Origin of the sequence: Amycolatopsis sp. NPDC006131 (assembly GCF_040614175.1) — a bacterium.
GTDB lineage: Bacteria > Actinomycetota > Actinomycetes > Mycobacteriales > Pseudonocardiaceae > Amycolatopsis_E > Amycolatopsis_E tucumanensis.
In genome coordinates this window covers 1-111,443 of the sequence record NZ_JBEXTX010000010.1, presented here as the reverse complement: position 1 = coordinate 111,443, position 111,443 = coordinate 1, and the positions used below count along the sequence as shown (strand labels likewise).

The following is a 111,443-nucleotide window of genomic DNA, read 5'->3' as shown; positions in this document are numbered from 1 at the left end:
CTCGTTCTCGGTCTCCTCCTCGGTGAAGCTCTCGACGTCGGACGGGAAGTGGCCGCAGAAGATGATCGCGAACGCCCACAGGTTGCGGGTCAGGTTCGCCGACGCGTTGCCCAGGAACGTCAGCGGCGCGAGCGGGCCGGTGAGCAGCGGGAACAACACGTAGTCCTTGCCGACCTGCTTCACCGCCTTGCGCGCCATCCGCTCGCGCATCTGCTTCAGCTCGGGGTCCGACCACTTCCGCTCACCACGCACGACCCGGTCGAACTCCAGGTCGTGCAACATCACGCCCCACTGGAAGATGAACGCCAGCACCGTCGCGTACACCGGGTTGCCCAGGTAGTACGGGTGCCACTTCTGCGCCGGGTCGATGCGCAGGATGCCGTACCCGATGTCGCGGTCCTTGTCGAGCACGTTGGTGAACGTGTGGTGGATGTAGTTGTGCGAGTGCCGCCAGTTCTCCGCGGGCGCCATCGTGTCCCACTCGAACTTCTGCGAGCTCAGCTCGGGGATGCGCGTCCAGTCGTACTGGCCGTGCATCACGTTGTGGCCGATCTCCATGTTGTCCAGGATCTTCGCCAGCGACAGCGCGCCGACCCCGGCGAGCCAGGCCGGCGGGAAGAACCCGGCGAACATCAGCGCCCGCCCGGCGACCTCCAGCCCGCGCTGGGTCTTGATCACGTTCCGGATGTAGTCGACGTCGTCCTGGCCGAGGTCGGCGACGATCCGCTGCCGGATCGCGTCCATCTCGCGGCCGAACTCCTCGATCTGCTCCGGCGTCAGCCGGTCCTGCAAGCCGGTCATGGGAAGGCTCCTCTACGCGTCGATCTCCACGTCCCCGGCCGGGACGGAGATGCAGAGCTGGATCTCTTCGTTCTCTTCGCCGGACACCTCGCCCGACTTCGCGTTCCGCACCCGGCCGCGGGCCTTGACCTTCGTGCAGGAGAAGCAGATGCCCATCCGGCACCCGTGCTCCGGGCGGAGCCCGGCCTCCTCGGCCTGTTCCAGCAGCGGGCGGCCCGAGTTGGGGAACTCGACACCGCTGTGCGCGAACCGCACGGTCCCCTCGGCCGCCGACTCGTCGATCACCAGCTCCGGCGGCGTGAACTCTTCGGTGATCAGTTGTTCACTCAATTGTTCGCTGTCGTACACGGCCCGCACGGAGTCCATCAGCGGCGCGGGCCCGCACAGGTAGGTCAGCGCGCCCGCGTACCAGGGCGCGGCCTCGACCAGGTGTTCCCGCGAGAAGAACCCCCTCAGCTCGCCGCCCGCCGCGTGCGTGCACGCGAGCACGACCCGCACGTTCGGAGCCTGCCGCGCCAGCTCGCGGGCGTAGAGCACGTCGTCCGGGGTGTTCGCGTAGTGCAGGAACACCACCTCGCCCTGGTGCCCCTCGTCGGCGAGGGTGCGCAGCATCGACATCAGCGGGGTGATGCCGCTGCCGCCGCTGATCAGCAGCAGCTTCTCCGGTCGCGGCTCGGGCAGGGTGAACGTGCCGTCCGCCTGGGACAGGCCCAGCACCCAGCCCGGCCGGGCCCGGTTGAGGTGCTGCGACACCAGTCCCTGCGCCTTGATCGTCAGCTCCAGCCGCCCGTCGCGGTGCTGCGAACCGGCCGGCGAGTAGCACCGGGTGCGGCGCACGCCGTCGATGTCCACCGACACCCGCACGTACTGGCCCGCCTGGAAGCCGCGCCACGCCGAACTCGGCTTCAGCGTCAGGGTGACCGTGTCGGGGGTCTGGTGCTCGACCGCGGTGACCTCGCCACGGATCTCGCGGCGGACCAGCATCGGGTCGACCAGTTCCAGGTAGCGGTCGATGCCGTGCGGGGTGAGCAGCGCCTCGGCGATCGCGGCGAGCCGCATGATTCCTCCCCGGGATCATTTTCGGAGAACACTTGTACACTCAATGGTGGCGTACCCGGCGGGGGCGCTGTCAACCGAAGGAGGTGCGGGCGTGACGCAGGTCGCACCCGGAACCGGACGTAGGATCGGCGACGTGTCGGCCGAGTCCGTGAAGCCCGTGAGCCGGCAGGAACGCAAGCAGCGCACCCGCCAGGCCCTGCTGGACGCCGCGCTCGCCCAGCTCGCCGACCGCCCGTTCGCGGTGCTCAGCCTGCGCGAGGTGACCAAGCAGGCGGACATCGTGCCCACCGCCTTCTACCGGCACTTCACGTCGATGGACGAGCTGGGCCTGGTGCTGCTCGGCGAGTCGATGGCGGTCCTGCGCCGGATGCTCGACGCCGCGCGCGACACCGGAACCGACTTCGACCAGGTCGCCCGCACCGTCGTGCGGACCCTGCACGAGTACACCCGCGCGCATGAGGCCCACTTCCGCTTCCTGACCAGGGAACGGCACGGCGGGTCCGGCGCGGTGCCGCAGGCCGCGCGCACGGAACTGCGCATGTTCGCCGGCGACCTGGCCGTCGACCTCGCCCGGTTCGACTGCCTGCGCCGCTGGCGGACGGACGACCTGCGAATGCTCGCCGACATGATCGTGACGATGCTGCTGTCCACCGCGGTGGAACTCATCGAAACCGTGCCGCGCAGCGCGGAATCCGACGAACGCATTCTCGCCACCGCGGAAAACCGGCTGAAACTGATCGCCCGCGGCGCCGAGCACTGGCAGTGACCCTCATTCGAGGGACACCGGCGGTTTGCGCACTCCGATGGCGCTTGCGAACGTCGAATTCATGCGAAAGATCGCCGTACTGACCGCCGCCGCGTTCCTGCTGGCCACGGCGCCCGCCGCCGCCGAGCCGGCGTTTCTCACGTCGTACTACGGGAACGGCTGGGGCCTGCAGGTCGAAGGCGCCGTCACCAAGGACGGCGACCAGGCCTATTCGATCGAGCTGAGCGTTTCCGGCACCTGTCCGGCGGCGCAGATGCTGAGCACGCCGAAAATGGGTGTGCGATACCGGTCGCCGCGCGAGGACTGGCACACGGTGATGTTCCCGTGCGGCACGAATCCGGAGCCGATCAAGGGATCCGGGTACCTCTTCCCCGGTGACAGCGTGTCGATCCAGGCCATCGGCGAAGCCGGTTTCCCGCCGTCTCCCGGCTACGGCTTCGAGGTCCAGGTGCAGCCGGCGGAACCTGAGACGGCACCCACCCCGAGCTTGTGATCATCGAACACCTGTTCTAGCGTCGTGCACGGAGGGTAGGGAGTGCACGATGAACCGGCAGGACGAGGAAGACCGCCTGGAGCGGAAGCGGATCGCCGAGCTGGCGGACCAGTGGCGCTCGCTCGCGGGCGCACTGCCGTTCTGGACCCAGGAGCGTGAGGGCGACGAAATCGTGCTGCGCAACCAGTTCGGCGACGAGCTGCTGGTGACCCTGCACGGGCGCTGGGCCCAGCACTTCGCCCAGTACCTGGGCTCGCTGCAGAAGACGGCGGGCTGCGCGCTGGCCGAGCTGCTCTGGACCATCGGCGGCCACGGCGACTCGGTGCAGATTCGCCGTCAGGCCCGGGAACTCCTGCGCGCGATGCTGCTCGAAGAACCCCGGCCACCCGGCCGGCAGCGGTGACGGTGCGTGACCGTCCACTCGCGACAGATCAGCTGGCCGCCAGGAAGCGCGACGCCCGCTCGGCGACCTCCCCCACCGGGGCCGCGTCCGGCCACAGTTCCACCTCACCGCGCTGGAGCAGGGCGCGGGCCCGGCTGTGGGCCCGCCGCGGGTCGTGCACGACGCTGCGGCCGGCGATGATCGCCAGCACCGGCACGGCGAGAGCACGCAATTGCTCGTCGGTGAACAGGACCGGCCGCGGCAGCGCGGTCCGGAAGTGCTGGAACCCGGCGCTGAGCAGCCGTCCTTCGACGGTGTCCGCCGGGTCCGCGCCGGTGGCCCAGCGGAGGAACCGCGGCCGGGCCCAGCTCGAGACGTAGCGCAGGCCGACCGGGAGGGCCCGCAGCACCACGCCGGGCGGCACCGGCGCGAACGTGGCGACCGGGTCTGCCAGCGTCAGCGAAGCGACCCGCTCCGGCCGCCGGACCGCGAGGTTCGCGGCCAGCCACCCGCCGGTCGAGACGCCGAGCAGGTGCGCCCGCCCGAGGCCGAGCCGGGCCAGGGTGTCGTCGAGCCAGCGTGCCTGGTCCCCGGCGTCGCGGATCGGCGCGGTCTGCTCGCTGCGGCCCGGTTCGCCGAGCGGATCGACGGTGTGGACGCGGTGGCGCCGGGCCAGTTCCGGGATGCCCGCCCGGAACGCGATGCTCGTGCCGCAGCGCCCGGGCAGCAGGACGAGCGGGTCACCGGCCGTGCCGAAGCGGTAGACGCGGACCGCGCCGAAGGCCGTGGGGATATCGCGCACGGCGGCCGGCTCGGGCATCGCACGCAGGCCTTCGTCGTAAACGGCGTCGTAGCGTGCCCGGTTACCCGCCGACCGAAACCTGCCGAGCCCGCTCATTCGCACCTCGCCATCGTGAAATTCGGCACCGTCGCGGCCGCCGTCGGTGACCCGGCGCTGACACCCCGTTGCCACTCCGAGGAAAACGGCCATGTCGATCGTCGCCTCCCCCGGCCACGAGGTCGAATCCGGGAGTTACCGTGGAAGGCATGTTCGGTATGGCCGCGGTCTGGGCGGAACGCACGTCCCGTCGGACGCTGAATCATCTGCACAGCCAGCTGGGCGCCGCGGGGCTCGTCGCCGCCGTGGCCACCGCGCCCGGCCTGGCCGCGGTGGTCGACCAGCACGCGGCCGCGGTGCGCGACATCCTCGCCGCGGGCGTGGAGGGTTCGGCGGCCGTCGCGGGCGTCGTGCTGCTCGCCGGGTACGCGCGCGGCCTGCTCGACCACGCGCGCGAAGCCGGCTGGCGGCTGACCGTGCCACACGGCCCGGAATCGGGGCCGATGGACTGGCTGACCTTCCGCCTGCTGGCGGTCTGCACGCTGGCGAACTCGATGGACGACCCCCACTACCGCCAGGGCTTCGAACTGGAACTGCGCTAGGCGCAAGAGAACGGCCGGTCCGTCGCCGGACCGGCCGCCTCTCCCTGTGCTCCCCGTCTTGAGGGCGTTCCCCGTCGTTACCGGAAGCTCTCCGGCGGCCGCATGGTCGCGCCGCGGTCCGACCCCATGGAACCGGTCGGCTGGCGCATCTCCTGCGTGGCCTCCTCCGCGGTCGGGGTGGTCGCGCGGGTCGCGTCCTCACGGCCCCGCTGGTAGGCCTCGGCGTGCGCCTTGGCGGCCGGGATCTGCTCCTCGGCGCGGCCCAGCCAGCGCTCCCAGCGCTGCTGCATCGGCTTCACCAGGCCACCGCCCATGCCGACGATGACGACACCGCCGATCGTCGCGAGCACGGTGACCAGCACCGGCGTGGTGACGGTGGTGGCGACGCCGATCTGGTTCAGGGCCGCGATGATGCCCAGCGCCCAGATGAACACCGCCGCGATCGTGCCCAGCGTCTTGCCGTAGGACAGGCCGCTCAGCGCTCCGCCGACCAGGTCCTTCACCGCGCGGGCGATCGCGCCGGCGACGACCACGATGATGATCGCGACCGCGGCCTTCGGCAGCCACGCGACGATCCCCGTCAGCAGCCCGCTCACCGGGTTCGGCCCCCACACGCCGAAGGCGAACTGCAGGGCGATCAGCAGGACCGCGTAGTACACCAGCTTGGCGATGATGTCCGAGGCGTCGTACTTGCTCTTGGCGAGCATCTGCTTGATGCCGCCGCGCTCGACCACCCGGTCGAACCCGACCTTCTCGAGCACCTTGTTCACGATCTTGCCCAGTGCTTTGGCGATGAACCAGCCGATCGCGAGGATCACCAGGAACGCGACGAACTTCGGCACGAAGGTCGCCACCGCGCTCCAGGCGTTGGACACACCCTGGCCGAAGTCGACGGCCGCCAGGTTGGACGTTGCCACTGGCCTCTCTCCCTTCCGTTGCAGGAGCAACCTGCGCCCCGTTTCTGAAGCGCTTTCGATGAAGTGGCTACCCAGCCCTGGCAGGGCCACACTTCAATGACCTGCGGGTATCCCCCACGCGTGTGATGCAGGACCCATCGCGACAGGGGTACCAAAACGGCTCCCACCGGCGGTTTCGTGACGATTTCGCGGCCGCGCCGACCGGGTGGAAAAAGTCAGTCGGCCGCCGCTCGCGCGGGGCGTCGCGCCGGCACCGCGATGCGGCTGACGTCGGAGGCCACCACGATCTCGCCGCCGAACGACGCGGCCGCCTCGGCGCGGAACGCCTCCGGGTCCGGGTAGCGCTGCGAGAAGTGCGACAGGACCAGCTTCCGCACCCCGCACTCCGCCGCCACCCGCCCGGCCTGCGCGGCCGTCAGGTGCCCGTACTCGGTGGCCAGCGCGGCGTCCGCGGACAGGAACGTCGACTCGATCACCAGCAGGTCCGCGTGCTCGGCCAGCTCGAAGACGCCGTCGCAGAGCCGGGTGTCCATCACGAACGCGAACCGCTGGCCCCGGCGCGGCTCGCTCACCGCCGGCAGCTCGACCCGCCGCCCGCCGACCTCGACGAACCCGTCCCGCTGCAGCTGCCCGACCGCGGGGCCACGCACACCGAGCGCCGTGAGCCGGTCCGGCAGCATCCGCCGGGTGTCCGGCTCGACCAGCTGGTACCCGAACGACTCGACGGGGTGCGACAGCCGCCGCGCGAGCAGACGGCCGAACGCGCCGCGCGCGATCTCACCCGGCTCGGCCACCGGCGACTCCACCAGCTCCGCCGTCTCGTGGAAGGCGCTCGCGTGCCGCAGCCGCGCGAAGTACTCCGCGCCGGAGGCCGGGTAGTGCGCGACCACCGGGTGCCGCACCCCGTCCAGCGACAACCGCTGCACCACGCCCGGCACGCCGAGGCAGTGGTCGCCGTGGAAGTGGCTCAGGCAGATCCGCGTGATCGAACTGGCCGCCACCCCGGCGAACAGCATCTGCCGCTGTGTGCCCTCGCCGGGGTCGAACAGCAGTCCCTCGCCGTCCCAGCGCAGCAGGTAGCCGTTGTGGTTGCGGGTGCGCGTCGGCACCTGGCTCCCGGTCCCCAGCACCACCAGTTCACGCACGGACACCCCCCGACCCTAGGCCGCGCAGCCGCAACGCTGTCCACAGCTCCGCCCGCACGTCCGGGTCGTCGAGATCGCGCCCGGTCAGCTCGGCCACTTTCGCGATGCGGTTGCGCAGGGTGTGCCGGTGGACGCCGAGCCGCGCCGCCGCCGGGTCCCACTGCCCGTGCCGCCGCAGCCACTCCGCGAGCGACGCCACCAGGTCGCCACGCCCGGTCTCGTCGTGGCGCACCAACGGTTCCAGCACCGCGGCGGCAAACGCTTGCGCCTCCTCCGCGGGCAGCAGCGAGACCAGGTCACCGCGGAACCGCACCAGCTCGGTCCGCGACGCGACGCGCGTCGCCCGCTGGTGCGCCTGCGCCAGTTCGGCGTAACCGGCCGCCGGCGCCACACCGCCGGCCAGCTCCGGGGACCAGCCGGACGGCCCGATCGCCACGACGAACCCGTCCAGCTCGGCGGCGAACGCCGGGCTGCCGTCGAGGGCGTCGAGCACGCGCTCGGCCTGACCGGTCAACGCGAACACCTCGACCGGTTCCGGTGGCAGGCCGACGATCCTGGCGACCAGCTCGTGCTGCCCGGCCAGCAACAAACGCATACATGCGGTATGTACCTTGCGGCGCTCCGACTCCAGCCCGCGCGCTCGCGTCAACGTGAGGGTGAGCAGTGACGCGGCGGCGCTCAGCACGTGCCCGCTGGTCCGGTCGAACGGCTCCGGCCGCCCGGCGACGAGGAACCCCTGGTTGCGCAGCACCTGGACGACCACGTGCTGCCCGTCCACCTCGAAACTGGCGCTCGCCGGCCCGCCACGCAGCCGCGCCAGCTCGCCCGCCACCGACGGCAGCCGTTCCGCGGCCGCCGCCGGGGCGGCCCGCACCAGCTCGCCGCCGCGGCCGACCAGCAGCACGAACCCGTCGAGCAGCCGAGCCAGCCGTCGCACCGCCGCGTCCGGCCCGCGCAACGCCGCCCGCGTCAGCTCCTGCTGCGCCGCGTTGGTGGCGGTGACCTCGGCGTAGGAGTCCGCAGCGAGGGCCGCCGACACCGCCTTGCTGATCGCGATGAACGGCGTCCGCCGCGGCACTTCCAGCAGCGGCAGCCCGGCGTCGGCGGCGGCGCGCACCAGCGCGGCGGGCGCCTCGGCGTGGCTGAGCCCGATGCCGAACCCGAGCCCGGCCAGTCCACGCGCCGTCAGCCTGGTGACGTACCCGGGCTCGCCGGAGAGCCGCAGTCCCGTGGTGAGCAGCAGCTCGCCGCCTTCGAGGAACGGCGTCGGGTCGTCCAGCTCGCTGACGTGCACCCACCCCACCGGGCGGTCCAAACCGGACTGCCCGGCCAGCACGCGCAGACCGAGCGTCGGGTCGGCGAGGAGTCGCCGCAGGGTCACCGGCACGACCACCACTCTGCCACTTCGTCCAGTTCTCCGAGCCCTTATTGGCCGGTTCGGCCATTTCCGTCCACGCCGGGCGAGCAGATGCTGGACCGATGAGCTTCCCCTACTGGGTCGCCGGCCGCCCGGCGACGAGCGACGACCTCGTCGAAGTCCGCAACCCCCGCGACGGCGCACTCGCCGGAACCACCAGCAACGCGACCGCGGCCGACGTCGAAGCCGCCGTCGCCGCCGCGCACGACGTCCGGCACGAGGTCGCGCAGCTGCCGGCGTACGTGCTCGCGGACGCCGTCGACCACGTCTCCCGGCGCCTGGCCGAGCGCGCCGACGAGATCGCGGACCTGATCCACGCCGAGTCGGGCAAGCCGCTGAAGTGGGCGCGGGCCGAGGTCGGGCGCGGGGTGTCGACCTTCCGCTGGGCCGCCGAGGAGGCCCGCCGGTTCTCCGGCGAGCTGCAGCGGCTCGACACCGACGCCGCCTCCGCCGGGCGGCTGGCGCTGGTCCGGCGCGCGCCGCGTGGGCCGGTCCTGGGGATCACCCCGTTCAACTTCCCGCTCAACCTCGTCGCCCACAAGATGGCCCCGGCGATCGCCGTCGGCTGCCCGATCGTGCTCAAACCCGCGCCCGCGACTCCGCTGACCGCGCTGGTGCTCGGCGAGCTGCTCGCCGAGACCGCCCTGCCCGCCGGCTCGTGGTCGGTCCTGCCGATGCCGAACGAGGCGGCGAGCGAGCTGGTCGCGGACCCGCGGCTGCCGGTCGTGTCGTTCACCGGGTCCGGACCGGTCGGCTGGTCGATCCAGGACCGGGTGCCGCGCAAGCACGTGACCCTGGAGCTGGGCGGCAACGCGGCGGCGATCGTCTGCCCGGACTGGACGGACCTGGAGTTCGCGGCGCAGCGCATCGCGACCTTCGGCACGTACCAGGGCGGCCAGTCGTGCATCTCGGTGCAGCGGGTCTACGCGCACCGCGACGTGTACGCCGAGCTGGCCGACCGGGTCGTCGCCCACGTGCGCAAGCTGGACGTGGACGGCGAGGTCGGCCCGCTGATCAACGAGGCGGCCGCGGTGCGGGTGCAGTCGTGGGTCGACGACGCGGTCGCGGCGGGCGCCGAACTGCTCGCCGGCGGGACGCGGCAGGGCGCGACCGTGGCGCCGACCGTGCTCGCCGACGCGCCGGAGGACTGCGCGGTCAACGCCGAGGAGATCTTCGGCCCGGTGCTGTCGCTCGCGCCGGTCGACTCGGTGGAGGAGGCCTTCGAGCGGGTCAACGCGTCGCGGTTCGGGCTGCAGGCCGGGGTCTTCACGCACGACCTGCGGGTCGCGTTCGAGGCGTCGGCGCGGCTGGAGGTCGGCGGCGTGGTGGTCGGCGACGTGCCGAGCTACCGGGCCGACCAGATGCCCTACGGCGGGGTGAAGGAGTCCGGCACCGGCCGGGAGGGGGTCCGCGCGGCCATGGAAGACCTCACTGAGCAGCGGGTTCTCGTGCTGACCGGGGTGCGCTGAAGATTTCCGAAAGAAAATTGTCCGCCGTTGTCGATTCGCCCGGTGCTCGATCGATGTCATCGTGACGGTCCCATTGGGGACCACCTCGACAGCAGGGAGAAGACGATGAAGTTCATGGTCCTGGTCAAGGGCGACGAGAACACCGAGGCCGGCGCCATGCCCACCGAGCAGGAGCTGGCGGACATGACCAAGTTCAACGAGGAGCTGGTCAAGGCCGGTGTGATGCTGGCGGGCGAGGGCCTGCACCCGAGCTCGAAGGGTGCGCGGGTGCGGTACTCCAGCGAGGGCACGACCGTGATCGACGGCCCGTTCGCGGAGTCGAAGGAGCTGATCGCGGGCTTCTGGATCCTCGACGTGAAGTCGAAGGAGGAGGCCGTCGAGTGGCTGAAGCGGGCGCCGTTCCGGGACACCGAGATCGAGATCCGGCAGGTGTTCGAGGCCGAGGACTTCGGCGAGGCGTACACGCCGGAGCTGCGTGAGGCCGAGGACCGGATGCGGCAGAAGATCGAGGAGCAGCACGGGCGGTAGGAACTTGCCCTCGCCGCGGTGAGGTGGTGTGCTCGGTGACCGTGACGGTCACCGAGGCACATCGCACCATCGACGCCGTGTGGCGGATCGAGTCCGCGAAGCTGATCGCCGCGCTGACGCGCATGGTGCGCGACGTCGGGCTGGCCGAGGAGCTGGCGCAGGACGCGCTGGTGGCGGCGCTGGAGCAGTGGCCGTCGTCGGGTGTGCCGTCGAACCCGGGCGCGTGGCTGATGACGATCGCCAAGCGCCGCGCGATCGACCACTTCCGGCACCTGAAGATGGCGGAGCGCAAGCACGAGGAGATCGGGCTCGACCTGGAGACCACGCAGCAGGCGATCGAGGTCGAGCCGGACGAGGTGCCGGACGACCTGCTGCGGTTGATCTTCACGGCGTGCCACCCGGTGCTGAAGACGGAGGCGCGGGTGGCGCTGACGTTGCGCTTGCTGGGCGGGTTGACGACGGACGAGATCGCGCGTGCGTTCCTGGTGCCGGAGTCGACGGTGGCGCAGCGGATCGTGCGGGCGAAGCGGACGCTGGCGCAGAAGAAGGTGCCGTTCGAGGTGCCCGCCGGGCCGGAGCTGGCGGAGCGGCTGGGGTCCGTGCTGGAGGTGGTGTACCTGATCTTCAACGAGGGCTATTCCGCGACGGCCGGCGACGACTGGATGCGCCCCCAGCTGTGCGCCGACGCGATGCGGCTGGGGCGGATCCTGGCCGGGCTGGCGCCGCAGGAGCCCGAGGTGTTCGGGCTGGTGGCGTTGATGGAGTTGCAGGCGTCGCGGTCCAGGGCGCGGGTGACGCCGGAGGGTGAGCCGATCCTGTTGCTGGACCAGAACCGGGCGAAGTGGGACCGGTTGCTGATCGGGCATGGGCTGGCGGCGCTGGAGCGGGCGGAGAGCCTGTCGCGGGCGCGTGGACCGTACGTGCTGCAGGCGGCGATCGCGGCGTGCCATGCCCGGGCGGGTGCGCCGGAGGACACCGATTGGGAGCGGATCGCGGCGCTGTACGGGGAGCTGGCGGAGGTGACGCCGTCGCCGGTGGTGGAGCTGAACCGTGCCGTGGCGGTGTCGATGGCTTCAGGCCCGGAGGCGGCGCTGCCGTTGGTGGACGAGTTGGCGGCCTCGCCGGCGCTCGCGAGGTACCACCTGCTACCCACAGTGCGAGGCGACTTGCTCGCAAAGGTGGGGCGGCTGGCGGAGGCGCGGGCGGAGTTCGAACGGGCGGCTTCGCTGACGCGGAATTCGCGGGAGCGGGATGTGCTGCTGGCGCGGGCTAAGGCTGCGGCTGGGGAGTGAGTGGGGTTTCTGGCGGCTGTCCGGAGTGGACGGTTCATGTTGGTGCGAGTGGTCCTTTCGCGGGGGGATGAACGGACCGTTCACCTTGATGCGGCTGGTCTCTTCGTGTGGCGCTGGCTCGACCGTTCATCGTGATGCAGCTGGTCTCTTCGTGTGGCGATGAATGGACCGTTCATCGACGCCGCCACCGCCCTGTCCACTGTCGACGGCACGCGAAAAATGAGCACGGCGTGGCATCCGAATTTTGACCCCTTGGCCGGTGGAGCCTGGCTCAACCGAGCCAGGGAGAACGAAGGGTGTTGTCCGTGGAAGATTGGGTTGAGATTCGTCGTTTATGCAGGTCGGAGGGGTTGCCAATCGAGGCGATCGCTCGGGTATTGGGCGTTTCCGGGAACACGGTGCGGGCGGCGTTGGCGTCGACGCGCCGCCGAAGTACGTGCGCAAGCCCGCCGGGTCGATCGTGGACGCGGTGGAGCCGCAGATCCGCGAGCTCCTACGGGCGTATCCGACGATGCTAGCGACGGTGATCGCGCAGCGGATCGGCTGGACCCGGTCGATCCGGGTGCTGTCGGGGAGGATCGCGCAACTGCGGCCGGTGTATCTGCCGCCGGACCCGGCATCGTGCACTAGCTATGCGGCCGGGGAGATCGCCCAGTGCGATCTGTGGTTCCCGCCGATCACGCTGCCAGTGGGGTTCGGTCAGGTTCGCAAGCCGGCCCAGTTGCCGGTGCTGACCATGATCACCGGCTACGCGCGGTGGTTGTCGGCGGTACTGATCCCCTCGCGGCGCGCCGAGGACCTGTTCGCCGGCTGGTGGCAGCTCATCTCCGGGTTAGGTGCGGTGCCGCGGGTGCTGGTCTGCGACGGCGAGGGCGCGGTCGGCCGTTGGCGCGGTGGCCGCAGCGAGCTGACCGCGGAATGTCAGGCGTTCCGCGGCACGCTTGCGACGAAGGTGGTTGTCTGCCGGCCGGCTGATCCGGAGGCCAAGGGTCTGATCGAGCGGGCGCATGACTGGCTGGAGCGGTCGTTCTTGCCCGGCCGCGAGTTCGACGGCCCGGCCGGGTTCAACGCCCAGTTGGCGGCGTGGCTGGCGGTGGCCAACACCCGGCCCAAGCGGGTGTTGGGCTGTGCCCCCGCCGAGCGGATCACCGCTGATCGGGCCGCGATGCTCGCGCTGCCGCCGATCGGGCCAGCGACCGGGAGGCGGGCGTCGACCCGGCTGGCGCGTGATCACTACGTTCGCTTGGACTCCAACGACTATTCGGTGCCCCCGGCGATGATCGACCGCCGTGTGGAGATCATCGCCGGGTGCGGGTGGTCTGCGATGGCAAGATCGTCGCCGATCACGACCGGATCTGGGCATGGCACCAGACGATCTCCGACCCCGAGCATGTCGCCGCGGCTAAGGCGTTACGGCGCGAGCGGATCGGAATGCTGCGTCCCGCGCCCGAACCCGAGATCGAACAGCGGCGTCTGGCCGACTACGACGCCGCGCTCGGGCTGACCGACCTCGACCACGGCGGGGTGGCCTGATGAGGACGCAGCGGCGGCTACCAGTCCATGTCCTTGGCGACCTCGTGTTGCGCTGCGGTGATCTCCTCGGCGGTCACGCCGGTGATGTCCGGTGCGGTGTCGTACTCGAACCGGGACAGCAGGTCGGCCAGGGCCTGCTTCTGGGCGGGGTGGGTGATGGGCACGGTGTCCAGGTCGGTGCTCATCAACCAGTCGAACAGCACGACGGCGTCAGCGCGCCACAACCGCACGGCCACGGTCGGCAGGTCCGAGTTCATGCCGAGCATTGTCGCAACGGGGTTGGCTTCTGTGCCACGGAATTGGTGGTGACCGGCTGATGCCCGCCATCAAGAAGACCATGACACGCGACCTGACCAGCGAGATCGCGTTCTTGACCCGGGCGCTCAAGGCCCCGACGCAGCGGGAGCCGGTCAACCGGCTCGCTGAGCGCGCTCGCACCGAGTCGTAGTCGCACGAGGAGTTCCTGGTGGCGTGTCTGCAACGCGAGGTGTCCGCCCGCGAGTCCCATGGCGGTGAGGGCCGTATCCGCGCCGCCCGGTTCCCCGCGCGCAAATCGTTGGAAGAATTCGACTTCGATCACACTCGCGGCCTGAAACGAGACGTAATCGCCCACCTGGGCACGCTGGACTTCGTTGCTGGCAAAGAAAATGTTGTGTTCCTCGGGCCGCCCGGGACGGGCAAGACCGACATGGCAATCGGGCTGGCGATCCGCGCCTGCCAAGCCGGGCACCGGGTCGCGTTCGCTACCGCCGCCGAGTGGGTCGCCCGGCTGGCCGACGCCCACCACGCCGGCCGTCTCCAGGCCGAACTGGTCAAACTTGGCCGCATCCCGCTTCTCGTGGTCGACGAGTCGGTTACATCCCGTTCGAGCCCGAGGCGGCCAACCTGTTCTTCCAACTGGTCTCCTCCCGCTACGAGCGGGCCAGTTTGATCGTGACCAGCAACAAGGTCTTCGGCCGGTGGGGCGAGGTCTTCGGCGACGACGTGGTCGCCGCAGCCATGATCGACCGCCTCGTCCACCACGCCGAAGTCGTCGCCCTCAAGGGTGACAGCTACCGCCTCAAAGACCGCGACCTCGGCCGCGTCCCCACAGCCCACACAACCGACGACTAAAGATCAACTCACCCGCAGGGGGTCATGATTCGCGTGCCGAAAGTGCTCAAAATTCGGCTGCCGTTGACATCCACCCGTGCGTGATTGAAAGGACCATTCATCAGGTCACCGCTGGCCCAACGGCTGCACCGGTGAAGCGATGCAGCCGTGAAGCGATGAATGGGCCATTCATCGAGGCACCGCCGGCCCACCCACTCGCGAAGGCATGAACGGACCACTCATCGACACACGACCGACCCACCCGCGAACCTATGAACGGCCCATTCATCGAGGCGCGACATGCCTACCCGCCCCGAAGGCATGAACGGACCGTTCATCAAGCCACGACATGCCGCCCCGCTCGCGAAGGCATGAATGGACCGTTAATCGAGGCATTACAGGCCCACATCGCGAAGCCATGAACGCGCCGTTCATCTACCCACCACTGACCCCATCATCGCGGCATGAATGGGCCGTTCATCGGCGCACGACATGCCCACCCGCTCGCGAAGCCATGAACGGAGCGTTCACCTACCCGCCACAGATCCCGTCATTGCGGCATGAATGGGCCGCTCATCGGCGCACGACATGCCCCCCGCTCCCGAAGCCACGAACGGAGCGTTCACCTACCCGCCACAGACTCCATCATCGCGGCATGAATGGGCCCTTCATCGGCGCACGACAGGCCCACTCACTCCCGAAGCCATGAACGAACCGTTCATCCACACACCACAAACCCCACCACCGCCGCGGGAATGGGCCATTCATCAAACCCGCTCGATCCCCTCCCCACCCGGGAGCCGTAGCAACTGAAGCTAGAGCGACCCGAGCCCAGCCTCCAGCAGATCGAACATCCGCTCCCCAGCCCGACCCACCGCCGCCGCAATCTCTGGTTCCGCCTGGCCGGCGGCGGTGCGCCGCAGGACCTCGTCGAACAGCAGGCGGTGCACGCCGGCGATCTGGGCCGCCGCGGCGCGCGCCGTGTCCTCATCGAAGTCCGACAGCGCAGTAGCCAGCGCCTTCTCCCGCTCCTCGTGCAACTCACGCAACCGCGCGAGCAGCGTCGGGCTCTCGACGACCATCCGCGCGAACTCCGGCCCCGAGAAACCCAACAGCGCATCCCGGCGCTCGAGCCCCGCCCGCCACGCGCGACGGAACGCCGGCACCAGCGGCCGCCCCCGCACCTCGGCCAGGCTCGCCACGAACGACTCGTGCACGTCGAAGACCAGGTCCTCCTTGCGCGGGAAGTGGTTGGTGACCGTCATCTTCGCCACCTCCGCCGCCTCCGCGACCTGCGCGATCGTCACCTCCTCGAACCCCCGCGAGATGAACAACCGCGTCGCCGCGTCGGAGATCGCCTGCCGTGTCCGCTGCTTCCTCAACCCGCGCTCCACGGACCCACCCTACGCTATGCTTGACCTAATATTAGGTTCGACCTAAACAACTGGAGGCCGAGATGCGGCTCATGACCGTCCACGCCCACCCCGACGACGAGTCCAGCAAGGGCGCCGCCACGATGGCGCGCTACGCCGCGGCAGGCGCGGACGTCCTGGTCGTCACCTGCACCGGCGGCGAGCGCGGCGACGTCCTCAACCCGCGCCTGGACACCCCCGAAGTCCGCGCGAACCTGCCCGAGATCCGCCGCCGGGAGATGGCCCGCGCGAGCGAGATCCTCGCTGTGCGGCAACGGTTCCTCGGCTTCCGCGACTCCGGCCTCACCGACGACCCGCCCGCCGACAGCTTCGCCAGGCAACCCCTCGGCACCGCCGTCGACAGGCTCGTCGAGGTCATCCGCGAGTTCCGCCCGGACGTGCTCGTCACCTACGACGAGACCGGCGGCTACCCGCACCCCGACCACATCCGCACCCACCAGGTCGCGGTCGCCGCGTTCGACGCCGTCGCCGGCACGCCCTGGCAGATCGCCAAGCTCTACTACCTCGCCACCCTCACCAAGGAGTGGTTCCAGGCCATGCACGACGCCCTCACCGCACGCGGCCTCGACTCCGGCATGGCCGAGGTCCTCGCCGAACTGCCGGACACCCACACCCCAGTCACCACGCGGATCCACTGCGCCGACCACTTCGACACCCGCGACCGCGCCCTGCTCGCCCACGAGACCCAGGTCGGCCCCGACAACCCGTTCCTGCGCCACCCGCGCGACGTCGAACGCGAGGTGTGGCCGACCGATGACTACGTCCTGGCCCGCTCGCTGGTCCCGGCCGACCTGCCGGAGGACGACCTGTTCGCCGGGATCACGGCTGCTGCGGCGGATCCAGCATGACCGTCGAATCCGCAGGCGCCGGCTCGACCTGCTTGCGCCGGCGCTCCCGGAACACCCACCCGCCGACCACGCCCGACCCGAACCCGAACAGGTGCCCCTGCCAGCTGATGCCCTCCTCGGCCGGCAGCAGCGCGGTGAACTGGTAGGCGAAGCACAGCGCCATCACGAGCCCGATCACGATGTCGATCGGGCGCCGGTCGAACAAGCCACGCACGATGATGTAGCCGAAGTAGCCCAGCACCACGCCGCTCGCGCCGGCGGTCACCCCGTTCGGCGGCGACACCAGCCACACGCCGAGCCCGCTGCCGACCACGATCAGCGCCGTCACCCCGAGGAACTTCCGCACCCCGCGGTAGGCGGCGAGGAACCCGAAGATGAACAGCGGCCCGGAATTGCTTTCGATGTGCGCCCAGCTGAAATGCAGGAACGGCGCCGTCAGCGCTTCGGGCAGCGAACTCAGCTCGCGGGCGCGGATGCCGAAGTCGAAGCTCAGCGCGTAGTCGGTGGCCCAGTTGACGATCTGCACGATCCAGATGACGGCCAGGAACCCGACCATCACCCACAGCGCCTTGCGCGCCTCGGCGATCATGGCCTGGGCTTCGACGCCGCTGGGCAACGCGCGTTCCTTCATCCGGTCAGGGTAATGGAATTATCGGCGTTTTCCCGGCGAATCCGGAGCGCGGACGCGAGCAGGGTGACCACGAGCCCGGCGGCGCCCCACACCACCAGCACGGTGATCGGGCCGCCGGTCGCGTTCCCGGCGAAGTAGACCTCGTCGCGGATCGCCTCGGTGCCGGCGCCGTTGGGCAGCCAGTCGCCGATCGCGCGCCAGAACGGCGGCAGCAGTTCGGTCTGGTAGGCGCCGCCCGCGCTCGGGTTGCCGAGCACCACGAAGATCAGCACGGTGATTCCGACGCCGATCACGCCGAACAGCACCTGGAAGGCCATGGTGACGGTCGCCGCCGCGAAGGTGAGGGCCGCGCCGATCCACCACAGGGACAGGAAGTGGCCGGTCAGCGCGCCGAGGACCTGGTCGACGACCAGCGCGCCGCCCAGGCCGGACACGATCGCGTAGGGCACCATCGCGGCGAGCCGGATCACCGTCCGGCGCAGCGTCGCGGGACGGGCGCCCTTCGCGATGCCGAGTGCGGCGGCGGCGAGGTAGCCGCCGACGAGCCAGCCGACGACCGCGTAGAAGGCGGTCAGCCCGCGGGCGTCGCCGGCCTGCGGTGGGACGAGATCTTGGACGACCGGTGCGCGGTTCTGGGCGGCGCCGAGTTGGGTGAAGACCTGCTCGACGGCGGTGGCGAGGGCCGGGCCCGCGGCGGTCGCGACCAGGAGGGTGCCGCTGTCGGCGAGGTAGGCCGCCTCCACGTCACGGTCGAGGACCCGTTGGCGCGCATCGTCCGCGTCCGGGCTCGGCGACGCCTCGACGGGCGTGCCGTCGAGGGCGTTGATGCGGTCGACCGTCTGTTGTGGACCGACGACGGCGACGGCGACCCGGTGCGGCGACGGGCTGTGGAAGGCGCCGACGTAGGACAGGATGAAGCCGAGCTGCAGGAGCAGCACCCCGAGCACCAGCAAGACGGTCCGCGGGGCGATCGCGTCCCGCAGATCGTGCGCAAGGCTCCGCGGTTCTTCGCTGGTCATGGCCCGAACCTAGGCGCGGCGGGGCCCAGCCGCGCGGCGAAGATTCACTCGATCCCGCTGTCATTCAGCTGTGACGCGCCCGGTGGCGAAAGCTGCGGGCGGCACCGGACGGTGACACCTGGCGGCACCGCCACGGCGCATCACTCGATCCGCTGTCCTCCGAGCAGCGCGGCCCGCCGCGTGACGGCATGACCGCACCGCGCGACGGAAACCTGCGGCCGGTACCACCGCGACGCATCGCTCGATCGGCTGTCCTCCGGACAGCACGGCCCGCGGCGCGGCGAAGGCTGCGCGCGGCACCGCCCCTTGCCAATACCGCCGCGACGAATCACTCGATTCCGCTGTCCTCCGGGCTTGAACGCGCCAACGTGGCCAGCGTGTCCAGCGCCCCGGCCAGTACGTCGATCCGCGGGGAAGCCAGCGCGAGCCGCACGGCGGTGGGGGCTCTGCCCGGGCTCACCGCGAACGCCGCGGCCGGGGTGACGGCTATCCCGCGCCGTGCGGCGGCCGCCACGAACGTCTCCGCCCGCCACGGCTCCGGCAGCTGCCACCAGCAGTGGTACGCCCGCGGGTCCGACCGCACCTCGAAACCCGCCAAGCGCTCGGCGACCAGTTCCTGCCGCGCCACCGCGTCGGCGCGCTTGGCGGCCTCGATCTTCGCCAGCGTGCCGTCCGCCATCAGGCGCGTCGCGGCCGCCATCGGGAACCGCGCCGCCGCCCAGCCGCCCGAACGCACCGCGGCGGCCACCCGGTCACGCAGCGCCGGCGGAGCCACCACGAAACCCAGCGTCAGCCCGGGCGCGAGCCGCTTCGAGAGGCTGTCCAGCACGACCGTCCGCTCCGGCGCGACCTCCGCCAGCGGCGCCAGGTCCGGCCGCAGGAAACCGTTGATGCCGTCGTCGATCACCGGCAGATCCCGCTCCCGCAACGCCTCGGCCAGCTCCGCCCGCCGCGCCGCGGGCATCGCCAGCCCCAGCGGGTTGTGCAGCGCCGGCTGCAGGTAGACCGCCCGCAACCGCGGCGGCAGGTCCGGCACCACACCGTGCTCGTCCAGCTCCAGCGGCACCAGCGTGACCCCGAGCCGCGCCGCGATGCCCTTCACCACCGGGTACGTCAGCGCCTCGACCCCCAGCCGCTCCCCGGCCGGGACCAGCGCGGCCACCGCGGCGGCGATCGCCTGGCGGCCGTTGCCCGTGAACAACACGTCCGGCGCTGACGGCGCCCACCCACCTCGCGCCAGCACCGAGGCGGCCGCCGCCCTGGCTTCGGCCGTGCCCGTCACCACGGCCGGCCCCAGCCCCTGCACCAGCAGGTCCGGCCGCAGCAACGGTCCGAGGCTCGCGGCGATCCACTCGGCCTGTTCCGGCAGCACCGGGAAGTTCAGCTCCAGGTCGACCGTCGCGGAGGCGGGTTCGGCCAGCGCGGAACCCGGCTCCGGCGCGGCCCGGATGAACGTGCCCCGCCCGGTCTCGCCGACCGCGAGGCCACGCCGGACCAGCTCGCCGTACACCCTGGCCGCGGTGGAAACCGCGATGCCGCGCTGCCGCGCGAACCGGCGCTGCGGGGGCAACCGGTCGCCCGGCCGGAGCCGCCCGGCGGCGACATCGGCGGCGACGTCGTCCGCGATCGTCCGGTAGTCCACCCCGCACCTCCACATTGCACCGAGAGCAATATTTGTATTGCACCGAGCATATCAGCCGATCTACGGTCGGGGCATGACGATCGAAATCGGCTACGACGACAAGGGCTCCGGCCCGGCCCTCGTCCTGGTCCACGGCCACCCGTTCGACCGCTCGATGTGGCGGCCCCAGCTGGACCACTTCAGCGAGCGCGGCTGGCGAGTCATCGCACCCGACCTGCGGGGTTACGGCGAGACCACGGTGGCGCCGGGCAAGACGCCCCTGGAGACCTTCGCCCGCGACCTGGCCGGCCTGCTCGACCGCCTGGACGTCGGCGAGTTCGTCCTGGGCGGACTGTCCATGGGCGGCCAGATCGTGATGGAGTGCCACCGGCTCTTCCCGGAGCGGATCCGCGCGCTGGTCCTCGCCGACACCTCACCGCGCGCGGAGACCGCGGAGGGCAAGCGGAATCGCACCGAGATGGCCGCGCGATTGCTCCGAGAAGGACTCCGGCCGTACGCCGACGAGGTGCTCACGAAGATGGTGGCGCCCGCCAACGTCGCCGCGATGCCGGACGTCGCGGAGCACGTCCACCGCATGATGCGCTCGACCGCGCCGGAGGGCGCCGCGGCGGCCTTGCGCGGCCGGGCCGAACGCCCGGACTACGTGCCGACGCTGGCCGGGGTCCGCCTGCCGGCGCTGGTGGTCGTCGGCGACCAGGACGAGTACACGCCGGTCGCCGAGGCGGAATTCCTGCACTCACTCATCCCCGGCGCGGAGCTGGCGGTCATCGAAGGCGCCGCGCACATGCCGAACCTGGAACGGCCCGCGGAGTTCAATTCCACCCTGGCGAACTTCCTCGCGAAGATTCCTCAATCGTCATAGGCAGCGCGCGCCTCGCAGTGGGATGCCGGTCCCGGTGCCCGGTCCGGGTCAGGTGCGGATCCGGGTGTCGGCCGCCGCGGTCAACCCGATGGACCTCGCCACGACGGCCGGGCTGTTCGCCGAGATGGGCGCAAGCGGGTGCGAAAGCGGCGGCACGGCTGCGAGACGGCGGGCTGCGCGGCCGTCTGGTCCTGCTGCCTCATTCAGCGCGCCCGAGGTGGTGCTGGAACAGTTTCCGGCTGATCCGGCCCAGCTCGGCGAATTCGTCGTCGGTCAGCGGGTTCACCACCGATTCGTGCACCGCCCTGCGGTATCCGGGCGCGACGCCGTGGAGGAATTCGGCGCCCTCCGCGGTCAGCACCGCGTACAGGCCGCGGCGGTCGGTCGGGTGTTGTTCGCGCCGGACCCAGCCGAGGCCGGCCAGCCGGGTGATCCGGTAGTTCAGCCTGCTGCCCGGCGAGAACAGCACCGCGGCCAGCTCGCCCATTCGCATCCGGCGGTCCGGCGCGGCGTCCAGCCTGGTGAGGATTTCGTATTCCGCATGGGAAATCCCGGCGGTTTCGTGCAGGTGGCGCTCGATCGCGCGTTGCACGAGGGTCTGCGCGCCGAGGTAGTGCACCCAGGCCCGGAGCTGGTCATCGGACAGCCACCGGCTCTCCTGCATGGGCCCTCCCAGTTGATCGGCAGGGCTGGAATATAGCCGATGGCGCGCCGGAAAACGGGTCAATCCAGGCAGCGCCGCACGTGGCCCGGCACCAGAATCGCCTTGCGGCGGAGGATTTCGGTGAACGCCGACACGACGGGATCGCCACCCGGGCGCGTGTAAGCCGCCAATCGGCGTCGCACCGGCGGGTCCGGCCGCAGCAGGTGCGCGGCGAACCGCGGCGGCAGCACGTTCGCGGGCACCAGCGCCGGGCCGAGACCGGCGGCGGCCAGCGACGGCGCGGCGGCCGTCTGCTCGGTCCGCACCGCGGCCCTGGGCTGGAACCCGGCCGCCGCGCACACCTGGTCCAGCAGGTCGGCGAGACCGTTGCCGGGCGCGTAGTGGACCCACTCCCGCTCGGCGAGGTCCGCGAGTCGGACCGTGGTCGCCGTGGCCACCGGATCGTCCGGCGGCACCACCACGACGAACTCCTCCTCGCCGAGCGGGTGCACCGGACCGTCCCAATCGGACGGTTCCGGCCCGACGGCGAGATCGGCCTGCCCCTGGGCCATCGCGGCGGCCAGCTCGTCGGCGTGCCGGTGCTCGAACAACCGCACGTGCACGTCCGGGTGGGCGCGCCGCCACGCCTTGAGCACCGGCGGCAGCACGCCGAGGCTCACCGAGTACAGGGTCGCCACCATGATCTCGCCGCACTGCAGCCCGGCCGCCTGCCGGGCGGCGGACACCGACTTCCGCGCCGCCGCCAGCGCCGCCCTCGCGTGCGGCAGCATGGCCCGGCCCATCGGCGTCAGCCGCACCGACCGCGGCAGCCGCTCCAGCAGCGGCCCGCCGGTCGCCCGCTCCAGCGCCCGCACCTGGTGCGACAGCGCGGGTTGCGTCACGTGCAGCAGCTCGGCCGCGCGCGTGAACGAGCCCGCGTCGACGATCGTCACCAGGTACTCCAGCTGCCGCAGGGTCATGAGCACAGCTTATGCCGGAACCGGAACCGCTCGGGTCCGTTCATGCCGCTGCACCTGCCACAGCCACCAGGCGGCACCCACCGCGACGGCCGAAGCGCCGGTCAGCCACCAGAACGCGACCTGGAAGGCGTGCTCGGCCCCGGTGGGCAGCAGCCGGGACAGCACGACCGCCGACATCGCGCCGCCGACCGCGCCGCCCACCCGCATCAGGATGTTCAGCACCGTGGTCGCGTCCGGGAGCTGCTCGCGCCGCACCGACGCGAACGCCGCCGTACCCGCCGGGGACGCCGACAACGCCAGCGCCATGCCGCGCAGGAACAGCAACGCCTGAAGCAGCACCGGGTCCGCGTCCGCGCCGAGGAACGCGAACGGCGCGGTGGTGAGCACGGTGCACACACTGCCGACGAGCGCGACGATCCCGCCGCCGTGCCGGTCGGTCAGCCACCCGGCCAGGGGCATCACCACCATCGTGCCCAGGCCGAGCGACAGCAGGGACAGGCCGGTGGTCACCACGTCCGCGCCGCGCAGGATCTGGAAGTACAGCGGGAACAGCAGCATCGCGCCGAACATGGCGGCGCCGAAGAACAGGCTGGACACCGTCCCGGCCGCGAACACCTGGTTGCGGAACAGCCGCAGATCGAGCAGCGGCCGTTCGCGCCGCCACGACCGCAGCGCGAACGCCACCAGCCCGGCCGCGCCGAGCGCCAGCGACACCAGCACCGACGGGCCGATCCCGCCGCCGCCCTCGCCGACCGAGGTGAGCGCGTAGACGAACAGCGGCAACCCGAGCCCCACCAGCGCGAACCCGGTCCAGTCCAGCCGCCCGGCGCCACCCGGCTCACCGCGCGGCACGTACTTCCACCCGAGCGCGATGCCGATCGCGCCGATCGGCAGGTTGATCAGGAACAGCCACTCCCAGGACAGCGAGTCCAGCAGCACCCCGCCGACGGTCGGGCCGATCGCGGGCGCGCTGCTCACCGCGATGCCGAGGATGCTCATCACCCGCCCCAGCCGCTCCGGGCCGACCGCCTGGCCGAGGATCGTCTGCCCGGCCGGGGTCAGCAGCCCGGCGGCCAGCCCCTGCACGACGCGCAGCACGACCAGCCACCCGATGTCGCCGGCCAGCGCGCACAGCCCGGACGCGACGGTGAACGCGGCGAACGCACCCAGCCACAGCCGCCCGACGCCGATCCGGCGGCCGAGCCACCCGCACAGCGGCAGCGACACCGCCAGCGCGATCAGGTAGGCGGTCGACACCCACTGCACCTCGTCGAGCGAGGCGCCCAGGTCCGTGCCGATCCGGTCGAGTCCGACGTTGACGAGCGACGAGTCGAGCATGCCGACGAAGGCGCCGAACACGATCACCAGCGAGATCCGCCACACGGGCCAGGGAATCCGTTGCATGATCCCGAAGCTAAAACCTCAAGTAATGTCGAGGTCAATGCCTGCTGAACAGCACCGTAGGATGGGTACGGCGAAATCCGGCGACACGGGACGGGACGATGAAGCACATCTATGCGGGCAAGGTCCGTGAGCTCTACTCCGACGGGGACGACATCCTGCTCGTCGCCTCCGACCGGATCTCGCTCTACGACGTGGTGATGCCCACCCCGATCCCGGACAAGGGCAAGCTGCTCACCCAGCTGTCGCTGTGGTGGTTCGAGCACCTCGCGGAGATCGTGCCGAACCACGTCGTGTCCACCGACGTGCCCGAGGAGTTCGCCGGCCGCGCCATCCGCGTCAAGCCGCTGAAGATGGTGCAGGTCGAGTGCATCGCACGCGGCTACCTGACCGGGCTGGGCCTGAAGGAGTACCAGAAGCAGGGCACCGTCTCCGGCGTCGCGCTGCCGCCGGGTCTGGTCGAGGGCAGCAAGCTGCCCGAGCCGATCTTCACGCCGACCACCAAGGCCACCGAGGGCCACGACGAGTTCATCACCTTCGACGACGTGGTCGCGCAGGAAGGCCGCGAGACCGCGGAGCGCCTGCGCGAGCTGACACTGGCGATCTACCGCGCGGGCGCCGAGCGGGCCGCGGAGAACGGGATCATCGTCGCGGACACGAAGGTCGAGTTCGGCTGGGATGCCGACGGTGTGCTGACCCTCGGCGACGAGGTCCTGACCTCCGACTCGTCGCGGTTCTGGCCGGCCGACCGCTGGCAGCCGGGCCGCCCGCAGTTCTCGTTCGACAAGCAGTACGTGCGTGACTGGGTCAGCGGCACCGGCTGGGACAAGACCCCGCCCGCGCCGGAGATCCCGGCCGACGTCGTGGCCACCACCCGCGCCCGCTACATCGAGGTCTACGAGCGGATCACCGGGAAGACCTGGGCATAAACAACGCTCATGGGTCCCGGTACCAACGGGACTTGGACTTATCGCCGCAGGCGGCCGAACCTGGGTGCATGAGCACGGAACGCAAAGTCGCCCTGGTCGCCGGGGCGAACGGGGTCATCGGCCGCAACCTCGTCGACCACCTGGTCTCCCTCGGGAACTGGGAGGTGATCGGGCTGTCCCGGCGCGGCGGTCCGTCGGGCGGGCCCGTCCGCCACATCGCCGTCGACCTGCTGGACCCGGCCGACGCGCGGGACAAGCTGGGCGGGCTGCGAGACGTCACGCACGTCTTCTACGCGGCCTACCAGGACAAGCCGACGTGGGCCGAACTGGTCGCGCCGAACGTCGCGATGCTGGTCAACCTCGTCGACGCGGTGGAGCCGGCCGCGCGTGGGCTGCGGCACATCAGCCTGATGCAGGGCTACAAGGTCTACGGCGCGCACCTCGGCCCGTTCAAGACGCCTGCCCGCGAGGACGACCCGGGGCACCTGCCGCCCGAGTTCAACGTCGACCAGCAGAACTTCCTGGAACAGCGCCAACTCGGCAAGGCGTGGACGTGGTCGGCGCTGCGGCCGTCGGTGGTCTGCGGGTTCGCCCTGGGCAACCCGATGAACCTGGCCACCGTGATCGCGGTCTACGCGTCGATCTCGAAGGAACTCGGGGTGCCGCTGCGGTTCCCCGGCAAGCCGGGCGCGTACACGTCCCTGCTGGAGATGACCGACGCCGGTCTGCTGGCGAAGGCGACGGTGTGGGCGGCGACCGACGAACGCTGCGGCAACCAGGCGTTCAACATCAACAACGGCGACCTGTTCCGGTGGAGCGAGCTGTGGCCCGAGCTGGCGCGCTGGTTCGACCTGGAGGTCGCGCCGCCGTTGCCGATGTCGCTGGAGACCGCGATGGCGGACAAGGAGCCGTTGTGGGAGTCGATGCGCGAGCGGTACGGGCTGGAGCCGTCGTTCGCCGAGGTGTCGTCGTGGCGCTTCGGCGACTTCGTCTTCGGCTGGGACTACGACGTGATCGCCGACGGCTCGAAGGCCCGCCGGTTCGGTTTCCACGAGTTCGTGGACACCAGGGAGATGTTCCAGTCGATCTTCGAGGAGCTGCGCAAGCGCAAAGTGATCCCCTGATGGTTAACCTGAAAGCATGAGCACTCCCGTCGAGTTCTACTGGCGCCCCGGCTGCGGCTTCTGCATGGCGCTGCGGGCCGGTCTGGAGCGGGCCGGCCTGCCGTTCACCGAGGTGAACATCTGGGAGGAGCCGGGCGCGGCGGAACGGGTGCGCGAGGTCGCGAACGGGAACGAGACGGTGCCGACGGTCTTCGTCGGCCCGGCGGCCATGGTCAACCCGAGCGTGGACGAGGTGCTTTCCGCCGTGCGCGAGCACGCTCCCGAGCTGCTCTGACGTACCTACCGATAGGTACAGTGACGGGGTGGACACCTCGGAGCGGCTGATCCGCAGCACGCAGGAGCTGCTGCGGGACCGCGGTTACGTGGGCACCAGCCCGAAGGCCATCCAGCAGCACGCGCAGGCCGGCCAGGGCAGCATGTACCACCACTTCAGCGGGAAGCCGGACCTGGCGCTGGCCGCGATCCGCCGCAGCGCGGAGGAGATGCGGGCCGAGGCCGAGACGGCGCTCGCCAGTGGCGGCACCGCGCTCGAGCGCATCGACGCGTACCTCCTGCGGGAACGGGAAGTCCTCCGCGGCTGCCCGATCGGGCGGCTCGCGCAGGACCCGGACGTCGTGGCCAGCGAGGCCCTCCGGCAGCCGGTGCAGGAGACCCTCGGCTGGCTGCAGGAACGGCTCGACGGGGTGCTCGCCGACGGTGTGGCGCGCGGGGAGCTGCCCGCGGACCTGGACACCGGCGCCACCGCGGCCACCATCGCCGCGGTCGTGCAGGGCGGGTACGTGCTCGCCCGCGCGGCGGGTTCCGTCGATCACTTCGATCGTGCCATTGACGGCGCACGCAAGTTGCTTGGAGCGATTTCCCAACACCGTCAGTAATTTGGACGTTGTTTCACGGCCCCGGCTGAGTCACCTTCACCCGGTTGCGGTACAAATGCGCGCAACTGTCGGTATGCCTTCGCGTCCGAAAGGTGGGTCCGGTGAACGACGAAGTGTCGGTGGCCGAACTGCTTGAGCGCGAGGGCTGGACGGAACAGCCCCGCGCGCCGAGATCCCGGTTCCAGGTGATGGCGGTCATGCTCGCGGTCGTGCTGGGCTGCGGGCTCGCCGCGATCCTGGTCAAGGTCGGCGCAGACACCTCGCCCAACGACGACGCCGCGTTGTTCAGCCTTCCGGCCGGGCCGACCGGCGGCCTCGCCGGTGGCGGCGTCCCCGGAAACCAGAGCACCACCGAGCGCACCAACAGCTCGTCGCGGATCACGGTCACCAACGCCTCCCCCGGCGCCGGGAACGGCGGCGACATCGTGCCGTGGGCCACGAGGTCGCGCACCAGCACGTCCACCGAGACGGTCACCGTCACCGACTCCAACCTGCCGCCCGCGTCGAGCACCGACCCCGGCACCCCTGGCGATCCGACCGACCCCGGCCAGACGAGCGCCCCCACCGGCGGCACCAGCACCGGCGCGACCACGACCACCCCGTCCCGCACGCCGCCGAGTTGCATCCTGATCATCCTCTGCCGCCCGTAAGCTCGGCCGGGTGGAGATCTTTCACCTGCGTTACTTCGTCGTGGTGGCCGAGGAGCTGAACTTCTCGCAGGCTGCGCGGAAACTCCACATGGCGGCGTCGCCGCTGAGCCAGCGGATCAAGGACCTCGAACACGAGCTGGGGCACCGGTTGTTCCGGCGCAGCACCCACAGCGTCGAGCTGACCGACGCCGGCGCCGCGCTCCTCCCGCTGGCCCGCGAAGCACTCGAACACTTCAACGCGATCCCCTGGCGGCTACGCGAAGCCCTCGGCCCGCGGCACCGGATGGCGCTCATCGGCGTGCCGGCCGGGCTGCACCCGGACCTGCGCGCCCGCGTGCAGGAGCTGGAGGAACGCTGCCGCGACCGGTTCGACCTCAAGCGCTGGCCGGGCCGCACCAGCGACCTGATCGAGGCGGTGCACGACGGGCGGCTGAGCCTCGCGCTGGTCCGGCTGCCGGTGAGCGATCCCGCGCTGGAGGTCGTGCGGGTGCTGTCGGAGCCGCTGGGCGCGGTCGTGCCCGCGGACCGGTTCGAGGGCCGAGACGCGCTGAGCCTCACCGACCTGGTGGACCTGCCGTACGTCCCGGTGCCGCCGGAGGCGCAGCAGGTGTATTTCGAACAACTGGACCAGGAACTGCGTGCGGCAGGCGTCAAGAAACGTCTCAAGCCGCCGCGAACGGACTATTCCGGGGTCGCCGAAATCGTCGCGAGCGGTCTCGGGTTCACCGTCTCGATGCTGGACCCGCGCAGTCCGATGCGCAACTACAGCGTGGAGAACGTGGCCGTGCTCCCGATCACCGATTTCCGCCCCGAGCTGCAGACCGGGCTCATTTGGCGACGTGACCGGGCCTGTCCGGGGGCGGAACTGGCCGGACTCGTCGCGGACGCCAGAGAAATTTTCCGGCAAATGGTATGACCACTGCGGTCATACCATTGTTCGCCCATTGATCATTCCCTTTCCCCGTTTTCGGACCTACCGTCGAATTGTCAGGTGAGGACGAGAACGAGGAGCAGTGATGAGTGGTCCACTCGACGGGATCCGGGTCATCGACCTCTCCACGGTGGTGATGGGCCCGTACGCCGCGCAGATCCTGGGCGACCTGGGCGCGGACGTGATCCGGATCGAGGCGCCGGGCGACTCGGCCCGCAACGGGCACTACCGCAACACCCCGGGGATGACCGCGCTGGCGATGGCGGTGAACCGCAACAAGCGCAGCGTGGCCCTGAACCTCAAGGACGACGAGCAGCGCGCGCGGGCGCTCGACCTGATCGACACCGCCGACGCGCTGATCACCAACATGCGCCCCGGCGCGCTCGGCAGGCTCGGCCTGACCTACGACGAGCTGTCCCGGCGCAACCCGAAGCTGGTCTACGCGCACGCGCAGGGTTTCCGCGGCGACTCCGACCGCGCGGGCCACGCCGCCTACGACGAGACCGTCCAGGCCGCGTCCGGGCTGGTCGACATCGCGAACCGCGCGCTGGGCAAGCCGGTGTACCTGCCGACGATCCTCGGCGACAAGGTGTCCGCGCTGACCATCGCCTACTCGGTGCTCGCCGCGCTGCTGCACCAGCAGAAGACCGGGCGGGGCCAGCACGTCGAGGTCCCCATGACGGACACGCTGATCGCGTTCAACCTGGTCGAGCACCTCGCCGGGCACACGTTCGAGCCGCCGTCGGCGCCCACCGGGTTCCCGCTGTCCATGGGGCAGGGCCACCGCGCGGTGCGCACCAAGGACGGGCTGGCGTGCGTGATCCCGTACAACCCGCAGAACTTCCGGGACTTCTTCGCCGCGGCGGGACGGCCCGAGCTGACCGAGGACCCGCGCGTGAACGGCGACTACGTGGACTCCGCGGACAAGGACGCGCTGGCCGACCTGATCGAGGAGTGCGCCCCGGCGCTGACGACCGCGGAGTGGGCGGAGGTGTGCGCGAAGCACAGCATCCCGATGGCGCCGGTGCTGGAACTCGACCGCGCCGACGAGGACCCCTACGTCCGCGACGGCGGCCTGATCCGGCTGGTCCAGCACCCGACCGAAGGCCCGGTCCGCACGGCCGGCATCCCGGTGCGGTTCTCGGAAACCCCGGCAGAGATCCGCCGCCTGCCCTCGGCACCCGGCGCCGACACCGAAGAGGTGCTGCGCGAGGTGAGCGGACGATGAAGGCCACCGACGTCGCGCGGCGCCACACGACTCCGCTGACGAACCCGGCCTACGCGCCGGTCGTGCCGCGGTTCACCGACCGCGAGTACCTCAACGTCGTCTACCGCACCGATTTCGACGCCCTGCGGGCCGTCGTCCCGGAGCCGCTGGAGATCGACGAGCCGCTGGTGCGCTTCGAGGTCATGCGCATGGGCGACGTGAGCGGCTACGGCCCCTACACCGAGGCCGGGCAGGCGATCCCGGTGCGGCTCGGCGACGAGCGCGGCGAGTACCTGCACGCGATGCACCTGGACAACTTCCCGGCCACCGCGTCCGGCCGCGAGGTCAGCGCCTACCCGAAAACCGTTGGCGCGCCACAGTTGTACGTCGACCACGGCGCCCTCGTCGGGACGCTCGACTACGGCACGCTCCGGGTCGCGACGGCGACCATGGGCTACAAGCACCACCCGCTCGACCCCGCCGAAGCACGCGAGCAGATCGCCGTCCCGACGTTCATGCTCAAGATCGTCCCCGGTTACGACGGCCGTCCGCGCGTCGCGGAACTGGTCCGCACCCGGATCACCGACGTGACGGTCAAGGAGGCCTGGACCGGTCCCGCGCGGCTGCAGCTGTTCGAGCACGTTCTCGCCCCGCTGGCCGACCTGCCCGTGCGGGAGGTCGTCTCGGCGAGCCACGTGCTCACCGATCTCACCCTGGCGCCGGTCACCCCGGTGCACGACTACCTGGAGGCGTCATGAAGATCGCGGTGATCGGCGCGGGCACGATCGGGCTGTCCTGGGCCGCCCTGTTCGCCGCGCACGGGCACGAGGTGCGGGTCAGCGATCCGCGGCCGAACCTCGCGGACGCGCTGGGCGACCTCGACGTGCACATCGCGGACTCGGTCGGCGAGGCCGTGCGCGACGTGGACGTGGTGCAGGAGAACGGACCCGAGCGCCTGGACTTCAAACGCGAGCTGTTCGCCCGGCTGGTCGCCGAGGCGCCCGCGCACGCGCTGCTGCTCAGCTCCTCGTCGGCGATCCCGTCCAGCGAGTTCAGCGCGGATATCGACGGCTCGCGTGTCCTCATCGGACACCCGTTCAACCCGCCGCACATCATGCCCCTGGTCGAGGTCGTTCCCAACCCGCGCACGAAAGAAGAAGCCGTGCAAGAAGCCGTGGAGTTCTACCGCTCGCTCGGCCGCGTGCCGGTCGTCGAGCGCAAGGAGGTGCCCGGCTTCGTCGGCAACCGCCTGCAGAGCGCCCTGCAGCGCGAGGCGATCCATCTGGTGCAGGAGGGCGTGGTCGATCCGGCCGGGCTGGACGAGGTCGTGGTCAACTCACTCGGCCTGCGCTGGGCGGCGGTCGGGCCGTTCCTCGGCGCGCACCTCGGCGGTGGTCCCGGCGGGTACCGGCACCTCGCGACGCACATCGGCGCGTCGATGAACCGGATCACGCCCGGGCAGCCGGACCCGGCAGCCACCGAGCGCGTCATCGAAGCCGTGGAGAAGGCCTACGGCGACAAGGCATACACCGATCTCGCGGCGGAGCGCGACCGCAAGCAGCTCGCGATCCTCGCCGCCCGAGGACAAGGAGACACCGAATGAGCGCCGACTTCTACGGCTACGAAGACCTGCTGTCCGAAGAGGAGCGCAAGACGCTGCTGAAGGCCCGCGACTTCATGCGGACCGAGGTGAAGCCGCTGGTCAACTCCTACTGGGCGCGCGGCGAGTTCCCGCGCGAGCTGATCGGCAAGTTCCGCGAGCTGGGCCTGGCCGGCGTGGCCTACGAGGGCTACGGCGACCCGCTGCCCCGCGGCAGCCACCTGCTGACCGGGATGCTCGCCGCGGAGTACTCGCGCGTCGACCCGTCCGTGGCGACCTTCTTCGGTGTCCACAACGGACTCGCGATGTACAGCGTGTACGCGGGCGGGGACCAGGAGCAGCGCGACCGCTGGCTGCCCGCCATGGCCGCGATGGACAAGATCGGCGCGTTCGCGATGACCGAGCCGCTCGGCGGGTCCGACGTGGCGGGCGGCATGCGCACCACCGCGAAGCGGGAAGGCGACACCTGGGTGCTCAACGGCGCCAAGCGGTGGATCGGCAACGCCACCTTCGCCGACCTGGTCGTCGTGTGGGCGCGGGACGTCGACGACAACCGCGTCAAGGGGTTCGTCGTGGAGACCCCGGCCGAGGGCTTCGTCCCGGTCAAGATCGAGAACAAGGTGGCGTTCCGCATCGTCGAGAACGCCGAGATCACGCTGAGCGACGTGCGGGTGCCGGAGACGAACCGGCTGCGGAACATCCGCTCGTTCCGGGACGTCGCCGAGATCCTGCGCGCCACCCGCGGCGGCGTCGCCTGGCAGGCGCTGGGCGTCATGATCGGCGCGTACGAGGCCGCGCTCGCGTACGCGAAGGAGCGCAAGCAGTTCGGCAAGCCGATCGCCGGCTTCCAGCTCGTCCAGGACCTGCTGGTCAAGAGCCTGGGCAACATCACCGCGTCGTGGGGCATGCTGGTCCAGCTGGCCCGCCTGCAGGACGCCGGGATCTTCCGCGACGAGCAGTCGTCGCTGGCGAAGGCGTTCGTCACCGCGCGCATGCGCGAGGTGGTGGCCTGGTGCCGTGAGCTGCTCGGCGGCAACGGGATCGTCCTGGACTACGACGTGGCCCGGTTCTTCGCCGACGCGGAGGCCATCTACTCGTTCGAGGGCACCCGCGAGATGAACACGTTGATCGTCGGCAAGGCCGTCACCGGCCAGAGCGCGTTCGTGTAGTAGATCTCGCATCACAGATCAATAACTCTCAGCAACGAAATCCCCCTTTCAGGCGAAGAGAAGTCGTACGCCTGGAAGGGGGATACATGCACTCTCGGTGGTTAGCCAAACGCTTACTCGCGTTCATCGGGACGGGACTGATCACGTTGGGCCTGGTCACGGCGATCTCGGCCCCACAGGCCGCCGCCGCGCCACCGCCCGGCTTCGTGCTGCTCGACCAGCCGACCGGTCAGAACGCCTTCGACCTCACCGACTTCGCCTACCTGCCGGACGGGAGCTACCTGAGCACCGGCAAGAGCGGCAAGCTCAACTGGACCTCCACGGACGGCAAGACCACGCGGACCCTGCGCACCCTGACCGTGCGCAACCAGGGTGACCTGGGTCTCGTCAGCGTCGCCGTGGCGCCCGACTACGCCACGTCGAAGGCCATCTACCTGATCCGCTCGGTTCCCAACGGCACGACGTTCACGCTGCGGCTGGCGAAGTGGACGGTCACCGGCTCCCCCGACCCGACCGGCATCACCGGCGAGCAGACGCTGATCGACATGCCCGGCGGGTCCGATGTGCACGGTATGACCGGTCTCATCGCGGCCGACGACGGCACGCTGTGGGTGTCCATCGGCGACAACTCCGACTACACGCGCGTCGACGAAAACGCGCTGAAGACCCTGGACGTCAACGCCCTCAACGGCAAGGTCCTGCACATCAACGCCAACGGCAGCGGTGTGCCGACCAACCCGTACTACGACGCGGCCAACCCCACGGCGACCCGCAGCAAGGTGTTCGCGAGCGGCTTCCGCAGCCCCTTCCGGTTCACGCTCGACCCCAGCAGCGGCCTGCCCGTCGTCGGTGATGTCGGCTGGAACGAGTGGGAGGAGCTCGACCTGGTGCAGCCGGGGCGCAACTACGCCTGGCCGTGCTGGGAGGGCAACCACCGCACCCCCGGCTACGCGGACCTGCCCGGCTGCGCGTCGGTGACCAACAGCGCGCCGCTGTGGGAGTACCACCACGGTGACGCCTCCAACCAGGGCAACAGCGTCACGGCCGGCCTCGTCTACACCGGATCCAGCTACCCGGCCGAGTACCAGGGCGCGTTCTTCTTCGGCGACTACGTCGGCAAGAAGCTGTGGACCGCGCGCTGGAACACCGCGGGCACCCTGACCCAGGCGCCGCAGGACCCGCCGCTGGCCACCGACATCGGCGGCCCGGTCAAGTTCGCCGCTGCCCCCAACGGCGACGTCGTCTACGCCGACATCTACACCGGCAACCTGCGCCGCCTCAGCTACGTCACCGGCAACACGACCCCGGTGGCGAAGGCGACGACCACCAGCGACCCGGCGACCCGCACCGTCACGTTCGACGCGTCCGAGTCGACGGACTACGACGGTGACACGCTCACCTACACGTGGGACTTCGGCGACGGCACGACCGGCACCGGGGTCACCACGACGCACACCTACGGCTCCGACGGCCCGTTCACCGCGACGCTGACCGTGCGCGACCCGCTCAACAAGGCCGGGACCACGTCGTTCACCGTCGCACCGGCCAACCACACGCCGGTGATCACGCTGACCGAGCCGTCCGCGCGGGACTTCGCGATCGGCGAGGCGGTGTCGCTGGCCGCGACCGCGACCGACACCGAGGACGGCGCACTGCAGGTCACCTGGACCTCCACCGTGCTGCACTGCCCGGAGGAGGAGACCTGCCACTCGCACCCCGGCGTGGGCGCCAGCGGCTCGACATTCAGCGTCCCGTTCACCGACCACCCGGACTCCCGGATGGTCCTGACTGCGACGACCACCGACAGCGCGGGCGTGTCCACCAGCACCAGCTACACGGCCTGGCCGCGCCAGCACCGGCTGACGCTGAAGTCGAACGTGCCCGCGTCGCTGCAGATCCCGTCCGAGGGCGGCGTGAACAGCGCGCTGGTGACCGAGGGCGTCACGCTCGACGTGGTGGCCGCGGAGACCGCGTCCGACGGCGCGTCCAAGTTCACCGCATGGGAGAACGGGTCCACCAGCCGGACGCGGACGCTGACGGTCACCTCGGACCTGACCCTGACCGCGACCTACGCGACGGCGATCGACCAGCGCTACAACAGCGACGCCGCCGTGCGCTCGCTGCTCGGCGCTCCGACCGCGCCCGAGGTGCAGGACGGCAACGTCAACTACCGCGTGTACGCCAACGGCCGGATGTACTGGTCGGCTCAGACCGGCGTGCACGAGGTGCACGGCGCGATCCTGGGCAAGTACCTGGAGCTGGGCGGTCACACCCGCTTCGGCGCGCCGACGACCGACGAGCTGACCACGCCGGACGGGGTGGGCAAGTACAACCACTACGTCGGCACGCCCGGCACGCTGACGGCGTCGATCTACTTCTCGCCGAACACCGGCACGCACGCCATCTGGGGTGTGATCCGGGAGAAGTGGGCGGAGAAGGGCTGGGAAGCCGGCCCGCTCGGCTACCCGACGACCGATGAGCTGGTGACACCGGACGGCATCGGCCGGTACAACCACTTCAGCAAGGACGGCTCGATCTACTGGACGCCTGCCAACGGCGCCCACTCGATCTGGGGCCTGATCCGGCAGGTGTGGCAGCAGACCGGCTGGGAGGCCGGCCCGATGGGCTACCCGGCCACGGACGAGCTGATCACGCCGGACGGCATCGGCCGGTACAACCACTTCGACAAGGCGGCGTCGATCTACTTCTCGCCGTCGACGGGCGCGCACGAGATCTACGGTGCGATCCGGGCGCGGTGGGCGGCCCTGGGCTGGGAGACGTCGTACCTCGGCTACCCGACCACGGGTGAGTTCGCCGCGGACGGCGGCAGGCGGAACAACTTCCAGCGGGGCTACATCCAGTGGTACCCGAACGGGACCGTGATCGACCGCCGGTACTGAGTTCTGATGCGAAAAACCGCGCTCCCCGCCGCGTGCGGGGAGGGCGGTTTTTCGTTGCTCAGTAGTAGAAGTGCAGGGTGTCGAGCAGGCGGTGGTCCGGTTTCGGGTCGCCGAGCTCGATCGCGACCTCGGTGATCAGCGCCTGGGTGAGCGCCGTCAGCGCGGTCAGCGAGCGGCTGTGCGAGACGCCGCTGGTTTCCGCGAACAACGCCACCTCGGCGGACTCCACCAGCGGCGACGCGGCGTTGTCCGTCAACGCCACCACCGGCAGCCCGGTCTCCCTGGCGTACCCGGCGACCCGGACCGTGTCGGCCGCGTATCGGCGCACCGAGAACACCAGCAGGACCTCGTCCTCGCACAGTTCCTTGAGCTCGTCCGGCAGCGAGCCGCCGCCGAGCCGGTGCACGGCGGGCAGGATCTCACCCAGCCGCTGCGCCGCCAGGTCCGCCACCGGCCGGCACTCGCGCAACCCCATCACGTGCACGCGCGGCGCCCGCGCGAGCAGTTCCACCGCCCGCAGCCACGACGACCGCTCCAGGTGGCTGAAAGTGCGCGAGAGGTTGGTCTGTTCCTGTTCCAGCACCGCGGAGAGCAGGCCGCCCGGCTCCGGCTCGGCGGCGTGCTCGGTGCGCCGGGCCACCTGGGCCTGCTCGGCCACCCAGGTGCGGCACAGCTCCATGATGTCGGGGTACCCGGTGAGCCCGAGGGAGTTCGCGAACCGCGTCACCGTCGACTCGCGGATCTCCAGCAACCGCGCGGCTTCCGAGATGCCGCGGTAGGCCGTGCCCTCCGGGTCGGCGAGCAGCAGGTGGGCGAGGCGCAGCTGCCCCGAGGCCAGTTTCGGCAACCGGCTCCGGAGCAGTTCCGCCAGCTCCTGGTAGCTCCCGGGGGCCTTCACACGCGCAACTCCACGACCGTGACGCCGGCGCCGCCGACCGGGTCGTCCATCGCCATCAACGCTGCCGGTGCTTCGTCCAGCGTGATCCGGCGGCCGATCAGCGCGTTCAGGTCCATTGTGGATCGTTCGACCATCGCCAGCATCTCCGGGTACTCGTGGGCCTGGATGCCGTGGCTGCCGAGGATTTCCAGTTCGTCGGCGATCACGCGGTGCATCGGGATCGGCGGGATGCCCTGCCCCGGCGGCATCAGCCCGACCTGGACGTGCCGTCCGCGGGGCCGCAGGCTCGCCACCGAGGCCGCGCAGGTCTGCGGCAGGCCGACGCAGTCCAGGGAGACGTGCGCGCCGCCGCCGGTGATGTCGCGGATGGCGGCGGCGGTGTCCTGGCCGGCGTCGACAGTGGCTTCCGCGCCCAGTTTCGCGGCCAGCGCAAGGGCTTCGGGCGAGAGGTCGACGGCAACGACCCGCGCGCCGGCGGCGACGGCGAGCATGACCGCAGAGATGCCCGCGCCGCCGCAGCCGTGCACGGCGACCCACTGGCCCGCGGTCGTCCGCCCCTGCCGCAGCACGGCGCGGAAAGCGGTGCCGAAGCGGCAGCCGAGCGCCGCGGCCGTGCTGGACGCGAGGTCATCGGGCAGCCGGACGAGGTTGACGTCGGCGTGGTCGAGGGCGACCAGCTCGGCGAACGATCCCCAGTGCGTGAACCCGGGCTGGGTCTGGTTCACGCAGATCTGCTGGTTGCCGGTGACGCACTGCTCGCACGTGCCGCAGGCGCACACGAACGGGACGGTGACGCGGTCACCGGGTGACCAGTGGCGCACCCGGTCGCCGGTCGCGACGATCCGACCGGCGAGCTCGTGGCCGGGCACGTGCGGGAGGGTGATGTCGCTGTCGTGGCCGCGCCAGCCGTGCCAGTCGCTGCGGCACACGCCGGTCGCCTCGACCGCGACGACCACGCCGTCCGGGGCCGGCGCCGGGTCGGGCACGTCGCGGACCTGCGGTGGAGCTCCGAACTCGGTGAAGACGACTGCGCGCACCCCGACACCCTACGTGGCGTCAGCGGCCCTTGAGCAGCTCCACGATCGGGGCGAAGCGGTCGGCGTAGCCGGAGTTGATGGTGATGTAGGAGATGCCCAGCTCGTCGCGGCGGCGCAGGAGGGTGTCGGCGGCCTGCTGCGCGGTGCCGGGCAGGACGCTGACGGAGCCGTGCGCGACCAGGTCGGCGATCGTGGTGCCGATGTAGCGCTCCAGCCACGGCGCGGGTTCGTCGCCGACGGCGAGCAGGTTCATGGCCAGTTCGACGTCCCGGCCGTGCGCGGCGTCGTGGACGGCGCGGACCAGTTCCCGTGCTTCGGCTTCGGTGGCGCGGGGCTGCCAGGCCATGGTGACGACGTCGGCTTCCCGGCCGGCGAGTGCCAGCATCTTCGGGCCGCCCGCGGCGAGGAGGAGCTTGGGGCGGTTCGCCTGCTCGTTGAGGTGCCGCACGGTTTCGGCGATGTGCGCGACCCGCTCTTTCGGTGTCCCGAACTCGCGGCCGAGCCGGCCGAGCGTGGCTTCGGCGCCCGGGCGGCCGGTGCCGAGGCCGAGTTCGAAGCGGCCGCCGGTGAGCCGGTGCAGGCTTTCCGCCTGCCAGGCCAGCAGCCGCCGGTCGCGGAACCCGTCGACGGCGACGAACGTGCCGACGTGCAGTTCGGTGGTGACGGCCGCGGCGGCGGACAGGGTGGTGAAGGGGTCCAGACCGCCGAGCGGGTCGGGTGAGAGGAGCGTGTCGAAGCCCTGGATCTCGGTGCGACGGGCGAGGGCGGTCCAGTCGGCGAGGTGGGTGATCTGCCCGGCGACGAGGCCGAAGCGGAAGGGTTTGTCAGTCATGCGGCCGATGGTGGACCCGTGGGCCTCGTCACCGCGTCCGTTCGTCGTCGGCTCTGCGGCCTACGTCGGGAGGCGCACGGTCAGAAGACGGCGACGCTCAGCGCCTGCGCGATTTCCTTGCCCAGCGCGTGGGTCGCCGCTTCGGCGCCCGAGCCGACCTTGACCACGAGTGAGCCGCCGAAGGGCTGCCGTTCCACCACTTCGATCCGCTCGCCGAGGGCGATGGCGTGGTCGGCGAGGTAGCGCAGCATGTCCGGGTCGGTGTCCCACACGCGCACGATCTGGCCGACCGCGCCCGGCTCCATCTCGTCGAGCAGGCGGGTCGGCACCTCCTCGACGCTGCCGTCGGCGGCCGGGATGGGGTCGCCGTGCGGGTCGCGGACCGGGTTGCCGAGCTTGGCCGCGATGCGTTCGATGAGCCGGTCGGAGACCGCGTGTTCGAGCGCGTCGGCCTCGCCGTGGACCTCGTCCCAGGTGTAGCCGAGTTCCTGCACCAGGTAGGTCTCGATGAGCCGGTGGCGCCGCAGGACACCCCGCGCGAGGCGGCGGCCTTCGGGGGTCAGCTCGATGCCGCGGTAGGGGACGTGCTCGACGAGGCCCTGCTGGGCGAGTTTGGTGACCATGCCGGACGCCGACGAGGGACTCACCTCGAGGCGGCCGGCCAGGGTCGTGTTGGTGACGGCCTCACCGCGCTCGACCAGGCCGTAGATGACCCGGATGTAGTCCTCGATCGACGAGGAGGACGAGCGGTGCGGACTGTCAGGCATGCTAATAACTCTACGTGCGGCCCCCGGTGGGAGTCAGCCTTGCCTAACTCCCCGGGGACCAGCGGTAGCGGATCCAGCCGGGCACCGGCTGGGCGCCGAGCTGGGCGTAGAAGGCCGCGGCGCGCTCGTTGCCCTCCTGCATGTCCCACTCGACGCGCCCATCGGTGCGCGCCCGCAGCGCGGCGAGCAGTTCGTTGCCCAGCCCGTGGCGGCGGTGCTCGGGGCGGACGTACAGGTCGTCCAGCCAGATGCCGGGGCGCCCCTCCCAGGTGGAGAAGTTCCAGGAGCAGAAGGCCATTCCCGCGACGGTGTCGGAGCCGGGCGGTTCCGCGATGAGGACCCACGCCTTGGGCTCCGGACCGAACAGGTGCTTGGTCATCTCGGCGCGGTCCAGGGTGAGCGTGTCGTTGCCCTCGTAGCGGGCGTGCTCCTCGATGAGCGCGCAGATCTCGTCGACGTCCCTGACCTCGGCTTCTCGTACCGGCATGTGACCCATGCTATGCGGCGTTTTCGACCAACCGGAGGCCGTGGGTGATCCGGTCGCGCTAGTCTCTGCTTGAACTGCGTTCCACACGGGGGGTAGGGAACAGATGACAGAGGGCAACGGGCAGGCCTCAATGGGGCCGACGGTGGGCGCGGGCCTGAGCGCCGTGGGAGGCGCCGGGTACCGCTTCGACCCCGACCAGATCGCCGAGCTGATCCCAAAGTGGGAGGAGCTCCGGGACGGTCTTGATGACGACCAGGCGAGGCTGAACGTCGCAGGCCTGCAAGCCTCTGCTCCGTCCGCTGATCAACCGGCGCAGGCCAACGCCCTGCGGATCAGCGCATCCATCCGGGCGGCGACCGAACACAATGCGAGTTTGCGTCGCTACGCTCAGGCGTGGATCGATACCCTGAAGAAGGCGAACGGCAGTTACCAGGAGCAGGACGACGAGACCCGCCGTGGCCTGAACCGGACCACCGGGGCGGCTGACGGCAGCGGGCTCTACGAGTAGGGGAACGAGTGAGCAAGTTCAGGACACTGACCGGCGCGACCCTGGTGAGCGCCGTACTGTTCGCAGCAGCAGCCTGCTCGGACGGCGGGGCGGAGGGGACCTTTCCGAGCGGAAATCCGGGCAGCACGCCCCCGGATCCGCCCTCTACCAGCGAAGGAACGACTGGCTGGGGGAACACGGCACCTCGCGTGACGGATCAGCTCGATCCTGCCGGACTCGTCGACAGCCCGTGCGAGAGCCTCACCGCCGAACAACTCGACCAGCTCGGGGTCACGGGCGAGGGGAAGGAGACGACCCTCAGCGCGAACGGCGTCAAGGGGTGCGACTGGAAGTTCGGCGCCAACCTCGAGTGGAAGATCCAGGTGGCGTACGTGGTACCCGACAGCAAGAACGGCCTGCAGAACGTGTACGACCAGAACGCGGCGGGCTTGTTCCAAGGCGGCTACTTCGTTCCCACCTCGGTTGCCGGCTACCCCGGCGTATTCAGCAACCAAGCTGACACCCGTCCGGATGGCCGGTGCGATCTCGCCGTCGGCATCAACAGCCAGATGTTGCTCACCTCTGCGGTGACCGGCGACGTCGGCAAGGACAATTGCAAAGCAGCGTCGAACGTCGCCGATCGAATTGTCGCGACCATCAAGGCCGGGGGGCGTTGATGACGGGTGCGGTCTTGGGATCTACCGGTTCACTCACCGGCATGACCGGGCAGCAGATCTACGAGAACTTCATCAAAGCGCCAGGACCTCGCGGCCTTCAGGAGGCCAGCGTGAATCTCAGCACCGTCATGGAGAAGTACAAAACCCGCAGCGAGCAAATTCAATCGCTGTCGGAAATGATGCGCCAAGGTTGGTCCGGAGGCGCCTCGGACGCGGCATCGCATAGTGTCGAGAAATTGGGCCTGTCACATTTCGAAGCGGCCAGCGCCATGAAAACCGCAAGCGAGCTGATTGACAATCAGAGTCAGGCCTTCTTCGACACCAAGAACAAGGTCGTCCCGGTGCCGGAGGTTCCGCAGATCCCTCCGGGGCTCAAGGAGATCATCGGCCACTCGAACGGCGACCTCAGCCAGATGGTGAAGGTCGCGGCGGCGAACGCGGCCGCCAAGCAGAACGTCGAGGCCATGCAAGCCTGGTCGACCACCTCGGGCGACAACGGCGCGAAGATGCCGACCACCTACGGCACCCTCGACGCCGGCGTCCTCGGTGTCACCCAGGGCGCCCAGCCGGGCGGCAGCGTCGACATCCAGAACAAGCCGACCAGTGACGGGCCGCGCTTCGGGGGCGCTGGGGGTGCCTCCCGAGGCGGCGGTGGCGTCACCGGCGGCACCTCGTCCCTGTCGGGGCCCTACCAGGCCCCGGCAGGTCAGATCCCGGGCGACGGGCGCACCGTCGCATCCGACGCGGCCTACGCGCCGCCCTCGGCGGGCTCCTACAACCCTCCTCAGCAGGGCGGCTACGGCGGCGGCAGCAACTACGGCACCCCCGGCGCGTACGGCGTCCCCGGGTACGGGAACGCCGCGGGTTATCGCGGCGCCAACCCCGCGGGTGGGCCGGGCGCTGGAGCGGGCCGGGCCGGCGTCGGCTCCGGACGGGGCTTCGGCGCGGGTGGCGCTGGCCGTGCGGGCGGCTTCGGGGCAGGTGGCGCGGGCCGTGGCGGTGGCTTCGGTCCCGGCAGCGGCGGCAACCCCCTCAGCGACGGCAAGCGCTTCGGCGCCGGGAACCCCGCCGCGGCGAGTGAGTCGTTCGGCCGTGGCGGCGCCGGTGCGGCCGGGCGGAGTGGCGCCGCCGGCAGTCCGGGCGCCATGGGCGCCGGCGCGGGCAACCGCGGCAAGGGCGACGACGACGGCGAGCACCAGCGGAAGTACATCGTGGACGAAGACGAGCACTTCCAGCTCACCGCGGAGGGCGAGAAGGCCGTCGACCCCGTCACGGGCATGACCGTCTCCCCGCCGGTACTCGGCCAGTAACGCCATGTGGTTCGCCGAACCGGAACGGTTCCAGGTCGACCTCCTCGCGGCCATGGTCGCCAAGGTCACCGGCGCCGAACTGCACCTCGCGCTCGCGCCGCAGGCCGTGTGGCGCCCCGACGACGCCGATCTCGCCTTCAGGCGCGCCGCCGACGCCGCCCTCGCGCGCTTCCACGTGCCCACCCGCGACGAGCCGACGTTCGCCGACCTCGCGCGCCTGCTCTCCACCCCCGCCGAGGCGCGGTTCGGGTGGCTGTCGGACACCACGCGGGGCGTCAACATCTCCACCCTGGTCGCCGCCGACCAGCGGTTCGGGGTCGTCGCCGTGCGGGACGGGCAGGAGGTCTCGGTCCGGACCTTCCAGCGCGACCGGCTCAGCAAGGTCCTCGCCGACGTCCTCCCCCAGGACGTGCGCAAGTCCCCGGAGCCGTCGCTGACCGTGCTGCGCAGCGAGGTCCGCGGCGCGCGCCGGGCCGAGCTGAACGGCACCCGGCCCAGCCGGGCGGTGATGCGCGCCGACTACCTGGCCTCGCTGGAGCCGTACTTCATCGCCGAACTGCACGCCGAGGTCCGCGACCACACCGGACAGCCCCGGCACCCGCGATTCCCGCTCCGGGTCTACGACAACGCCGAAGGCCGGTGGACCGTCCAGGCGAAACCGCACTACGACGACCAGCTCCTCCACTTCGCACCCGCCACGGCCACCGACGTTGCCGACCGCCTGGACGAGCTGCGCCACGAGCTGAACTGAGCGAAGGGGCCACTCACGCCCGCGCGAGAGGCACAGTCGCGCAGGGGCGGGGGTGGGGCAGGCGGCAGGGGGTCAGGGCAGACCAGGGCCAGGGCCAGGGCCAGGGCCAGGGCGGAGCGCGTGGCGGCGGGAGCGGCCGCGATCGCACGAGTGACACTCTCGTAACGCCACGAGAGGCACAGTTGCGCAGGAGGCAGGGGCAGGCGGACAGGCCAGGCAGACCAGGGCCAGGGCAGGCAGACCAGGGCCAGGGCAGAGCGTGAGGCGGCAGAAGCGGCCGCGATCGCACGAGCGGCACTCTCGTGACGTCACGAGAGGCACAGTCATGCAGGGGCCAGGTGGTGATGAGGGCCGGCCGCTGAACGCCGCTCGAGGGTTCAGGCGCAAGTGCAGCCAAAGAGGGCGAAGCCGGGTGGAAACCAGGCCCGACCGAAGACGGAGCCCAGGCAGAAGCGGGCCAAGCGCAAGCACGGCCGACGCGCGGAAGCAGGACCGCGCGGGCGGCCGAGCGGACCGGGTGGTCGCCGACGCCCGAAGAGCAAGCCACCCACCGCACCCATAGCCGATCGATCGATCGATCGCCTAAGCTCCTCCCATGACCTCGGTGGACCTCGAGATCGACGAAGGCGTCGCGCACATCTGGCTCAACCGGCCGGACCGCCTCAACGCCGTCGCGCCCGAACTTGTCGACGACCTCCTCTCCGCGCTGGACCGGACGACCGGCACCAAAGCCGTCGTGCTCGGCGGGCGCGGGCGGGCCTTCTGCGCGGGCCACGACCTGAAGGAAAACCCCCAGGGCGACTCCCGCACGCGCATCGAGCGCCTCCAGGAAGTCACCCGCCGGCTGCGCACCATCCCACAACCGGTCATCGCCGCCGTGCATGGGTACGCCATCGGCGCCGGAGCGGAGTTCGCGCTCGGCTGTGACCTCGTGCTCGCCGCCGAGGACGCCGTCTTCGCGTTCCCCGAGGCGAGCCTCGGCCTCAGCGTCACCGGCGCCGCGTCCCGCCTCCTGCCCCTCATCGTCGGGCCCCTCAAGGCGAAGGAACTCCTCCTCCTCGGCGAGCGCGTCGACGCCCGCACCGCCCACGAACTCGGCCTCGTCAACGCCGTCGTGCCGAACGTGCACGAGACGGCGCGCGACTGGGCCCGCCGCATCCCCGCCCACCCGGCCACCACCCTCGCCAAGCGCGCCCTCGACGCGGGCATCGACAGCGCTCTCGAACAGGCCCTCGAACTCGAGGTCAGCCACGCCCTGATCACCGAGCACCTGCCCGGCAACGCACTCGGCAGCCGCGCATGATCCCCGACGACCTGGTCGCCCTCACGAAACGCGCCGCGCGGAACTGGCCGGACAAAACCGCGTGGCTCTTCGACGAGACGGGCTCCCGCTTCACCTTCGCCGACATCGACCGCGAAACCGACCGCCTCGCCGGCAGCCTCGCCGCACTCGGCGTCAACCCCGGCGACCGCGTCGCCGTCATGCTCCGCAACGAGCCCGCCTTCCCCCTGCTCTGGCTCGCCCTCGCCAAACGCGGCGCCGTCCTCGTCCCCGTCAACACCAACTACCGCGAACTCGACGGCGCCCACGTCATCCGCCACTCCGGCGCCCGCCTCTCCATCGCCGCGCCGGAGTTCACCGACCTGCTCACCCGCATCGGCATCACCACCCGCACCCCGGACGACCTGCCCGCCGGCACACCGCCCGAGCACCACCCGGCCGCCGAGGCGCCCACCAACATCCAGTACACCTCCGGCACCACCGGCGCCCCCAAGGGCTGCGTCCTGCCGCACCGCTACTGGACCACCCTCGCCCGCAGCCTCGTCGACGACTTCCCCCACCTCACCGACGACGACACGATCCTCACCGCCCAGCCGTTCCACTACATCGATCCACAGTGGAACGTGGCGGCCGGCCTCGCCGCGGGCGCGACGCTCGTCGTGCTCGACCGCTTCCACCCCAGCACCTTCTGGGCGAAGGTCCGCGAGCACGGCGTCACCTGGTTCTACTGCCTCGGCCTCATGCCGACGCTCCTGCTGCGCCAGCCGGAGCACCCGGACGACAAGAACCACCGCGTCCGCTCGGTCATGGCCTCGGCCATCCCCCGCGACCGGCACGCCGAACTCGAAGCCAGGTGGGGCGTGCCCTGGTACGAGGCGTTCGGCATGACCGAAACGGGCGGCGACATCCGCGACCGCCCCGAGGACCACCGGCCGGGCAGCGGCAGCATCGGCCGCCCCATCCGCGAACGCGAGGTGGTGATCGCCGACGACGACGGCAAGCCGGTGCCCCGCGGCCGGACCGGCGAGCTGCTCATCCGCGGCGTCGGCCTCATGCACGGCTACCACGACGACCCCGAGGCGACCGCCCGCGCCTTCCGCGGCGGCTGGTTCCACACCGGCGACCTGGCCACAATGGACGCCGAGGGCCGGGTCCACTACGTGGGCCGCACGAAGGACATGATCCGCCGCAGCGGCGAGAACATCTCGGCCGACGAGGTCGAGCGCGCGCTCCTGCTGCACCCCGCCGTCGCGCTGGCGGCCGTCATCGCGGTGCCCGACGACCTGCGCGGAGAAGAAGTCAAAGCCTTCATCGTGCCTGCGAAGGACACCACCCCGGACGAGCTGGCCGAACACTGCGCGTCCCAGCTCGCCTACTTCAAGGTCCCGCGCTACTGGTCGCTCACCGCGGACCTGCCGCGCACCCCGTCGGAACGCATCGCGAAGGGCAAGCTCGCCGCCCTCGACACCCCGACTTACGACCGGGTGGCGGGCACATGGCTCTGACCACCGAGCAACGCGTCCGCCGCGCCGCGGTCAAGCTGTTCGCCGCCAAGGGGTTCCACGGCACCGGCATCCGCGACCTGGCCCAGGCCGCCAAGATCTCCAGCGCGAGCCTCTACCACTACATGGGCACCAAGGAGGACCTGCTCGTCGACATCATGCGGGAGTGCCTCGACCGGCTCCTGCTGGCCGCGCGCCGGGCCCTGGACACCGTCGACGACCCGGCCGACGCGCTGTCCGCCCTGGTCACGCTGCACGTCATGGCCCACGCCGCCCAGCCGGACGAGACCCGCGTGGTGGACAACGAGGTCAGCGCCCTGTCCCGGGCCCCGCGGCGGCGGATCGTGGCGCTGCGGGACCAGTACGAGGCCATCTGGGCGGACACCATCGACAAGGGTGTCTCGGCGGGCGTGTTCGACGCCCCCGAACCGGCCGTGACCAGGCTCGCCCTGCTGGAGATGTGCACCGGCGTCGCCCGCTGGTACTCACCACGCGGTCCACTGCCGCTGGACCGCCTCGCCGCCCGATATGCCCAGCTCGCGCTGCGCATGCTGGGAAGCCCGGCGTCCCCCGGCGGCGACGGCGCCGAACGGGCCCGCGAGGTCGCCGCTGAGGTGTGGCGCATACGGCCCTAGCTGGGGTCTTGCCGACTCGGCCGGGCTGAGGGACCCTCGAAGGGTGACTGAGCGAACGATCCAACTGGAATTGGATGAGCAGGGTCTCGCACTGGGCCTCCCTGCACCGTCCCACCCTCAGGATCATGTACACGATGTGCCCTACCGCCCCGTCCAGTTCCGTGACGACGACCTGCCCACCGCGCTCGAGCGCTGTGCGCACTGGCTCAGGTCGGCACAGGAGTGGCTGGGCGAGCCGGTGGATGTGGTCTCCATCCACCTCGACTACGACGACCGCGAAGGCGCGCCGTACTACGACCTGAAGCTCCTCTGCAACGAGGAGGACCTGGCCGGGGCGCCGCGCGCACTGCGGGACGCCGCCAACGAATCCTGAGTCAGTTGTCAGATCCCTCGGGGCCGCCTCCGGAACTTTCCGGGGGCGGCCCTGAGGGTTGTTCTCAACCCAGCGCGCCGCCGACCTTGACGTGCCCCTTCAACAGGTTCCGGGCGATGGTGCGGCGCTGGATCTCGTCCGTGCCCTCGTAGATGCGCAGCAGGCGCAGCTCGCGGTACCACCGCTCGATCGGCAGCTCCCGCGTGTAACCCATGCCACCGTGGATCTGCAGCACGCGGTCGACGATCTCGTTGGCCTTGATGCCGCCGTACAGCTTCGCGATCGACTGCGCGTGGCGGGAGTCCATTCCGGAATCGACCTGCCAGGCCGCGTGCAGCACCAGCCAGCGCAGCGCTTCCAGCTCCATACCGGAGTCCGCGATCATCCACTGGATGGCCTGCCGGGTCGCGATCGGCGCGCCGAACGTCTCACGCGTGTTGGCGTGCTCGATCGCCATCGAGATCAGCCGCTCGCAGGACCCGATCGCGCGAGCCGGCAGCAGGTAGCGGCCGCGGCCGATCCACTGCATCGCCAGCGCGAAGCCCTGGCCCTCCTCGCCGAGGATCTGGCTCTCCGGGACGCGCACGTTGTCGAACACCAGCGACGCCGGGCCCCACTCGCCCATGGTGTCGATCGGCTCGGACTTCCAGCCCATGTCGCGGTCGACGAGGAAGCAGGTGACGCCGCCGCCCGCCCCCTTCTCCGGGTCGGTCACGGCGAACACCATCACGAAGTCGGCCTCGTTGCCGCCGGTGATGAACGTCTTCTCGCCGTTGATGATCCAGTCCGCGCCGTCCTTGCGGGCCGAGGTGCGGATGTTCTTCGCGTCGGAGCCGGCGCCCGGCTCGGTGATCGCGAAGCACGACTTGCGCTCGCCGGAGATCGTCGGGAGCAGGTAGCGCTCCTTCTGCTCCTCGTTGGCGTGGAACAGGATGTTGTCCGCCGCGCCGCCGAAGCGGAAGGGCACGAAGGTGCGGCCGAGCTCGGCCTCCAGCAACGCGGTCATCACGGCCGACAGGCCCATGCCGCCGTACTCCTCCGGGGTCTGCACGCCCCAGAAGCCGGACTCCTTCGCCTTGAGCTGCAGCGCGGTCAGCTCGTCCGAGGTGAGGCCGGGTTCGCCGCGGCGTTCGCGGCGCAGCACCTCCTGTTCGAGCGGCATCAGCTCACGCTGCACGAACGTGCGCACCCAGTCGCGCACTTCCCGCTCTTCGGTGCTCAAGCTGAAGTCCATCGTCGGCCCTCCTACTAAGCGCTTGCTTACCTGTCAGGCTAGCGCACGCCGGCTCGTTCCCGGAATGGCGTTCGGCGAGGAACCCACCCAGCGCGGCCGTGATCCGGTCCGGCCGTTCGACCGGCGGGAGGTGACCGGTGTCCGGCAGGTCGAGCCGCCGAGCTCCGGTGATACCCGTGCTGAGCAGGCCGGACACCTCCTGGATCTCCGGCACGTCGAGGAGGCCGTTGACCACCAGCGTGGGCGCCACCACCTCGGCCAGCCGGCCGGCCGGGCCCGGTTCCAAATGGCGTTCGGTCCGCTGCGGCCCGGTCCAGGTCCGCCGGAAGACGCCGCGGAGCATGTCGAGGACGAGTTCGGACGGTTCCGGCACGAGGAACCGCGCCTGGGCCAGTGCCATCGCCTCGACGTCGGCCGGGTCGGGCGCCCGGGTCCGCGCCGCGTAGGCGCGCAGCCGCTCGGCCGGCACCGCGCTGTGCACCTCGCGCGCGGCGCGGGCGCGCATCGACTCCGGCCACTCACGGCCGGACAGCCCCGAGCAGATCAGCACCAGACCGCTGACCCGGTCGGGCGCCGCGAGCGCGGCCTCCAGCGCGTATGAGCCGCCCATCGAGCAGCCGACCAGGGCCGCCCGGCCGACGCCGAGCACGTCCATCAGCCCGAGGAGGTCCTCGTAGTGGCAGTGGTCGCCGACGGCATCGCTGGAGTCGCCGAAGCCGCGCTGGTCGTAGCGGATCACCCGGTGGGTGTCGGCGAGCCCGTCGAACTGGGCGGCCCACATGCGCCGGTCGGCCGCTCCGGCGTGCACGAAGACCACCGGCGGGCCCGCGCCGGCCTCGTCGTAGGCCAGGTCTGCCCCGTTCACGTGAACCAGGTTCATGACGGCCAACGTAGGAGGATCATCCGCTGTTCGCGCCCGTGTTCGCGCACCGCGTAGGTTTGGGGGCGTGATCGAGTGTGCGGTGTGGTGGGCGGTGCCGCTGCCGAACGAGCCCGGGTACCTCGACCTGCTGGACGACGTGGAACGCGGACGGCACGCCGGCTACCGCAAGGAGATCGACCAGCGGCGGTTCCTCACCGGGCGGGTGCTGGCCAAGACGGTCGCCGCCGAGCTGCTCGGTCGCGCGCCCCACGAGGTGTCCTTCGACGCGACCTGCGACGACTGCGGCAAGCCCCACGGCAGGCCGCGCGTGCCGGGCGCCGGGTTCGACCTGTCCATCTCGCACTCCGGCGAGCGGATTGGGGTCGCCGTGACCAGCGGCGTTCCGGTGGGCCTCGACGTCGAGACCGCCACCCGCCGCGCCGAGGACTCGCTGATCGCCTACGCGCTGAACGAGACGGAGGTCGCGGCGCTGGACGGCCTGACCGGCGCCGAGCGGGTGGCCGCGTTCTTCCGGTACTGGACCGGCAAGGAGGCGCTGATGAAGGCCACCGGGCGCGGGCTGCGGATCCCGCTGCAGAGCATCACGCTGGCCGGTCCGGACCAGCCGCCCCGGCTGCTCTCCTCGGCCGACCCGGCACTGGACCCGGCGCGGACACGGCTGGCCGACCTGGACCCGGGCGAGGGCTACCGGGCGGCGATCGCCGTGCTGAGCGACGACGAGTTGAAGGTCACCGAGCGCTGGTGGAGCCCTACAGCTCCAACCCCATAGCGCGCAGCAGCGTCTGGAACTTCGCGGACGTCTCGTCCAGCTCGGCCTTCGGGTCGGACGCGGGCACGATCCCCCCGCCGGCGTACAGCCGCAGCCGCGACGAGGACACCTCGGCGCAGCGGATCGACACCGCCCACTCGCCGTCGCCGTTGGCGTCCATCCACCCGACGGTTCCGGCGTAGTACCCGCGGTCGAACGGCTCCAGCTCGCCGACCAGCTGCCGCGCGTCCTCGGTGGGCGAGCCGCAGATGGCGGGCGTCGGGTGCAGCGCGCCGGCCAGGTGCAGCGCCGTCACGTCCGGGTCGGCAAGCTCGCCCGTCACCATGGTGCTCAGGTGCCACATCGTGGGCGTCGACACGAGCGACGGGGTCCGCGGCACGTGCAGGTCGCGGCAGAACGGCCGCAGCGTCTCGACGATCGCCTCGGTCAGGACCGCGTGCTCGACGTGGTCCTTGCGCGAGGCGGCCAGCCGTTCGGCGTTCTCCCGGTCGGTGACCGGGTCGGCCGAGCGCGGCGCGGACCCGGCGTGCGGGTGCGACACGACGCGCCGGCCGCTGCGGGACAGCAGCAGCTCCGGCGTCGCGCCGATGAGGGACCGCCCGCCGGGCAGGGCCGCGGCGAACGTGTAGCCGTGCGGGTTGTCCTTGACCAGGTTGTGCAGCACGGCCTTGACCGGCACCTCGCCGGAGAACTCCAGGTCGAGGGCACGCGCGAGCACGACCTTGCGCATACCGCGATCGGACAGGGCCCGGACGGCGCGGGCGACCGCCTCCGCGTGGTCGACCGGTTCGGGCACGGCCCGGACGACGTCCGGGCCGTCGACGGCCATCCGCGGCAGGTCAGCGGCCGCGGGGTGCGCCGGGGCGGCCACCTGGACCGCCTCGGGCACGACGAGGTGCCCGGGCGTCGCGGTGGTGTCGAAGGGCAGGACACCGACCGCGAGCGACCCCGGGGTCCCGGCCAGAGCGGCCGGGACCGCGTCACCGAGTGCCGGCACATCGGTGCCGGTGAAGGTCAGCCGGGAGCCGGACCCGAAGATCGTGTGCCGTGAGGTGGCGAAGTAGAAGTCGCCTGGCGTGTACTCCTCGAGCGTCTCCCTGGCATCCACACCCCCATTGTGCTCCCGCTCAGGCGGCGGCGAGCGGAAGTGTCACGGGCGCAACACTTCGCCGCCGACCTGCGGAAACGGTTACTTGAGGGCGTCGATCAGCGCCGCGCGCTGGCGCTCGCCGAGTCCGCCGGCCCGCCGGTCCGGGTCGATCCCGGCCTTCTCCAGCAGCGCGGCGACCTTGACGGCGCCGAGCCCGGGAACCGCCTTCAGCAGCTGGGTGACCTTGGTCTTGCCGATCGTCTTGTCGTCCTTGGCCTTCGACAGCACCGTGTCGATCGACTGCTGACCGGACTTGATCGACGCGAGCAGCTCGGAGCGAGCCTTCCGGGCCTCGGCCGCCTTGGCCAGGGCCTCCGCACGCTGCTCCGGGGTCAACGTGGGCAGAGCCAACGTAGTAGTCCTTCCGTGTGTCGGATATCCGCTCTCGCGGCGACGGCTGGCACCCAGCGAGGTGCTTGCTCGTGCAAGCGCTGGCCAGGCCGTCTGGTCCACGCGCCCAGTAAACGCCACCTGGGCTGATGCCGCGACACCGACACGCGAGGAAACCCCCGGTCGGGGCGGTGGCGATCAGTCCTGGCAACAGGCGGTGTCTTCCACTTAGAGTGACCGCAACACGTTCAACGCCGAACTTCACCGCGCGGGAGTGCCCATGCTGAGCACGATGCAGGACGGACAGCTTTCCCTTGCCAACCTGCTGCAACACGGAAGCCGGGTGCATGCCACCAGTCAGGTGACGACCTGGACCGACCAGGGGCCCCGCCGCGAGTCGTACGCGGATCTGGGTCGTAACGCTGCGCGACTGGCGAATGCGCTCCGTAGTCTGGGTGTCACCGGCGATCAGCGGGTCGGCACGTTCATGTGGAACAACGCCGAGCACCTGGCGGCCTACTTCGCGATCCCCGCGATGGGCGCCGTGCTGCACACCCTCAACATCCGGCTGTTCCCCGAGCAGCTGACCTTCGTCGCGAACCACGCCGAGGACCACGTCGTGATCGTGGACGGCTCGCTCGTCCCGCTGCTGGCCAAGCAGCTGCCGGAGCTGAAGACCGTCCGGCACGTGATCGTGGCCAACGGCGACCCGGCGACGCTGCAGGCCCCGGACGGCGTCGAGGTGCACTCCTACGACGCGCTGCTGGCCGCCCAGCCGGACACCTTCGACTGGCCGGAGATCGACGAGCGCTCCGCGGCCGCGATGTGCTACACGTCGGGCACGACCGGTGACCCGAAGGGCGTCGTCTACTCGCACCGCTCGATCTGGCTGCACTCGATGCAGGTCTGCATGACCGACAGCATGCAGCTCTCGCCCGCCGACAACGCGCTGGTCATCGTGCCGATGTTCCACGCGATGTCGTGGGGCCTGCCGTACGCGGCGTTCATGGTCGGCGCGTCGCTGGTCATGCCGGACCGGTTCCTCCAGCCGGGCCCGCTCGCGCAGATCCTCGCGTCGGAGAAGCCGACGTTCGCCGGCGCGGTCCCGACGATCTGGCAGGGCCTGCTGCAGCAGCTGGAGGCTCAGCCGCAGGACATCTCGCACCTGCGTGAGGTGGTCGTCGGCGGGTCGGCGTGCCCGCCCGCGCTGATGCACACCTTCGAGGAGCGCTACGGCGTGCCGATCCTGCACGCGTGGGGCATGACCGAGACGTCCCCGCTGGGCAGCGTGGCCCGGCCGCCCGCGGGCGCGACCGGCGAGGAGGCCTGGAAGTACCGGTACACGCAGGGCCGCTTCCCTGCGTCCGTGCGCGCGCGGCTCATCGACGACAACGGCAACGAGCAGCCGTGGGACAACGAGAGCGTGGGCGAGCTGGAGGTCGCCGGGCCGTGGATCGCCGGCGCCTACCACGGCGGCGCGGACCCGGAGAAGTTCCACGACGGCTGGCTGCGCACCGGTGACGTGGGCAAGATCAGCCCGGACGGCTACCTGACCCTGACCGACCGCGCGAAGGACGTCATCAAGTCCGGCGGCGAGTGGATCTCCTCGGTCGACCTGGAGAACACGGTGATGAGCCACCCGGCGGTCGCCGAGGCCGCGGTGGTCGGCGTGCCGGACGAGAAGTGGGACGAGCGGCCGCTGGTCGCGGTCGTGGTCCGGGAGGGCCAAAGCGTGACCGCCGAGGAGCTGCGTGAGTTCCTGGCCGACAAGGTCGCGAAGTGGCAGCTGCCGGAGCACTGGACGTTCATCGACGAGGTGCCCAAGACCAGCGTCGGCAAGTTCGACAAGAAGCGCCTGCGGGCCTTCCACTCGCAGGGCAAGCTGGACGTGACGCACTTCTGACGTTCACCGGGAGGCCACCCGCGTCTGCTTCGATGCGGGTGGCCTTCGCACATCTGGGGGATGCATGGGAATCAGCAGGCGGCACGTGCTGGCGGCGACCGGTGCGGCCGGGCTCGGGCTCGTCGTCGGCGCACCGTCGGCGCAGGCGATCGACCGGGCGCTGCGGGAAAGCAGCCGGCGCGCGGTCGGCACGGCCGGCACCACGCTGGAGAGCGTGGCCACCCCGCTGGACGGCGCCGCGGCGTACACGCGACTGACCGGCGGACCGGGCTGGCCGCTGGTGGTGCGCGAGGACCTGGCGGCGGGCAAGGCGGGCCGGGACGACCGGCGCACGGCGCTCACCGCGTTCGTCCAGTTCACCGACCTGCACATCACCGACTCCGAATCGCCGGCGCGGTTCGAGTACCTGCACCCGCTGATCGGGTCCGCCCACCGTCCACAGGAGACACTGGGTTCGGTGGCCACGGCCGCGCTCGTGGACCGGGTGAACAGCCTGCGGCAGGGGCCGTTCACCGGGCGGCCGCTGGACTTCGTGATGACCACCGGCGACAACACGGACAACCACGAGCACCTCGAACTCGGCTGGTTCCTGGGCGTGCTGGGCGGCGGCGAGGTCACCCCGAACTCCGGCGACCCGGGCGCCTACGAGGGCGTGCAGGCCTCCGGCGACCCGCTGTACTGGAACCCGGACCGCCGCCTGGACGGCGACTGGTCGGCGTTCCCGGTGCTGCCCGGCATCCTGACCGCAGGCACGCGCACGTTCACGTCGGCGGGACTCGACGTGCCCTGGTACTGCACGTTCGGCAACCACGACGACAGCATCGTCGGCAGCCTGCCCGACCTGCCGGGGATGGCGCACTGGTACACCGGCCGCTACAAGGTGATCGGCAAGGACTCCGGGACCGCGGAGAAGCTGGCGCGGGCCATCCGGACACCGGGCGCGAGCGTGCCGGTCACCGAGCTGTTCGGCGGCAGCGGCACGATCCGTGAGATCACGCCGGACGAGCGGCGACGGCCGTTCACCACCGCCGAGTTCGTGCAGGCGCACCTCGACCCCGCCAACACCGGGTCCGGCCCGGAAGGCCACGGCTTCACCGGCGGCAACGCCGACGGCGTGGACGTCTACTACACGTTCCGCATCGCCCCGGGCATCACCGGCATCAGCCTCGACACCACCACGCTCGCCGGGTTCGCGGACGGTTCGATCGGGCTCGGGCAGTACCTGTGGGTCGAGCGGACGCTCAAGCGCGGCAGCTCGGTTCACTACGACTTCTGGGGCAACCGCGTCACCCGCCCGGTCACCGACGAGCTGTTCATCCTGTTCAGCCACCACACCTCGGACACGATGGGCAACGTCCTGCCCGACGCCCGCCACCCGCTGGAGCCGCGCCTGACCGGGGACGCGTTCGTCGCGCTCCTGCACCGGTTCCCGAACGTGCTCGCGTGGGTCAACGGGCACACGCACGAAAACCGCATCACGCCGCGGCCGGGCGCGACCCCCGAGCAGGGGTTCTGGGAGATCAACACCGCGTCCCACGTCGACTTCCCGCAGCACGCGCGGGTGATCGAGGTGGCGGACAACGCCGACGGCACGTTGTCGCTGTTCACCACCCTGATCGAGGCGCAGGCGCCGTACTCGGCCGACTACGGCGACACCTCGCCGTCCGCGCTGGCGTCGCTGTACCGGGAGCTGTCGTTCAACGACCTGCACGCCGACCCGGCCCGCACCGGCGCGGCGGCCGACCACAACACGGAGTTGTTGCTGGTCCACCCCTTGCGGTAGGAACGGATCATGACTCAGCTCGACGAGGCCGGGACGGCGTTGTTCCACCAGTCGATGCCGTTCTCCGAGCGGCTCGGCATCGAGGTCCTGGAGCACTCGAAGGACGTCGTGCGGGCGCGGCTCGCCTGGGACGCCACCCTCTGCACGATCGGCGGCGTGCTGCACGGCGGCGCCCTGATGGCGCTGGCCGACTCGACCGGCGCGGTGTGCGCGTTCCTCAACCTGCCCGAAGGCGCGCAGGGCACCTCGACCATCGAGTCGAAGACAAACTTCCTGCGCGGGGTGCGTGAGGGGCACGTGACCGCGACCGCCCGCCCGCTGCACGCGGGCCGCAAGGTGATCGTGGTGGAGACCGAGCTGCACGACGACGCGGGCAAGCTGGTCGCGAAGGTGACGCAGTCGCAATCAGTCCTTTGACTGGTTTACACCACCGGCGGCGGCGGGGAGAATTCCCGGATGACCCGCGCCCTGCTCGCCGTGCTGGCCGCCGCCATGATGGCGACGGTGACCGTGCAACCCGCGTCCGCCGCCCCCGGCCGGGCCGACGAGACCGTCGACTACCACGAGTGGACGCCGGCAGGCCCGTTCGCGCCCGCAGGCACCGAGTCGTACGAGGGCCGGGACTACGAGCGGGCACAGTGGACCTCGCCGTTCCACGCGCCCGGGTTCGACGCGACCGAGCTGATCGCGTCGTGGAACGCGCAGACGCCGCCGGGCACCTGGATCCAGGTCGAGGCGCAGGCGCGCACCGCGACGGGCGCGGAGACCGCGTGGTACGTGATGGGCCGGTGGGCCGCGGGCGACGGTGACATCAAGCGGACGAGCGTGGACGGCCAGGACGACGCGCACGCGCAGGTCTCGGTCGACACGCTCGTGATGAAGCCCGGCGTGCTGCTGCGCTCGTACCGGCTACGGGTCTCGCTCTACCGCGCACCGGGCACGCGCGCCACGGCCACGGTGAGCGCGGTCGGCGCGATGACGTCCAACGTGCCGGACCGGTTCGAGGTGCCGGTTTCCCGGCCGGGCAAGGCCTCCGGCATCGAGCTGCCGGTCCCGGCGTACGCGCAGAACATCCACAAGGGACACTTCCCGGAGTACGGCGGCGGCGGGGAGAGCTGGTGCAGCCCGACCTCCACCGAGATGGTCGTCGAGTACTGGGGCAGGCGGCCGCGCGAGGAGGACATGACCTGGATCCCGGCCGACTACCCGGACCGGACGGTCGACTACGCGGCCCGGCACACCTACGACCACTCCTACGAGGGCACCGGCAACTGGCCGTTCAACACCGCGTACGCGGCGACCTTCGGCCTGCGCGGGCACGTCACGCGGCTGCACTCGCTGACCGAGCTGGAGGACTACATCGCCCGGGGCATCCCGGTGATCACGTCCCAGTCGTTCCGGGCCGACGAACTGGACGGCGCGGGTTACGGCACCGCGGGGCACATCATGGTCGTCGTCGGGTTCACGGCGGACGGCGACGTCATCGCCAACGACCCGGCCGCGAACAGCAACGCGAACGTGCGCACGATCTACCCGCGGGCCCAGTTCGAGAACATCTGGCAGCGCACCAAGCGGCACACCGAGGACGGCTCCGTCGCGAGCGGCCCCGGCGGCGTCGTCTACCTGATCACCCCGTGACGACGCGAACGGGGACATCGAGGTCAGAGCGCTTACTGGTAACTGGTGAACCCGTTCGGGTCACGGCGGTGACCTCGTCCGCGATCGTCTAATATCGCCCGCCTACAAAAGGCACCGCGCCTCACACCGGATTTCCCGATACCCTCGGTACCGGTGGGGGCAACGAACCACGAGGCATGGTGGTCAACAATGGCGGCAACGGGCTGCAGTGCGACAGATGGACGATGAGAGTCGCGCTGTGATCGGCGAGGCCCGGCCCTCCAGCGCGCTCGCGAACGCCCGCGGACGTCCCACGGCGGCACGCGTGTCCGACGACGTCCTGCTCGACGCCGCGCGCCGGTGCGTCCTCGCCTCCGGGCTGCGGCGCACCACGCTGGCCGAGATCGCGCGCACGGCGAAGGTCAGCCGGATGACGCTCTACCGGCGGTTCCCGGACGTGCGCAGCGTGCTGTCCGCGCTGATGACCCGCGAGTTCGGCGCGCTGCTGCACCAGGCGACGGTGAGCGGGGCCGACGCCCCGACCGCCCGCGCGCGCCTGGTGCGCAGTTCGGTGACCGCGGTGCGGCTGCTCAACGCAGATCCGCTCATGCGCACGGTCCTCGACGTCGACACCGCGCTGGTGGTGCCCTACGTCCTGGAACGGCTCGGCGGCACCCAGCGGCTCGGCGAGAAGTTCATCGTCGCGCTGCTGGAGGCCGGGCACCGGGACGGCTCGATCCGGCGCGCGGCCACGGCCGTGCAGGCGCGGTCGGTCCTGCTCGTGGTGCAGTCGTTCGTGCTGTCGCTGCGGCCGGCCACCGCGGACGTCGCGGCCGAGGCGCTGCTCGGCGAACTGGCCCACCACCTCAACGCGGCGCTGCGGCCGCTGTGACCCCAGGGATGCCCGCACCGGCACTGAAAATTGACCGGTTGTCCAAACGCTACGGATCGGTGGTTGCCCTCGACGGGATCTCCTTCGAGGTCGCGCCGGGCGAGCTGTTCGGGTTCGTCGGCAGCAACGGCGCCGGCAAGACCACGACGATGCGCATCGTGCTGGGCGTGCTCGCGGCGGACAGCGGCGCGGTGCGGTTCGGCGGGGAGCCGGTCACGCACGCCACCCGGACGCGCATCGGGTACATGCCGGAGGAACGGGGCCTGTACCCGAAGATGCGGGTGCTCGACCAGCTCGTGTACCTCGCCGAGCTGCACGGGCTGGACAACACGCGGGCGCACCAGGCGGCGGAGGGCTGGATCGAGCGGCTCGGGTTGCGTGAGCGGCGCCGGGACGAGGTGCAGAAGCTCAGCCTCGGCAACCAGCAGCGGGTGCAGCTGGCGGCCGCGCTCGTGCACGACCCGGCGGTGCTGGTGCTGGACGAGCCGTTCTCCGGGCTGGACCCGATCGCGGTCGACGTGATGAGCGAGGTGCTGCGCAAGAAGGCGGCGACCGGGGTGCCGGTGGTGTTCTCCAGCCACCAGCTGGATCTGGTCGAGCGGCTGTGCGACCGCGTCGGGATCATCCAAAAGGGACGGATGGTGGCGTGCGGGACGGTGGCGGAGCTGACTTCCGCGGCGCTGCTGGTCGTGTCCGCGCCGGACGCGCCGTGCGGCTGGGCCGGGCAGCTGCCCGGGGTGCGGGTGGTGGCCGACGAGCCGGGGCGGACCGTGCTGGAGCTGGATCCCGGGGTGGACGACCAGCGGGCGCTGGCGGCCGCGCTCGCGACGGGCGTGGTGCGAGAATTCCGGTGGCGGCGGCCGAGCCTGGCCGAGCTGTTCCGAAACGTGGTCACGGGGAGCGGGGAATGACGGTCTCACCCATCAAGGGTGTCGTCCTGGTCGCGCGGCGGGAGCTGAACACCCGCCTGCGCACGCGGTCGTTCGTGGTCGGGACCTTGGTGATCCTGCTGGTGATCGGCGGGTACCTGCTGCTGCAGGCGACGCTGATCAAGGGCGCGGACACGTCGAAGGTCGGGCTGACCGGGCAGGCCACGGCCGTCGCGGAGCAGCTGCGGGAGGCGGCCGAGGCGGCAGGCGCGCACGTCGAGACGGTGCCGGTGGCGAACCCGGAGCAGGGCGAGCAACAGGTGCGCGACGGCGACCTGGACGCGCTGGTGTCCGGCAGCGCGGCCGATCTGCGCGTGGTGGTGAAGGCGGAGCTGGACCAGCAGCTGCGGGCGGTGCTGAACGGGATCGCGCAGCAGCAGGTGCTGAACGCGAAGCTGCTGGAGGCCGACCTCGATCCGGCGCAGGTGATGCGCGAGGTGGGGCAGGCGCAGGTCCGGCTGACCGAGCTGGAGCCCCGAGACGCCGACAGCGGCCAGCGGCTCGCGATCGGGCTGGTGATCGTGTTCCTGATGTTCTTCGGCATCCAGGCCTACGGCGGCATGGTCGCGCAGGGCGTGGTCGAGGAGAAGGCCAGCCGGGTTGTCGAGATCCTGCTGTCGACGTTGCGGCCGTGGCAGCTGATGCTGGGCAAGGTGATCGGACTCGGGCTGGTCGGCCTGGTGCAGCTGTTGATCCTGGCGGTGGCCGGGCTCGCGATGGCCGTCGGGAGCGGTGCCGTGACGCTGGGCGGGGTCGCGATCGGCACGGTCGCCTGGGGGCTGCTGTGGTACCTGCTGGGCTTCTTCCTGTACGCGACGGTCTACGCCGCGGCCGGCTCGCTGGTGTCGCGGCAGGAGGACACCGCGTCCGTGGTGACGCCCGTGAGCATGACGCTGATGGTCGGGTTCGTGGCCGGGTTCAACGTGCTGATCCAGGACCCGGATTCCACGGGCGCCCAGGTGCTGTCGCTGATCCCGGTGTTCTCGCCGATCCTGATGCCGGGCCGGATCGCCGCCGGGGTGGCCGCGTCGTGGGAGGTGGCGGCGGCGCTGGCGCTGACCGTCGTGTTCGGCGCGCTGCTGACCTGGGTGAGCGGCCGGGTGTACCGCAACGCGGTGCTGCACACCGGCAGCCGCATGCGGTTGCGCACGGCGCTGCGGATGTAGATACCAACACACAACCGCAAGCCGGCAACGCAATGCACCCGACCAACGCACCAGACCTCCCCCGCCCCCGATCCACAGCCGATCTGAAACACAATCAGGAATCGGGGGCGGGGGGAGGTCACACCCAAGGCGACCTCCCGAGCGCCGCATGGCGCTTCCCGCCCGAAGGGCGGTCCCCAGGCAAGGCCCCCGCCTGCGCGCCTAACTGATGGCGTTGAAGCGGTCCAGCGCGACCTTGCGTTCCTGCGCGTGGTCGACCATCGGGGCCGGGTAGTCCTTCGGCGGGTGCGGCAGCTTCCACGGCTGGTGCACGGCCTTGCCGGGGATCTCACGCAGCTCCGGGACGTACTTGCGCACGTAGGCGCCGTCCGGGTCGAACTTCTCGCCCTGGGTGGTGGGGTTGAAGACGCGGAAGAACGGCGCCGGGTCGGTGCCGGTGCCCGCCACCCACTGCCAGTTCAGCTGGTTGGACGCCAGGTCGCCGTCCACGAGGTGGTTCATGAAGTGCCGGGCGCCCAGCCACCACGGCTGGTGCAGGTCCTTGACCAGGAAGCTCGCGACGATCATCCGGACGCGGTTGTGCATCCAGCCCTCGGCGAGCAGCTGCCGCATCCCGGCGTCGACGATCGGGTACCCGGTGCGTCCGTCGCGCCAGCGGTCGAAGGACTCCTGGTCGGTGTCGTACGCCAGTTTGTCGAAGCGCTTGTCGTAGTTCTCGCGCGCGGTTTCCGGGCGGTGGTGGAGCACGTCGGCGTAGAACTCGCGCCAGGCCAGCTCGCTGCGCAGGGATTCGACGTCCTTGCCGTGCCGCGTGTCGAGGTCTGCCAAGAGGGTGCGCGGGTGGATGCAGCCCCAGCGCAGGTACGGCGAGAGGCGCGTGGTGGCCGGCCGGTCCGGGCGGTCGCGGTCGGTCGCGTAGCCGTCCAAGCCGCCGTCGAGGAACGTCTCCCACACCTCGTGCGCGGCGGCTTCACCCGGTCGCGGCAGGGTCATCGAGCCGAGGTCGGGTTTCTCGGGGAGGCGGAAGGGTTTCTCCGGCTCGATCCAGTCCACTGTGGAGTCAGGAGCGGGGGCGCGCCGGCCGTGCCGGCACCAGGCGCGGTAGAACGCGCTGAAGACCCGGTAGGGCTCGCCGTCGGGTTTCGTGATGCGCCCCGGGGTGACCGCGTAGGGCGAACCGCACTCCACCCACTCGATCTCCCCCAGCGCGTCGGCCACCGCCCGGTCGCGGCGGCTCCCGTACGGCGCCGTATCCGTGCTGACGTGCACGCTTTCCGCACCGATCGACCGCGTCACCCGGGGCACCTCGCGCACCGGATCGCCGCGCACCACCATCAACCGCCCGTCCAGGCTCTCCGCCAGCGCCTCCAGGCACCCGTACAGGAACGCCTGCCGTGGCTTGCCCGCCGGTTTCAACAGCGCGTCGTCGAGCACGTACAGCGCGAGCACCCGTGAGGCGCGTGCGCTCGCGCTCACCAGCGCGGGCAGATCGGCGAGCCGCAAATCGCGCCGAAACCATAACAAGGCGGTACCCACGGCCTCCGACTCTAGGCGATCCGGGGTAATCCGGCTCAGCGACTACTCGATCGGGAACGGCAGTGACCCTGCGTACGTCTAGATCATGTGCGGCAGACACCGGAGAACCCCGTGTTCGAGGGCGCCCACGCCCTGGTCGACCTCGTCCGGACGCTGTACCGGCGCCCGGGTCTGAGCAGGCGGGACCCAGAGCTGCGCATCCGCGGCGACGTGCCGCTCCCCTTGGTCTGCCTGCTGCGCAAGCCGGGCTCGGCGAAGTTCCTGCCGCGGCTGGGCGCTCAGCTGGACGTCGAACTCCGGCAGGTCCCGCACGCCTACCTCGACGCGAACGCGGTGCGCAACCCGGCGGTCCTGCCGCTGCTGGAGGAGCTGCACGACCGCCTCGGCGCGGACGCGTTCGGCCGCGGTCACCTCAAGCACTTCGACCACTACCGGCTCGCGACCTGGCTGACCGAGCGCTCCCTGCCACGCGCGGAGGGCAAGGGCGACCGGCCGATCGTGCGGCTGCTGCGCGACTGGACCGGGCAGCGCGGGCCGGGTGGCGCGGACGCGGCGGTCGACCACGTGCCGGCCGGTGGGTGGAGCAAGGTCGCGTTGAGCGTGCTGTGGTGGATCCTGCGGTACTTCGGGTTCCGGTGGGGCCGTCACCGCGTGCCCGGGCTTGGCCGGGAGAGCCGCTGGTTCATGCGCCAGCCGTTCATGGTCCCGCGCCACTCGGCGGACTTCCTCGGGTTCGCCGAGCGCCTGACCCGGGACCGGCTCGGATCGGAGAACCCCGAGCAGCTCAAGAAGCTGCTCGTGCACGCGTTCCTGCAGGATCTGCGCGAGGCGTACCGCCGACGGAAGCTGCGGTTCCTGCCGCGGCGGCGGGGCTGGCGCCGCACGGCGTACGTGACCGTGCTGCTCGACAACGTCACCGAGGCCAACGGCGGCTGGGAACTGCTCCGGCTGATCAACGAGGTGCGCAACGAAACGGGCGACCTGGACCCGCTGCTGATCATCACCGCGAGCGACGAACGCCCGCCGCCGGCCGCGGAGTCGGTCGCGGGGGCCGAGCCGGCCGCCCGCGCCACCCGGGCGTGGTCGACGTGGAAGCACCGGCTGCCGGGCCGGCGGCAGATGCTGGCCGGCGACGCGCGGTACCTGTTCATCGACCTGCCCAAGCCGTCGGTGGCGACCACCCCGGAGGACGCCGGCGTGTGGGAGGACCGGCAGGCCGGGCCGGTCACGCCGCCGTGGATCGCGCGTCGCGGGGTGCTCGAACTGGCTGTGGCGGCGCTGTTGGTGGTGAGCCTCGCGCCGACCGCGGTGCAGGTGAACGAGTACTGGGGCGCGCACTGCTCGTTCTTCCGGGCGGGGTTGTCCTCGGGCGTGGCCACGAAGGTCGTGGACGGGCAGTGCGTCGGCTACAGCGACAACGCACGCCAGGTCTTCGGCGAGAACGAACGTCTGCGGCAGGCGCAGTTGCTGGTGTTCGCGGAGAACGCCAAGGCCGAGGAACTGCACCGCGCCAACCCGGGACGCGCGTACGTGAGCCTGGTGTACCTGGCGGGGCTGACGAACAACGAGCACTCGCCGGCGACCGCCCACGCCGTCGCCGAGGAGCTGGAAGGCGTGGTGATCCGGCAGCGTGAGCAGAACGACCCGTCGTCGAGCGTGAAGCCGCTGCTGCGGGTGGTCGTGGCCAACGGCGGGACCGGGATGTCGGCCGCGGACGTGGTGACCCGGGACATGCTGGTCCCGTTGATCGAGGGCGATCCGCGGATCCTCGGGGTGCTCGGGTTCGACCGGAGCGTCGCGCAGACCGAGCAGGCGATCGCGGAGCTGGGTGCGCACGGGATTTCCGCGCTGGGCACGACGTTGACGGCGGTGGGGCTGGCGGAGCGGTCGCCGCTGTACTTCCAGTTGGTGCCGGACAACACCCAGCAGGCCGAGTTGCTGGCCGGGTACGCGCGGTACGTGGGTGCGCCGAAGGTGACGATCTACCACCCGCCGCTGGATCCGGGGAACAGTTATGTGAGCACGCTGGTCGAGGTGGTGCGGCAGCGGTTGGCCGGGATCGAGGTGGCGAGCCAGGGCTGGACCACGAGTGTCGGGGCGTTGCCGTCGCTGTGCCGGGATTCGGCCGATCGGAGCAGCGAAATCGTGTTCTACGCGGGGCGGGAGACCGAGTTCGGTGATTTCCTGCGCACGGTGCGGAGCAATTGTGCCGAGCCGCGGAAACTGTCGCGAATCGTCGCCGACGACGCGGTGTCGCGGTTCGTGGCGCACGCGCCGGACCGGAATCGCAGCGAGCTGAACGGGATTCCCGTCTCCTACGTCGGGATGGGCAGCCCGGTGGTGCTCGGCGGGCAGGCGTGCGTGGACGGACGGCCCGGGGCGCTGCCCGGTGGAGGGCCCGCGCTGGACGCGTTCTGCGCCGGCTACGCCGATCTGTTGCGGGACTTGCGGAAGCTGCCCCCGGAGGAGGCGCCGACGACGCCGTGGGCCGGGGAGCGGGTGGGCGGCCTCTACGACGCGGCCGGGTTCTTCCTGGACGCGGCCCGGCGGTTGCCGCTCCTCGGGGGTGGCGCTTCGGGCGCTTCCGTTGCGGTGGCCCCGAACCGGGCGGCGGTGGCGCAGCAGTTCCGCGAGATGACCTTCCAGGGCGCGACCGGGGAGATCAGTTTCGCGAGGTCCCGGATCGCGAACGACCGGAGCCTGGCAATCCTGACGATCGCCAACATCTCCCGGCTCGACGGCCCGGACGGGGTGCCCACGTGCGCATACCTGGTGGGCAAGCTGTACAGCGAAAACGAGCCCCGCGAGGCGAATGGGTGCCCGGTGGCGAGGTGAGGGGTTCTTTTCCGGGGGTAGCTCGGGTTGGGGCGGATTGCTCGGGTTGGGGCGGGGTGCTCGGGTTGGCGGGGTCGAGTTGGCGAGTGGCGGGCTGCTCGGTTGGCGGGGTGCTCGATTGGCCCGGTGCTCGGGCTGGCGGGGTACTCGGAAACGGGTCGCCTGCGGGGTGCTCGGGTTGGGGCGGGGTGCTCGGTTGGCCGGTTGAGCGCGGTGTCCGGCGGGCGGGATGACGGCGAGGTACTGACTTGGCCGGATGGCTCGATGCTCGCTCGGCGGGATGAGGGCGCGGCGCTCGGCTGGCCGGCTGGCGGGGTGCTCGGTTGGCCGGGTGCCCCGGCCGGCGGGGTGCTCGATTGGCGGCGTGCGCGCGTTTCTCTGGTTGGCGGTTCCCCGGGCCGGTGCGTCGCCCTGGTTGGCGGGTTACACGGATGTGCTCCAGCGGGCACGGCTCGGGACCCTGCGCGGTGTCCGGCGGCCACTCGCAGCCGTACCAAAGGAACACTCGCGCGAGAACACCACTCACACGAGATGGCCACCGGTAGCCGCATCAATGGGCCAACCGCGCGAATACGCCTCCCCGGAAAACAAGAACGGCGCGCCCCACCAGGGACGCGCCGTCAGGGAACGCAGCAGACTCAGCGCTCGGAGATCGCGGTGTACTCGCGCTCCTTCTCGCCGATGTAGATCTGCCTCGGGCGGCCGATCTTCGTCTGCGGGTCGTTGATCATCTCGCGCCAGTGCGCGATCCAGCCGGGCAGCCGGCCGAGCGCGAACAGCACCGTGAAGAACTGCGTCGGGAACCCGAGCGCGCGGTAGATCAACCCGGTGTAGAAGTCGACGTTCGGGTAGAGCTTGCGCTCGATGAAGTAGTCGTCCGAGAGCGCGGTCTCCTCGAGGCGCTTCGCGATGTCCAGGAGCTCGTCGTTCGGCGCGAGCTTGCCCAGGATCTGGTCCGCGGTGCGCTTGATGATCTTGGCGCGCGGGTCGTAGTTCTTGTACACCCGGTGGCCGAAGCCCATCAGGCGCACGCCCTTTTCCTTGTTCTTCACGCGGTTGACGAAGTTCGCCACGTCACCGCCCTCGGCCTTGATGCCGTTCAGCATCTCCAGCACCGCACTGTTGGCGCCACCGTGCAGCGGCCCGAACAGCGCCATGATCCCGGCCGAAATGCTCGCGAACAGGTTGGCCTCGGACGAACCGACCAGCCGCACCGTCGACGTGGAGCAGTTCTGCTCGTGGTCGGCGTGCAGGATGAACAGCAGGTCCAGCGCCTTGGCGACCTCTGGGTCGACCTCGTACGGCTCGGCGGGCAGGCCGAACGTCATCCGCAGGAAGTTCTCCACCAGGCCCAGCGAGTTGTCCGGGTACAGGAACGGCTGGCCGATGGACTTCTTGTAGGCGTACGCCGCCAGCGTCGGCACCTTGGCCAGCAGCCGGACGGTGGACAGCTCCACGTTCGGTTCGTCGAACGGGTTGAGCGAGTCCTGGTAGAAGGTGGACAGCGCGGACACCGCGGAGGACAGCACCGGCATCGGGTGCGCGTCACGCGGGAAGCCGTCGAAGAAGCGCTTGAGGTCCTCGTGCAGCAGGGTGTGCCGGTTGATCTTCTGGGTGAAGTCGTCCAGCTGCGCCTGGGTCGGCAGGTTGCCGTAGATCAGCAGGTAGGAGACCTCGAGGAAGCTGGAGCGCTCGGCCAGCTGCTCGATGGGGTAGCCGCGGTAGCGGAGGATCCCGGCGTCACCGTCGATGTAGGTGATGGCCGAGGAACACGACCCGGTGTTGACGAACCCCGGGTCGTACGTGATGTACCCGGTCGACGCCAGCAGCTTCCCCAGCTCGATGCCGGGAGCACCCTCGACGGCATTGACAACCTTCAGCTCGTGCTCGCCAGTCGGTAGGCGCAGCGATACGGTGCCGCCACCGGTCGCCGCAGTCGCGTCGGACATGCAGGTCGTCCCTCTCACGGTCACACGGGCCGGCAGCTCCTGCAGGTCACACAGGCAGCTTCGTGAACGCGCGTGACCGGAAATCGTCCGCGCACACCGCCCCGCTGGGGTATTAATTCTCCCATTACGCTAGTCGAACAACGGGCCTTCGCGCAGCCATTGTGTTACCTAGAGCAAACCGTTGGGATCAGGTTCACACCATCTCGGCCGCGGTGGGCGGCTCGGCGCCACTCCGCGAGACGGTGATGGACGCAGCCCTGGCCGCGAAAGTCAAGGCCTCGCGCCAGCCGGACTCACCCAGATCCGTGAGCGTGCCCACATTCCGATCGTGCAGCCACGACAACAGCGCGCCCTGCACCGTGTCGCCGGCGCCGATCGTGTCCACCAGCTGCGCGGGCGCGGACGGTACCGAAACGGTCACGGATCCGGTGTGGACGGCCAGACCGTCGCCGCCGCGGGTCAGGACGACGGCGTCGACCCCGGCGTCCAGCCACGACTTGATCGCCGCGTCCAGCCCGGCGGCGCCGGCCAGCCACTCGCCGTCGTCGTCGGACAGCTTCAGCAGGCGCACGTCCGGCAGCCACGAGGTGAACCGGCGGCGGTAGGCGTCGGCGTCGGCGATGAGGTCGGCCCGGATGTTCGGGTCCAGCGCGGTCAGCACCCCGCGGGCGGCTTCGCGGCGCAGCACCGTCTCGTAACTGGTGGCGCCGGGCTCCAGGACCATGCCGAGCGTGCCCAGGCACAGCACGGTGACGTCCTCGGGCAGCGGGCCCGGGTCGGCGACGAGCCGGTCGGCCGTGCCCTCGGTGTAGAAGGTGTAGCTCGCCGACCCGTTCGGCGCGAGCGCCACCACGGCGAGGGTCGTGTTCTCCGGACCCTCCTGCACCATCGATATGTCGACGTTCGACGCCGTCAGCCGGTCCCGCAGGGCCTGGCCGAAGCGGTCGGTCGAGATCCGGGACAGGAACGCGGTCGGCGTGCCGAGCCGCCCGGCCGCGAGGGCCACGTTGTACGGGCCGCCGCCGAGGCGCGGCACCAGGGACGTCAGGCCGTCGTTCGTCTTCTCGGCACCCGGCACCAGGTCGACCAGCGCCTCACCACCCACCACGATCACGGGCGAGATGCTAGCCCGCCGAGCAACAGTTCGGACAACGCCGTGAAGGCCTCCGCGTCCGACACCCCGGTCCGCGAGCCGACCACCCCGGTCTGGATCGCCTCGACGAGCACCGCGGCCATCTCCGCGATGAGCGTCGCGTGCACGTCCCGGAACACCCCGTCCGCGACGCCCTTGGCGATGAACGACCGGATCTTCGCCGCCGCGGCCCTGCTGTTCAGCTCGTAGGCCGCGCGCGCCGGGGCGAAGTCGTTGATGTCCCGCATGAACGCCGGGGACGCCCGGTTCAGGTACTCGGCGATGCCGCTGAGGTAGACGCCGATGATCTCGCGCGCGTCCTCGATGCCGGCGGTCCGCTCGTCGAGCAGGTCGGCGGCGCCCTTGAAGTAGTGCGCCACGACGCGGACGGCGAGCTGTTCCTTGCTCGGCGCCAGCGCGTACAGCGTCGACTTCGAGCAGTGCGTCTTCGCGGCCAGGTCGTCGAGCGTGAAGTGGACGAAGCCCTCGACCAGGAACAACTCCTCCAGCTCGGCGAGCAGCGCCCGCTGCCGGGCGGTCAGCGCCTTGCCGCCCGGGGGTCGTAGCGCCTCGCGACTGGTCATCGGACCACCGTATGTGCTGTACTGGAGACGATTACAGAGTACTGTTCTGAGTACACCCCCGGAGGCGAAGATGCCGGTCGACCGCCTGCTCCCCGGCCGCGAGTACGAGGACCTGCTCGCGCTGGCGACGGAACTGGCCCGCGACGAGCTCAAGCCGCTCGCCGCCGAGTACGAGGAGGCCGAGCGCTTCCCGCGCGAGCAGTTCCGGCTGCTCGGCAAGTCGGGCCTGCTCGGGCTGCCGTACTCCGAGCGCTGGGGCGGCGGCGAGGTGCCGTACGAGGTGTACCTGCAGGTCCTGGAGGAGATCGCGGCCGCGTGGATGTCGGTCGGCGTCGGGCTGTCCGTGCACACGATGTCCTGCTACGCGCTGGCCCACTACGGCACCGACGAGCAGCGCGACCGGTGGCTGCCGGACATGCTCGAGGGGCAGCTGCTGGGTGCGTACGCGCTGTCGGAGTCGCACGCCGGGTCCGACGCGGCGGCGCTGTCGACTCGGGCGCGGCTGGACGGTGACCAGTACGTCGTCAACGGCACGAAGGCGTGGATCACGCACGGCGGCGAGGCCGACTTCTACACGACGATGGTGCGCACCGGCGAGTCCGAGATCTCGTGCCTGCTGGTGGACGGCCGCACGCCGGGCCTGTCCGCGGCGCCGCCGGAGCGGAAGATGGGGCTCACCGGGTCGACCACCGCGCAGATGATCTTCGCCGACGCGCGGGTGGACACCGACCGGCTGATCGGCCCGGCGGGCGCCGGGATGCGCATCGCGCTGTCCTCATTGGACTCCGGACGACTCGGGATCGCCGCCTGCGCGGTGGGTCTGGCGCAGGCGGCGCTCGACGAGGCCGTCGCGTACGCGAAGGGGCGCACCCAGTTCGGCAAGCCGATCATCGACTTCCAGGGGCTGGAGTTCCTGCTCGCCGACATGGCCGCCGCGGTCGACTCGGCGCGCGCGACGTACCTGGACGCGGCGCGGCGGCGCGACCGCGGGATGCCGTTCGGCCGCCAGGCGTCGGTCGCGAAGCTGATCGCGACCGACGCGGCGATGAAGGTGACCACCGACGCCGTCCAGGTCCTCGGCGGCGCCGGCTACACGCGGGACTTCCCGGTGGAGCGCTACATGCGAGAGGCGAAGGTGCCGCAGATTTTCGAGGGCACCAACCAGATCCAGCGCATGGTGATCGCGCGGCACCTGAAGCGCGCCTGAGCCGATGCGGCGCCGCTGCGTGTGTGACTCGGGCGGCTGAACGCAGACCTCGCGCGGCGGAGCGCGGGACTCGCGCGGCCCTCGCGGGCGTGAGTTCCGCGAGGGCGGGGCGCGGCGAGCGTGAGCCATCGCGGCGCCGCTGAGCACGGGACTCGCGTGGCGGATCGTGGGACTCGCGAGACCCGCGAGTCCCACCTTCGAGGGCGCGGCGCCCGCGGGACCTACTCCGCGTAGCGGCGCGGCGTCACCACGCCTTCGCCGCTGGTGTCGTCGAAGCGGTAGACCTCCCGGCCGCGCACGAAGACCCGCATGGCACGGTTCATCACGTCCAGCGGGTCGCCCGACCACAGCACGATGTCGGCGTCCAGGCCCGGCTTCAGCGAGCCGATCCGGTCGTCCAGCGACAGCATCGCCGCCGGGTTGACCGTCAGCGCCCGCAGCGCGGTCTCCGGGTCCAGCCCGTCCTTCACGGCGAGCGCGGCCTGGTAGACGAGGAAGTTGATCGGCACCACCGGGTGATCGGTGGTGATCGCGATCTTCACCCCGGCCCGCGCGAGGATGCCGGCCGACCGCAGCGTCCGGTTCCGCAGCTCGACCTTCGACCGCGTGGTGAACAGCGGCCCGAGGATCACCGGGACGTCCTTCTCCGCCAGCACATCGGCGATCAGGTGCCCCTCGGTGCCGTGGTTGACCACCAGCTTGTAGCCGAACTCCTCGGCGAGCCGGATCGCGGTCACGATGTCGTCGGCGCGGTGGGTGTGCTGGTCCCAGTACAGCTCGCCGTCGAGGACCTTCGCCAGGGTTTCCAGCGTCAGGTCGACGTCGAACGGCTTGCCCTCGGCCCGCGCGTGGTCGCGCTGCGCCGCGTAGTTGCGGGCCTTCGTGAACGCCTCGCGGATGATCGCCGCGACACCGAGCCTGGTCGACGGCGTCTGGTTCTTGTCGCCGTACACGCGCTTCGGGTTCTCGCCCAGCGCGCTCTTCACGCTGACCGCCTCGTCGAAGACCATGTCGAGCGCGGTGCGGCCCCACGTCTTCACCGCGACGGTCTGCCCGCCGATCGGGTTGCCGGAACCGGGCTTGATCACCACGCTGGTGACCCCACCGGAGAGGGCGTCGTCGAAGCCGATCTCGAACGGGTCGATGCCGTCGATCGCCCGGAAGCGGGCGCCGTTCGGGTCGGTCATCTCGTTCGTGTCGTTGCCGGCCCAGCCCTCGCCCTCCTCGTGCACGCCGAGGTGGGTGTGAGCGTCGACGAACCCGGGCAGCACCCAGGTGCCCGACGCGTCCACCAGCTCCGCGTCCTCCGGGACGTCGACCTCCGCGGCCGTGCCGACCGCGGTGATCCTGCCGTTCTCGACCAGGACCGTGCCGCCGTCGATCGGGTCACCCTCGACCGGCACCACGTATCCGCCAACAATCGCCTTCACCATGGTCAGCCACGCTAACGGAACCGCTTCTCCAGGTGCACGAGGTGGTAGTGCGCCTCGGGGGTTCGTCCGGTTTCGACGTATCCCAGCCGGGCGTACAGCCGCAGCGGGCCTTCGCTGAGCTCGCCCGTGAACAGCCGCAGCACCCGCACCTCCGGCGGCAGCCGGTCCTCGGCGGCCCTCATCAGCGCCGAGCCGAGTCCCGCGCCCTGGCGATCGGGCGCGACGACCAGCCGGCCGACCTCGCCCACCTCGCCCCGCAGACGGATCCGGACACTCGCGACCAACCGCCCCGACTCGCGGATGCCCCACGTGACCACGCCGGGATCAGTCAGCACGGCACGCAGCTCGTCGAGGGTCTCGACCAGCGGCGGCAGGTCGAGGCTCCGGTGCGCCCGCGCCTCGGTGACGAACGCGGCGCGCTGCAGGGTCAGCAGCTCGCCCGCGTCCGCTGTGCCAAGTCTGACCGGATCAGCCATGGACGCGGATGCCCCAGCTGCCGGTCCACGAGCCGCCCGGCTCCAGCTCGATCAGGTCGGTGCCGGAGTTCAGCGCGTCGGCCGGGCAGGTCATCGGCTCGATCGCGACGGCGCGGCCGCGGCCGACCAGGTCGGTGGGCGTGAACACCTGCACCCAGCCGAAGTCCGGCCCGGCCCACACGTCGACGCTGCGCTCGCCGTGGGACAGCACGTGGTGGAACCGGCCGTCCTCGGCCGCGACGAGACCGCCGAACGCGGTGTCCAGGTCGACCTCGGCGAGAACCCGGCCCTCGCGGAAGTCGTACTCGGTGCCCGCGGTGTCCTGCTCGTCGCCGTAGGGCAGCTGCTGGTCACCCACGTAGGGGCGCACTCGGGTCGCCGGCAGGGTCAGCGTCAGCTCGTCGGTCGGCACGTCGCCGATGCGGAAGTACGGGTGCGCGCCGACGCCGACCCCGATGGCGGATTCGCCCTCGTTGCGGATCTCGTGGGTGACGGTCAGCTCGCGCGGCGCCAGGTCGTAGGTGATCCGGGCCTGCAGCGGCACCGGCCACCCGGGCTGCTTCCCGACCTCGATCTCGAACGTGATCGACGATTCGGCGTGCTCGACGAGCGTCCACTCGCGGTGCCGGGTCAGGCCGTGGATCGCGTTGCCGCGGGCCTCCTCGGTGACCTCCAGCTGCTGCTCCTCGCCCTGGTAGGTCCAGCGCGCGGCCTTGGTCCGGTTGGGCCACGGCAGCAGGATCTGCCCGGCGCCCTTCGGCGGGTGCTCGTCCTCGGCGAAGGTCTCCAGGTAGGGCACGCCGCTGATCTCGAACGCCCGCAGGCCCGCACCGATCTCGGTGAGGACGACGCGCGCGTTGCCGCGGGTGATCTCGAACTGCTGTCCCGTGGGGTTGGCCATGCGACGAACATAGCGCCCGAAGAACTAACTAGACCGGTCGTCATAGTTTGGGCTACGGTGATCGTCATGGTCCGCAGAACCGACACCCGCAACCGCATGGTCGCCTCGGCCGCGGAGCTGTTCCACACGCAGGGCTACCACGCGACCGGGCTGAACCAGCTGGTCAGCGCCGGTAGCGCGCCGAAGGGCTCGCTCTACTTCCACTTCCCCGGCGGCAAGGAGCAGCTGGCCGCCGAGGCGGTCGCGTTCTCCAGCGAGAACATGGCAGCCCTGCTGCGCGCGACGCTCGACTCCGCGCCGGACGCCGCGACGGCCATCACGCGGGTGATCGACGCGCTGGGCCGCAACCTCGTCGGCTCCGGCTACCGGTCCGGCTGTCCGATCGCGACGGTCGCGCTCGACGCCGGCGACAGCGAACCGATCCGCCAGGCGTGCACGGACGGGTACACGTCCTGGCACGCCGTCATCACCGAGTACCTCGCGGGACAGGGCATCGCGGCCCAGAAGGCGGCGACGCTGGCGACCATCGCGCTCAGCGCCATCGAGGGCGCCCTGCTCCTGGCCAAGACCCAGCACGACCTCGCGCCGCTGCACGCCGTCGGCGAGCACCTGCGCGCCACCTTCGAACGGGAGCTGCCTTGAAGGTCCACCACCTCAACTGCGGAACCATGCGCCCGCTCGGCGGCCGCCTTATCGACGGCCGCGGCGGGTTCCTGCACCGCGCCGAGCTGGTCTGCCACTGCCTGCTCGTCGACACCGGCGCCGAGCTGGTGCTGATCGAGACCGGCGTGGGGTCGCCGGCCGTCGACCGCGCCGCCGAGTGGCTGGGCGCGAATTTCGTGCGCATGGTCGGCATGCGGACGTCGGTGGCGGAGACCGCCGCCGAGCAGGTCCGGCGGCTCGGCTACGACGTCGAGGACGTCCGGCACATCGTCCTGACGCACCTCGACCTCGACCACGCGGGCGGGCTGGTCGACTTCCCGCACGCCACCGTGCACGTCTACGCCGAGGAACTGCGGGCCCTGCAATCACCGCGCGACGCGAAGGAACGCCTGCGGTACAAGCAGGTCCACTTCGCGCACGGTCCACAGTGGAGCAGCTACGCGGACACCGGCGAGGAGTGGTTCGGCTTCGGCGCGGTGCGCGAGCTGAAGGGGCTGCCGCCGGAGATCCTGCTGGTCCCGCTCGGCGGGCACACGCGCGGGCACGCCGGGGTGGCGGTGGACACCGGCGACGGCTGGCTGCTGCACGCCGGTGACGCGTTCTTCCACCACGGCCAGATCGACCCGGCCCGCCCGCACGCCACCCCGGGCCTCGCGTGGTTCGAGGCCCGGGTGGAGACCGTGTCCGGCGCGCGGCGGGAGAACCACCGGCGGTTGCGCGAACTGGTGCGCGACCACGGCGACGAGGTCACGGTGCTGTCGGCGCACGATCCTTGGTTCCTGAAGCACGCATCGCGAACCAGTTGACCACCCACAGCAGGAGGCCGACGCCGAGCAGGATCGCCGCGATCACGTAGTCCCGCGCCGGCCGGCCGGACAGCGGGCTCACCAGGTACAGGCAGAACACCGCGGCCAGCGCCGGGATGATGGTGGGTGCGCGGAAGTGCGGGTGGTCCACCTTCTCCCGGCGCAGCACCAGCACGGCGATGTTGACGATGGCGAACACCAGCAGCAGCAACAGCGCCGTCGTGCCGCCGAGCACCCCGATGTCCACGGTGGACACCAGCACGATCGCGATGAGGCTGGTGAACAAGATCGACACCCACGGCGTGCGGCGCAGCGGGTGCACCGTGCCGAGCACCTTCGGGATGATCCGCTCGTTCGACATGCCGTAGAGCAGGCGGCTGGCCATCAGCATGTTGATCAGGGCCGAGTTGATGACCGCGAACAGGCCGATCGCGGAGAACACCTCGCGCGGGAAGCCGGGCGCGCCGACGTCGAGCACCTTCAGCAGGGCGTTGCTCTTCGCGGCGGACAGCTCATCCGCCGGCACCAGCAGGGAGGAGGTCAGCGACACCAGCACGTAGATGGTGGCCGCGACGACCATGCCCCACAGCATCGCCTTCGGGAAGATGCGCACCGGGTCGCGGCACTCCTCGGCCATGTTGACCGAGTCCTCGAACCCGACCATCGCGAAGAACGCCAGCGAGGTCGCCGAGGTGATGGCGACGAGCGCGGTCTGGTCGGCGGTGTCGATCTCGACGAGGCGGCCGGCGTCGCCGGAGCCGTTGAGCACCGCCCACACACCGACACCGATGATGATCAGCAGGCCGGACACCTCGATGCAGGTGAGCACCAGGTTCGTCTTCACCGACTCGCTCACGCCGCGGAAGTTGATGGCGGCGAGCCCGACGATGAACAGCGGCGCGATCAGCCAGCCAGGGAGGTCGACGAACTCCTTCAGGTAGGTGTTGGCGAACGCGATCGCGGCCGAGGACGCGGACGTGATGCCCGAGCACATCACCGCGAACGCGACCATGAACGTCAGGAACGGGATGCGGAAGGCGCGGTTGGTGTAGAGCGCGGCGCCCGCCGCTTTCGGGTACTTCCCGACGAGTTCGAGGTAGCTGAACGCGGTCATGAACGCGACCACGAAGGCCAGCAGGAAGGGCAGCCACAGCGCGCCGCCGACGCGTCCGGCCACCTGCCCGGTCAGGGCGTAGACGCCGGTGCCGATGATGTCCCCGACCACGAAGAACAGCAGGAGCTTCGGGCCGATGACCCGTTTGAGGGCCGGTTCCTGAGTAGCGTTCACCTCAGTCATGCCCGAGAAGTGTGCCCCAATCCGGATTGCCCGGCCACGCTTTCGGGGTAATGCCCGCCGTTTGGATCAACGCTGGGGGGTAACACCGGTGCGTCGACGGCTTTCGAAGGGGCACCGCCGAATGGCCGAGCGCCCGCGCGCCGCGCCCGCGGGGGGCCGGAGGACGATCCCGACGTCCTCCGGCCCCGGTGGCACGCGTGACCGGCCGGGCACCGGGTAACCGGAACCGTGGACGGTTACCTGGCGATCTACCTCAACGACCAGCTCGCGCTCGGCATCGGCTGGCGTGAACTTGCCCGGCGGGCCGCGGGCAACAACCGCGGCACCGAAGTGGGTGACGCACTCGCGCACGTGGCGACGGAGATCGCCGAGGACGTGGACACCTTCCGGTCGATCATGGACCAGCTCGGCGTGCGCCAGAACCCGCTCAAGACGGCCGCGGTGTTCGGGGCCGAGCGGCTCGCCCGCCTCAAACTTAACGGGCGGCTGCTGGCGTACTCACCGCTGAGCCGCTTCCTGGAACTGGAAGTGCTGACCATGGGGATCGACGGGAAGAAGCAGCTGTGGACGACGCTGCGGGACCTGGCCGGGCTCGCCGACCGGGTCCCTGGAGTCGATTTCGACGCGTTGATCGAACGGGCCGCGGGGCAGCGTTCGCTGCTGGAGCCGCACCGCGTCCAGGCGGGGACAGAAGCGTTCAGGGCCGGGTGATCACGCCGAAGTCCACTCCGGACGGATCGGTGATGGTCGCGATGCGGCCGTACACGAAGTCCTCCGGTTCGGTGGACTTCCCGCCCGCCGCGAGCGCCCGCGCGATCGTCTCGTCGGTGTCGGCCACCTCGAACGTCGTCGCCCACCTGGAGTCGGCGGGGCCGGGCACGCCCATGATCCCGCCGACTTCGTGCCCGTCGGGGCGGCGGAGGAACGTGAAGTCCAGCTCGGGCAGGTCGGCGTTGCGGTCCAGCGTGAAGCCGAACACCTGCGGGTAGAAGGCGCGGGCGTGCTCTGGCCGCGCGGTGGTCAGGTCGTTGCGGACGAGCGAGCCGGGCTCGTTGACCACCTGGCAGCCGGGCAGCTCTCGCCCCTGCCACAACCCGAACCGCGCGCCGACCGGGTCCACCGCCAGCGCGATCCGGGCGCGGTCGCCGAATTCGGCGGGACCCTCGACGACCTGCCCGCCCGCGGCGCGCACCCGCTTCGCGGTGGCGTCGCAGTCGGCGGTCGCGAGGTACGTCGTCCAGGCCGGGGCGCCTTCGGCGAACCCGGCGGCCACGCGGTCGCCCAGCAGGAACAGGTCGTCGCGCGTGGTCCACCCGAACACGGCGCGGTAGAACGCCGTGGCGCGCGGGAGGTCGGGGGCGGTGAGGGCCATCCAGGTCGGGGTGCCCTCGGGCTGGTTGGTGTCGACGGAGCTCATACCGCGAACGGTAGGAGCCGAGCAGGTCAGTTCCCGTCCTACTTCGCGACCGCCGCGGCCCGGTAGCGCCAGAACGCCGGCAGCAGCGCGACGGCGATCGCGATGAACACGATGACCAGCACCCCGCCACCGGTCGCGGCGGCGGCCGTGCCGACCGCGGCCGCCGTCCAGCCGTGCGTGAGGTCGGCGATCCGGGGCCCGCCCGCGACGACGACCGTGAACGCGCCCTGCATGCGGCCGCGCATCTCGTCGGTCGCGGCCATCACCAGGATCGCCTGCCGGTAGATCGCGCTGACCATGTCCGCCGCGCCGGCCAGGCACAGGAACACCACGGCGAGCCACAGCGAGCTCGACAGCCCGAACCCGACGATGGCCAGGCCCCAGGCGCAGATCGCGATCGTGACGGCGACGCCCTGCCTGCGGACGCGACCGAGCCAGCCGGAGAACAGCCCGATGACCACCGAGCCGATCGGGATCGCCGCGTACAGCCAGCCCAGGGCGAGTCCACCGCCGGGCGGGTCGCCGAACGTGCGCTCGGCCATCTCCGGGAACAACGCGCGCGGCATGCCGGCGACCATGGCGATGATGTCCACGACGAACGAGGCGAGCAGGACCTTCTGGGTGCCCATGTAGCGGAAGCCGTCGAGGACGTCTTTCAGCCCGGCGGCCCGGACAGTGCCGGACAGCGGGGGCAGCGGGGGCAGCCGCCAGACCGCGTACAGCGCGATGACCAGGGCGATCGTGTCGATGAGGTAGAGCGTGGGCAGGCCGATCACCGGCATCAGGGCGCCGGCGGCCATCGGCCCGAACACCATGCCGAACGTGTTGACGGTTCCGGACAGCGCGGCCGCCGCGGGCAGCAGTTCCGGTTCGATCAGCCGGGCCACGATCGCGCTGCGGGTCGGCATGTTGATCGCGAAGAACGCCTGGTTGAACGCGAGGAGCACGAAGACGAGCCACACCGAGCCGACGTCGAAGAACGCCTGCGCCCAGAGCAGGGCGGACACGACGGCGATGCCGGTGTTGCCGACGATGAGCAGCTTCCGGCGGTCGACGGTGTCGGCGATCGCGCCGCCCCACAGCCCGAAGACGAGCAGCGGAACCAGCGCGACGATGCCGGTCAGGCCGACGTACCCGGACGAGCCGGTGAGGTCGAAGACCTGCTTCGGCACGGCGACGGTGGTGAGCTGGCTGCCGATCGCGGTGATCGCGGTGCCGGTGAACAGGCGCCGGAAGGCGGGTGTGCGCAGCGGCCGCACGTCCACAACGACCGATTTCAGCAGTTTGCGCTTCTTACCCCGTTGTGACCCCGCCTCGACACTCACAACCGACCAGTTTAGCCGCGCTAACTAAACAGCGCTGGTGATTTAGCTCGCCGGCAGCAGGGCAGGAACGCAGAACTCGCGGCGGCGAGATCCGCGGTCGGCACGGGTCAGGGGGCGACGCGCTCGATGTGCCACCCATCCTGGGTGCGCACGTACCGGAGCCGGTCGTGCAGCCGGTTCTGCTGCCCCTGCCAGAACTCGACGATCTCGGGCCGGATGCGCCACCCGCCCCAGTGCGGCGGCAGCGGCACCTCCTCGACGTCGCCGAAGCGGCGCTCGATCGAGGACAGTGCGACGTCCAGGTCCCGGCGGCTCGTGACGACCTTCGACTGCGGCGACGCCCAGGCCCCGAGCTGCGAGCCGCGCGGGCGCTGCTTCCAGTACTCGGCGGTCTCCTTGACGTTGACCTTCTCCACCTCACCGCGCACGGTCACCTGCCGCTGCAGCGCGTACCAGGGGAAGGTCGCCGACGCGTACCGGGTCACGGTCAGGTCGTGGCTCTTCTTCGAGGTGTAGTTCGTGTAGAACACGACACCGCGCTCGTCGAGGCCCTTGCAGAGCACGGTGCGGGAGGACGGTCGACCTTCGGCGTCGGCGGTCGCCAGCACCATGGCGTTGGCTTCGGCGACCCCGGCGGCGATGGCCTCGTTCAGCCAGTCCTGCAGCTGCTCGGTCCAGCTGCCGGCCAGGTCGGCCTCGTCCAGCGCCTTGCCGTCGTAGGCCACCCGCATGCCGGGAAGGCGTACCGCAACGTCGTCGATGTTTTCGACCTCTGGCATGTGCCAACCTCCGACCCGCTTACTCACCCGTAACAGCTCACGTTAGGGCCTGGGGGGCCACTCCGAAAGCCAGCGAACGGTGACACCTGCCACGGCCCAGCAGCTCCTCGGCGGTGACCGCGTCCGGGGCGAGCGCGGTGATCAGGTGCCCCGCGACGGGCAGCGGCGTCACCGCCCACCAGTCACCGCTCGACGGCTCCACCACCTCGTCGCCGACCAGCAGCTCGGTCGCCAGCACGCGGCGCCCGGCGAGGGCGGCGGCGCTGGCGTCCAGGGCCGGGTCGCCGACGGTGAGGGTCTGGTCCAGCACCGGCCTGCCGCCCGAGGTGACGCGCTGCGACGTGGTGAGCCGTCCGGGTGCTTCACCCGCGCGGCCGAGGACCAGCACCTCGCGCGTGCGGAAACGTGCGGTCCCGTCCAATGTCGCGACCAGCTCCGCGGTGTGCCGGGCCCGCGCGGTCACCACGGTCGGCTCCGGCAGGTACGCGAGCGACCCACCGGCGCCGACCTCGACCCGCACGGACGACCTGCTGGCCGCCGCGGCAGGTCCGGGCAGCGCGAGCGTCGCGGCGACGCCGGACAGCCGCAGGTCCGCGCCCGGCCCGACGCAGACCTCCAGCACCAGCTCGTCCCCGCCCAGCGGGGAGGTCGCCGAGTTGACCAGGTGGACCTGGGCCGCCGGCCCGGACGTCCGTCGCGGCACCAGGGTCAGCGGCGCCATCGACTTCAGCTCCCGCAGCACCGTCCGCCCGCCGGCGACCTCGGCCACGAGCCGGGCGTGCGCCTTCACCCGGCGAGCTGCTTGCGCACCCAGGCCGCCACGTCGGGCGCGTCCGGCGTGCGCACCAGCGACTGGGTGATCACCGGCAGCTCCCCGCGCATGCGGTGGGCGTCGGAGGTCATCACGTCCATGTCGGCGTTGACCAGGTGGGCGATGTCGATCTTGTTGATCACCAGCAGGTCGGCCGTCGTGACGCCCGGTCCGCCCTTGCGCGGCACCTTGTCCCCGCCCGCAACGTCGACCACGAAGATCTGGCTGTCCGCCAGGCCGCGGCTGAACACCGCGGTCAGGTTGTCCCCGCCGCTTTCGATGATCACCAGCTCCAGGCCGGGGAACCGCTCCTCCAGCCGTTCCACCGCGTCCAGGTTGGCGGTGATGTCGTCGCGGATCGCGGTGTGCGGGCAGGCGCCGGTCTGCACGGCCTCGATGCGCTCGGGGTCGAGCACCCCGGCCTTGCGCAGGAAGTCGGCGTCCTCGGTGGTGTAAATGTCGTTGGTCACGACGGCGAGGTCGATCTCGTCCCCGAGCGCCCGGCACAGCGCGGCGGTCAGCGCGGTCTTGCCGCTGCCGACCGGCCCGCCGATGCCGATGCGGAAGGCCCGGCCGCGGGACGGCGGCGCCTCGTAGCGGTCGGGTTCGGTGGCCGTCGGGTCGAAGTTGACCGGGTGCACGTGGCCGTGCCCGTGTCCGTGTTCAGCTGGCAAAGAGACGCACCTCTTCCTGGTGGTGGCGCAGGTGTGCTTCGGCGAGCAGGTCCAGCGCCGGTGATCCCGGGGACGGCAGCCGCGCCGGGTCGGTCCCGGCGCAGCCGGCCGCCTTGTCCGCCACGGCTTCCAGGTCGGGCGCGAGCGCCGCGACCACCGCGTTCACCGCGAACGGGTCGAACCCCAGCAGCCGGACCGCCGCGCTCGCCGGCCCGCTGACTGCGAGGTAGGCGACGGTCAGCGCCGCGTCCCGCGGCGTGCCCCCGGAGACGCCGGTGAGCGCGCCGGTGATGATCGGGTGGTGCGGGCGCGGGGTGGCGGCCAGCAGCTCGTCGATCACCGGGGACGGCCAGGCGATGCGACCGGCGCGCGCGGTGCCGCGGCCCTGGGCGCGTGAGGCCGCGCGCTGGGCCGGGGACGGCGTGCGGGCGTCGAGCTCCTCGTCCAGCCGCGTCCACTGCCTGCACCCGACGGACGCGGCGGCGAAGGCGGCGGCGAGGTACCCGGCCGTCCACAAGCGACCGTGCAGGAAGCCCGGCAGGTCGCGCACCTCGCGGATCAGGCCGCGCGCCACGGCTTCCTCCAGCCCGCCGGAGTGCACGTGGCCGCCGCCCGGGAACCGGGAGTCGGCAAGCAGGATCGCGGAGATGCCCATCAGAACAGGAAGTACCGCTGGGCCATGGGCAGTTCGGCGACCGGCTGCGGCTCGATCAGCTCGCCGTCCACGTGCACGGCGAAGCTGTCCGCGTCGACCTGGATGTCCGGCAGCGCGTCGTTGAGCACCATGTCGTCCTTCGTCACCCGCCGCACGTTCTTCACCGGCACCAGCGCGCGGGTCACCGGAAGTTCGGTGCCGAGCGCCTCCGGCGCGACGAAGTACAGGCTGCTCGCGGCGGCCACGGACGGCGCGGCGCCGAACATGGGCCGCGCGAGCACCGGCTGCGGCGTCGGGATGGACGCGTTGGCGTCGCCCATCGCGGCCCACGCGACGAACCCGCCCTTCAACACCACGTGCGGCTTGACGCCGAAGAACTTGGGCTCCCACAGCACCAGGTCGGCGAGCTTGCCGACCTCGACCGAACCGATCTCGCCGTCCATCCCGTGCGCGATGGCCGGGTTGATCGTGTATTTGGCGACATAGCGACGCGCCCGCAGGTTGTCCGCCGCACCGTCGCCGGGCAGCGCGCCGCGGCGGCGTTTCATCACGTGCGCGGTCTGCCAGGTGCGGATGATCACCTCGCCGATCCGGCCCATCGCCTGCGAGTCCGAGCTCATCATCGAGATCGCGCCGAGGTCGTGCAGCACGTCCTCGGCCGCGATGGTGCTCGGCCGGATGCGGCTCTCGGCGAAGGCCAGGTCCTCCGGCACCGACGGGTTGAGGTGGTGGCACACCATGAGCATGTCGAGGTGCTCGTCGAGGGTGTTGACCGTGTGCGGGCGTGTCGGGTTGGTCGACGACGGCAGGAAGTTCGGCAGGCCGGCGACCTTGATGATGTCCGGCGCGTGCCCGCCGCCCGCGCCCTCGGTGTGGTAGGCGTTGATCGACCGGCCGGCCACCGCGTCCACAGTGGACTCCAGGAACCCGGCCTCGTTGAGCGTGTCGGTGTGGATCGCCACCTGCACACCGGATTCGTCGGCCACGGACAGGCAGGCGTCGATCGCGGCCGGCGTGGTGCCCCAGTCCTCGTGCAGCTTGAACCCGCCGGCGCCGGCCGCGAGCTGCTCCCGCAGCGCTTCCGGCCGGACGGTGTTTCCCTTGCCCAGCAACAGGACGTTGACCGGCTGGCCGTCCATCGCCTGCAACATCCGGGCCAGGTTCCACGGCCCCGGCGTGACCGTGGTGGCCTTGGTGCCCTCCGACGGGCCGGTGCCGCCGCCGACGAGCGTGGTCAGGCCGGAGGCCAGCGCGGTGTCGACGAGCTGCGGGCAGATGAAGTGGACGTGGCAGTCGACGCCACCCGCGGTGAGGATCTTCCCGTTGCCGGACAGGACCTCCGTGGCCGGGCCGATCACCAGGTCCGGGTCGACGCCGTCCATGGTGTCCGGGTTGCCCGCCTTGCCGATGCCGACGATCCGGCCGTCGCGCACACCCACGTCGGCCTTGACCACGCCCCAGTGGTCGAGCACGACGGCGCCGGTGATGACCAGGTCCGGCGCGCCCTCGGCGCGGGTCGCCATGCCCTGGCCCATCGACTCGCGGATCACCTTGCCGCCGCCGAAGAGCACCTCGTCGCCGGAGCCGGCGCCCATGCTGCGGTCCTCGGTGACCTCAATGAGCAGATCGGTGTCGGCCAGCCGGATCCGGTCTCCGGTCGTGGGCCCGAACAGCTCGGCGTAGCGCTCGCGGTCGATGCTGGTCACTCGGCGTCCTTCCGCAGGCCCGGCACCACGCCGCGGCCGGCCAGCGGCACCAGGCCGACCTCGCGCTCGACGCCCGGCTCGAAGCGGACGGAGGTGCCGGCGGGGATGTCCAGGCGGTGACCGCGCGCGGCCGCCCGGTCGAATTCGAGCGCCGGGTTCGTCACCGCGAAGTGGTAGTGCGAGCCGACCTGCACCGGACGGTCACCGGTGTTGCTCACCCGCAATCGCACGCGTGGGCGACCCGGGTTCAGCTCCACGGGTGATTCCGCCGGGATGATCTCTCCTGGACGCACTCGGTGCTCCTCAGACGATCGGGTCGTGCACGGTGACGAGCTTCGTGCCGTCCGGGAAGGTGGCTTCGACCTGGACCGAGTCGACCATCTCGGGCACGCCGTCGAGCACCTGCTCCCGGGACAGCACGGACCGGCCGCTGGACATCAGCTCGGCGACCGTGCGGCCGTCGCGGGCGCCCTCCAGGACGTGGTCGGTGATGAGCGCGACGGCTTCCGGGTAGTTCAGGCGCACGCCGCGCTCCAGCCGCTTCCGCGCCACGTCGGCGGCGACGTGGACCAGCAACTTGTCGCGCTCCTGGGGGTTCAGGTGCATGGGCTCAGGTCTATCACCGCGTGGACGGCGACACGCAGACGCGAAACACAGGATTTACGTGCGAACGGCCCATCCGGCTGAATCGTTCTCGTAATCGTGACCGAAACCACCGCATTCTTCGATTGCCCCTACGCCGTTCGAGGGGCATGGTGTGGTCACCGTGCGACGAGGCGCCCCCGAGCGCGTCACGCGCGCGTAACAACTCCATGTCGGGGAAGAATGCGCAGCGAAAGGTTTCACCAGTGACTACCTCAGCGCCCGTTGCGAACAGCACTGAACCGGACGACGGGTTCAAGCCCGGTCTGGAAGGCGTGGTCGCCTTCCGCACCCAGATCGCCGAGCCGGACCGCAACGGCGGCGCGCTGCGCTACCGGGGCGTGGACATCGAAGACCTGGCAGGCAAGGTCAGCTTCGGCGACGTGTGGGGCCTGCTGGTCGACGGCCACTTCGGCAACGGCCTGCCGCCCGCCGAGCCGTTCCCGATCCCGGTGCACACCGGCGACGTCCGGGTCGACGCGCAGGCCGCGCTCGCGATGGTCGCGCCGATCTGGGGTTTCCGGCCGCTGCTGGACATCAGCGACGAGGAGGCGCGGGACAACCTCGCGCGCGCCTCGGTGATGGCGCTGTCGTACGTGGCGCAGTCCGCGCGTGGCGTCGGGGTGCCCGCCGTGCCGCAGTCCGCGGTCGACGCGGGGCAGACGATCACCGAGCGGTTCATGATCCGCTGGCGCGGCGAGCCGGACCCGGCGCACGTCAAGGCCGTCGACGCGTACTGGGTGTCGGCGGCAGAGCACGGCCTCAACGCCTCGACGTTCACTGCGCGCGTGATCGCTTCGACGGGCGCCGACGTCGCGGCCGCGTTGTCCGGCGCGATCGGCGCGATGTCCGGCCCGCTGCACGGCGGCGCGCCCGCGCGGGTGCTGCCGATGATCGAGGCGGTCGAGAAGGAAGGCGACGCGCGCAAGGTGGTCAAGGGGATCCTCGACCGCAAGGAGCGCCTGATGGGCTTCGGGCACCGGGTGTACCGGGCGGAGGATCCGCGGGCCCGCGTGCTGCGGCGGACGTGCCGCGAGCTGGGCGCCGCGCGGTACGAGGTGGCCGAGGCGCTGGAGCAGGCCGCGCTGGCCGAGCTGCGCGAGCGGCGCCCGGACCGCGCGATCGAGACGAACGTCGAGTTCTGGGCGGCGGTCATTCTGGACTTCGCGCAGGTCCCGACGCACATGATGCCGGCCATGTTCACCTCGGCGCGCACCGCGGGCTGGGCGGCGCACATCCTGGAGCAGAAGCAGACCGGCCGGCTCGTCCGCCCGTCGGCGAGCTACGTCGGCCCCGGCCCGCGCTCGCCGGAGGAGGTCGAGGGCTGGTCGGCGGTCAAGCCGCTGTAGTCCGTCGCGGAAGGCCCCGGGATCACTGCGGTTCCGGGGCCTTTTCGCCGCGCGCCGTCACCGCGCGCAGCACCGGGCGAACCAGGACCGCGCCGGCCAGGAGGATCACGGCCGCGCCGAGGCAGGCCGCGCGCCAGCCGGAGCCGGTGCCGTAGAGCAGGCCCGCGGTGAAGGCGCCGATGGTGGCGCCGAGCAGCGCCGCGCTCTCGTAGATGCCCATCGCCCGGCCGAGGCTCACCCCCGCGGCCTCGGCCACGATCTCCTGCTCGACGGGGATCGCCGCGGCGAACGCGGCCGCCGACAGCACCCACATCCCGGCCAGTACCACCGGGTTCGGCGCGAACGACAGTCCTGCGGCGAAGACCGCGCTGCACCCCATCGCCAGCGACAGCACCGTCGTGCGGCCCAGCCGTCCGGTCACCTTGTGCAGGTACTCCGGCAGTGTCGTGTAGACGATGAACCCGGGCAGGAACACCCCGGCGATCTCGCCCAGCTCCAGGTGGTGCCCGCGCTGCAGGTGCATGAGCAGCAACAGGGCCACGCCCGCTTCGGCGAGCGCGGTGATCACCACGAGCAGCAGCATCGGCCGCAACCGCCTGCCCAGCTGCCCGAACCCCTGCCCGGTCGTCCGCGGCGCGGCCGGACCCGTCGGCGCGAGCATCACCACCGCCGCGACGGCGCAAGCGGCCGCGCCGAGCCAGAACACGCCGCGGTAGTCGATGCGCGGCACCAGGGACATGGCGGCGACGAAGGCGATCCACGTGCCGCCGCCCTCGGCGGAGAACAGTTTGCTGAACGCGGCTTTGTCGCTGTCGAGCCCTTCGCCGACACGGGCGCGCAGCGCCACCCAGAAGACCGCCCCGCCCGCGCCGCCGAGCACCGCGGCCGCGAAAGCCGGACCCAGCCCCGGAGTGACCGCGTACCCGGCGAACGACAGTCCATAGAGGACAGCGCCGATGGCGGCCAGCCGTCCGCGGTCGAAGCGGTCGGCCAGCGCCCCCGCGAGCGGCCGCACCACGAACGACACCAGGGTCTCCAGCGCCGTCAGCGCCCCCACCCCGGCCGCGCTCGCGCCCAGCGCACTGCCCGCCCACAAGGGCAGGAAGAAGTCCAGGACCTCGACCGGCCCGCGCGTCAAGGCCGCGGCCAGCTCGTTCTGACTCGCGCGGCGTTTCCCCTGCGCCATCGCAACCCCCAGGTTTTGAAGATACGATCGTATCTTAACGCACGGGGTCAAGCGATTTCGGCGACTCCGTCGATCTCGACGATCAGTCCTTGCGACTGCCGGCCGCGGCGAAGATCGCCACGAGGTACGTCAGCACCTGGCGCACCTGGGCGTCGAAGTCGGCCGGATTTCGTGCGTGGCCGGGTCGAGCGGCCCCTGTCCGGAGGTGAAGACCGTGTCGGTGTGGATTCTCTCGATCATGCGCGCCATCCCGCCGAACCTAGGATGACAACCGTGCCCAAGATCGTGGACCGCGAGCAGCGCCGCCGGGAGATCGCGGAAGCCGTGCTCCGGCTGATCGCCAGGGAGGGCATCGAAGCGGTCAGCGTGCGCACCGTCGCCACCGAGGCCGGGCTCTCCGCGGGCGCCGTGCAGAAGTACTTCGCCACCCGCGACGAGCTGTTCCGCTTCGCGTTCGACCTCACCGACGAGTACATCGAGCAGCGCTGGATGCGCGTCCCGCACGGCCACCTGCTCACCATGCTGCGCGCGCTCGTCGCCGAGGCCCTGCCGCTGGACGACCAGCGCCGCGCCGAGGTCATCGTCGTCCTCGCGTTCGCGGCGCGCGCCGCCGTCCTCCCGGAGTGGGCCGACCACCTGCGCGAGGGCTACGAGTTCATGCGCGCGCAGACCGCCGACTTCCTCGGTCAGGCCCAGCGACACGGGCACGTCCGCGACGACCTGGACGCGGGGAAGCTCGCCGACGTCGTCGTCGCCCTCACCGACGGCTTCGCCCAGCACCTGCTGCAGGCCCCGCCCGGGTCGGAGCTGCACCGCCGCCTGCTCGGCTCGCTCGAGTTCGCCCTCACGGAGCTGCTCGCGCCCCGCGCGGCAGAATGACGGCATGCTGCCCAGCACCGAGTTCGCCCTGCTCCGCCGCCTGTCCCTGGAACAGGTGAACGGCCGCGCGCCGTCGATGGTCGCCGCCGTCGTCCGCGACGGCGAGGTCGCCTGGTGGGGCGCGCGTGGCTCCGTCGACGGCGCCGCGCCCGACGACGACACCCAGTACCGCCTCGGCTCGATCACCAAGTCGATCGTCGCCGCGCTCGTGATGCGGCTGCGCGACGAGGGCCGTCTCGACCTCAACGACCCGCTGGACAAGCACGTGCCTGGCACGAGCTTCGGCGCCTCCACCGTCGGGCAGCTGCTCTCGCACACCGGCGGACTGACGTCGGAGTCCCCCGGCTCCTGGTGGGAGCGCAGCGAGGGCGGCGACTGGGCCAGCCTCGAGGCGAGCCTCGCCCGGGACGCGCTGAAGAACCGCCCCGGCAGCCGGTTCCACTACTCCAACGTCGGCTACGGCGTGCTCGGCGAGCTGATCGCCCGCCACCGCGGCACCGACTGGCTGACCGCGCTGAACCGCGAGGTCCTCGAACCGCTGGGCATGTCGCGCACGACGCCGCACCCCACCGGCAAGCACGCTCGCGGCTGGGCGGTGCACCCGTTCGCCGACCTGCTGCTGCCCGAGCCCAGCCCGGACGCCGGCGCGATGGCCCCGGCCGGGCAGCTGTGGTCGACGGTCCGCGACCTGGCCCGCTGGACCGCGTTCGTCGGCGGCGACAGCGCGGACGTGCTCAGCCCGGACACCGTCGCCGAGATGCGCGCGGTCGCCACGGTCGACGACGCCGACACCTGGACCTCCGGGTACGGCCTCGGCCTGCAGGTCCTGCGCCACCAGGGCAGGCGGTTGGCCGGGCACACCGGCTCGATGCCCGGGTTCCTCGCCTGCACGCTGGTCGACGAGGTCACCGGCACCGGCGCGCTGACCCTCGCCAACACCACCTCCGGCCCGGCGATCCTCGGACTGGCGGTCGACCTGATCTCGATCGCCGACGAGCAGGAGCCGAACCTGCCCGAGGAGTGGCGCCCGTCCGAGGTGGACCGGTCGCTGCTCACCCTCACCGGCCTGTGGCACTGGGGCCCGACGCCCTACCACCTGCGGCTGATCCCGGGCGGCATGCTGAGCCTCGCCCCGGTCAGTGGCATGGGCCGCGCGTCCCGGTTCCGCCCGGTCGCGCCGGACGAGTGGCTCGGGCTGGACGGCTACTACGCGGGCGAGACGCTGCGCGTCGGCCGCGACGCCGACGGCATGCCGCGGCACCTGGACCTGGCGACGTTCGTCTTCACGCGCACGCCGTACGACCCGGCCGCGCCCGTCCCCGGCGGCGTCGACCCGGAGGGCTGGCGTACCGCATAGTGGGACCCGCCACCGCCGTCACGCGGCGGAAACGCGACCTGCGAGACTGGGTCCATGACCGATGAGCTGACCATTCCGGCTGAACTGAAGCCCTCCGACGGGCGCTTCGGCTGCGGACCGTCCAAGGTCCGGGCGGAGCAGCTGGCGAACCTCGCTTCCGAGGGCGCCGCCTACATGGGCACCTCCCACCGGCAGAAGCCGGTGAAGTCCCTCGTCGGACGGGTGCGCTCCGGTCTGTCCCAGCTCTTCTCCCTGCCCGACGGCTACGAGGTCGTGCTCGGCAACGGCGGCACCACCGCGTTCTGGGACGCGGCCGCGTTCGGTCTGGTGAACGAGCGTGCGCAGCACTTCACCTACGGCGAGTTCTCGTCGAAGTTCGCCAAGGTGACCTCGGACGCGCCGTTCCTGGGCGACTCGATCGTCGTCAAGGCCGAGCCGGGCAGCGCCCCGGAGATCGCCTACGAGCAGGGCGCGGACCTGGTCGGCTGGGCGCACAACGAGACCTCGACCGGTGTCGCGGTGCCGGTGCGCCGCCCCGCGGGCAGCGAGGGCGCGCTCGTCGCGATCGACGCCACCTCGGGCGCAGGCGGCCTGCCGGTCAAGGCCGAGGACTTCGACGTCTACTACTTCGCGCCGCAGAAGTGCTTCGCCTCCGACGGCGGCCTGTGGCTGGCGCTGATGTCGCCGGCGGCCATCGAGCGGGTCGAGAAAATCGGCTCCAGCGGCCGGTGGATCCCCGAGTTCCTGTCGCTGACCACGGCACTGGACAACTCGCGCAAGGACCAGACGTACAACACCCCGGCGGTGGCGACGCTGTTCCTGCTGGCCGACCAGATCGAGTGGATGCTGTCCAACGGCGGGCTCGACTGGGCGGTGTCGCGCACGCAGGACTCCTCGACGCGGCTGTACGAGTGGGCCGAGGAGACCAGCTACACCGTGCCGTTCGTGAAGGACCCGTCGCTGCGCTCGCAGGTCGTGGGCACCATCGACTTCGTGGACGAGGTCGACGCGGCGCAGGTCGCCAAGGTGCTGCGGGCCAACGGCATCGTCGACGTCGAGCCGTACCGCAAGCTGGGCCGCAACCAGCTACGCGTCGGCATGTTCCCCGCGATCGAGCCGGGCGACGTCACGGCGCTGACCAGCTGCATCGAGTGGGTCGTCGAGCGGCTTGGCGACTAGTCCCAGCACCAGGAGCAGCAGGACGCCGGTGAGGACGTAGCTCTCCGCAAGTGGCCAGACGCTCCGGTGGTCCCACAGCGGGCTGACCACGAACACCACTGTCGCGAGGGCGGCGGTTCCGAGCACCAGCGGCCGGAACCGCCGCCCTCGCCACGTCAGGACCCCGATCACCGGCGCCGCCCACACCCAGTGGTGGGTCCAGGACACCGGTGAGACCAGCAGCGCGCCGACCGCGCACGCCAGCAACGCGACCACAGCGTCGGCGCGCCGCATCACCAGCGCGGTGACGACGAGGGTGACGGCCACCGCGACCAGCCAGGCCCAGGTCGGCGCGCCGAGCCGGGCGAGCAGGCCGTGCAGCGACTGGTTGCCGATGTAGCCGGGGTCGCCGACCCGCTCGCCCTGGAAGACCAGTTTCGTCCAGTACGTGACCGAGGCCTGCGGCGCGATCGCCCACGCCAGGAGCGCGCAGGCGGCGAACGTCGCGACCGCTCGCCCGGCGGCCCGGAAGTCCTTGCGCAGCAAGAAGAACAGCACGAACGCGGCCGGGGTCAGCTTGACCGCGGCGGCGAGGCCGACCAGGAATCCGCGGCGGCGGACCGGGGCGAGCGCGTCGACCGCCACGAGCAGCACGAGCAGCAGGTTGATCTGCCCGAACCCGAGTGTGGCGCGCACCGGCTCGCTGAACAACGCCACCGCCTGGACGATCAGCGCGGCGCCGCCGAACACGTGCAGCCGCCGGTCGTACCGGGAAAAGCACAACGCGAGCACGGCGCCGAGCGCGACGACGGACACGACGGTGATCCCGACGAGCGCGACATCGGGCGGAATCACCAGCAACGGCGCGAAAACGAACGCGGCGAACGGCGGATAGGTGAACGGCAGGAGTGTTCCGTTCCGCGTAGGCGGCAATGGGCCGTACGGGTCACCGCGGTCGAAGAACGCCTGCGCGCCGAGCCGGTAGACGTCCAGATCCAGGCCGTCCAACCGCTTCCAGGCCAGCAGGATCCCGACCAGCACGACTTCGATCGCCACTCCCGTGGCCAGCACCCTCCGCCCCACCGCGCAATACTCGCGGATCCTGATCACCGGGGTCCCGTCCGGGTGGCCGAACGGGTGGAATTGCTGCAAGATCAACCAAAAAGTGTCGGCGCGCCTGCCCCGTCAAGCGGACGCGCCGACCTACCGTGAACACCCGAAGGTGAAGTCAGGAGGAAGCGGATGCGGACGCTGAGAGTGGTCGGGCTGCACGAGGACGGTAAGTCCATCGTGTGCGAAGACCCAGCGCGGCGCGAGCGTTTCCTCCTGCCCGCCGATGAGAAGCTGCGCGCGGCCGTCCGGGGCGACGTGCCGAGGCTCGGGCAGATCGAAATCGAGACGGAGAGCCAGATGCGACCACGCGAGATCCAGGCCCGGATCCGGGCCGGCGAGTCGGTGCAACAGGTCGCGGACGCCGCCGGGGTTTCGGTGGAACGGGTGGAGCGGTTCGCGTACCCGGTGCTGCTGGAGCGGTCGCGCACCGCCGAGCTGGCGCAGTCGGCGCACCCGGTGCGCGAGGACGGCCCGGACGTGCGGACGCTCGGCGAGATCGTGGCGTACGCGTTCGGCGTGCGGGGGCAGGACTACTCGCAGGCGTCGTGGGACGCCTGGCGCGGCGACGACGGCCGGTGGATCGTGGCGCTCCGGTGGACCGCGGGCCGCTCCGACAACGCCGCGCACTGGCAGTTCTCGGCCGGCGCGCACGGCGGGACGGTCACGGCGCTGGACGAGCACGCCGAGGACCTGCTGGACCCGCACCGCACGCCGCGGACGCTGCGGGCGGTGGGCGCGGAGGCCGAGCCGCTGCCGGAGCCCGAGCCCGAGCCGGCGGACGAGCAGCCCACGCTCGACATCGACGCCCACCCCGACCCGACGGCAGCCAAGCCGAAGCCGAAGAAGAAGGCCCACCCAGCCGTCCCAGCCTGGGAAGACGTCCTACTGGGAGTCCGCAGCCAGCGCGGCTGACAGCCACGGGGTTGGCGCGAGTTTCCGCAACTCGGGCGAGTTCCGGCTAGCATCGGACACGTGACATTCGAGCGGATCACCGTGGACGCTGACCTGATGGGGGGGCAGCCGTGCATCCGTGGCCTACGGATACCCGTGGCCACGGTGATCGCCATGCTTGCCGACGGCATGACCGTGGACGAGATCGTCACCGAGTTGCCCGACCTCACGCCTGGTGACGTCGTGGAGGCGCTGCGGTTCGCCGCCGAAGCAGTACGGGAACGTGAGCTGCCCCTGAGGCACACCGCGTGAGGTTCCTCGTCGACAACAATCTGTCGCCTGCGGTTGCCAAGCTCCTCACCGACGCCGGACACGAGGCTGTCCACCTGCGGGAGTACGGTCTGCAGGCCGCTCCGGACCCGGTCGTGCTGGCCCGTGCCCGCGACGAAGACCGGATCCTGATCTCGGCGGACACCGACTTCGGCACCCTCCTCGCCCGGGAGCACGCCGACCGTCCATCGGTGCTGCTCGTTCGCCGTCTCGTCGGTCGACGAGCTGCCGATCAGGCAACCGTCATCATCGCCAACCTTCCGACGGTCGAGGACGATCTGGCGAGCGGTGCAGTCGTCGTGCTCGCCGACGACTGGCTCCGCGTGCGTCGTCTCCCCTTACTGCCCTGACCGACTGCGCGGAACCGGCCCCACATCAGACCGCCGCCCCGGCAACAGCGACGCATGCCGCTGCCCCGGCCCCTCCCCATAACGCGAAGCCAGCCAATCCGCCACGACCCCGGTCCCCGCCGCGTAAACACCCTTGTGCGCCAGGTCCACGACGAGCTCCCGCCGCGGCCAGGTCCACGGCGGCGCCCCCACTCCGGTCGCGTTCTCCAGCGTCTGGTCGTTCGTCAGCCGCACCGCCCAGAACATGGCCGACGCCCACGGGCCGCGCAGCCCGGCCGTCGCCATCACGCCCCGCAGCGCCCCCAGCAGCGCGCCCTGCCCGAAGTGCATCGCCAGGTTCACCGACCGCCGCCTGCCGTCCGGCAGTCCGAGCAGCCGTGCGAGGGTCCGCCCCGGCACGTGCGAGTCCGGCCGTCCGGTGAACCGCTGCTCGACCTTCTCCGCCGCCGTCATCACGAGCACGCCCGCCAGTCCGGCGACCGCGCCCTGCGCTACCGCTCGTCCCCACATGCGGGCACGTCTACCCGCGCCGGGCGAATCGAACCACCGCCACGGGGTACTGGGAGCTAGTGAAACGAATCCTCACCGCCGCCGAGTCCCTCCGCGCCGTCGACCCCGCCACCTCCGCCGCGGCCCGCGGCCTGCGCAAGGTGATCGGCCGCGGCGCCGCCGACCGCCTGCTCCGGGGCGCCTGGCTCGGCCACCCCGTGCACCCGCTGCTGGTCACGTTGCCGATCGGGGCGTGGCTGTCCTCGGCGGTGCTCGACCTGACCGGCCAGCCCGAAGCCGCCCGGCGCCTGGTCACGATCGGACTGGCCGCGACCCCGCCGACGGTCCTCACCGGCCTCGCCGAGTTCTCCGGACTGGACACCGCACAGCGCCGCGTCGGGGCGATCCACGCCGTCGCCAACACCCTCGCCGCGGGGTGCTTCCTCGCGGCGAACCGCTCCAGCCGCCGCACCGCCCGCTTCTGGGCCGCGGCCGGCCTGGTCACGCTCAGCGCCGGCGGCGCGCTCGGCGGGCACCTGTCCTACGCGCAGGGCGCCGGCGTTGGCCGCTGGTCATCCCTCCAGCCGGACGGCCAGTGACCCCGGCACCACCCCCGGGTCCGTCAGAACACGACGGCCAGCACGCCGAACCAGGACAGCACGACCCCGGCCGCCGCGCCCAGCGCGACCCACCGGATGATCGGCAGCTTCCGCGCCAGCCACAGCGACGGCGCGATTCCGGCGGTGACCACGACCGCCGCGACCAGCACCAGCCAGCCCGCGGTCTCCGCCGCCAGCGCGATCGCGAGCGCCATCATCGCGACGATCACCACCGCCGCCACGAACCCGGCAACCACCAGCCCGGTCGCCCACGGCGTCGGCTCGTCCCCGACCCCGGCGAACAGCCGCGGCGGCTCCTCGGCGCGCGGTGGCGGCGGCACGACCACCTGCTCCCCGGTCACCGGGTCCACGTAGTGCACCGGCGTGCCCATCACCCCGGCGACGCGCGAAGCCAGCTGCTGCCCGCGCCGGGACACCACGGTCGCGGCCTCGCTCGGGTCGTTCGCCGACCGCCGCAGCGCCGCGGCGACCTGTGCCCACTCGTGCAGCGCGTCGGCCAGTTCGACACCCAGCGCGAGGCTGTGGGGGTCGATCTCGCGCGTGTACACGTCACCGTGCCCCTTGAGCACGGCGCGGTCGCCGCGGACCCGCAATTCCACGCATGCACCTTTCCGGCCGTCGCGCCAGGACGTCGTCAATTTACCGCTGCGGCGAGCTCGTAGAAGGCCACCGCCGCGGCAGTGGCCACGTTGAGCGAATCGACGCCTTCGCTCATCGGGATCCGCACCGCGACGTCGGCGCTGTCCAGCGCTTCCGCGGTCAGGCCGGGCCCCTCGGAGCCGAGCAGCAGGGCCGTCCGGCCACCGTCGGCGGCCACCTCGCGCAGCGTCCGCGAGTCGGCGCGCGGCGTCAGCGCCGCCACCCGGAACCCCGCCGCCCGCACCCGCTCCAGCCCGGACGGCCACGGCGTCAGGGAGGCGAACGGCACCCGCAGCACGTTGCCCATCGACACCCGCACGCTCCGCCGGTACAGCGGGTCCGCGCAGCCGGTACCGAGCAGCACCCCGTCGACCCCGAGCGCGGCCGCGTTGCGGAACAGGGCGCCGATGTTCTCGTGATCGCCGACGCCCTCCAGCACGGCAACCACCCGCGACCGCGCGAGGATCTCGTCCGCGTCCGGCTGGGGCGCGCGGTCGGCCACCGCGAGCACGCCCCGGTTGAGGTGGAACCCGACGACCTTCGCCATCACCTCGGCCGACGTGACGTACGCCGGCACCGGCACGTCCGCCAGGTCGGGCGCGAGTTCTTCGATCCGCCGCTCGACGCCCAGCAGGGCCCGCGGCGGGTACGCTGACGCGAGCAGGCGCCGGACCACCACGGTGCCCTCGGCGATCACCAGGCCGCGCCCGCCGGGCCGGTCCGGTCGCCGGTCCGCCGTGGAGAGGTCCCGGAAGTCGTCGAGCCTGGGATCACCCTCGTCTTCGGTTCGCACGATCTGCGCCACGGCATGAAGTCTGCGGCTTCGGGGTAGATCCTCCGTCGTCGGGGTGGGTGCTCCGAACGTCATGCGTACCACTGGGCCGAACGGAGCAGCAGGGGCCGCGGTGGGGCGCGTCGCAGCGGAGCCACCGTTTTGGCCGATGACCCCGCGACGATCGCTGTGCGACCGTTGTCGGCCGGGGTGCCGCGGCGATCACCACAGCCGCGGCCGAGGACAAGAGCAGGGATGGCATGGGCAAGGACGTGTCGGCGGAAACCTTCAGCCCCCGGGACCGGGCGCGGTACCGGCACAAGCTCCAGCGGTGCCTGGACACCCTGGCCAGGATGCTCGCCGACGACAGCTTCTCGTTCCCGCGAAGACACATCGGGCTCGAGGTCGAACTGAACCTGGTGGACGACCGGCTGCGGCCGTCCATGTCGAACAGCGCCGTGCTGGAGGCGCTGGACGACGAGTCCTTCACCACGGAACTGTCGCAGCACAACATCGAGCTGAACGTGCCGCCGCGCCCGCTCGCCGGGAAGTCCGCGATCGAGCTGGAGCACGACCTGGTCGGCTACCTGGGCGAGGCCGACCGGAACGCGACGGCCGCGGGCGCGCGGCTGGCCGTGATCGGCATCCTGCCGACACTGGCGCAGGACCACTTCGACCAGAAGTGGATCACCAACAACACCCGCTACACGCTGCTCAACGACCAGATCTTCGCCGCCCGCGGGGAGAACATGACGCTGTCCATGGACGGCGCCCCGCTCGGCGGGCACAACCCGGAGCGGTTGCGCGCCTACTCCGAGTCCATCCTGCCCGAGGCCGCGTGCACGTCGGTGCAGTTGCACGTGCAGGTGGCGCCGGAGGAATTCGCCACGCACTGGAACGCCGCGCAGTGCCTGGCGGGTGTGCAGGTGGCGGTCGGCGCGAACTCGCCGTTCCTGCTGGGCAAGGCGCTGTGGCACGAGACCCGCATCCCGCTGTTCCTGCAGGCCACCGACACGCGCCCGGAGGAGCTGCGCAACCAGGGCGTGCGGCCGCGGGTGTGGTTCGGCGAGCGGTGGATCACCTCGATCTTCGACCTGTTCGAGGAGAACGTCCGCTACTTCCCCGGTCTGCTGCCGGAGACCGACAGCGAGGACCCGCTGGACACGCTGGAGTCCGGGCAGGCGCCGAAGCTCACGGAACTGATGCTGCACAACGGAACCGTGTGGCGCTGGAACCGCCCGGTGTACGACGTGGTGGACGGCAAACCGCACCTGCGCGTGGAGAACCGCGTGCTGCCCGCGGGCCCGACCGTGCTCGACATGATGGCCAACGCGGCATTCTTCTACGGCGCGCAGCGGGCGCTCGCCGAGGCGGAACGTCCGGTGTGGACACAGATGTCGTTCCAGGCGGCGGAGGAGAACCTGTACGCCGGTGCGCGCAACGGGTTCGACGCGCAGCTCTACTGGCCCGGCCAGGGCTGGGTGCCGCCGGACGAGCTGGTGCTGCGCGTGCTGCTGCCGCTCGCGGTCGAGGGGCTGCGCAGCGCGGACGTGTCCGAAGCGGCCATCGACCGCTACCTCGGCGTCATCGAGCAGCGCTGCCTTACCCGCCGCAACGGCGCGTGGTGGCAGCGGGCGGTGGTCACCGGGGCGGAGGACCGCGGCGCCGACCGCGAGACCGCGTTGACCACCATGCTCGGGCGCTACCTGGAACTGAGCCGGAGCGGCGAGGCCGTGCACACCTGGCCCGTGGACACTCCGTGATCAACCGGGCTCTCTTCGGGTCAATCCGGCCTTGTTAGGGTAGCCTAAGTGACCGAAGTCGCTTACAGTGCCACTCATGGCGGCTCCCCTCGCGGTTGACTCGGACCTGACCCAGACCCCGTTCTCGACCACCCTGAGGGAGTCGACACGGCGGGCGCACGACCGGGCGCACCACTCCCGGTACATGCGGGACCTGTTCAACGGCGACCTGGACCTGACCGAGTACGCCCGGCTGGTGGCCCAGTACTGGTTCATCTACCAGGCGATCGAGGAGGCCGCGGACGCGATGCGCCGCGACCCGGTCGGCGGCCGGTTCGTGTTCGACGAGCTGCGCCGGGTGCCCGCGCTGGCGGCCGACCTGGAGTTCCTCTACGGCGAGCAGTGGCGGGACCGCGTCACGCCGGTCCCGGCGACCGAGGACTACGTGCGCCGCATTCGGTCGGTCGCCTTCGACTGGGCAGGCGGCTACGTGGCCCACCACTACACGCGCTACCTCGGCGACCTCGCCGGCGGACAGGCGGTGCGCAAGCTGCTGGCCAAGGCCCACGGCGTCGAGGGGCCGGGCGCGCTGTTCTACCACTTCGACGACATCGACAACGTCCCGGCGTTCCGGAAGCGGTACAAGGCGCTGCTCGACGACACCCCGTGGACCGGGGCCGAGCGCGACCGGATCGTCACCGAGACACTGGTGGCGTTCGAGTTCAACATCGCGGTGCTCGACGACCTGGCCCAGTGATCATCGGCACACCCCGTTGACCTCCATCTAGCTGGAGATTGCAGGGTTGGGACATGACCGGTTCCCGCAGTGCGGACAGCGGCTCCCCAGTTAGCTTCCCGCGCGCGCGAGGACTAGGTTTTGATACCGCAAGGGACTCTGCGTCAGACAAGAAGGAGGGCTGATGGCCCGCTACGAGCTTCCTGACCTCGACTACGACTACGGCGCGCTCGCCCCGCACATCTCGGGTCAGATCAACGAGCTGCACCACAGCAAGCACCACGCGACCTACGTCAAGGGTGCCAACGACACCCTGGACAAGCTCGCGGAGGCTCGGGACAAGGGCGACTTCGGCTCGATCGTCGGCCTGGAGACCACGCTGGCGTTCAACCTGGCCGGGCACGCCAACCACGTGGTGTGGTGGAAGATCCTGTCCCCCGAAGGCGGCGACAAGCCGACCGGCGAGCTGGCCTCGGCGATCGACGAGGCGTTCGGCTCGTTCGACAAGTTCCAGGCGCAGTTCAACGCCGTCGCCACGACGATCCAGGGCAACGGCTGGGCCGCCCTGTCGTGGGACCCGATCGGCAAGACGCTGATCACGCAGCAGCTGCGCGACCACCACAACAACCTGATCCTGCCGACCGTGCCGATCCTGCTGGTCGACGTGTGGGAGCACGCCTTCTACCTCGACTACAAGAACGTCAAGGCGGACTACGTCAAGGCGCTGTGGAACGTCTACAACTGGGGCGAGATCAGCAAGCGCTTCGACAACGCCGTCTCCGGCGGCAACGGCCTGCTCCTCTGAGCGAGCCTGATCGAGGGGTCCTTCCGCGCACCCGCGCGGACAGGGCCCTTCTTTTTTCCGCTTGACCTCGACCACAGTGGAGGGTGCAGGCTGGCTGCCATGGATGTCGACGCGTACCTGGCCCGCATCGGAGCCGGCCGTCCCGCCGCCCCCACCCCGGCGGCGCTGCGGGAGCTGCACGAAGCCCACCTGCTGGCGGTTCCGTTCGAGAACCTCAGCGTGCACCTGCCCGAGCGGATCGTGCTGGACGAGGACGCGTTGTTCGACAAGGTCGTCCGGCGCCGCCGCGGCGGGTTCTGCTACGAGCTCAACGGCCTCTTCGCGGCCCTCCTGCGCGAGCTGGGCTTCCCGGTGACCCTGCTGGGCGGGCGCGTGTTCGGCGGCGGGCAGTGGGGCCGGCCGCTGGAGCACCTGGCGCTGCGGGTCGACCTGGACGAGCCGTGGCTGGCCGACGTGGGCTTCGGCCGCTTCGCCCGCCACCCGCTGCGGCTGACGGCGTGCGAGCCGCAGACCGACCCCGAGGGCGAGTTCCTGGTGGTGGACGCGCCGGACGGGGACATCGAGGTGCGGCTGAACGGCGAGCCGGCCTACCGGCTGGAGAAGCGGCCGCGGCAGCTGTCCGACTTCGGCCCGACCTGCTGGTGGCAGGCCACCTCGCCGGAATCGCACTTCACGCAGAACGTGCTGAGCACGATCTCGACGCCGTCCGGGCGGGTCACCCTGGCGAGCGACAAGCTGATCGAGACGGTCGACGGCAAGAGGGTCGAGCGCGAGCTGAGCGACACCGAGAAGGTCGAGGCATACCGGGTGCACTTCGGGATCGACATGAACGAAGCCCCGGTGCTGGGATCCTTCCCGGCACCGGGGCTCCGCCCGTTCCCGAACTGACTGCCGCTCCCACCACGAAGCGGACAAGCATTAGGTTAGCCTAACTTCACCAACCCCCGCAAGGGGGCGGTTCCGGGGGATCGTCCGTTCACCCGTCGGTGTGATCGCGGCGGACGATCGCCCGCTCCAGCAGCCCGTGGAGCGCGCGCTGCTCACCGGCGTCGAGAGCGGCGAGCGGCGAGTCGCGCACGAGGAGGTCGAGGAGCTTGCCGCGCAGCTCCTCGCCCTTCGCGGTGAGGACCAGCTGACGGGCGCGGCGGTCGGTGGGGTGCGGCCGGCGCTCGACCAGCTCCAGCTTCTCCAGCTTGTCCACGACGAAGGTGGCGTTGGACGGCTCGCAGCTCATCCGCTCGGCCAGTTCGCGCATGGTCATCGGCCCGGTCATCTCCCGCAGCGCGGTCGCCTGCGGCGCGGTGAGCCCGAGAGCGGCGGCGCGTTCGCGCACGTGGTCGGCGATCTGCTGGGCCAGGCCGTTCACCAGCCCGCACAGCTCCCGTTCGGCGATGACCTGCGGTTCCATGCTCCCATCGTAGTGATCCGTCAAGCCAGTAAATTTTCAGCTTGAATGTTTCAAGCTTGATGCTTTACGGTCGGACGCATGATCACCTCTTCCGACGAGCGCCTGCGACGGCAGGCCGGCATCCACTCACTGCGGCTGGGCGACACGAAGGTGACGTTCGTGCCGGACGGCGTCGTGCACCTGCCGGCGCGCGGCTGGCTGCCGGACACCACCGACGAGTTCTGGCACGCGCACCCGGAGTACCTGAACGACTCCGGCCACCTGGTGGCCAGCATCGGCGGGCTGCTCGTCGAGCACGGCGACCGCGCGCTGCTCATCGACGCCGGCTTCGGGCCGGAATCCCTGCCGCCCGATCCGGGCACCCCGCGCGGCGCGATCCGCGGCGGCGCGCTGCCCGCGAACCTGGCCGCGCTCGGCCGGTCCCCGTCGGAGATCGAGGCGGTGGCGTTCACGCACCTACACGCCGACCACACCGGCTGGGCCTGGCACCCCGCGCCCGACCAGCCCGTCTTCGCCCACGCCGACTACCTGGTCGCCGAACCGGAATGGGCCGCGCGCGACGCGATGGCCCCCGACATCGCCGGGCTGGTGCCACAGGTCCGCACGGTGCGCGACGGGGAGGAGGTCTTCCCCGGCGTGCGGATCCGGATCAGCGCGGGTCACACCCCGGGGCACGCCGAGTACGTGATCACCGGCGGCGGGCAGCGGCTCATCGCGTTCGGCGACGCGCTGCACTCGCCGGTCCAGGTGGACCACCCGGAGTTCTCGGCGGCGGTCGACCACGATCCCGTCCACGCCGCCGCGCACCGCGCCCGCCTCGTCGCCGAACTGTCCGAACCGGACACCATCGGGTTCGGCATCCACTTCGCCGACGTGGTGTTCGGGCGGGTCCGGCGGGACGGCGGCGCACCGGCGTGGCATCCCCTTCCCCCAACCGGGGATCACTGATCGAACTCGCTCGGTCACCGGATAGCGTTTGCCGTGTGAAGACGTCGACAGTGATCGCGATCGTGCTCGGCGTGCTGCTGTCCTTCGCCTCCGTCGCCGGCGCGGCCGGGTACCTGTGGTCGCAGGGCAGCGACGCGCCGCCGCCCGCCCCCGGCCTGCCCGCCGTGTGGCCCGGCAAGGACGGCGAACTGCCGCGCCGCGTGCCGATGCCCTCCGGCGAGATGCTGGCCGCGCTGCCCGCGGGCAGTTCCGGTCACGTGCTGTGCCAGGCGTTGTCGGAGCAGCGCTGGGAAGCGGTGCTCGGCGGGGCCACGCTGCGCGAGGTGCGGGGCAGCGTCTGCCACCTGGTCACCGGGAGTCTCGACGTCACCCTGCGCCTCGACAACGTGCCCGCCACGCTGCGGTCGCCGCAGTCGGTGACGGTGTCCGGGCGGGCCGCGGAGGTCGAGTCGAGCGGCACCGTCAACGCGCGGCTCAACGTCCACCTGGTCGACGACGCGCCCAGCGGTGAGGTCCACCCGTACCTGCGCCTGGACATCACGCGATACGCCGTCACGCGCCCGGGCCTCACCCTGGATGACCTCGCCATGTCGATCGCGCGGGACGTCATCGACACGACCATGGCGCCCGGCCCGGACCTGCCCGCGCAGGGCCGCGACGCGGTGATCGCGATGCGGACGACCGAGCCGGTGCCGGGCTACGGCATCCAGGACGCGCCGTGGCCGGTGGTGTCGTGGCAGCTGTGCACGCAGCTCGCGAAGGCGATGGGCACGAGCCCGTCGACGGCGAAGCCGAGGTTCGACGGCCGCTGCACGGTGCGCACGGTGCAGGCGACCCTGACGGACGACGTGACGCCGCGCGCGTACCCCGACACGCTGGCCGGCCACCCCGCCCTGATCACCGACGAGGTGGTGGCGGTGAAGCTCGACGAGGACTCGAGCCAGGAACTGGCGTTCACCGGCACAGGGCGCGACCTGAGGTCCCTGGCGGAGACGGTGCTGCCCGCCCTCCTCGGACGCTGAGCCCCAGCGTCCGAGCACCCGTGTGCCCCACGGGGTGTGGACGGTCAGGTCACTCGGGTGATCCAGGCACTCGGCCCGAAGGTCCTCCCCACACACGTCACAGTCACGACACCGAGCGACGCCCGGGCACCGGCGCGTCAGGCGGCCTGCGACCGGTCCGAGCGGCGCCGCGGGTTGAGCACCCGCAGGCCGGCCAGCCGCACCGGCGTCGTCATGCCGCCTCGGCGGGCGAGCACCATCGCGCACGCCACGGCGGCCACCGCGGAGATCACGCCGCCGATGAGGAACGGCGACCGGCCGCCGAAGGTGTCGGCCATCCACCCCACCATCGGCCCGCCGACGGGGTTCCCGCCGATCAGCACCAGCACGTAGAGCCCCATGACGCGGCCGCGCATCTCCGGGCTCACCGACGTCTGCACCAGCGAGTTCGCCGTGTTCAGGAACGTGATCGTGGCGAACCCGAGCGGGATCAGCGCGATGCCGAACGCCAGGTAGGTCGGCATGAACCCGGCGACGAACTCGACCGCGCCCAGGCTGAACGCCGCGATCAGCAGCAGCCGCACCCGCGGACGGCCCCGCGCCCCGCGGCGGGCGGCCATCAGCGAACCCGTGAACGTCCCCACCGCGAGCAGCGTGGACAGCAGCCCGTACCCGTCGGCCTGCGTGCCGAACACGTTGCCGGCCACGATCGCCAGCGACGTGAAGAACGTGATGCCGAAGGTGCTGACGAAGAACACCAGCACCATCAGCGAAACCAGGTCCGACCGCCCGCGCACGTAGGCCAGCCCCTCGCGCAGCTGCCCCTTGGCCCGCGCGACGGCCGGGCCGCGGAACAGCTTGTCCGGGTCCATCAGCAGCAACCCAGTGATCACGGCCAGCGTGCTGACCGCGTTCGCCAGGAACATCCAGCCGGTGCCGACCCACGTGATCGCGAACCCGGCGATGGCGGGGCCGACGATCCGAGCCATGTTGAACACCGACGAGTTCAACGCGACCGCGTTGGTGATCTGCTTGCGCCCCACCATCTCCGCGACGAACGACTGCCGCGCCGGCACGTCCAGCGAGCTGAAGATGCCCAGCACGAAGCACAGGAGGTAGACCTGCCACAGCGTCACCACACCGGACACGTCGAGCAGCCCGAGCACCAGCGCCTGCACGCCGATGCCGCTCTGGATCGCGATGCACAGCTTGCGCTTGTCCACCCGGTCGGCGAGGACACCGGCCCACAGGGACAGCATGAGCGTCGGCAGGAACTGCAGCGCCACCGCGATCCCCAGCGCCACCGGGTTGTTCCCGGAAAGCTCGAACACGAGCCAGTCCTGGGCGATGCGCTGCATCCAGGTGCCGACGTTGGAGATGATCTGGCCGGAGAAGAACAGCCGGTAGTTGGGCACCCGCAGCGAGGCGAACATGCTCGCCTTCGGCTGCGCCTTCTCCTCGGGCTCCGCGGGCTCAGTGGGTTCCGGGGCCGCAGCGGCGGCGGACTTGGGCCGCATCCGGCCGGACGGCGCGGTGCAGGCGGCGCGGTCGGCGGGTGGCGCCTGGCCCCGGGTACCTGTGTTCGTCAGTTCGGACTGTCCGTCAGTACCCGTGTTGAAGCCCACCGTTATTCGTTCCCCGCCATCCTGTCGATGATCTCGGCGGCGCGGGCGAGCACTTCCCGCTCCTCGCCGCTCAGTTCTGCCAGCTTCCGGTCCAGCCAGGCCTCGCGCACCGAGATCGTCTCCCCGACGAACGCCAGTCCCCGCTCGGTCAGTGCGACGATCGACTGCCGCCCGTCCGTCGGGTGCGGGCTCCGCTCGACGAACCCGAAGTCCTCCAGCGCCACGATGACCCGGGTCATCGACGGCGGCTGGACGCCTTCCTTCGCCGCGAGCTTGCCCGGCGTGAGCGGTCCGCACTTGTGCAGCGTGGACAACGCCGCCAGCTGCGTGAGCGAGACGTTCTCGTCGGTGCGCTGCGCCCGGAGCTTGCGGTTCAGCCGCACCACCGCGAGCCGCAACCGGCTCGCCAGGGCAGGCTCCCGCATATCGGACACATAGTTAGCATACCTTACGATCAATCGACCCCGCGGGTGAAATCGATCGCATCACCGGCGACGGTCGAACCAGGTGACCACCACGCCGTTGTCGAACGACTTCCGCTCGGTGACCGCGAAGAAGGTCGGGTCGAACTTGCCGTCGACCATGGGGATCCCGTCCCCGGCGACCACGGGGTAGCTCTTGACCACCATCCGGTCCACCTCCGGCCACACCGCCCCGGCCAGCTTGCCGCCGCCGCAGAGCCAGATGTCCTTGCCCTCCTCCTGCTTGAGCGAGCGGACCAGGCCGAGCGGGTCGCCGCCGACCACCGTGACCGCGGGGTCGGGGCTTTCGCGCAGGGTGCTCGACACGACGTACTGCCGCAGGTGGGCGTACGGGCTGGTGACACCGATGTCCAGTGCCGGCCGGTAGGTGCCGAGCCCCATGACCAGCGTGTCGATGGTCTCGTTGGGGGCGTCGGCGATCCCGGCCGCCTCCCGGATCATGGTCGGCACGGTTTCCGGGAAGGTCTTCAGCATCCACCCCCGGTAGGCCTCGAACTGGGTGCCCTCGCCCTCGGGATAGAAGTCGAACTCGCCACCCGGGCCCGCGATCCGCCCGTCGATGCTGACGCCCACGTAGTAGACCAGCTCTCGCATGAATCGCTCCATTCGTAGTACTCTGTTCGTAGTGGTTCAACCGTAGTACTACAAGTGGAGTGGTGTCAATGGTTCGCAGGAACGAGGAGCGGCGGGCGGCACTGCTGGACGCCGCGATCGAGGTGCTGGCCGCCGAGGGCGCACGCGGGCTGACGTTCCGCGCCGTCGACAAAGAGGCCGCGGTGCCTGCCGGCACGGCCTCCAACTACTTCGCCAACCGCGACGACCTGCTGTACCAGATCGCCCAGCGGTTCTACGAGCGCATGGAGCCGGACGCCGCGACGATCGAGCGGCAGCGGACCGCGCCGCGGGACCGGGCGACCTACACCCAGCTCATGCGCGAACTCGTGGCACGGATCAGCGCGTTCCCCAGCGGCTACCTCGCGCTGCTCGAACTACGCCTGGAAGCCACCCGCCGCCCCGAGCTGCGCAAGCTGCTGACCGAGCGCGTGCGCGCCGACGTCGACGCGAACGTGACCTACCACGAGCAGTCCGGGCTGCCCGGCGACGCGACCGCGGTGCGGCTGCTGATCCTCACCCTCAGCTGGATGATCGTCGAGCAGCTCACACTGCCGGACGTCTATGGCGAAGCCGAGCGGGACGAGCTGATCGCGGCCGCGGTCGAGCGGCTCGTGGCGGAGTGACTCAGCCGATCGCGTCCTGGATCGGCCCGACCGCGAAGTAGGCCACGAACGCCACGGCGATGACCCACAGCAGCGGGTGCACCTTGCGCGCCCCGCCGGTCACCGCCTGGATCACGACGTAGGAGATGAACCCGACGCCGATCCCGTTGGTGATCGAGTAGGTGAACGGCATGACGACGATCGTCAGGAACGCGGGCAGCGCGATCTTGAAGTCGGTGAAGTCGATCTCCCGCACCTGGCTGATCATCAGCGCGCCGACGACCACCAGCGCGGGCGCCGCGGCCTCGACCGGGATCACCTCGTACAGCGGCGTGAAGAACATGGCGGCGAGGAACAGCAGCCCGGTGACCACGTTGGCCAGCCCGGTCCGCGCGCCCTCGGCGATGCCGGACGCCGACTCCACGAACACGGTGTTGGAGCTGGACGAGCCGACACCGCCGGCGACCGCGCCGAGGCTGTCCACGAACAGGGCCTTGCCGGTGTTGGGCAGCTCGCCGTCGCGGTCCAGCAGACCGGCCTCCTTGCCGAGGCCGGTCATCGTGCCGATGGTGTCGAAGAAGTCGGTCAGGATCAGGGTGAACACGATCAGCGCGGCGGTGATGGCCGGGACCTGCACCCACGCGTCGAAGTTCACCTTGCCCAGCAGCGAGAGGTCCGGCAGGCCGGCGATCTGGTCGGGCAGCGCCGGGTACCCGAGGTTCCAGCCCTTCGGGTTGGTGCCGCCCGCCGGGCCGGCGTTGACGATCGCCTCCAGGATGATCGCGATCACGGTCGTGACCAGGACGCCGATGAGGATCGCGCCGCGGACCCGCCGCGCCACCAGGACACCGGTGATCAGCAGCCCGATCACGAACACCAGCGTCGGCCAGCTCGCGATCGACCCCCCGATGCCCAGCCCGACCGGGACGGTGGTGTTCGCCGCGTCCGGGATTCGCCGCACGAAACCGGCGTCCACCAGGCCGATCAGCGTGATGAACAGGCCGATGCCGACCGCGATCGCGGCCTTCAGCGCGGGCGGCACGGCGCGGAACACCATCGTGCGGACGCCGGTGAGCACCAGCACCAGGATGATCAGGCCGTTGAGCAGCACCAGCCCCATCGCGGCCGGCCAGCTCATCTGCGGCGCGACGCTGACGGCGATCAGCGAGTTGATGCCGAGCCCGGTGGCCATCGCGAACGGGTAGTTCGCCACGACGCCCATCAGGATCGTCATGACGCCCGCGATCAGCGCGGTCACGGCCGCCACCTGCGGGACCGGCAGGATGTTGCCGAACAGGTCCTTGTGGGCGCCCGCGTCCTGGGCCGAGAAGCTGCCGATGATCAGCGGGTTGAGCACCACGATGTAGGCCATCGTGACGAAGGTGACCAGCCCGCCGCGCACCTCGCGGCCGACGGTCGACCCACGCTCGGTGATCTTGAAGAACCGGTCGAGCCCGGTCCTGCCGCCCTGCACAGCCATGCAACCTGCCTTACCTGGTGCCACTGGGATGACCCGCGGGTAGCCTTCCTGACGTGGCCGATCCGATCAACGCCGGGGATGTTAAACGTCCGTTGCTTCCGGTGCCCGAGTTACCCGAGCGGCTGGTGGTGCTCTACCCGGTCGTCGTGGTCGGCACACTCGTGTGGTTCACCGGGTTCGCCGTGCTGGGCGCGCTGCGCCTGTTCGACGTCGGCGGCCCGGCGGACGTGTGGATGTGGACCTGCCTGTCCGGCGGGGTGCTCGGGCTGATGGGGATGGGCATCATGAGCTGGCAGCGCTGGGCGCGCCGCCACGGCTCGCGCAGCGCCCAGACCGGTCTCTAGAGCAGGTAGGTCGTCGTCGCGGGGTCGTTCAGCACGGCTTCCACCAGGTGGCGCTCGGACCAGCGGCCTGCCGCCCAGGCGAACGCGCGGGCCAGCCCTTCGGGTGAGTCCTCCGCGTGATGTTCCCCGTGAAACGTCCCACTTTCGACCCACCACGGCGTGGCGCGCTTGACTCCGTCGACCTCGACGGCCAACTCGTCGTGCACCACGAGCCCGCCCTCGGGCAGCGGGATGTCCAGCAGCTCCGCGGCCAGGACCAGCGCGGTCATCTCCGCCCACGGCACGAACTCGCCGTCGCTGCTGACCCGGGCGTCGGCGTGTTCGGACAGCAGCGGGATGTCCAGCAGCTCGGCCAGCGCGGCGACGTCCGCGCCCGGCGAGGCGGCGACCAGGCGTTCCGGCGCCCACACCGCACCCAGCCACGGCAGGTCCAGCACCGCGGTCCGCTCGGCGTCGACCACGGACCCGTCGACCGTGCGCACCCGCTCCGGCGCGTCCAGCTCGGCCCACTCCAGGTCCGCGGCGGCCAGCACGGCGTGCGCCCGCAGGATCAGGCCCGGCGGGACCTCGCGGTCCGGGTCGCCGAGCCGGTCGAGCAGGTCGGCCGCGTCGTCGAGGTTGCGCACGGCCAGTTCCGACCGGACCCCGGCGGCGGCCAGCACGTCCGCGCGCACCCCGACGTCGGGCACCGGGTCGTACAGGCCGGTCAGGCTCGCCGCGTCCGGCAGCCGCCACTCGGCGGGCGCGCGGCCGGCCAGCAGCGCGTTGCGCTCCAGCCACGCCGCGGACGGGCTGTCCGGCATCGTCAGCGCCTGCCAGGTCTCGCGCTGCCCGGCGATCAGCCGCAGCGCCTGCGGCCAGGCGTCGTCGGCGACGAGGTCGAGGTCGCGGATCTCCGGCTGCTCATCCTCGTTCGGCGCCACCAGGAACTCGTCGAGCACCCCGAGTTCGGTGAGCACCCTGGCCGGCCACTGCTCAGCGAACTCCGCGTCCAGCACGGAGAACGGACCGTCCTCTTCGAACACCTCGGGGTCGAAGACCTCGCGCAGCGGCGAGTTCGGCAGCACCAGCTCGTCGGCGCGCCGCCAGCCGTCCGCCGACGGCAACGCGAGCGCGCCCAGCCCCTCCGCGGAGGTGTCGGAAACCAGGCGCAGCACGGCTTCCGCGAGCGGGCGGGTGTCCAAACCGGACTCGGCGTCGGCCACGCTGCGGTCGATCGCCTCGCGCAGCGCGGGCGCGTCGAGCAGGTCCGCCGCCTCCGCCTGCTTCGCGCCGAGGCGCTCCAGCAACGGGTGCGCCGCCTCCGGGTGGACCAGCCGCAGCCCGCCCACGTCGGCGTCGGCGAGCAGGTCGAGCAGTTCCGACGCGCCGAGCAGCAACGCGCCGCGCGGACCGGGCAGCGTCCGCCCGTCCGCCAGCGGCACCGGCAGCGCGCCCAGCTCGTCCGCGGTCACCTCGTGGTTGTCCAGCAGCGGCAAGACGGCTTCGTACAGCGAGCGCCACCACTCCGGGTCCCTGTCCACGCCGATCAGCAGGTCGACCAGGTCGGCGACGTCGAGCCGGTCGGCGTCGACGGTCGCGAGGAGCTGCGCAGGCTCGTAGCCGCTGATCCCGGCGAGCCCCGGCACGACACCGGCAAGCAGCTCCAGCAACCGCTTCGACTCGACCGACAGCACCCGGGCACTCGACGGCACGAGGTCGTCGCCATCGGCCGCGGGCAGCCACGCCTGCGTCGCGAGCTGCCTGCCGACCAGCTCACGCAGCTTGCCGTCCACTTCGGACAGCGGGAAACCCGCTTCCGGCACCAGGTCCAGGCGGTCCTCCGGCGCGAGCTCGCGCACCAGGGCCGGGTACTCGCGGGCGGCCGCGGCGAGCGCCTCGTCGGCGCCGGGCAGCACCCGGCGGCGGGACGGCTCCAGCGGCACCGTCGCGATCAGCCGGGCAGGCAACGACAGCCGCTCGTCGGTGGGCGTCGGCGCGTGCAGCACGTCCTCGGTCAGGCGCCCGTCGACCGGCTTCGCCCACACCACGTTCTCGCCGACCCTGGTCAGCCAGCGGACCGTCCCGGACGGGGTGGACAGCTCCACCACACCATCCACTTCGGACCGCGCCCACGCCGCGCCGGGCGCCTCGATCCGGGCCAGCCAGGGCAGGGACAGCAGCAGGTCCTCGGCTTCGTCCCGCAGACGGGCCAGCAGCTCGTCCGCGTCCACGCCCTCGCGCAGGGGCAGCCGGACCTCGGTGTCGAAGCCGTCGGGCAGGTCCTCGTCCACCGGCCACGGCAGGCGCAGCACCGGCACCGCGCCGTCGCGCCCGGCGGCCTCCCTGGTGCGGGCCTCGGAGAACGCGACGCCGCCGGTCCGCGAGATCACCCGCGGTTCGCTGCTGACCGCGAGCACCGCCGCGAAACCGACGCCGAACTGGCCCACGGTGTCGCCCTGCTTGGCCGACGCCCGCAGCGAAGCCAGCGACGCCACGCCGGCGGCATCGAGCGGCGCGCCGGTGTTGGCGACGCGGAGCTCGTCGCCTGCCACGGACACCCGCAGCATGCCGGGAGTGCCGGCGAGCGCGGCGGCGTCGGCCGCGTTCTGCGCCAGCTCGACGAACAGCCGGTCGCGGTAGCCGCCGACCCGCAGGTCGGTCTCGGCGTTGGTGTCTTCGGTGAACCGGGTCGGCGAGTCCCGCCAGGCCCGCAGCACCGAGGCCCGCAGCGCCTCGGTGCCGAACGGATCACTCAGCTGACTCACTCACCGTCTCGGCGTCCGGGGTCGCGCCCGTCTCGGTCTTCGGCTCCTCGACCGGCTCCATGTCCAGCAGCGAGTCGTCGTAGACCAGCTCGGCGACCGGCACCGACGAGGTCACCTCGACCTCGACCTCGGAGTGCGCGCCGCAGCCGTACTCGGCGTGCACGACGTTGCCGTCCGCCGGGGCGATCTCGTTGCCGCACACGCCGAAGGCGGCGCGCAGCGAACCGGCCAGCGGGAGGTAGAAGCCGCACGTGCCGCAGTGGGCCGGCGCGCTGCGCGCCATGTCCGACCGCGGCCCGAACTCGCCGCGGTGCCACCGGGTGGCGGCCTCCTCGCGGCCGAATCGGGACAGGACGTGCACCCGGCCGAGCCCGGCCTCGTGCGCGACCTCCTCGACCGCCGGGTCGTCGGACTGGAGGTACGCCGGGACCAGTCGCGGGTCGTCCTTGTCCGGCGGGAGGATGTCGCCGACGCCGAGGTCGCCCGCCCGCACGCGGCGCTCCCACGGCACCCACTGCGGGGCGATCAGGGCGTCCGGGCCCGGCACGAGCACGACCTCGCTGACCGTCACCGGGGCGTCCGCGCCAGCGCTCGCGACGGTCACCGACCAGCGCCAGCCGCGGTAGCCGGGCACGTTGGCCTCGAAGAGGTGGCTCGCCGACACCGCGTCCTCACGCGACACGCCGACGTGCGCCCCGACCTGCTCGGCCCCCGCCTCTTCGACCGCGACCTCGCGCGCGAGGTCGACTGCCTCGGCGAGAGCGCGCTCCACGGAGCCGTCGTCCAGGGTGAGCAGCAGCGTCATACCCCAATTGTGCCCCGCGCGCCTCCGGCCGCCGTGTCAGGGTGGAGGCGTGCGCACCCTGATCACCTTGACCCTCGCCACGGTCGTCGCGCTCGCGGGCTGCGCGGCGGCCGCACCGCCCGCGCCGGCCGCGGTTCCGCAGCTCACGGTGCAGGTGCTGGAGACGCTGCCGCACGATCCGGCGGCGTTCACGCAGGGGCTCGAGTTCTCCGGCGCCACCCTGTACGAGGGCACCGGGCTGGTCGGGCAGTCGTCCGTGCGGGCGGGCGCGCCCGGGCAGCCGCCCACCACGCGCGTGGACCTGCCCGCGCCGCTCTTCGGTGAGGGCATCACCGTCACCGGGCCGACCCTGTGGCAGCTGACCTGGCAGAACGGGGTCGCGATCGAGCGGGACGCGCGGACGCTCGCCGAGCTGCGGCGGGTGCCCTACGACGGCGAGGGCTGGGGGCTGTGCCACGACGGCGGCCGTCTGGTGATGAGCGACGGCTCCGACCAGCTCACCTTCCGCGACCCGGCGACGTTCGCGGTGACCGGAGAGGTCGCCGTGCACTACGGCGAGCAGACCTTTTCGCAGCTCAACGAGCTGGAGTGCGCCGGCGGCGCGGTGTACGCGAACGTGTGGCAGACCGACCGGATCCTGCGGATCGACCCGGCGACCGGCGAGGTGACCGGGCAGATCACCGCGGCCGGGCTGCTCACCCCGGCCCAGGCATCGGCCGCGGACGTGCTCAACGGCATCGCCGCGGTCCCCGGCACGGACGAGTTCCTGATCACCGGGAAGCTCTGGCCGGTGATGTTCCGGGTGAAATTCGTGCCCGCTTCCTGATCACCGAGCGCGTCGGCCCAGGAATACGGCAAGATTGACGTGTGGGGCGCAAACGGAAGTGGACACCGGCACCGGGTGCCGGGCAGCCGTGGCGCGCCCAGGGGCGCTTCTACCCGGAGTCGGCCGCGGTGCCGAACGCGGACGAGGCGCCGACGAGCGCGTTCCCGGCAGGCGGGCGCACACCCCCGCCGCCACCGCCGCGTGGCGCGCGGCCGTACCCGCCGCGACAGGGCCCGCCGCCGCAGCAGCGGCCGTGGCACAGCGAGCCGCCGCCCCGCCGCACCGAGCCGCTCTACGAGCACTACAACACCGACGGGTACGCGGACAACAGCGCGCGCCCAGAGCCGGAGCCGGCCGCGGAGCACCGCACGGAGGCGACCGCCGGGCCGCTGCCCCGGATGCCGAAGAAGCTGACCGTCACCCGCGTCGCCGCGCTGCGCAGCCGCGAGCTGGGCGGCCGCGCGGTCGGCATGTTCCAGCGCGCGACGAAGGCCGACGGCGCCGACAAGTCCGGCCTCACCTCACTGACGTACGCGGTGATGCTGAACTACGCCAGCGACGCGGCGATGGCCATCGCGCTGGCCAACACCCTGTTCTTCGCGGCCACCAGCGGCGAGGGCCGCGGCAAGGTCGCGCTGTACCTGCTGATCACCATCGCGCCGTTCGCGCTCGTCGCGCCGGTCATCGGCCCGCTGCTGGACCGGATCCAGCGCGGCCGCAGACTGGCGATGTGCCTCACCTCGGTCGGCCAGGTGCTGATGGCCGTGCTGATGGCGCTGCACTTCAACGACTGGGGCCTCTACCCCGCCGCGCTCGGGAAGATGGTGCTGTCCAAGTCGTTCACGGTGCTGAAGTCGGCGGTCACCCCGCGGGTGGTGCCGCCGGACATCACGCTGTCGAAGACCAACGCGCGGCTGACGGTGTTCGGGCTCGCGGCGGGTGGTGTGTTCGGCGCCATCGCCTCCGGCGTTAACGCGCTGTTCGGGTCCGCGGGCGCCCTGTGGTTCACCGCGTTGATCTGCGCGGCGGGCGCCGTGCAGGCGATGCGGATCCCGGCGTGGGTCGAGGTGACCGAGGGCGAGGTCCCGGCGACGCTCAAGGCCCACCCGGCGAAGAAGAAGAAACGACAGCCGCTCGGCAGCGACGTGGTGCTCGCCCTGTGGGGCAACGGGACCATCCGCATCCTCACCGGGTTCCTGATGATGTTCGCCGCCTTCGCGGTGAAAGCGCAGGCGGAACAGACCGGGCAGACCCCGTTCATGCAGCTGCTGCTGCTCGGCCTGATCGGCGGCGCGGCCGGGGTCGGCGGGTTCGTCGGCAACGCGCTGGGGTCGCGGCTGAGCTTCGGGCACCCCAGCCAGGTCGTCCTCGGCTGCGTGGGCGCGGCGCTGGCCTCGACGATCCTCGCGGCGGTCATGGCCGGGATCGTCACGGCCGCGATCGTCGGTCTCGTCGGCGCGACGGCCAGCGCGCTGGCGAAGATCAGCCTCGACGCGGTGATCCAGCGCGACCTGCCGGAGGAGTCGCGGGCGTCGGCGTTCGGCCGGTCGGAGACGGTGCTGCAGCTGGCGTGGGTGTTCGGCGGCGCGATCGGGCTGCTGCTGCCGCCGACGTACTGGATCGGGTTCCTGGTGGTGTCGATCCTGCTGGCGGTGGGGCTGGCGCAGACGTTCCTGCTGGAGCGGGGCTCGTCGCTCCTGCCGGGGCTGGGCAGCAGGCGGGACCGCAGGCCGGCGCGGACCGGCAACGGGGCCGCTCCGCGCGTGCAGTGAGCCGACCCGTAGGGTTTCCGGCATGCGGCGAACTTTGCTGTTGCTGTCGGCCGGGGCGCTGGCGCTGACCGGGTGCTCCGCCACGGTCGGCCCGCCCGAGGTCACGTTCTTCGGCGACGGCCACACGGTCAACGCCGAGCCGATCGTGAACTGCGACGCGCTGTTGAAGTCGTGCTCGGAGAACCCGGACGCCGCCGTGAGGCTGAAGGTGCGCCCGGGCAAGCCGGTGCAGATCTCCGTGCCCTCCGAGATCGGCGACACGCCCTGGCTGGTGAACGTCCAGTACGCCAACGCCAAGGGCGAACTGCAGCCGGTGAAGCAGCAGTTCTTCTCGCCCGGGGACAAGCTGGCCTACACGGCCACCGGAGCCGCGCCGGACGACCAGCTGGTGGTGGTCGAGGTGCAGCAGCTCGGGGCTGCCTACGCGGCTGATCAGGCTGGGAATCCGATCCTGGACGAGAACGGGAATCCGCAGTTGGTGGCGCGGGCGTTCTGGTCTCTTCAGGTTGAGCCGGGTTCGTAGGCGCTACGCGGGTATCTGCGCTGCGCGCGGCTGGAAGCGCCGGCTTCGCTTCGCTACGCCCGGATCTGCCCCTCCCGAACCCGATCTCTCAGTGTTCGGTGGCCCAGCTCGACGTGCACCCGGTGTCGAACGTCCGTGAGGTCCTCGAC

112 protein-coding genes and 2 pseudogenes (1 of these 114 running past the window's edge) are annotated in these 111,443 nt (G+C 71.2%); 62 read left to right on the top strand and 52 right to left on the bottom strand.

The window, feature by feature from the left end; all coding sequences use genetic code 11:
- Positions 1-801, bottom strand: the 5' portion of a protein-coding gene (locus tag ABZ215_RS08840) for an acyl-CoA desaturase (RefSeq protein ID WP_020421623.1). 327 nt of this gene lie to the left of the window's left edge; only the first 801 of its 1,128 coding nucleotides appear in the window; its start codon is at positions 799-801; the stop codon falls past the left edge of the window.
- A 12-nt stretch (positions 802-813) separates the two neighbouring features.
- On the bottom strand, positions 814-1,860 hold the full coding sequence (locus tag ABZ215_RS08835) for an FAD-binding oxidoreductase (RefSeq protein ID WP_354948869.1): 1,047 nt from the start codon (positions 1,858-1,860) through the stop codon (positions 814-816).
- A gap of 91 nt (positions 1,861-1,951) precedes the next feature.
- On the opposite strand from ABZ215_RS08835, the gene ABZ215_RS08830 reads away from it, so the two are divergent.
- The 3 genes from ABZ215_RS08830 to ABZ215_RS08820 are packed head-to-tail and all read left to right on the top strand — an operon-like array spanning position 1,952 to position 3,522.
- Positions 1,952-2,626 carry a TetR family transcriptional regulator gene (locus ABZ215_RS08830; protein ID WP_237339636.1) on the top strand — a complete coding sequence of 225 codons (675 nt, stop codon included), beginning with the start codon at positions 1,952-1,954 and terminating at the stop codon, positions 2,624-2,626.
- Positions 2,627-2,663: 37 nt separating this feature from the next.
- Positions 2,664-3,119 (top strand): hypothetical protein, encoded by a 456-nt coding sequence (locus tag ABZ215_RS08825; protein WP_020421626.1) that lies wholly within the window; start codon positions 2,664-2,666, stop codon positions 3,117-3,119.
- Between the two features lie 49 nt (positions 3,120-3,168).
- Positions 3,169-3,522: a hypothetical protein gene (locus ABZ215_RS08820; RefSeq protein ID WP_020421627.1), complete on the top strand. Its 354-nt coding sequence runs from the start codon at positions 3,169-3,171 to the stop codon at positions 3,520-3,522.
- A gap of 28 nt (positions 3,523-3,550) precedes the next feature.
- Here the strand turns inward: ABZ215_RS08820 and ABZ215_RS08815 are convergent, their stop codons facing one another.
- Positions 3,551-4,321 (bottom strand): alpha/beta hydrolase, encoded by a 771-nt coding sequence (locus ABZ215_RS08815; protein WP_354948866.1) that lies wholly within the window; start codon positions 4,319-4,321, stop codon positions 3,551-3,553.
- A gap of 236 nt (positions 4,322-4,557) precedes the next feature.
- On the opposite strand from ABZ215_RS08815, the gene ABZ215_RS08810 reads away from it, so the two are divergent.
- Positions 4,558-4,941 carry a DUF6401 family natural product biosynthesis protein gene (locus ABZ215_RS08810; RefSeq protein WP_237339654.1) on the top strand — a complete coding sequence of 128 codons (384 nt, stop codon included), beginning with the start codon at positions 4,558-4,560 and terminating at the stop codon, positions 4,939-4,941.
- Between the two features lie 77 nt (positions 4,942-5,018).
- Here the strand turns inward: ABZ215_RS08810 and ABZ215_RS08805 are convergent, their stop codons facing one another.
- The 3 genes from ABZ215_RS08805 to ABZ215_RS08795 form a co-directional block, all read right to left on the bottom strand.
- Entirely contained in the window at positions 5,019-5,858 is an 840-nt protein-coding gene (locus tag ABZ215_RS08805) for a hypothetical protein (protein ID WP_020421630.1), read from the bottom strand.
- 215 nt (positions 5,859-6,073) lie between these two features.
- Positions 6,074-7,009, bottom strand: coding sequence for a ribonuclease Z (locus tag ABZ215_RS08800; protein ID WP_354948864.1), 936 nt, complete (start codon positions 7,007-7,009; stop codon positions 6,074-6,076).
- Positions 6,996-8,399, bottom strand: a complete 1,404-nt coding sequence (locus ABZ215_RS08795; protein ID WP_354948862.1) for a PucR family transcriptional regulator — start codon at positions 8,397-8,399, stop codon at positions 6,996-6,998. The genes ABZ215_RS08800 and ABZ215_RS08795 overlap by 14 nt, the downstream gene beginning before the upstream one ends.
- An 83-nt stretch (positions 8,400-8,482) precedes the next feature.
- Between ABZ215_RS08795 and ABZ215_RS08790 the strand changes: the two genes are divergently transcribed.
- The 4 genes and pseudogenes from ABZ215_RS08790 (at position 8,483) to istA (ending at position 13,242) form a co-directional block, all read left to right on the top strand.
- Positions 8,483-9,889, top strand: coding sequence for an aldehyde dehydrogenase family protein (locus ABZ215_RS08790; RefSeq protein WP_354948860.1), 1,407 nt, complete (start codon positions 8,483-8,485; stop codon positions 9,887-9,889).
- A 105-nt stretch (positions 9,890-9,994) separates the two neighbouring features.
- A complete protein-coding gene (locus tag ABZ215_RS08785) occupies positions 9,995-10,417 on the top strand; it encodes a YciI family protein (protein WP_020421634.1) in 423 nt (140 codons plus the stop codon).
- A gap of 41 nt (positions 10,418-10,458) precedes the next feature.
- Positions 10,459-11,709 carry an RNA polymerase sigma factor gene (locus ABZ215_RS08780; protein ID WP_354948875.1) on the top strand — a complete coding sequence of 417 codons (1,251 nt, stop codon included), beginning with the start codon at positions 10,459-10,461 and terminating at the stop codon, positions 11,707-11,709.
- 296 nt (positions 11,710-12,005) lie between these two features.
- Positions 12,006-13,242: pseudogene (gene istA / locus ABZ215_RS08775) on the top strand (IS21 family transposase).
- A 17-nt stretch (positions 13,243-13,259) separates the two neighbouring features.
- Here istA and ABZ215_RS08770 read toward each other — a convergent pair.
- The gene (locus tag ABZ215_RS08770) at positions 13,260-13,499 is read right to left on the bottom strand and encodes a hypothetical protein (protein WP_354948858.1); all 240 of its coding nucleotides are present in this window, start codon (positions 13,497-13,499) and stop codon (positions 13,260-13,262) included.
- A 59-nt stretch (positions 13,500-13,558) separates the two neighbouring features.
- Here ABZ215_RS08770 and istB point away from each other — a divergent pair.
- A pseudogene (gene istB, locus ABZ215_RS08765) lies at positions 13,559-14,355 on the top strand (IS21-like element helper ATPase IstB).
- A gap of 794 nt (positions 14,356-15,149) precedes the next feature.
- Here the strand turns inward: istB and ABZ215_RS08760 are convergent.
- Positions 15,150-15,728, bottom strand: coding sequence for a TetR/AcrR family transcriptional regulator (locus ABZ215_RS08760; protein ID WP_354948856.1), 579 nt, complete (start codon positions 15,726-15,728; stop codon positions 15,150-15,152).
- A gap of 62 nt (positions 15,729-15,790) precedes the next feature.
- Here ABZ215_RS08760 and mca point away from each other — a divergent pair, with 62 nt between their 5' ends.
- Complete coding sequence (gene mca / locus ABZ215_RS08755; protein WP_354948854.1) at positions 15,791-16,615, top strand: mycothiol conjugate amidase Mca; 825 nt, start codon at positions 15,791-15,793, stop codon at positions 16,613-16,615.
- On the opposite strand, the gene ABZ215_RS08750 is transcribed toward mca, so the two are convergent.
- The 3 genes from ABZ215_RS08750 to ABZ215_RS08740 all read right to left on the bottom strand — a co-directional run bounded on the left by ABZ215_RS08750 (position 16,587) and on the right by ABZ215_RS08740 (position 19,907).
- Complete coding sequence (locus tag ABZ215_RS08750) at positions 16,587-17,246, bottom strand: rhomboid family intramembrane serine protease (RefSeq protein WP_354948852.1); 660 nt, start codon at positions 17,244-17,246, stop codon at positions 16,587-16,589. The two genes, mca and ABZ215_RS08750, sit on opposite strands and share 29 nt — an antisense overlap.
- On the bottom strand, positions 17,243-18,265 hold the full coding sequence (locus tag ABZ215_RS08745) for a DUF3533 domain-containing protein (protein ID WP_354948850.1): 1,023 nt from the start codon (positions 18,263-18,265) through the stop codon (positions 17,243-17,245). Before ABZ215_RS08745 ends, ABZ215_RS08750 begins: the two co-directional genes overlap by 4 nt.
- A 328-nt stretch (positions 18,266-18,593) precedes the next feature.
- Positions 18,594-19,907: a PLP-dependent aminotransferase family protein gene (locus ABZ215_RS08740; RefSeq protein WP_354948848.1), complete on the bottom strand. Its 1,314-nt coding sequence runs from the start codon at positions 19,905-19,907 to the stop codon at positions 18,594-18,596.
- 73 nt (positions 19,908-19,980) lie between these two features.
- On the opposite strand from ABZ215_RS08740, the gene ABZ215_RS08735 reads away from it, so the two are divergent.
- Positions 19,981-20,769, top strand: a complete 789-nt coding sequence (locus ABZ215_RS08735) for an alpha/beta hydrolase (protein WP_354948846.1) — start codon at positions 19,981-19,983, stop codon at positions 20,767-20,769.
- A gap of 199 nt (positions 20,770-20,968) precedes the next feature.
- Here the strand turns inward: ABZ215_RS08735 and ABZ215_RS08730 are convergent, their stop codons facing one another.
- From ABZ215_RS08730 to ABZ215_RS08720, 3 genes are read right to left on the bottom strand one after another with little or no spacing between them, the layout of a single operon-like run.
- Positions 20,969-21,433, bottom strand: coding sequence for a MarR family transcriptional regulator (locus tag ABZ215_RS08730; RefSeq protein WP_354948843.1), 465 nt, complete (start codon positions 21,431-21,433; stop codon positions 20,969-20,971).
- 59 nt (positions 21,434-21,492) lie between these two features.
- Positions 21,493-22,392 carry a LysR family transcriptional regulator gene (locus ABZ215_RS08725; RefSeq protein ID WP_039791279.1) on the bottom strand — a complete coding sequence of 300 codons (900 nt, stop codon included), beginning with the start codon at positions 22,390-22,392 and terminating at the stop codon, positions 21,493-21,495.
- A 9-nt stretch (positions 22,393-22,401) separates the two neighbouring features.
- Positions 22,402-23,796, bottom strand: a complete 1,395-nt coding sequence (locus ABZ215_RS08720) for an MDR family MFS transporter (protein ID WP_354948841.1) — start codon at positions 23,794-23,796, stop codon at positions 22,402-22,404.
- A 98-nt stretch (positions 23,797-23,894) separates the two neighbouring features.
- Between ABZ215_RS08720 and ABZ215_RS08715 the strand changes: the two genes are divergently transcribed.
- From ABZ215_RS08715 to ABZ215_RS08665, 11 genes are all read left to right on the top strand, one after another.
- Positions 23,895-24,722 (top strand): phosphoribosylaminoimidazolesuccinocarboxamide synthase, encoded by an 828-nt coding sequence (locus ABZ215_RS08715; protein ID WP_020416814.1) that lies wholly within the window; start codon positions 23,895-23,897, stop codon positions 24,720-24,722.
- A gap of 68 nt (positions 24,723-24,790) precedes the next feature.
- Positions 24,791-25,846 carry an SDR family oxidoreductase gene (locus ABZ215_RS08710; RefSeq protein ID WP_354948839.1) on the top strand — a complete coding sequence of 352 codons (1,056 nt, stop codon included), beginning with the start codon at positions 24,791-24,793 and terminating at the stop codon, positions 25,844-25,846.
- A 16-nt stretch (positions 25,847-25,862) separates the two neighbouring features.
- A complete protein-coding gene (locus tag ABZ215_RS08705; RefSeq protein WP_020416816.1) occupies positions 25,863-26,120 on the top strand; it encodes a glutaredoxin domain-containing protein in 258 nt (85 codons plus the stop codon).
- Between the two features lie 28 nt (positions 26,121-26,148).
- Complete coding sequence (locus ABZ215_RS08700; RefSeq protein WP_354948837.1) at positions 26,149-26,721, top strand: TetR/AcrR family transcriptional regulator; 573 nt, start codon at positions 26,149-26,151, stop codon at positions 26,719-26,721.
- Positions 26,722-26,822: 101 nt separating this feature from the next.
- Complete coding sequence (locus tag ABZ215_RS08695) at positions 26,823-27,371, top strand: hypothetical protein (protein ID WP_354948835.1); 549 nt, start codon at positions 26,823-26,825, stop codon at positions 27,369-27,371.
- Between the two features lie 10 nt (positions 27,372-27,381).
- On the top strand, positions 27,382-28,287 hold the full coding sequence (locus tag ABZ215_RS08690; protein ID WP_354948833.1) for a LysR family transcriptional regulator: 906 nt from the start codon (positions 27,382-27,384) through the stop codon (positions 28,285-28,287).
- 100 nt (positions 28,288-28,387) lie between these two features.
- Positions 28,388-29,530: a CoA transferase gene (locus ABZ215_RS08685; protein WP_354948831.1), complete on the top strand. Its 1,143-nt coding sequence runs from the start codon at positions 28,388-28,390 to the stop codon at positions 29,528-29,530.
- A complete protein-coding gene (locus ABZ215_RS08680) occupies positions 29,527-30,267 on the top strand; it encodes an acetoacetate decarboxylase (protein ID WP_354948829.1) in 741 nt (246 codons plus the stop codon). Before ABZ215_RS08685 ends, ABZ215_RS08680 begins: the two co-directional genes overlap by 4 nt.
- Positions 30,264-31,112 carry a 3-hydroxyacyl-CoA dehydrogenase NAD-binding domain-containing protein gene (locus ABZ215_RS08675; RefSeq protein WP_354948827.1) on the top strand — a complete coding sequence of 283 codons (849 nt, stop codon included), beginning with the start codon at positions 30,264-30,266 and terminating at the stop codon, positions 31,110-31,112. Before ABZ215_RS08680 ends, ABZ215_RS08675 begins: the two co-directional genes overlap by 4 nt.
- Positions 31,109-32,278: an acyl-CoA dehydrogenase family protein gene (locus ABZ215_RS08670; protein WP_354948825.1), complete on the top strand. Its 1,170-nt coding sequence runs from the start codon at positions 31,109-31,111 to the stop codon at positions 32,276-32,278. Before ABZ215_RS08675 ends, ABZ215_RS08670 begins: the two co-directional genes overlap by 4 nt.
- A 146-nt stretch (positions 32,279-32,424) precedes the next feature.
- Positions 32,425-35,178 (top strand): PQQ-dependent sugar dehydrogenase, encoded by a 2,754-nt coding sequence (locus ABZ215_RS08665; protein WP_354948823.1) that lies wholly within the window; start codon positions 32,425-32,427, stop codon positions 35,176-35,178.
- A 58-nt stretch (positions 35,179-35,236) separates the two neighbouring features.
- On the opposite strand, the gene ABZ215_RS08660 is transcribed toward ABZ215_RS08665, so the two are convergent.
- The 5 genes from ABZ215_RS08660 to ABZ215_RS08640 form a co-directional block, all read right to left on the bottom strand.
- On the bottom strand, positions 35,237-36,076 hold the full coding sequence (locus ABZ215_RS08660) for a MurR/RpiR family transcriptional regulator (protein ID WP_354948821.1): 840 nt from the start codon (positions 36,074-36,076) through the stop codon (positions 35,237-35,239).
- A complete protein-coding gene (locus ABZ215_RS08655) occupies positions 36,073-37,113 on the bottom strand; it encodes a zinc-dependent alcohol dehydrogenase family protein (RefSeq protein WP_354948819.1) in 1,041 nt (346 codons plus the stop codon). The genes ABZ215_RS08660 and ABZ215_RS08655 overlap by 4 nt, the downstream gene beginning before the upstream one ends.
- A 19-nt stretch (positions 37,114-37,132) precedes the next feature.
- Positions 37,133-37,945, bottom strand: a complete 813-nt coding sequence (locus ABZ215_RS08650; protein WP_354948817.1) for an LLM class flavin-dependent oxidoreductase — start codon at positions 37,943-37,945, stop codon at positions 37,133-37,135.
- Between the two features lie 80 nt (positions 37,946-38,025).
- Positions 38,026-38,712: a metal-dependent transcriptional regulator gene (locus ABZ215_RS08645; protein WP_020416828.1), complete on the bottom strand. Its 687-nt coding sequence runs from the start codon at positions 38,710-38,712 to the stop codon at positions 38,026-38,028.
- Between the two features lie 43 nt (positions 38,713-38,755).
- Positions 38,756-39,199: a GNAT family N-acetyltransferase gene (locus ABZ215_RS08640; RefSeq protein ID WP_354948815.1), complete on the bottom strand. Its 444-nt coding sequence runs from the start codon at positions 39,197-39,199 to the stop codon at positions 38,756-38,758.
- Positions 39,200-39,302: 103 nt separating this feature from the next.
- Here ABZ215_RS08640 and ABZ215_RS08635 point away from each other — a divergent pair, with 103 nt between their 5' ends.
- The 8 genes from ABZ215_RS08635 to ABZ215_RS08600 all read left to right on the top strand — a co-directional run bounded on the left by ABZ215_RS08635 (position 39,303) and on the right by ABZ215_RS08600 (position 46,216).
- Positions 39,303-39,707, top strand: a complete 405-nt coding sequence (locus ABZ215_RS08635; protein ID WP_354948813.1) for a hypothetical protein — start codon at positions 39,303-39,305, stop codon at positions 39,705-39,707.
- 8 nt (positions 39,708-39,715) lie between these two features.
- A complete protein-coding gene (locus ABZ215_RS08630) occupies positions 39,716-40,363 on the top strand; it encodes a DUF3558 domain-containing protein (protein WP_354948811.1) in 648 nt (215 codons plus the stop codon).
- Between the two features lie 41 nt (positions 40,364-40,404).
- The gene (locus tag ABZ215_RS08625; protein ID WP_354948809.1) at positions 40,405-41,673 is read left to right on the top strand and encodes a hypothetical protein; all 1,269 of its coding nucleotides are present in this window, start codon (positions 40,405-40,407) and stop codon (positions 41,671-41,673) included.
- Positions 41,674-41,677: 4 nt separating this feature from the next.
- The gene (locus ABZ215_RS08620; protein ID WP_354948807.1) at positions 41,678-42,424 is read left to right on the top strand and encodes an ESX secretion-associated protein EspG; all 747 of its coding nucleotides are present in this window, start codon (positions 41,678-41,680) and stop codon (positions 42,422-42,424) included.
- 595 nt (positions 42,425-43,019) lie between these two features.
- Entirely contained in the window at positions 43,020-43,727 is a 708-nt protein-coding gene (locus ABZ215_RS08615) for an enoyl-CoA hydratase/isomerase family protein (protein WP_354948805.1), read from the top strand.
- Positions 43,724-45,211, top strand: coding sequence for an AMP-binding protein (locus tag ABZ215_RS08610; protein ID WP_354948803.1), 1,488 nt, complete (start codon positions 43,724-43,726; stop codon positions 45,209-45,211). Before ABZ215_RS08615 ends, ABZ215_RS08610 begins: the two co-directional genes overlap by 4 nt.
- Positions 45,202-45,843, top strand: coding sequence for a TetR/AcrR family transcriptional regulator (locus ABZ215_RS08605; protein WP_354948801.1), 642 nt, complete (start codon positions 45,202-45,204; stop codon positions 45,841-45,843). Before ABZ215_RS08610 ends, ABZ215_RS08605 begins: the two co-directional genes overlap by 10 nt.
- Before the next feature lie 43 nt (positions 45,844-45,886).
- Positions 45,887-46,216, top strand: coding sequence for a hypothetical protein (locus ABZ215_RS08600; RefSeq protein WP_026153533.1), 330 nt, complete (start codon positions 45,887-45,889; stop codon positions 46,214-46,216).
- A gap of 64 nt (positions 46,217-46,280) precedes the next feature.
- Here ABZ215_RS08600 and ABZ215_RS08595 read toward each other — a convergent pair whose 3' ends face one another.
- On the bottom strand, positions 46,281-47,450 hold the full coding sequence (locus tag ABZ215_RS08595; RefSeq protein WP_354948799.1) for an acyl-CoA dehydrogenase family protein: 1,170 nt from the start codon (positions 47,448-47,450) through the stop codon (positions 46,281-46,283).
- Positions 47,383-48,330 (bottom strand): alpha/beta hydrolase, encoded by a 948-nt coding sequence (locus tag ABZ215_RS08590; protein ID WP_354948797.1) that lies wholly within the window; start codon positions 48,328-48,330, stop codon positions 47,383-47,385. Before ABZ215_RS08590 ends, ABZ215_RS08595 begins: the two co-directional genes overlap by 68 nt.
- A gap of 67 nt (positions 48,331-48,397) precedes the next feature.
- Here ABZ215_RS08590 and ABZ215_RS08585 point away from each other — a divergent pair, with 67 nt between their 5' ends.
- Positions 48,398-49,102, top strand: a complete 705-nt coding sequence (locus ABZ215_RS08585; protein ID WP_354948795.1) for a 4'-phosphopantetheinyl transferase superfamily protein — start codon at positions 48,398-48,400, stop codon at positions 49,100-49,102.
- Here the strand turns inward: ABZ215_RS08585 and ABZ215_RS08580 are convergent.
- Complete coding sequence (locus tag ABZ215_RS08580; protein WP_354948793.1) at positions 49,083-50,210, bottom strand: isochorismate synthase; 1,128 nt, start codon at positions 50,208-50,210, stop codon at positions 49,083-49,085. The two genes, ABZ215_RS08585 and ABZ215_RS08580, sit on opposite strands and share 20 nt — an antisense overlap.
- 81 nt (positions 50,211-50,291) lie before the next feature.
- The gene (mihF, locus tag ABZ215_RS08575) at positions 50,292-50,603 is read right to left on the bottom strand and encodes an integration host factor, actinobacterial type (protein WP_026153534.1); all 312 of its coding nucleotides are present in this window, start codon (positions 50,601-50,603) and stop codon (positions 50,292-50,294) included.
- 259 nt (positions 50,604-50,862) lie between these two features.
- On the opposite strand from mihF, the gene ABZ215_RS08570 reads away from it, so the two are divergent.
- From ABZ215_RS08570 to ABZ215_RS08540, 7 genes are all read left to right on the top strand, one after another.
- Positions 50,863-52,485 carry a long-chain fatty acid--CoA ligase gene (locus ABZ215_RS08570; protein WP_027935679.1) on the top strand — a complete coding sequence of 541 codons (1,623 nt, stop codon included), beginning with the start codon at positions 50,863-50,865 and terminating at the stop codon, positions 52,483-52,485.
- Between the two features lie 64 nt (positions 52,486-52,549).
- Positions 52,550-54,268, top strand: a complete 1,719-nt coding sequence (locus tag ABZ215_RS08565; protein ID WP_354948791.1) for a TIGR03767 family metallophosphoesterase — start codon at positions 52,550-52,552, stop codon at positions 54,266-54,268.
- Between the two features lie 9 nt (positions 54,269-54,277).
- Positions 54,278-54,685, top strand: coding sequence for a PaaI family thioesterase (locus ABZ215_RS08560; protein ID WP_020416843.1), 408 nt, complete (start codon positions 54,278-54,280; stop codon positions 54,683-54,685).
- Between the two features lie 39 nt (positions 54,686-54,724).
- A complete protein-coding gene (locus ABZ215_RS08555) occupies positions 54,725-55,906 on the top strand; it encodes a C39 family peptidase (RefSeq protein ID WP_354948789.1) in 1,182 nt (393 codons plus the stop codon).
- Positions 55,907-56,123: 217 nt separating this feature from the next.
- Positions 56,124-56,777, top strand: coding sequence for a TetR/AcrR family transcriptional regulator (locus tag ABZ215_RS08550; protein WP_027935681.1), 654 nt, complete (start codon positions 56,124-56,126; stop codon positions 56,775-56,777).
- An 8-nt stretch (positions 56,778-56,785) separates the two neighbouring features.
- A complete protein-coding gene (locus ABZ215_RS08545; RefSeq protein ID WP_354948787.1) occupies positions 56,786-57,688 on the top strand; it encodes an ATP-binding cassette domain-containing protein in 903 nt (300 codons plus the stop codon).
- A complete protein-coding gene (locus tag ABZ215_RS08540; RefSeq protein ID WP_354948785.1) occupies positions 57,685-58,872 on the top strand; it encodes an ABC transporter permease in 1,188 nt (395 codons plus the stop codon). Before ABZ215_RS08545 ends, ABZ215_RS08540 begins: the two co-directional genes overlap by 4 nt.
- Positions 58,873-59,073: 201 nt before the next feature.
- Here the strand turns inward: ABZ215_RS08540 and ABZ215_RS08535 are convergent, their stop codons facing one another.
- Complete coding sequence (locus tag ABZ215_RS08535; RefSeq protein WP_354948783.1) at positions 59,074-60,396, bottom strand: deoxyribodipyrimidine photo-lyase; 1,323 nt, start codon at positions 60,394-60,396, stop codon at positions 59,074-59,076.
- A 123-nt stretch (positions 60,397-60,519) separates the two neighbouring features.
- Here ABZ215_RS08535 and ABZ215_RS08530 point away from each other — a divergent pair, with 123 nt between their 5' ends.
- Positions 60,520-63,243: a hypothetical protein gene (locus ABZ215_RS08530; protein ID WP_354948781.1), complete on the top strand. Its 2,724-nt coding sequence runs from the start codon at positions 60,520-60,522 to the stop codon at positions 63,241-63,243.
- Positions 63,244-63,881: 638 nt separating this feature from the next.
- Here the strand turns inward: ABZ215_RS08530 and ABZ215_RS08525 are convergent.
- The 3 genes from ABZ215_RS08525 to ABZ215_RS08515 all read right to left on the bottom strand — a co-directional run bounded on the left by ABZ215_RS08525 (position 63,882) and on the right by ABZ215_RS08515 (position 66,908).
- Entirely contained in the window at positions 63,882-65,192 is a 1,311-nt protein-coding gene (locus ABZ215_RS08525) for a citrate synthase (RefSeq protein WP_020416854.1), read from the bottom strand.
- Between the two features lie 193 nt (positions 65,193-65,385).
- Positions 65,386-66,306: a carbohydrate kinase gene (locus ABZ215_RS08520; protein ID WP_354948779.1), complete on the bottom strand. Its 921-nt coding sequence runs from the start codon at positions 66,304-66,306 to the stop codon at positions 65,386-65,388.
- Positions 66,303-66,908 (bottom strand): TetR/AcrR family transcriptional regulator, encoded by a 606-nt coding sequence (locus tag ABZ215_RS08515; RefSeq protein WP_020416856.1) that lies wholly within the window; start codon positions 66,906-66,908, stop codon positions 66,303-66,305. Before ABZ215_RS08515 ends, ABZ215_RS08520 begins: the two co-directional genes overlap by 4 nt.
- A gap of 70 nt (positions 66,909-66,978) precedes the next feature.
- Between ABZ215_RS08515 and ABZ215_RS08510 the strand changes: the two genes are divergently transcribed.
- Entirely contained in the window at positions 66,979-68,115 is a 1,137-nt protein-coding gene (locus tag ABZ215_RS08510; protein WP_354948777.1) for an acyl-CoA dehydrogenase family protein, read from the top strand.
- Positions 68,116-68,336: 221 nt separating this feature from the next.
- Here the strand turns inward: ABZ215_RS08510 and ABZ215_RS08505 are convergent, their stop codons facing one another.
- From ABZ215_RS08505 to ABZ215_RS08495, 3 genes are read right to left on the bottom strand one after another with little or no spacing between them, the layout of a single operon-like run.
- The gene (locus ABZ215_RS08505) at positions 68,337-69,548 is read right to left on the bottom strand and encodes an amidohydrolase (protein ID WP_354948775.1); all 1,212 of its coding nucleotides are present in this window, start codon (positions 69,546-69,548) and stop codon (positions 68,337-68,339) included.
- 11 nt (positions 69,549-69,559) lie between these two features.
- On the bottom strand, positions 69,560-70,024 hold the full coding sequence (locus ABZ215_RS08500; protein WP_354948773.1) for a GNAT family N-acetyltransferase: 465 nt from the start codon (positions 70,022-70,024) through the stop codon (positions 69,560-69,562).
- Positions 70,017-70,925, bottom strand: coding sequence for an aldose 1-epimerase family protein (locus ABZ215_RS08495; RefSeq protein ID WP_354948771.1), 909 nt, complete (start codon positions 70,923-70,925; stop codon positions 70,017-70,019). The genes ABZ215_RS08500 and ABZ215_RS08495 overlap by 8 nt, the downstream gene beginning before the upstream one ends.
- 66 nt (positions 70,926-70,991) lie before the next feature.
- Here ABZ215_RS08495 and ABZ215_RS08490 point away from each other — a divergent pair, with 66 nt between their 5' ends.
- Positions 70,992-71,567, top strand: coding sequence for a TetR/AcrR family transcriptional regulator (locus tag ABZ215_RS08490; protein WP_354948769.1), 576 nt, complete (start codon positions 70,992-70,994; stop codon positions 71,565-71,567).
- Positions 71,564-72,394: an MBL fold metallo-hydrolase gene (locus ABZ215_RS08485; RefSeq protein ID WP_027935685.1), complete on the top strand. Its 831-nt coding sequence runs from the start codon at positions 71,564-71,566 to the stop codon at positions 72,392-72,394. Before ABZ215_RS08490 ends, ABZ215_RS08485 begins: the two co-directional genes overlap by 4 nt.
- Here the strand turns inward: ABZ215_RS08485 and ABZ215_RS08480 are convergent.
- Entirely contained in the window at positions 72,336-73,691 is a 1,356-nt protein-coding gene (locus ABZ215_RS08480) for an APC family permease (RefSeq protein WP_020416863.1), read from the bottom strand. The genes ABZ215_RS08485 and ABZ215_RS08480 overlap by 59 nt on opposite strands.
- A 228-nt stretch (positions 73,692-73,919) precedes the next feature.
- Between ABZ215_RS08480 and ABZ215_RS08475 the strand changes: the two genes are divergently transcribed.
- Entirely contained in the window at positions 73,920-74,402 is a 483-nt protein-coding gene (locus ABZ215_RS08475) for a hypothetical protein (RefSeq protein ID WP_354948766.1), read from the top strand.
- On the opposite strand, the gene ABZ215_RS08470 is transcribed toward ABZ215_RS08475, so the two are convergent.
- The 9 genes from ABZ215_RS08470 to ABZ215_RS08430 all read right to left on the bottom strand — a co-directional run bounded on the left by ABZ215_RS08470 (position 74,389) and on the right by ABZ215_RS08430 (position 81,664).
- Positions 74,389-75,108: a VOC family protein gene (locus ABZ215_RS08470; protein WP_354948764.1), complete on the bottom strand. Its 720-nt coding sequence runs from the start codon at positions 75,106-75,108 to the stop codon at positions 74,389-74,391. The genes ABZ215_RS08475 and ABZ215_RS08470 overlap by 14 nt on opposite strands.
- Positions 75,109-75,146: 38 nt before the next feature.
- Complete coding sequence (locus ABZ215_RS08465) at positions 75,147-76,433, bottom strand: MFS transporter (RefSeq protein WP_027935686.1); 1,287 nt, start codon at positions 76,431-76,433, stop codon at positions 75,147-75,149.
- A gap of 107 nt (positions 76,434-76,540) precedes the next feature.
- Positions 76,541-77,212: a pyridoxamine 5'-phosphate oxidase gene (pdxH, locus tag ABZ215_RS08460; protein WP_354948762.1), complete on the bottom strand. Its 672-nt coding sequence runs from the start codon at positions 77,210-77,212 to the stop codon at positions 76,541-76,543.
- A gap of 37 nt (positions 77,213-77,249) precedes the next feature.
- On the bottom strand, positions 77,250-78,002 hold the full coding sequence (locus ABZ215_RS08455; RefSeq protein WP_354948760.1) for an urease accessory protein UreD: 753 nt from the start codon (positions 78,000-78,002) through the stop codon (positions 77,250-77,252).
- A complete protein-coding gene (gene ureG / locus ABZ215_RS08450) occupies positions 77,999-78,697 on the bottom strand; it encodes an urease accessory protein UreG (protein ID WP_354948758.1) in 699 nt (232 codons plus the stop codon). The genes ABZ215_RS08455 and ureG overlap by 4 nt, the downstream gene beginning before the upstream one ends.
- Positions 78,687-79,352: an urease accessory UreF family protein gene (locus ABZ215_RS08445; protein ID WP_020416870.1), complete on the bottom strand. Its 666-nt coding sequence runs from the start codon at positions 79,350-79,352 to the stop codon at positions 78,687-78,689. Before ABZ215_RS08445 ends, ureG begins: the two co-directional genes overlap by 11 nt.
- On the bottom strand, positions 79,352-81,058 hold the full coding sequence (locus ABZ215_RS08440) for an urease subunit alpha (protein ID WP_354948756.1): 1,707 nt from the start codon (positions 81,056-81,058) through the stop codon (positions 79,352-79,354). Before ABZ215_RS08440 ends, ABZ215_RS08445 begins: the two co-directional genes overlap by 1 nt.
- Positions 81,055-81,351: an urease subunit beta gene (locus ABZ215_RS08435; protein ID WP_354948754.1), complete on the bottom strand. Its 297-nt coding sequence runs from the start codon at positions 81,349-81,351 to the stop codon at positions 81,055-81,057. The genes ABZ215_RS08440 and ABZ215_RS08435 overlap by 4 nt, the downstream gene beginning before the upstream one ends.
- 10 nt (positions 81,352-81,361) lie before the next feature.
- Positions 81,362-81,664 carry an urease subunit gamma gene (locus ABZ215_RS08430; RefSeq protein WP_354948752.1) on the bottom strand — a complete coding sequence of 101 codons (303 nt, stop codon included), beginning with the start codon at positions 81,662-81,664 and terminating at the stop codon, positions 81,362-81,364.
- Between the two features lie 206 nt (positions 81,665-81,870).
- Here ABZ215_RS08430 and ABZ215_RS08425 point away from each other — a divergent pair, with 206 nt between their 5' ends.
- Positions 81,871-83,049, top strand: coding sequence for a citrate synthase 2 (locus ABZ215_RS08425; RefSeq protein ID WP_354948750.1), 1,179 nt, complete (start codon positions 81,871-81,873; stop codon positions 83,047-83,049).
- Positions 83,050-83,071: 22 nt separating this feature from the next.
- On the opposite strand, the gene ABZ215_RS08420 is transcribed toward ABZ215_RS08425, so the two are convergent.
- Entirely contained in the window at positions 83,072-84,235 is a 1,164-nt protein-coding gene (locus ABZ215_RS08420; RefSeq protein ID WP_354948748.1) for an MFS transporter, read from the bottom strand.
- A 264-nt stretch (positions 84,236-84,499) separates the two neighbouring features.
- On the opposite strand from ABZ215_RS08420, the gene ABZ215_RS08415 reads away from it, so the two are divergent.
- Genes ABZ215_RS08415 through serC form a run of 3 tightly spaced genes read left to right on the top strand, consistent with a single transcriptional unit; the run spans position 84,500 to position 87,650 of the window.
- On the top strand, positions 84,500-85,114 hold the full coding sequence (locus ABZ215_RS08415) for a TetR family transcriptional regulator C-terminal domain-containing protein (protein ID WP_354948746.1): 615 nt from the start codon (positions 84,500-84,502) through the stop codon (positions 85,112-85,114).
- A gap of 4 nt (positions 85,115-85,118) precedes the next feature.
- A complete protein-coding gene (locus ABZ215_RS08410) occupies positions 85,119-86,471 on the top strand; it encodes a serine hydrolase domain-containing protein (protein WP_354948744.1) in 1,353 nt (450 codons plus the stop codon).
- Positions 86,472-86,525: 54 nt separating this feature from the next.
- On the top strand, positions 86,526-87,650 hold the full coding sequence (gene serC / locus ABZ215_RS08405) for a phosphoserine transaminase (protein WP_020416879.1): 1,125 nt from the start codon (positions 86,526-86,528) through the stop codon (positions 87,648-87,650).
- Here the strand turns inward: serC and ABZ215_RS08400 are convergent.
- Positions 87,558-88,787 carry a glycosyltransferase 87 family protein gene (locus tag ABZ215_RS08400; protein ID WP_354948742.1) on the bottom strand — a complete coding sequence of 410 codons (1,230 nt, stop codon included), beginning with the start codon at positions 88,785-88,787 and terminating at the stop codon, positions 87,558-87,560. The genes serC and ABZ215_RS08400 overlap by 93 nt on opposite strands.
- Before the next feature lie 84 nt (positions 88,788-88,871).
- Here ABZ215_RS08400 and sepH point away from each other — a divergent pair, with 84 nt between their 5' ends.
- The 3 genes from sepH to ABZ215_RS08385 are packed head-to-tail and all read left to right on the top strand — an operon-like array spanning position 88,872 to position 90,313.
- Positions 88,872-89,654: a septation protein SepH gene (gene sepH / locus ABZ215_RS08395; protein ID WP_020416881.1), complete on the top strand. Its 783-nt coding sequence runs from the start codon at positions 88,872-88,874 to the stop codon at positions 89,652-89,654.
- 60 nt (positions 89,655-89,714) lie between these two features.
- Positions 89,715-89,945: a DUF433 domain-containing protein gene (locus tag ABZ215_RS08390; RefSeq protein WP_020416882.1), complete on the top strand. Its 231-nt coding sequence runs from the start codon at positions 89,715-89,717 to the stop codon at positions 89,943-89,945.
- Positions 89,942-90,313 carry a DUF5615 family PIN-like protein gene (locus tag ABZ215_RS08385; RefSeq protein ID WP_354948740.1) on the top strand — a complete coding sequence of 124 codons (372 nt, stop codon included), beginning with the start codon at positions 89,942-89,944 and terminating at the stop codon, positions 90,311-90,313. Before ABZ215_RS08390 ends, ABZ215_RS08385 begins: the two co-directional genes overlap by 4 nt.
- Here ABZ215_RS08385 and ABZ215_RS08380 read toward each other — a convergent pair.
- Positions 90,302-90,823, bottom strand: a complete 522-nt coding sequence (locus ABZ215_RS08380; protein WP_354948738.1) for a hypothetical protein — start codon at positions 90,821-90,823, stop codon at positions 90,302-90,304. The two genes, ABZ215_RS08385 and ABZ215_RS08380, sit on opposite strands and share 12 nt — an antisense overlap.
- A gap of 59 nt (positions 90,824-90,882) precedes the next feature.
- Between ABZ215_RS08380 and ABZ215_RS08375 the strand changes: the two genes are divergently transcribed.
- Positions 90,883-91,401: a DUF2231 domain-containing protein gene (locus ABZ215_RS08375; RefSeq protein WP_354948736.1), complete on the top strand. Its 519-nt coding sequence runs from the start codon at positions 90,883-90,885 to the stop codon at positions 91,399-91,401.
- A 23-nt stretch (positions 91,402-91,424) separates the two neighbouring features.
- Here the strand turns inward: ABZ215_RS08375 and ABZ215_RS08370 are convergent, their stop codons facing one another.
- Together ABZ215_RS08370 and ABZ215_RS08365 are read right to left on the bottom strand one after the other, a co-directional pair.
- A complete protein-coding gene (locus ABZ215_RS08370) occupies positions 91,425-92,021 on the bottom strand; it encodes a DUF2537 domain-containing protein (protein WP_020416886.1) in 597 nt (198 codons plus the stop codon).
- 35 nt (positions 92,022-92,056) lie between these two features.
- Complete coding sequence (locus ABZ215_RS08365; protein WP_354948734.1) at positions 92,057-92,866, bottom strand: RNA methyltransferase; 810 nt, start codon at positions 92,864-92,866, stop codon at positions 92,057-92,059.
- Positions 92,867-93,093: 227 nt separating this feature from the next.
- Between ABZ215_RS08365 and ABZ215_RS08360 the strand changes: the two genes are divergently transcribed.
- The 4 genes from ABZ215_RS08360 (at position 93,094) to ABZ215_RS08345 (ending at position 97,004) form a co-directional block, all read left to right on the top strand.
- Positions 93,094-94,596 carry a glutamate--cysteine ligase gene (locus tag ABZ215_RS08360; protein WP_354948732.1) on the top strand — a complete coding sequence of 501 codons (1,503 nt, stop codon included), beginning with the start codon at positions 93,094-93,096 and terminating at the stop codon, positions 94,594-94,596.
- A 76-nt stretch (positions 94,597-94,672) separates the two neighbouring features.
- On the top strand, positions 94,673-95,332 hold the full coding sequence (locus ABZ215_RS08355) for a biliverdin-producing heme oxygenase (RefSeq protein ID WP_237338977.1): 660 nt from the start codon (positions 94,673-94,675) through the stop codon (positions 95,330-95,332).
- Between the two features lie 163 nt (positions 95,333-95,495).
- Positions 95,496-96,116 carry a superoxide dismutase gene (locus tag ABZ215_RS08350; RefSeq protein ID WP_017985168.1) on the top strand — a complete coding sequence of 207 codons (621 nt, stop codon included), beginning with the start codon at positions 95,496-95,498 and terminating at the stop codon, positions 96,114-96,116.
- 99 nt (positions 96,117-96,215) lie between these two features.
- Positions 96,216-97,004: an arylamine N-acetyltransferase gene (locus tag ABZ215_RS08345; RefSeq protein WP_354948730.1), complete on the top strand. Its 789-nt coding sequence runs from the start codon at positions 96,216-96,218 to the stop codon at positions 97,002-97,004.
- An 88-nt stretch (positions 97,005-97,092) separates the two neighbouring features.
- On the opposite strand, the gene ABZ215_RS08340 is transcribed toward ABZ215_RS08345, so the two are convergent.
- Positions 97,093-97,524 carry a MarR family transcriptional regulator gene (locus ABZ215_RS08340; protein ID WP_027933852.1) on the bottom strand — a complete coding sequence of 144 codons (432 nt, stop codon included), beginning with the start codon at positions 97,522-97,524 and terminating at the stop codon, positions 97,093-97,095.
- 78 nt (positions 97,525-97,602) lie between these two features.
- On the opposite strand from ABZ215_RS08340, the gene ABZ215_RS08335 reads away from it, so the two are divergent.
- Complete coding sequence (locus tag ABZ215_RS08335) at positions 97,603-98,472, top strand: MBL fold metallo-hydrolase (protein WP_354948728.1); 870 nt, start codon at positions 97,603-97,605, stop codon at positions 98,470-98,472.
- Between the two features lie 35 nt (positions 98,473-98,507).
- Positions 98,508-99,494: a hypothetical protein gene (locus ABZ215_RS08330; RefSeq protein ID WP_354948726.1), complete on the top strand. Its 987-nt coding sequence runs from the start codon at positions 98,508-98,510 to the stop codon at positions 99,492-99,494.
- A gap of 137 nt (positions 99,495-99,631) precedes the next feature.
- Here the strand turns inward: ABZ215_RS08330 and ABZ215_RS08325 are convergent, their stop codons facing one another.
- The 3 genes from ABZ215_RS08325 to ABZ215_RS08315 form a co-directional block, all read right to left on the bottom strand.
- Positions 99,632-100,906, bottom strand: a complete 1,275-nt coding sequence (locus ABZ215_RS08325; protein ID WP_354948873.1) for an MFS transporter — start codon at positions 100,904-100,906, stop codon at positions 99,632-99,634.
- A 194-nt stretch (positions 100,907-101,100) separates the two neighbouring features.
- Positions 101,101-101,523 carry a MarR family transcriptional regulator gene (locus ABZ215_RS08320; protein WP_354948871.1) on the bottom strand — a complete coding sequence of 141 codons (423 nt, stop codon included), beginning with the start codon at positions 101,521-101,523 and terminating at the stop codon, positions 101,101-101,103.
- Between the two features lie 60 nt (positions 101,524-101,583).
- Positions 101,584-102,174, bottom strand: a complete 591-nt coding sequence (locus ABZ215_RS08315) for a dihydrofolate reductase family protein (protein ID WP_354948724.1) — start codon at positions 102,172-102,174, stop codon at positions 101,584-101,586.
- Between the two features lie 68 nt (positions 102,175-102,242).
- Here ABZ215_RS08315 and ABZ215_RS08310 point away from each other — a divergent pair, with 68 nt between their 5' ends.
- Positions 102,243-102,818: a TetR/AcrR family transcriptional regulator gene (locus ABZ215_RS08310; RefSeq protein ID WP_020416897.1), complete on the top strand. Its 576-nt coding sequence runs from the start codon at positions 102,243-102,245 to the stop codon at positions 102,816-102,818.
- Between the two features lies 1 nt (position 102,819).
- Here ABZ215_RS08310 and ABZ215_RS08305 read toward each other — a convergent pair whose 3' ends face one another.
- Positions 102,820-104,277 carry an NCS2 family permease gene (locus tag ABZ215_RS08305; RefSeq protein ID WP_237338983.1) on the bottom strand — a complete coding sequence of 486 codons (1,458 nt, stop codon included), beginning with the start codon at positions 104,275-104,277 and terminating at the stop codon, positions 102,820-102,822.
- Positions 104,278-104,378: 101 nt separating this feature from the next.
- Here ABZ215_RS08305 and ABZ215_RS08300 point away from each other — a divergent pair, with 101 nt between their 5' ends.
- Positions 104,379-104,621 (top strand): DUF2530 domain-containing protein, encoded by a 243-nt coding sequence (locus tag ABZ215_RS08300; RefSeq protein WP_020416899.1) that lies wholly within the window; start codon positions 104,379-104,381, stop codon positions 104,619-104,621.
- Here ABZ215_RS08300 and ABZ215_RS08295 read toward each other — a convergent pair.
- Both ABZ215_RS08295 and ABZ215_RS08290 read right to left on the bottom strand, forming a co-directional pair.
- Entirely contained in the window at positions 104,618-107,368 is a 2,751-nt protein-coding gene (locus tag ABZ215_RS08295) for a molecular chaperone Hsp90 (protein WP_354948721.1), read from the bottom strand. The genes ABZ215_RS08300 and ABZ215_RS08295 overlap by 4 nt on opposite strands.
- Entirely contained in the window at positions 107,352-108,173 is an 822-nt protein-coding gene (locus ABZ215_RS08290; protein ID WP_354709450.1) for a DUF3027 domain-containing protein, read from the bottom strand. Before ABZ215_RS08290 ends, ABZ215_RS08295 begins: the two co-directional genes overlap by 17 nt.
- A 49-nt stretch (positions 108,174-108,222) precedes the next feature.
- Here ABZ215_RS08290 and ABZ215_RS08285 point away from each other — a divergent pair, with 49 nt between their 5' ends.
- The 3 genes from ABZ215_RS08285 to ABZ215_RS08275 are packed head-to-tail and all read left to right on the top strand — an operon-like array spanning position 108,223 to position 111,294.
- Positions 108,223-108,999 (top strand): glutaminyl-peptide cyclotransferase, encoded by a 777-nt coding sequence (locus tag ABZ215_RS08285; RefSeq protein ID WP_354948719.1) that lies wholly within the window; start codon positions 108,223-108,225, stop codon positions 108,997-108,999.
- Positions 109,000-109,040: 41 nt separating this feature from the next.
- Entirely contained in the window at positions 109,041-110,771 is a 1,731-nt protein-coding gene (locus tag ABZ215_RS08280) for an MFS transporter (RefSeq protein ID WP_020416903.1), read from the top strand.
- A gap of 22 nt (positions 110,772-110,793) precedes the next feature.
- On the top strand, positions 110,794-111,294 hold the full coding sequence (locus ABZ215_RS08275; protein ID WP_027935695.1) for a DUF2771 family protein: 501 nt from the start codon (positions 110,794-110,796) through the stop codon (positions 111,292-111,294).
- Positions 111,295-111,443 lie beyond the last annotated feature (149 nt).

What these genes read in the sequence shown, in the direction of transcription:
- ABZ215_RS08835 (WP_354948869.1), bottom strand. Translation starts at nt 1,860, where the DNA reads ATGCGGCTCGCCGCGATCGCCGAGGCGCTGCTCACCCCGCACGGCATC.
- ABZ215_RS08825 (WP_020421626.1), top strand. Translation starts at nt 2,664, where the DNA reads ATGGCGCTTGCGAACGTCGAATTCATGCGAAAGATCGCCGTACTGACC.
- ABZ215_RS08820 (WP_020421627.1), top strand. Translation starts at nt 3,169, where the DNA reads ATGAACCGGCAGGACGAGGAAGACCGCCTGGAGCGGAAGCGGATCGCC.
- ABZ215_RS08815 (WP_354948866.1), bottom strand. Translation starts at nt 4,321, where the DNA reads ATGCCCGAGCCGGCCGCCGTGCGCGATATCCCCACGGCCTTCGGCGCG.
- ABZ215_RS08810 (WP_237339654.1), top strand. Translation starts at nt 4,558, where the DNA reads ATGGCCGCGGTCTGGGCGGAACGCACGTCCCGTCGGACGCTGAATCAT.
- ABZ215_RS08790 (WP_354948860.1), top strand. Translation starts at nt 8,483, where the DNA reads ATGAGCTTCCCCTACTGGGTCGCCGGCCGCCCGGCGACGAGCGACGAC.
- ABZ215_RS08785 (WP_020421634.1), top strand. Translation starts at nt 9,995, where the DNA reads ATGAAGTTCATGGTCCTGGTCAAGGGCGACGAGAACACCGAGGCCGGC.
- ABZ215_RS08770 (WP_354948858.1), bottom strand. Translation starts at nt 13,499, where the DNA reads ATGAACTCGGACCTGCCGACCGTGGCCGTGCGGTTGTGGCGCGCTGAC.
- mca (WP_354948854.1), top strand. Translation starts at nt 15,791, where the DNA reads ATGCGGCTCATGACCGTCCACGCCCACCCCGACGACGAGTCCAGCAAG.
- ABZ215_RS08750 (WP_354948852.1), bottom strand. Translation starts at nt 17,246, where the DNA reads ATGAAGGAACGCGCGTTGCCCAGCGGCGTCGAAGCCCAGGCCATGATC.
- ABZ215_RS08745 (WP_354948850.1), bottom strand. Translation starts at nt 18,265, where the DNA reads ATGACCAGCGAAGAACCGCGGAGCCTTGCGCACGATCTGCGGGACGCG.
- ABZ215_RS08735 (WP_354948846.1), top strand. Translation starts at nt 19,981, where the DNA reads ATGACGATCGAAATCGGCTACGACGACAAGGGCTCCGGCCCGGCCCTC.
- ABZ215_RS08730 (WP_354948843.1), bottom strand. Translation starts at nt 21,433, where the DNA reads ATGCAGGAGAGCCGGTGGCTGTCCGATGACCAGCTCCGGGCCTGGGTG.
- ABZ215_RS08725 (WP_039791279.1), bottom strand. Translation starts at nt 22,392, where the DNA reads ATGACCCTGCGGCAGCTGGAGTACCTGGTGACGATCGTCGACGCGGGC.
- ABZ215_RS08720 (WP_354948841.1), bottom strand. Translation starts at nt 23,796, where the DNA reads ATGCAACGGATTCCCTGGCCCGTGTGGCGGATCTCGCTGGTGATCGTG.
- ABZ215_RS08715 (WP_020416814.1), top strand. Translation starts at nt 23,895, where the DNA reads ATGAAGCACATCTATGCGGGCAAGGTCCGTGAGCTCTACTCCGACGGG.
- ABZ215_RS08710 (WP_354948839.1), top strand. Translation starts at nt 24,791, where the DNA reads ATGAGCACGGAACGCAAAGTCGCCCTGGTCGCCGGGGCGAACGGGGTC.
- ABZ215_RS08705 (WP_020416816.1), top strand. Translation starts at nt 25,863, where the DNA reads ATGAGCACTCCCGTCGAGTTCTACTGGCGCCCCGGCTGCGGCTTCTGC.
- ABZ215_RS08685 (WP_354948831.1), top strand. Translation starts at nt 28,388, where the DNA reads ATGAGTGGTCCACTCGACGGGATCCGGGTCATCGACCTCTCCACGGTG.
- ABZ215_RS08680 (WP_354948829.1), top strand. Translation starts at nt 29,527, where the DNA reads ATGAAGGCCACCGACGTCGCGCGGCGCCACACGACTCCGCTGACGAAC.
- ABZ215_RS08675 (WP_354948827.1), top strand. Translation starts at nt 30,264, where the DNA reads ATGAAGATCGCGGTGATCGGCGCGGGCACGATCGGGCTGTCCTGGGCC.
- ABZ215_RS08670 (WP_354948825.1), top strand. Translation starts at nt 31,109, where the DNA reads ATGAGCGCCGACTTCTACGGCTACGAAGACCTGCTGTCCGAAGAGGAG.
- ABZ215_RS08650 (WP_354948817.1), bottom strand. Translation starts at nt 37,945, where the DNA reads ATGACTGACAAACCCTTCCGCTTCGGCCTCGTCGCCGGGCAGATCACC.
- ABZ215_RS08645 (WP_020416828.1), bottom strand. Translation starts at nt 38,712, where the DNA reads ATGCCTGACAGTCCGCACCGCTCGTCCTCCTCGTCGATCGAGGACTAC.
- ABZ215_RS08640 (WP_354948815.1), bottom strand. Translation starts at nt 39,199, where the DNA reads ATGCCGGTACGAGAAGCCGAGGTCAGGGACGTCGACGAGATCTGCGCG.
- ABZ215_RS08635 (WP_354948813.1), top strand. Translation starts at nt 39,303, where the DNA reads ATGACAGAGGGCAACGGGCAGGCCTCAATGGGGCCGACGGTGGGCGCG.
- ABZ215_RS08625 (WP_354948809.1), top strand. Translation starts at nt 40,405, where the DNA reads ATGACCGGGCAGCAGATCTACGAGAACTTCATCAAAGCGCCAGGACCT.
- ABZ215_RS08620 (WP_354948807.1), top strand. Translation starts at nt 41,678, where the DNA reads ATGTGGTTCGCCGAACCGGAACGGTTCCAGGTCGACCTCCTCGCGGCC.
- ABZ215_RS08615 (WP_354948805.1), top strand. Translation starts at nt 43,020, where the DNA reads ATGACCTCGGTGGACCTCGAGATCGACGAAGGCGTCGCGCACATCTGG.
- ABZ215_RS08610 (WP_354948803.1), top strand. Translation starts at nt 43,724, where the DNA reads ATGATCCCCGACGACCTGGTCGCCCTCACGAAACGCGCCGCGCGGAAC.
- ABZ215_RS08605 (WP_354948801.1), top strand. Translation starts at nt 45,202, where the DNA reads ATGGCTCTGACCACCGAGCAACGCGTCCGCCGCGCCGCGGTCAAGCTG.
- ABZ215_RS08595 (WP_354948799.1), bottom strand. Translation starts at nt 47,450, where the DNA reads ATGGACTTCAGCTTGAGCACCGAAGAGCGGGAAGTGCGCGACTGGGTG.
- ABZ215_RS08590 (WP_354948797.1), bottom strand. Translation starts at nt 48,330, where the DNA reads ATGAACCTGGTTCACGTGAACGGGGCAGACCTGGCCTACGACGAGGCC.
- ABZ215_RS08570 (WP_027935679.1), top strand. Translation starts at nt 50,863, where the DNA reads ATGCTGAGCACGATGCAGGACGGACAGCTTTCCCTTGCCAACCTGCTG.
- ABZ215_RS08565 (WP_354948791.1), top strand. Translation starts at nt 52,550, where the DNA reads ATGGGAATCAGCAGGCGGCACGTGCTGGCGGCGACCGGTGCGGCCGGG.
- ABZ215_RS08560 (WP_020416843.1), top strand. Translation starts at nt 54,278, where the DNA reads ATGACTCAGCTCGACGAGGCCGGGACGGCGTTGTTCCACCAGTCGATG.
- ABZ215_RS08555 (WP_354948789.1), top strand. Translation starts at nt 54,725, where the DNA reads ATGACCCGCGCCCTGCTCGCCGTGCTGGCCGCCGCCATGATGGCGACG.
- ABZ215_RS08550 (WP_027935681.1), top strand. Translation starts at nt 56,124, where the DNA reads ATGGACGATGAGAGTCGCGCTGTGATCGGCGAGGCCCGGCCCTCCAGC.
- ABZ215_RS08545 (WP_354948787.1), top strand. Translation starts at nt 56,786, where the DNA reads ATGCCCGCACCGGCACTGAAAATTGACCGGTTGTCCAAACGCTACGGA.
- ABZ215_RS08540 (WP_354948785.1), top strand. Translation starts at nt 57,685, where the DNA reads ATGACGGTCTCACCCATCAAGGGTGTCGTCCTGGTCGCGCGGCGGGAG.
- ABZ215_RS08525 (WP_020416854.1), bottom strand. Translation starts at nt 65,192, where the DNA reads ATGTCCGACGCGACTGCGGCGACCGGTGGCGGCACCGTATCGCTGCGC.
- ABZ215_RS08515 (WP_020416856.1), bottom strand. Translation starts at nt 66,908, where the DNA reads ATGACCAGTCGCGAGGCGCTACGACCCCCGGGCGGCAAGGCGCTGACC.
- ABZ215_RS08510 (WP_354948777.1), top strand. Translation starts at nt 66,979, where the DNA reads ATGCCGGTCGACCGCCTGCTCCCCGGCCGCGAGTACGAGGACCTGCTC.
- ABZ215_RS08505 (WP_354948775.1), bottom strand. Translation starts at nt 69,548, where the DNA reads ATGGTGAAGGCGATTGTTGGCGGATACGTGGTGCCGGTCGAGGGTGAC.
- ABZ215_RS08500 (WP_354948773.1), bottom strand. Translation starts at nt 70,024, where the DNA reads ATGGCTGATCCGGTCAGACTTGGCACAGCGGACGCGGGCGAGCTGCTG.
- ABZ215_RS08495 (WP_354948771.1), bottom strand. Translation starts at nt 70,925, where the DNA reads ATGGCCAACCCCACGGGACAGCAGTTCGAGATCACCCGCGGCAACGCG.
- ABZ215_RS08490 (WP_354948769.1), top strand. Translation starts at nt 70,992, where the DNA reads ATGGTCCGCAGAACCGACACCCGCAACCGCATGGTCGCCTCGGCCGCG.
- ABZ215_RS08480 (WP_020416863.1), bottom strand. Translation starts at nt 73,691, where the DNA reads ATGACTGAGGTGAACGCTACTCAGGAACCGGCCCTCAAACGGGTCATC.
- ABZ215_RS08470 (WP_354948764.1), bottom strand. Translation starts at nt 75,108, where the DNA reads ATGAGCTCCGTCGACACCAACCAGCCCGAGGGCACCCCGACCTGGATG.
- pdxH (WP_354948762.1), bottom strand. Translation starts at nt 77,212, where the DNA reads ATGCCAGAGGTCGAAAACATCGACGACGTTGCGGTACGCCTTCCCGGC.
- ABZ215_RS08445 (WP_020416870.1), bottom strand. Translation starts at nt 79,352, where the DNA reads ATGGGCATCTCCGCGATCCTGCTTGCCGACTCCCGGTTCCCGGGCGGC.
- ABZ215_RS08430 (WP_354948752.1), bottom strand. Translation starts at nt 81,664, where the DNA reads ATGCACCTGAACCCCCAGGAGCGCGACAAGTTGCTGGTCCACGTCGCC.
- ABZ215_RS08425 (WP_354948750.1), top strand. Translation starts at nt 81,871, where the DNA reads ATGTCGGGGAAGAATGCGCAGCGAAAGGTTTCACCAGTGACTACCTCA.
- ABZ215_RS08420 (WP_354948748.1), bottom strand. Translation starts at nt 84,235, where the DNA reads ATGGCGCAGGGGAAACGCCGCGCGAGTCAGAACGAGCTGGCCGCGGCC.
- ABZ215_RS08415 (WP_354948746.1), top strand. Translation starts at nt 84,500, where the DNA reads ATGACAACCGTGCCCAAGATCGTGGACCGCGAGCAGCGCCGCCGGGAG.
- ABZ215_RS08410 (WP_354948744.1), top strand. Translation starts at nt 85,119, where the DNA reads ATGCTGCCCAGCACCGAGTTCGCCCTGCTCCGCCGCCTGTCCCTGGAA.
- serC (WP_020416879.1), top strand. Translation starts at nt 86,526, where the DNA reads ATGACCGATGAGCTGACCATTCCGGCTGAACTGAAGCCCTCCGACGGG.
- sepH (WP_020416881.1), top strand. Translation starts at nt 88,872, where the DNA reads ATGCGGACGCTGAGAGTGGTCGGGCTGCACGAGGACGGTAAGTCCATC.
- ABZ215_RS08380 (WP_354948738.1), bottom strand. Translation starts at nt 90,823, where the DNA reads ATGTGGGGACGAGCGGTAGCGCAGGGCGCGGTCGCCGGACTGGCGGGC.
- ABZ215_RS08360 (WP_354948732.1), top strand. Translation starts at nt 93,094, where the DNA reads ATGGGCAAGGACGTGTCGGCGGAAACCTTCAGCCCCCGGGACCGGGCG.
- ABZ215_RS08355 (WP_237338977.1), top strand. Translation starts at nt 94,673, where the DNA reads ATGGCGGCTCCCCTCGCGGTTGACTCGGACCTGACCCAGACCCCGTTC.
- ABZ215_RS08350 (WP_017985168.1), top strand. Translation starts at nt 95,496, where the DNA reads ATGGCCCGCTACGAGCTTCCTGACCTCGACTACGACTACGGCGCGCTC.
- ABZ215_RS08345 (WP_354948730.1), top strand. Translation starts at nt 96,216, where the DNA reads ATGGATGTCGACGCGTACCTGGCCCGCATCGGAGCCGGCCGTCCCGCC.
- ABZ215_RS08340 (WP_027933852.1), bottom strand. Translation starts at nt 97,524, where the DNA reads ATGGAACCGCAGGTCATCGCCGAACGGGAGCTGTGCGGGCTGGTGAAC.
- ABZ215_RS08335 (WP_354948728.1), top strand. Translation starts at nt 97,603, where the DNA reads ATGATCACCTCTTCCGACGAGCGCCTGCGACGGCAGGCCGGCATCCAC.
- ABZ215_RS08325 (WP_354948873.1), bottom strand. Translation starts at nt 100,906, where the DNA reads ATGTTCGCCTCGCTGCGGGTGCCCAACTACCGGCTGTTCTTCTCCGGC.
- ABZ215_RS08320 (WP_354948871.1), bottom strand. Translation starts at nt 101,523, where the DNA reads ATGCGGGAGCCTGCCCTGGCGAGCCGGTTGCGGCTCGCGGTGGTGCGG.
- ABZ215_RS08315 (WP_354948724.1), bottom strand. Translation starts at nt 102,174, where the DNA reads ATGCGAGAGCTGGTCTACTACGTGGGCGTCAGCATCGACGGGCGGATC.
- ABZ215_RS08310 (WP_020416897.1), top strand. Translation starts at nt 102,243, where the DNA reads ATGGTTCGCAGGAACGAGGAGCGGCGGGCGGCACTGCTGGACGCCGCG.
- ABZ215_RS08305 (WP_237338983.1), bottom strand. Translation starts at nt 104,277, where the DNA reads ATGGCTGTGCAGGGCGGCAGGACCGGGCTCGACCGGTTCTTCAAGATC.
- ABZ215_RS08290 (WP_354709450.1), bottom strand. Translation starts at nt 108,173, where the DNA reads ATGACGCTGCTGCTCACCCTGGACGACGGCTCCGTGGAGCGCGCTCTC.
- ABZ215_RS08275 (WP_027935695.1), top strand. Translation starts at nt 110,794, where the DNA reads ATGCGGCGAACTTTGCTGTTGCTGTCGGCCGGGGCGCTGGCGCTGACC.